At 43.9% G+C, this 114,108-nt stretch carries 113 protein-coding genes and 1 other annotated feature (1 of these 114 cut by a window edge); of the genes, 11 read left to right on the forward strand and 102 right to left on the reverse strand.

Annotated features, from left to right (window positions below):
- From rimM to AC3EBE_RS15560, 19 genes are all read right to left on the reverse strand, one after another.
- A protein-coding gene (gene rimM / locus AC3EBE_RS15470; RefSeq protein ID WP_488595938.1) for a ribosome maturation factor RimM crosses the window boundary here: on the reverse strand, positions 1-375 show its 5' portion. Its footprint begins 144 nt before the window's first position; 375 of the gene's 519 nt are visible here — the first part of the coding sequence; it begins with the start codon at positions 373-375; its stop codon lies off the left edge, out of view.
- A gap of 6 nt (positions 376-381) precedes the next feature.
- Complete coding sequence (locus tag AC3EBE_RS15475) at positions 382-774, reverse strand: YlqD family protein (protein WP_488595939.1); 393 nt, start codon at positions 772-774, stop codon at positions 382-384.
- Positions 775-1,221: 447 nt separating this feature from the next.
- Complete coding sequence (locus AC3EBE_RS15480; RefSeq protein WP_488595940.1) at positions 1,222-1,452, reverse strand: KH domain-containing protein; 231 nt, start codon at positions 1,450-1,452, stop codon at positions 1,222-1,224.
- Positions 1,453-1,466: 14 nt separating this feature from the next.
- On the reverse strand, positions 1,467-1,739 hold the full coding sequence (gene rpsP / locus AC3EBE_RS15485) for a 30S ribosomal protein S16 (protein WP_488595941.1): 273 nt from the start codon (positions 1,737-1,739) through the stop codon (positions 1,467-1,469).
- A gap of 109 nt (positions 1,740-1,848) precedes the next feature.
- Entirely contained in the window at positions 1,849-3,201 is a 1,353-nt protein-coding gene (gene ffh, locus AC3EBE_RS15490; protein ID WP_488595942.1) for a signal recognition particle protein, read from the reverse strand.
- A gap of 14 nt (positions 3,202-3,215) precedes the next feature.
- Complete coding sequence (locus AC3EBE_RS15495) at positions 3,216-3,545, reverse strand: putative DNA-binding protein (RefSeq protein WP_488595943.1); 330 nt, start codon at positions 3,543-3,545, stop codon at positions 3,216-3,218.
- 108 nt (positions 3,546-3,653) lie between these two features.
- Positions 3,654-4,652, reverse strand: a complete 999-nt coding sequence (ftsY, locus tag AC3EBE_RS15500) for a signal recognition particle-docking protein FtsY (protein WP_488595944.1) — start codon at positions 4,650-4,652, stop codon at positions 3,654-3,656.
- Between the two features lie 19 nt (positions 4,653-4,671).
- On the reverse strand, positions 4,672-8,238 hold the full coding sequence (gene smc, locus AC3EBE_RS15505) for a chromosome segregation protein SMC (protein WP_488595945.1): 3,567 nt from the start codon (positions 8,236-8,238) through the stop codon (positions 4,672-4,674).
- 64 nt (positions 8,239-8,302) lie between these two features.
- Entirely contained in the window at positions 8,303-9,070 is a 768-nt protein-coding gene (gene rnc / locus AC3EBE_RS15510; RefSeq protein WP_488595946.1) for a ribonuclease III, read from the reverse strand.
- 427 nt (positions 9,071-9,497) lie between these two features.
- Positions 9,498-9,731 (reverse strand): acyl carrier protein, encoded by a 234-nt coding sequence (locus AC3EBE_RS15515; RefSeq protein WP_488595947.1) that lies wholly within the window; start codon positions 9,729-9,731, stop codon positions 9,498-9,500.
- A 103-nt stretch (positions 9,732-9,834) separates the two neighbouring features.
- Positions 9,835-10,578: a 3-oxoacyl-[acyl-carrier-protein] reductase gene (fabG, locus tag AC3EBE_RS15520; protein ID WP_488595948.1), complete on the reverse strand. Its 744-nt coding sequence runs from the start codon at positions 10,576-10,578 to the stop codon at positions 9,835-9,837.
- Positions 10,575-11,522 (reverse strand): ACP S-malonyltransferase, encoded by a 948-nt coding sequence (fabD, locus tag AC3EBE_RS15525; RefSeq protein WP_488595949.1) that lies wholly within the window; start codon positions 11,520-11,522, stop codon positions 10,575-10,577. The genes fabG and fabD overlap by 4 nt, the downstream gene beginning before the upstream one ends.
- Positions 11,523-11,544: 22 nt before the next feature.
- Complete coding sequence (plsX, locus tag AC3EBE_RS15530; protein WP_488595950.1) at positions 11,545-12,543, reverse strand: phosphate acyltransferase PlsX; 999 nt, start codon at positions 12,541-12,543, stop codon at positions 11,545-11,547.
- Positions 12,544-12,555: 12 nt separating this feature from the next.
- Positions 12,556-13,125, reverse strand: coding sequence for a transcription factor FapR (fapR, locus tag AC3EBE_RS15535; protein WP_488595951.1), 570 nt, complete (start codon positions 13,123-13,125; stop codon positions 12,556-12,558).
- A 533-nt stretch (positions 13,126-13,658) separates the two neighbouring features.
- Entirely contained in the window at positions 13,659-15,707 is a 2,049-nt protein-coding gene (gene recG, locus AC3EBE_RS15540; protein WP_488596043.1) for an ATP-dependent DNA helicase RecG, read from the reverse strand.
- Positions 15,700-16,587, reverse strand: coding sequence for an L-serine ammonia-lyase, iron-sulfur-dependent, subunit alpha (gene sdaAA, locus AC3EBE_RS15545; RefSeq protein ID WP_488595952.1), 888 nt, complete (start codon positions 16,585-16,587; stop codon positions 15,700-15,702). The genes recG and sdaAA overlap by 8 nt, the downstream gene beginning before the upstream one ends.
- 24 nt (positions 16,588-16,611) lie before the next feature.
- Positions 16,612-17,274, reverse strand: coding sequence for an L-serine ammonia-lyase, iron-sulfur-dependent subunit beta (sdaAB, locus tag AC3EBE_RS15550; protein ID WP_488595953.1), 663 nt, complete (start codon positions 17,272-17,274; stop codon positions 16,612-16,614).
- Between the two features lie 293 nt (positions 17,275-17,567).
- Positions 17,568-19,238 carry a DAK2 domain-containing protein gene (locus tag AC3EBE_RS15555; protein WP_488595954.1) on the reverse strand — a complete coding sequence of 557 codons (1,671 nt, stop codon included), beginning with the start codon at positions 19,236-19,238 and terminating at the stop codon, positions 17,568-17,570.
- 16 nt (positions 19,239-19,254) lie between these two features.
- Positions 19,255-19,617, reverse strand: a complete 363-nt coding sequence (locus AC3EBE_RS15560) for an Asp23/Gls24 family envelope stress response protein (protein ID WP_488595955.1) — start codon at positions 19,615-19,617, stop codon at positions 19,255-19,257.
- A gap of 294 nt (positions 19,618-19,911) precedes the next feature.
- Here AC3EBE_RS15560 and rpmB point away from each other — a divergent pair, with 294 nt between their 5' ends.
- Positions 19,912-20,100, forward strand: coding sequence for a 50S ribosomal protein L28 (gene rpmB, locus AC3EBE_RS15565; RefSeq protein ID WP_213366849.1), 189 nt, complete (start codon positions 19,912-19,914; stop codon positions 20,098-20,100).
- A 195-nt stretch (positions 20,101-20,295) separates the two neighbouring features.
- Here the strand turns inward: rpmB and spoVM are convergent, their stop codons facing one another.
- The 17 genes from spoVM to AC3EBE_RS15650 form a co-directional block, all read right to left on the reverse strand.
- Complete coding sequence (gene spoVM, locus AC3EBE_RS15570) at positions 20,296-20,376, reverse strand: stage V sporulation protein SpoVM (protein WP_023614935.1); 81 nt, start codon at positions 20,374-20,376, stop codon at positions 20,296-20,298.
- A 164-nt stretch (positions 20,377-20,540) separates the two neighbouring features.
- Positions 20,541-21,188, reverse strand: a complete 648-nt coding sequence (locus AC3EBE_RS15575) for a thiamine diphosphokinase (RefSeq protein WP_488595956.1) — start codon at positions 21,186-21,188, stop codon at positions 20,541-20,543.
- Positions 21,189-21,270: 82 nt separating this feature from the next.
- Entirely contained in the window at positions 21,271-21,915 is a 645-nt protein-coding gene (gene rpe, locus AC3EBE_RS15580) for a ribulose-phosphate 3-epimerase (protein ID WP_488595957.1), read from the reverse strand.
- A 3-nt stretch (positions 21,916-21,918) separates the two neighbouring features.
- On the reverse strand, positions 21,919-22,800 hold the full coding sequence (gene rsgA, locus AC3EBE_RS15585) for a ribosome small subunit-dependent GTPase A (protein ID WP_488595958.1): 882 nt from the start codon (positions 22,798-22,800) through the stop codon (positions 21,919-21,921).
- A gap of 18 nt (positions 22,801-22,818) precedes the next feature.
- Positions 22,819-24,774 (reverse strand): Stk1 family PASTA domain-containing Ser/Thr kinase, encoded by a 1,956-nt coding sequence (gene pknB, locus AC3EBE_RS15590; RefSeq protein WP_488595959.1) that lies wholly within the window; start codon positions 24,772-24,774, stop codon positions 22,819-22,821.
- A 5-nt stretch (positions 24,775-24,779) separates the two neighbouring features.
- Positions 24,780-25,529 (reverse strand): Stp1/IreP family PP2C-type Ser/Thr phosphatase, encoded by a 750-nt coding sequence (locus tag AC3EBE_RS15595; RefSeq protein WP_488596044.1) that lies wholly within the window; start codon positions 25,527-25,529, stop codon positions 24,780-24,782.
- Between the two features lie 4 nt (positions 25,530-25,533).
- Complete coding sequence (rlmN, locus tag AC3EBE_RS15600; protein ID WP_488595960.1) at positions 25,534-26,625, reverse strand: dual-specificity RNA methyltransferase RlmN; 1,092 nt, start codon at positions 26,623-26,625, stop codon at positions 25,534-25,536.
- 1 nt (position 26,626) lies between these two features.
- The gene (gene rsmB, locus AC3EBE_RS15605; RefSeq protein ID WP_488595961.1) at positions 26,627-27,976 is read right to left on the reverse strand and encodes a 16S rRNA (cytosine(967)-C(5))-methyltransferase RsmB; all 1,350 of its coding nucleotides are present in this window, start codon (positions 27,974-27,976) and stop codon (positions 26,627-26,629) included.
- On the reverse strand, positions 27,969-28,922 hold the full coding sequence (fmt, locus tag AC3EBE_RS15610; protein ID WP_488595962.1) for a methionyl-tRNA formyltransferase: 954 nt from the start codon (positions 28,920-28,922) through the stop codon (positions 27,969-27,971). Before fmt ends, rsmB begins: the two co-directional genes overlap by 8 nt.
- Positions 28,919-29,404 carry a peptide deformylase gene (def, locus tag AC3EBE_RS15615; protein WP_488595963.1) on the reverse strand — a complete coding sequence of 162 codons (486 nt, stop codon included), beginning with the start codon at positions 29,402-29,404 and terminating at the stop codon, positions 28,919-28,921. Before def ends, fmt begins: the two co-directional genes overlap by 4 nt.
- A gap of 115 nt (positions 29,405-29,519) precedes the next feature.
- Entirely contained in the window at positions 29,520-31,934 is a 2,415-nt protein-coding gene (gene priA, locus AC3EBE_RS15620) for a primosomal protein N' (protein ID WP_488595964.1), read from the reverse strand.
- Complete coding sequence (gene coaBC / locus AC3EBE_RS15625) at positions 31,931-33,142, reverse strand: bifunctional phosphopantothenoylcysteine decarboxylase/phosphopantothenate--cysteine ligase CoaBC (RefSeq protein ID WP_488595965.1); 1,212 nt, start codon at positions 33,140-33,142, stop codon at positions 31,931-31,933. Before coaBC ends, priA begins: the two co-directional genes overlap by 4 nt.
- Before the next feature lie 207 nt (positions 33,143-33,349).
- Positions 33,350-33,574: a DNA-directed RNA polymerase subunit omega gene (gene rpoZ, locus AC3EBE_RS15630; protein WP_488595966.1), complete on the reverse strand. Its 225-nt coding sequence runs from the start codon at positions 33,572-33,574 to the stop codon at positions 33,350-33,352.
- Positions 33,575-34,189, reverse strand: a complete 615-nt coding sequence (gene gmk / locus AC3EBE_RS15635; RefSeq protein WP_488595967.1) for a guanylate kinase — start codon at positions 34,187-34,189, stop codon at positions 33,575-33,577.
- 9 nt (positions 34,190-34,198) lie between these two features.
- Positions 34,199-34,462, reverse strand: coding sequence for an extracellular matrix/biofilm regulator RemA (gene remA, locus AC3EBE_RS15640; RefSeq protein ID WP_488595968.1), 264 nt, complete (start codon positions 34,460-34,462; stop codon positions 34,199-34,201).
- A gap of 56 nt (positions 34,463-34,518) precedes the next feature.
- The gene (locus AC3EBE_RS15645; RefSeq protein WP_488595969.1) at positions 34,519-35,394 is read right to left on the reverse strand and encodes a YicC/YloC family endoribonuclease; all 876 of its coding nucleotides are present in this window, start codon (positions 35,392-35,394) and stop codon (positions 34,519-34,521) included.
- Positions 35,395-35,583: 189 nt separating this feature from the next.
- The gene (locus AC3EBE_RS15650; protein ID WP_488595970.1) at positions 35,584-38,274 is read right to left on the reverse strand and encodes a calcium-translocating P-type ATPase, SERCA-type; all 2,691 of its coding nucleotides are present in this window, start codon (positions 38,272-38,274) and stop codon (positions 35,584-35,586) included.
- A gap of 427 nt (positions 38,275-38,701) precedes the next feature.
- Between AC3EBE_RS15650 and AC3EBE_RS15655 the strand changes: the two genes are divergently transcribed.
- Positions 38,702-40,411, forward strand: a complete 1,710-nt coding sequence (locus AC3EBE_RS15655; RefSeq protein WP_488595971.1) for an Rqc2 family fibronectin-binding protein — start codon at positions 38,702-38,704, stop codon at positions 40,409-40,411.
- Positions 40,412-40,627: 216 nt separating this feature from the next.
- Here the strand turns inward: AC3EBE_RS15655 and pyrE are convergent, their stop codons facing one another.
- From pyrE to AC3EBE_RS15895, 48 genes are all read right to left on the reverse strand, one after another.
- Positions 40,628-41,266, reverse strand: a complete 639-nt coding sequence (gene pyrE, locus AC3EBE_RS15660) for an orotate phosphoribosyltransferase (protein ID WP_488595972.1) — start codon at positions 41,264-41,266, stop codon at positions 40,628-40,630.
- Positions 41,263-41,979, reverse strand: coding sequence for an orotidine-5'-phosphate decarboxylase (gene pyrF / locus AC3EBE_RS15665; protein ID WP_488595973.1), 717 nt, complete (start codon positions 41,977-41,979; stop codon positions 41,263-41,265). The genes pyrE and pyrF overlap by 4 nt, the downstream gene beginning before the upstream one ends.
- Positions 41,951-42,892, reverse strand: a complete 942-nt coding sequence (locus AC3EBE_RS15670; protein ID WP_488595974.1) for a dihydroorotate dehydrogenase — start codon at positions 42,890-42,892, stop codon at positions 41,951-41,953. The genes pyrF and AC3EBE_RS15670 overlap by 29 nt, the downstream gene beginning before the upstream one ends.
- A complete protein-coding gene (locus AC3EBE_RS15675; protein ID WP_488595975.1) occupies positions 42,889-43,662 on the reverse strand; it encodes a dihydroorotate dehydrogenase electron transfer subunit in 774 nt (257 codons plus the stop codon). The genes AC3EBE_RS15670 and AC3EBE_RS15675 overlap by 4 nt, the downstream gene beginning before the upstream one ends.
- Positions 43,659-46,871: a carbamoyl-phosphate synthase large subunit gene (carB, locus tag AC3EBE_RS15680; protein ID WP_488595976.1), complete on the reverse strand. Its 3,213-nt coding sequence runs from the start codon at positions 46,869-46,871 to the stop codon at positions 43,659-43,661. The genes AC3EBE_RS15675 and carB overlap by 4 nt, the downstream gene beginning before the upstream one ends.
- Entirely contained in the window at positions 46,858-47,955 is a 1,098-nt protein-coding gene (locus AC3EBE_RS15685; protein WP_488595977.1) for a carbamoyl phosphate synthase small subunit, read from the reverse strand. The genes carB and AC3EBE_RS15685 overlap by 14 nt, the downstream gene beginning before the upstream one ends.
- Positions 47,952-49,235 (reverse strand): dihydroorotase, encoded by a 1,284-nt coding sequence (pyrC, locus tag AC3EBE_RS15690; RefSeq protein WP_488595978.1) that lies wholly within the window; start codon positions 49,233-49,235, stop codon positions 47,952-47,954. The genes AC3EBE_RS15685 and pyrC overlap by 4 nt, the downstream gene beginning before the upstream one ends.
- Entirely contained in the window at positions 49,198-50,142 is a 945-nt protein-coding gene (locus AC3EBE_RS15695) for an aspartate carbamoyltransferase catalytic subunit (protein ID WP_488595979.1), read from the reverse strand. The genes pyrC and AC3EBE_RS15695 overlap by 38 nt, the downstream gene beginning before the upstream one ends.
- A 199-nt stretch (positions 50,143-50,341) precedes the next feature.
- Positions 50,342-51,661: a solute carrier family 23 protein gene (locus tag AC3EBE_RS15700; RefSeq protein ID WP_488595980.1), complete on the reverse strand. Its 1,320-nt coding sequence runs from the start codon at positions 51,659-51,661 to the stop codon at positions 50,342-50,344.
- Between the two features lie 142 nt (positions 51,662-51,803).
- On the reverse strand, positions 51,804-52,346 hold the full coding sequence (pyrR, locus tag AC3EBE_RS15705) for a bifunctional pyr operon transcriptional regulator/uracil phosphoribosyltransferase PyrR (RefSeq protein ID WP_488595981.1): 543 nt from the start codon (positions 52,344-52,346) through the stop codon (positions 51,804-51,806).
- A gap of 209 nt (positions 52,347-52,555) precedes the next feature.
- Positions 52,556-53,467, reverse strand: a complete 912-nt coding sequence (locus tag AC3EBE_RS15710; protein WP_488595982.1) for an RluA family pseudouridine synthase — start codon at positions 53,465-53,467, stop codon at positions 52,556-52,558.
- Positions 53,439-53,930: a signal peptidase II gene (gene lspA, locus AC3EBE_RS15715; protein ID WP_488595983.1), complete on the reverse strand. Its 492-nt coding sequence runs from the start codon at positions 53,928-53,930 to the stop codon at positions 53,439-53,441. Before lspA ends, AC3EBE_RS15710 begins: the two co-directional genes overlap by 29 nt.
- A gap of 348 nt (positions 53,931-54,278) precedes the next feature.
- Positions 54,279-54,566 carry a TraR/DksA family transcriptional regulator gene (locus AC3EBE_RS15720; protein WP_488595984.1) on the reverse strand — a complete coding sequence of 96 codons (288 nt, stop codon included), beginning with the start codon at positions 54,564-54,566 and terminating at the stop codon, positions 54,279-54,281.
- A 148-nt stretch (positions 54,567-54,714) separates the two neighbouring features.
- Positions 54,715-57,477 (reverse strand): isoleucine--tRNA ligase, encoded by a 2,763-nt coding sequence (gene ileS / locus AC3EBE_RS15725; RefSeq protein ID WP_488595985.1) that lies wholly within the window; start codon positions 57,475-57,477, stop codon positions 54,715-54,717.
- A gap of 80 nt (positions 57,478-57,557) precedes the next feature.
- Positions 57,558-57,797: a binding site (T-box leader), on the reverse strand.
- A gap of 49 nt (positions 57,798-57,846) precedes the next feature.
- Positions 57,847-58,368, reverse strand: a complete 522-nt coding sequence (locus AC3EBE_RS15730) for a DivIVA domain-containing protein (RefSeq protein WP_488595986.1) — start codon at positions 58,366-58,368, stop codon at positions 57,847-57,849.
- 90 nt (positions 58,369-58,458) lie between these two features.
- A complete protein-coding gene (locus tag AC3EBE_RS15735) occupies positions 58,459-59,232 on the reverse strand; it encodes a YlmH family RNA-binding protein (protein WP_488595987.1) in 774 nt (257 codons plus the stop codon).
- Between the two features lie 86 nt (positions 59,233-59,318).
- Positions 59,319-59,579: a YggT family protein gene (locus AC3EBE_RS15740; protein WP_488595988.1), complete on the reverse strand. Its 261-nt coding sequence runs from the start codon at positions 59,577-59,579 to the stop codon at positions 59,319-59,321.
- A 6-nt stretch (positions 59,580-59,585) separates the two neighbouring features.
- Complete coding sequence (locus AC3EBE_RS15745) at positions 59,586-60,026, reverse strand: cell division protein SepF (protein ID WP_488595989.1); 441 nt, start codon at positions 60,024-60,026, stop codon at positions 59,586-59,588.
- Positions 60,027-60,713, reverse strand: a complete 687-nt coding sequence (locus AC3EBE_RS15750; protein WP_488595990.1) for a YggS family pyridoxal phosphate-dependent enzyme — start codon at positions 60,711-60,713, stop codon at positions 60,027-60,029.
- Complete coding sequence (pgeF, locus tag AC3EBE_RS15755; protein WP_488595991.1) at positions 60,714-61,541, reverse strand: peptidoglycan editing factor PgeF; 828 nt, start codon at positions 61,539-61,541, stop codon at positions 60,714-60,716.
- A gap of 69 nt (positions 61,542-61,610) precedes the next feature.
- On the reverse strand, positions 61,611-61,883 hold the full coding sequence (locus AC3EBE_RS15760) for a YlmC/YmxH family sporulation protein (RefSeq protein WP_488595992.1): 273 nt from the start codon (positions 61,881-61,883) through the stop codon (positions 61,611-61,613).
- Between the two features lie 425 nt (positions 61,884-62,308).
- Complete coding sequence (gene sigG, locus AC3EBE_RS15765) at positions 62,309-63,088, reverse strand: RNA polymerase sporulation sigma factor SigG (RefSeq protein ID WP_335427762.1); 780 nt, start codon at positions 63,086-63,088, stop codon at positions 62,309-62,311.
- Between the two features lie 176 nt (positions 63,089-63,264).
- Positions 63,265-63,984, reverse strand: a complete 720-nt coding sequence (gene sigE / locus AC3EBE_RS15770) for an RNA polymerase sporulation sigma factor SigE (protein WP_251542120.1) — start codon at positions 63,982-63,984, stop codon at positions 63,265-63,267.
- A gap of 44 nt (positions 63,985-64,028) precedes the next feature.
- The gene (gene spoIIGA, locus AC3EBE_RS15775) at positions 64,029-64,973 is read right to left on the reverse strand and encodes a sigma-E processing peptidase SpoIIGA (protein WP_488595993.1); all 945 of its coding nucleotides are present in this window, start codon (positions 64,971-64,973) and stop codon (positions 64,029-64,031) included.
- Between the two features lie 340 nt (positions 64,974-65,313).
- On the reverse strand, positions 65,314-66,456 hold the full coding sequence (ftsZ, locus tag AC3EBE_RS15780) for a cell division protein FtsZ (RefSeq protein WP_488595994.1): 1,143 nt from the start codon (positions 66,454-66,456) through the stop codon (positions 65,314-65,316).
- A gap of 41 nt (positions 66,457-66,497) precedes the next feature.
- On the reverse strand, positions 66,498-67,781 hold the full coding sequence (gene ftsA / locus AC3EBE_RS15785) for a cell division protein FtsA (protein WP_488595995.1): 1,284 nt from the start codon (positions 67,779-67,781) through the stop codon (positions 66,498-66,500).
- Between the two features lie 138 nt (positions 67,782-67,919).
- Positions 67,920-68,270, reverse strand: coding sequence for a small basic family protein (locus tag AC3EBE_RS15790; RefSeq protein ID WP_488595996.1), 351 nt, complete (start codon positions 68,268-68,270; stop codon positions 67,920-67,922).
- Positions 68,270-69,004: a DUF881 domain-containing protein gene (locus AC3EBE_RS15795; RefSeq protein ID WP_488595997.1), complete on the reverse strand. Its 735-nt coding sequence runs from the start codon at positions 69,002-69,004 to the stop codon at positions 68,270-68,272. Before AC3EBE_RS15795 ends, AC3EBE_RS15790 begins: the two co-directional genes overlap by 1 nt.
- Positions 69,005-69,110: 106 nt before the next feature.
- Complete coding sequence (locus tag AC3EBE_RS15800) at positions 69,111-69,845, reverse strand: DUF881 domain-containing protein (protein ID WP_488596045.1); 735 nt, start codon at positions 69,843-69,845, stop codon at positions 69,111-69,113.
- Positions 69,793-70,584, reverse strand: coding sequence for a cell division protein FtsQ/DivIB (locus tag AC3EBE_RS15805; protein WP_488595998.1), 792 nt, complete (start codon positions 70,582-70,584; stop codon positions 69,793-69,795). The genes AC3EBE_RS15800 and AC3EBE_RS15805 overlap by 53 nt, the downstream gene beginning before the upstream one ends.
- A gap of 261 nt (positions 70,585-70,845) precedes the next feature.
- A complete protein-coding gene (gene murB / locus AC3EBE_RS15810) occupies positions 70,846-71,754 on the reverse strand; it encodes a UDP-N-acetylmuramate dehydrogenase (RefSeq protein ID WP_488595999.1) in 909 nt (302 codons plus the stop codon).
- A gap of 61 nt (positions 71,755-71,815) precedes the next feature.
- Positions 71,816-72,910 (reverse strand): undecaprenyldiphospho-muramoylpentapeptide beta-N-acetylglucosaminyltransferase, encoded by a 1,095-nt coding sequence (gene murG / locus AC3EBE_RS15815; protein WP_488596000.1) that lies wholly within the window; start codon positions 72,908-72,910, stop codon positions 71,816-71,818.
- A gap of 1,014 nt (positions 72,911-73,924) precedes the next feature.
- The gene (gene spoVE, locus AC3EBE_RS15820; RefSeq protein WP_488596001.1) at positions 73,925-75,025 is read right to left on the reverse strand and encodes a stage V sporulation protein E; all 1,101 of its coding nucleotides are present in this window, start codon (positions 75,023-75,025) and stop codon (positions 73,925-73,927) included.
- A gap of 100 nt (positions 75,026-75,125) precedes the next feature.
- Complete coding sequence (murD, locus tag AC3EBE_RS15825) at positions 75,126-76,478, reverse strand: UDP-N-acetylmuramoyl-L-alanine--D-glutamate ligase (RefSeq protein ID WP_488596002.1); 1,353 nt, start codon at positions 76,476-76,478, stop codon at positions 75,126-75,128.
- Positions 76,479-77,453: a phospho-N-acetylmuramoyl-pentapeptide-transferase gene (mraY, locus tag AC3EBE_RS15830; RefSeq protein ID WP_488596003.1), complete on the reverse strand. Its 975-nt coding sequence runs from the start codon at positions 77,451-77,453 to the stop codon at positions 76,479-76,481.
- Between the two features lies 1 nt (position 77,454).
- Positions 77,455-77,904, reverse strand: coding sequence for a hypothetical protein (locus tag AC3EBE_RS15835; RefSeq protein ID WP_488596004.1), 450 nt, complete (start codon positions 77,902-77,904; stop codon positions 77,455-77,457).
- 1 nt (position 77,905) lies between these two features.
- Complete coding sequence (locus tag AC3EBE_RS15840; protein ID WP_488596005.1) at positions 77,906-79,366, reverse strand: UDP-N-acetylmuramoyl-L-alanyl-D-glutamate--2,6-diaminopimelate ligase; 1,461 nt, start codon at positions 79,364-79,366, stop codon at positions 77,906-77,908.
- Between the two features lie 201 nt (positions 79,367-79,567).
- Positions 79,568-81,481 (reverse strand): stage V sporulation protein D, encoded by a 1,914-nt coding sequence (locus AC3EBE_RS15845; protein WP_488596006.1) that lies wholly within the window; start codon positions 81,479-81,481, stop codon positions 79,568-79,570.
- A 295-nt stretch (positions 81,482-81,776) separates the two neighbouring features.
- On the reverse strand, positions 81,777-83,987 hold the full coding sequence (locus tag AC3EBE_RS15850; RefSeq protein WP_488596007.1) for a penicillin-binding protein: 2,211 nt from the start codon (positions 83,985-83,987) through the stop codon (positions 81,777-81,779).
- Positions 83,987-84,346 (reverse strand): cell division protein FtsL, encoded by a 360-nt coding sequence (gene ftsL / locus AC3EBE_RS15855; RefSeq protein ID WP_488596008.1) that lies wholly within the window; start codon positions 84,344-84,346, stop codon positions 83,987-83,989. The genes AC3EBE_RS15850 and ftsL overlap by 1 nt, the downstream gene beginning before the upstream one ends.
- A gap of 30 nt (positions 84,347-84,376) precedes the next feature.
- The gene (rsmH, locus tag AC3EBE_RS15860) at positions 84,377-85,315 is read right to left on the reverse strand and encodes a 16S rRNA (cytosine(1402)-N(4))-methyltransferase RsmH (protein WP_488596046.1); all 939 of its coding nucleotides are present in this window, start codon (positions 85,313-85,315) and stop codon (positions 84,377-84,379) included.
- A gap of 57 nt (positions 85,316-85,372) precedes the next feature.
- On the reverse strand, positions 85,373-85,804 hold the full coding sequence (gene mraZ / locus AC3EBE_RS15865; RefSeq protein WP_102262102.1) for a division/cell wall cluster transcriptional repressor MraZ: 432 nt from the start codon (positions 85,802-85,804) through the stop codon (positions 85,373-85,375).
- Between the two features lie 249 nt (positions 85,805-86,053).
- Complete coding sequence (bshC, locus tag AC3EBE_RS15870; RefSeq protein WP_488596009.1) at positions 86,054-87,688, reverse strand: bacillithiol biosynthesis cysteine-adding enzyme BshC; 1,635 nt, start codon at positions 87,686-87,688, stop codon at positions 86,054-86,056.
- Between the two features lie 250 nt (positions 87,689-87,938).
- Complete coding sequence (locus tag AC3EBE_RS15875) at positions 87,939-88,328, reverse strand: DUF3397 domain-containing protein (protein WP_488596010.1); 390 nt, start codon at positions 88,326-88,328, stop codon at positions 87,939-87,941.
- Complete coding sequence (locus AC3EBE_RS15880; RefSeq protein ID WP_488596011.1) at positions 88,328-89,224, reverse strand: 2-dehydropantoate 2-reductase; 897 nt, start codon at positions 89,222-89,224, stop codon at positions 88,328-88,330. Before AC3EBE_RS15880 ends, AC3EBE_RS15875 begins: the two co-directional genes overlap by 1 nt.
- A gap of 194 nt (positions 89,225-89,418) precedes the next feature.
- Positions 89,419-90,960 (reverse strand): acyl-CoA carboxylase subunit beta, encoded by a 1,542-nt coding sequence (locus AC3EBE_RS15885; RefSeq protein WP_488596012.1) that lies wholly within the window; start codon positions 90,958-90,960, stop codon positions 89,419-89,421.
- Positions 90,961-90,981: 21 nt separating this feature from the next.
- Positions 90,982-91,194 carry an acetyl-CoA carboxylase biotin carboxyl carrier protein subunit gene (locus AC3EBE_RS15890; RefSeq protein ID WP_488596013.1) on the reverse strand — a complete coding sequence of 71 codons (213 nt, stop codon included), beginning with the start codon at positions 91,192-91,194 and terminating at the stop codon, positions 90,982-90,984.
- Positions 91,195-91,208: 14 nt separating this feature from the next.
- A complete protein-coding gene (locus AC3EBE_RS15895) occupies positions 91,209-92,552 on the reverse strand; it encodes an acetyl-CoA carboxylase biotin carboxylase subunit (protein ID WP_488596014.1) in 1,344 nt (447 codons plus the stop codon).
- A 243-nt stretch (positions 92,553-92,795) separates the two neighbouring features.
- Here AC3EBE_RS15895 and AC3EBE_RS15900 point away from each other — a divergent pair, with 243 nt between their 5' ends.
- Positions 92,796-93,269 (forward strand): N-acetyltransferase, encoded by a 474-nt coding sequence (locus tag AC3EBE_RS15900; RefSeq protein ID WP_488596015.1) that lies wholly within the window; start codon positions 92,796-92,798, stop codon positions 93,267-93,269.
- A 72-nt stretch (positions 93,270-93,341) separates the two neighbouring features.
- Here the strand turns inward: AC3EBE_RS15900 and AC3EBE_RS15905 are convergent, their stop codons facing one another.
- The 4 genes from AC3EBE_RS15905 to AC3EBE_RS15920 form a co-directional block, all read right to left on the reverse strand.
- The gene (locus AC3EBE_RS15905; protein ID WP_488596016.1) at positions 93,342-93,971 is read right to left on the reverse strand and encodes an RsfA family transcriptional regulator; all 630 of its coding nucleotides are present in this window, start codon (positions 93,969-93,971) and stop codon (positions 93,342-93,344) included.
- An 80-nt stretch (positions 93,972-94,051) separates the two neighbouring features.
- On the reverse strand, positions 94,052-94,813 hold the full coding sequence (locus AC3EBE_RS15910; protein WP_488596017.1) for an enoyl-CoA hydratase/isomerase family protein: 762 nt from the start codon (positions 94,811-94,813) through the stop codon (positions 94,052-94,054).
- 196 nt (positions 94,814-95,009) lie between these two features.
- Positions 95,010-95,183, reverse strand: a complete 174-nt coding sequence (gene rpmF / locus AC3EBE_RS15915; RefSeq protein WP_427404996.1) for a 50S ribosomal protein L32 — start codon at positions 95,181-95,183, stop codon at positions 95,010-95,012.
- A gap of 79 nt (positions 95,184-95,262) precedes the next feature.
- On the reverse strand, positions 95,263-95,787 hold the full coding sequence (locus AC3EBE_RS15920; RefSeq protein WP_488596018.1) for a YceD family protein: 525 nt from the start codon (positions 95,785-95,787) through the stop codon (positions 95,263-95,265).
- Positions 95,788-95,932: 145 nt separating this feature from the next.
- Between AC3EBE_RS15920 and AC3EBE_RS15925 the strand changes: the two genes are divergently transcribed.
- Positions 95,933-97,153 carry a nucleotidyltransferase gene (locus AC3EBE_RS15925; protein ID WP_488596019.1) on the forward strand — a complete coding sequence of 407 codons (1,221 nt, stop codon included), beginning with the start codon at positions 95,933-95,935 and terminating at the stop codon, positions 97,151-97,153.
- Positions 97,154-97,173: 20 nt separating this feature from the next.
- Here AC3EBE_RS15925 and AC3EBE_RS15930 read toward each other — a convergent pair whose 3' ends face one another.
- Complete coding sequence (locus AC3EBE_RS15930; RefSeq protein ID WP_488596020.1) at positions 97,174-98,199, reverse strand: SepM family pheromone-processing serine protease; 1,026 nt, start codon at positions 98,197-98,199, stop codon at positions 97,174-97,176.
- The gene (locus AC3EBE_RS15935) at positions 98,196-98,987 is read right to left on the reverse strand and encodes a patatin-like phospholipase family protein (protein ID WP_488596021.1); all 792 of its coding nucleotides are present in this window, start codon (positions 98,985-98,987) and stop codon (positions 98,196-98,198) included. Before AC3EBE_RS15935 ends, AC3EBE_RS15930 begins: the two co-directional genes overlap by 4 nt.
- 591 nt (positions 98,988-99,578) lie before the next feature.
- Here AC3EBE_RS15935 and ylbJ point away from each other — a divergent pair.
- Positions 99,579-100,802 carry a sporulation integral membrane protein YlbJ gene (ylbJ, locus tag AC3EBE_RS15940; RefSeq protein ID WP_488596022.1) on the forward strand — a complete coding sequence of 408 codons (1,224 nt, stop codon included), beginning with the start codon at positions 99,579-99,581 and terminating at the stop codon, positions 100,800-100,802.
- A 19-nt stretch (positions 100,803-100,821) separates the two neighbouring features.
- Here ylbJ and coaD read toward each other — a convergent pair whose 3' ends face one another.
- The 3 genes from coaD to AC3EBE_RS15955 form a co-directional block, all read right to left on the reverse strand.
- Positions 100,822-101,313 (reverse strand): pantetheine-phosphate adenylyltransferase, encoded by a 492-nt coding sequence (gene coaD, locus AC3EBE_RS15945; protein WP_488596023.1) that lies wholly within the window; start codon positions 101,311-101,313, stop codon positions 100,822-100,824.
- Positions 101,314-101,886 (reverse strand): 16S rRNA (guanine(966)-N(2))-methyltransferase RsmD, encoded by a 573-nt coding sequence (gene rsmD / locus AC3EBE_RS15950; protein WP_488596047.1) that lies wholly within the window; start codon positions 101,884-101,886, stop codon positions 101,314-101,316.
- A 340-nt stretch (positions 101,887-102,226) separates the two neighbouring features.
- Entirely contained in the window at positions 102,227-103,648 is a 1,422-nt protein-coding gene (locus AC3EBE_RS15955) for a stalk domain-containing protein (protein WP_488596024.1), read from the reverse strand.
- Between the two features lie 219 nt (positions 103,649-103,867).
- Between AC3EBE_RS15955 and AC3EBE_RS15960 the strand changes: the two genes are divergently transcribed.
- The gene (locus AC3EBE_RS15960; protein WP_488596025.1) at positions 103,868-104,257 is read left to right on the forward strand and encodes a DUF7147 family protein; all 390 of its coding nucleotides are present in this window, start codon (positions 103,868-103,870) and stop codon (positions 104,255-104,257) included.
- A 75-nt stretch (positions 104,258-104,332) separates the two neighbouring features.
- On the opposite strand, the gene AC3EBE_RS15965 is transcribed toward AC3EBE_RS15960, so the two are convergent.
- Positions 104,333-104,608 carry a YlbG family protein gene (locus AC3EBE_RS15965; protein ID WP_102262083.1) on the reverse strand — a complete coding sequence of 92 codons (276 nt, stop codon included), beginning with the start codon at positions 104,606-104,608 and terminating at the stop codon, positions 104,333-104,335.
- Between the two features lie 203 nt (positions 104,609-104,811).
- Here AC3EBE_RS15965 and AC3EBE_RS15970 point away from each other — a divergent pair, with 203 nt between their 5' ends.
- Complete coding sequence (locus AC3EBE_RS15970; protein WP_488596026.1) at positions 104,812-105,138, forward strand: hypothetical protein; 327 nt, start codon at positions 104,812-104,814, stop codon at positions 105,136-105,138.
- 97 nt (positions 105,139-105,235) lie between these two features.
- Here AC3EBE_RS15970 and AC3EBE_RS15975 read toward each other — a convergent pair whose 3' ends face one another.
- From AC3EBE_RS15975 to AC3EBE_RS15985, 3 genes are all read right to left on the reverse strand, one after another.
- Positions 105,236-105,706 (reverse strand): YlbF/YmcA family competence regulator, encoded by a 471-nt coding sequence (locus AC3EBE_RS15975; protein WP_488596027.1) that lies wholly within the window; start codon positions 105,704-105,706, stop codon positions 105,236-105,238.
- 109 nt (positions 105,707-105,815) lie between these two features.
- Entirely contained in the window at positions 105,816-106,055 is a 240-nt protein-coding gene (locus AC3EBE_RS15980) for a YlbE-like family protein (protein ID WP_488596028.1), read from the reverse strand.
- Between the two features lie 13 nt (positions 106,056-106,068).
- On the reverse strand, positions 106,069-106,482 hold the full coding sequence (locus AC3EBE_RS15985; protein ID WP_488596029.1) for a YlbD family protein: 414 nt from the start codon (positions 106,480-106,482) through the stop codon (positions 106,069-106,071).
- 232 nt (positions 106,483-106,714) lie between these two features.
- On the opposite strand from AC3EBE_RS15985, the gene AC3EBE_RS15990 reads away from it, so the two are divergent.
- Positions 106,715-107,206: a PaaI family thioesterase gene (locus AC3EBE_RS15990; protein ID WP_488596030.1), complete on the forward strand. Its 492-nt coding sequence runs from the start codon at positions 106,715-106,717 to the stop codon at positions 107,204-107,206.
- A 10-nt stretch (positions 107,207-107,216) separates the two neighbouring features.
- The gene (locus tag AC3EBE_RS15995) at positions 107,217-107,582 is read left to right on the forward strand and encodes a hypothetical protein (protein ID WP_488596031.1); all 366 of its coding nucleotides are present in this window, start codon (positions 107,217-107,219) and stop codon (positions 107,580-107,582) included.
- A 46-nt stretch (positions 107,583-107,628) separates the two neighbouring features.
- Here AC3EBE_RS15995 and AC3EBE_RS16000 read toward each other — a convergent pair whose 3' ends face one another.
- Together AC3EBE_RS16000 and AC3EBE_RS16005 are read right to left on the reverse strand one after the other, a co-directional pair.
- The gene (locus AC3EBE_RS16000) at positions 107,629-108,657 is read right to left on the reverse strand and encodes a CAP domain-containing protein (protein ID WP_488596032.1); all 1,029 of its coding nucleotides are present in this window, start codon (positions 108,655-108,657) and stop codon (positions 107,629-107,631) included.
- A 272-nt stretch (positions 108,658-108,929) separates the two neighbouring features.
- Positions 108,930-109,364 carry a CBS domain-containing protein gene (locus AC3EBE_RS16005; RefSeq protein ID WP_488596033.1) on the reverse strand — a complete coding sequence of 145 codons (435 nt, stop codon included), beginning with the start codon at positions 109,362-109,364 and terminating at the stop codon, positions 108,930-108,932.
- A 307-nt stretch (positions 109,365-109,671) separates the two neighbouring features.
- Here AC3EBE_RS16005 and AC3EBE_RS16010 point away from each other — a divergent pair, with 307 nt between their 5' ends.
- Positions 109,672-110,031, forward strand: a complete 360-nt coding sequence (locus AC3EBE_RS16010; RefSeq protein WP_488596034.1) for a YugN family protein — start codon at positions 109,672-109,674, stop codon at positions 110,029-110,031.
- 59 nt (positions 110,032-110,090) lie between these two features.
- Here the strand turns inward: AC3EBE_RS16010 and AC3EBE_RS16015 are convergent, their stop codons facing one another.
- Positions 110,091-110,438 carry a hypothetical protein gene (locus tag AC3EBE_RS16015; protein WP_488596035.1) on the reverse strand — a complete coding sequence of 116 codons (348 nt, stop codon included), beginning with the start codon at positions 110,436-110,438 and terminating at the stop codon, positions 110,091-110,093.
- A 385-nt stretch (positions 110,439-110,823) separates the two neighbouring features.
- Between AC3EBE_RS16015 and ytvI the strand changes: the two genes are divergently transcribed.
- Entirely contained in the window at positions 110,824-111,882 is a 1,059-nt protein-coding gene (gene ytvI, locus AC3EBE_RS16020) for a sporulation integral membrane protein YtvI (protein ID WP_488596036.1), read from the forward strand.
- 229 nt (positions 111,883-112,111) lie between these two features.
- On the opposite strand, the gene AC3EBE_RS16025 is transcribed toward ytvI, so the two are convergent.
- Positions 112,112-113,287: a GNAT family N-acetyltransferase gene (locus AC3EBE_RS16025; protein WP_488596037.1), complete on the reverse strand. Its 1,176-nt coding sequence runs from the start codon at positions 113,285-113,287 to the stop codon at positions 112,112-112,114.
- Positions 113,288-113,390: 103 nt separating this feature from the next.
- A complete protein-coding gene (locus AC3EBE_RS16030; protein WP_488596038.1) occupies positions 113,391-113,855 on the reverse strand; it encodes a DUF420 domain-containing protein in 465 nt (154 codons plus the stop codon).
- Between the last annotated feature and the right edge of the window lie 253 nt (positions 113,856-114,108).

Raw genomic sequence — 114,108 nt, forward strand, 5'->3', positions numbered from 1 at the left:
AAGTATCTCCACAACCTTGCCAATTTCCTCTCCCTCAGTCGTCACCATATTGCAGCCAATGATATCCTGGAAGTAAAATTCACCTTCCTCCAGTTCTCCTCTCTGGCTTTCTGGCACCTTAAGGATACCGCCCTTCATGCTTTCAACCTGATTGACATTATCATAGCCTTCGAACGTCAATAGATTAAAGTTTTTATGCGTCCTGTGGCTTTTAACAATAAGCTCGACCGGATCCTTAGAACCTGTCATAAATAAGAAAAGCGTATTTCCAACCTTATAGCGTTCCTCAGGGAAATCCGTTCTTGAAATAACCCTCACCTCGCCGCGGATTCCATGTGTATTGACAATTTTACCGACATTGAAAAATTTATCCATTTTTTATCACCTCTCACGTATTTCTGCCACGATTCCGTCCTTCACTAATATAGTCTTTCCAGAAAGGTACTCATCCCATTTGTCCCCTACATTGATTTCGACTATGCCCTGCAATTCTGTTTCTTTTATTTCACTTCCAAGCGGAAGGATATGTAATTGTTCCAGCTGAAAATCCACTAGTTTTATTTTTTCTATATGAATTTGAAGTTCCTGTTCAAAGTGCTTCTTTAAAGTTTCTGGAGGCAGCTTCTTTGCTTTTTCTAGTTTCTTTAGTTCGAATTTTAGCTGGTCACATTCTTTTTGCAGCTGCAGCTTCTTAGAGTGGTATTTTTGGCGGATCCGTTCCTTACTGTCCTCGGTCAGCACCTGTTTGACCAGGATTGTTTGCAAGACCTTCAAAGCAATTCCTCCTTAAAGCAATCCTCAATTATTCAGCAGGACTGAAAACGCAGATATTTTTAATTATATCCTACTTATTTTAAAAAGAAAAAAGCTGTTACTTTTCACGCCTCGCATTATCACGGAATCGCTTTGTATTTGTTTCTGAACATAAAGAAAAAAGGAGGGTTAGCCCCTCCCTTTTTAAAACAATCATATATAATTTCTGCTTCAGGCTATTCTCCTAAAAGAAGGTTCGGTTAAATCAAGCTGTTGATTTTCGCTCCAGGCGCTTCGCTTTCCTTGGGGCGTGCGGTGAGCCTCCTCGTCGCTTTGCTCCTGCGGGGTCTCACCTGCCCGCTACATCCCGAAGGAGTCTGCGCGCCTTCCACTACAATCAACAGGATATAAATTCACCATTTAGATATAAAAGAGCCTAAAAGAAATAAAGCCTATCGCTTTTGATTGTTATTCGACGATTTCCAAGAAAATCTTCTTTTGCTGTGATGATCCTGCTGCATAGACTACTGTTCTTATCGCCTTTGCAACGCGTCCCTGCTTCCCAATAACTTTGCCCATATCACTTTTGTTGACGGAAAGCTTGTATGTTACGCGCTGATCCTCTTCGTGTACATTTACATGCACCTCTTCAGGAAAATCAACAAGGGGTTTCACGATCGTCTCAATTAATTCTTTCATGGGCATGTCCACAATTACTTGCTAAGCTTTGCGTTGTGGAATTTTTCCATGATACCTTGCTTAGAGAACAAGTTGCGCACTGTATCAGATGGTTTAGCTCCGTCGTTAAGCCACTTAAGAACTAACTCTTCGTTAAGTTCAACCTGTGCAGGCTGAGCAACTGGATTGTAAGTTCCTACAGACTCGATGAAACGGCCGTCACGTGGTGAACGGGAATCAGCTACTACAATACGATAGAAAGGAGATTTTTTAGCTCCCATACGTTTTAAACGAATTTTTACTGCCATTTTAAATAAGCACCTCCGAATAGTTTCACACAAGATAGAATAATACCAAATTGAAAACAGCTTGTAAAGTGTTTTTTCTTTACACACTGAAATTTCCTTGAATTGCTAATCAAAAAGGATTGAATGGCAAACGGAAACCGCCCTTTTTCTTGCCTTTTTGCTGCATGTTTGTCATTTGCTTCATCATCTTTTTCATATCTTCGAATTGCTTCAGCAGGCGGTTTACCTCCTGGATGGAAGTTCCGCTGCCTTTCGCGATCCGTTTGCGCCTGTTGGCGTTGATGATTTCAGGATGTACCTTTTCATCCTTGGTCATTGACTGGATGATGGCTTCAACATGGGAAATCTGCTTTTCATCAATCTGCAGATTGTTCATGCCTTTGATTTTGTTTGCTCCTGGCATCATTTTCAGGATTTCATCCAATGGCCCCATCTTTCTAACCTGGCCAAGCTGGTCAAGGAAGTCATCCAGTGTGAACGAAGCAGTCCGCATTTTTTTCTCAAGCTCTTTCGCTTTTTCCTCATCAACATTCGCCTGAGCCTTTTCGATAAGTGACAGGACATCACCCATGCCAAGAATACGGGATGCCATCCTTTCCGGATGGAATGCTTCCAGGGCGTCAAGCTTCTCACCAAGACCGACAAACTTGATTGGAGTGTTGGTTACTGCACGAATGGAAAGTGCTGCCCCGCCTCGTGTATCGCCATCAAGCTTTGTAAGGACCACGCCCGTAAGGCCAAGCTGTTCATTGAAGCTCTGCGCTACATTTACAGCATCTTGTCCAGTCATCGCGTCGACTACAAGGAAGATTTCATCTGGCTTGGAGAGCTCTTTAATCTGCTTTAACTCATCCATCAGGTTTTCATCAACATGCAAACGCCCAGCTGTATCGATAAGGACATAATCGTTATGGTCTTCCTTGGCCTTCGCGATTGCCTGTCTTGCAATTTCTACAGGGCTAATCTGATCGCCAAGTGAGAATACTGGCATGCTGAGCTGTTTTCCCAGGGTTTCCAGCTGTTTGATTGCAGCAGGCCGATAGATATCTGCTGCAACCAGCAATGGTTTGCGGTTATATTTCTTTCGAAGAAGATTGGCAAGCTTTCCGGTAGTCGTGGTTTTACCAGCACCTTGAAGCCCGACCATCATGATAACAGTCGGCGGACGGTTGGAAGCAGCGATCTTGCTTTGCTCTCCGCCCATCAGTTCAGTCAGTTCTTCTTTTACAACCTTAATAACCTGCTGGCCTGGAGTCAGGCTTTTAACTACTTCCTGCCCGATAGCCCGTTCAGTGACTTTTTTTACGAAGTCTTTTACAACTTTAAAGTTAACGTCTGCCTCTAGAAGGGCAAGACGGACCTCTCGCATCATTTCTTTTACATCCGCTTCAGTAACCTTGCCTTTTCCGCGGATTTTTTGCATCGTATTTTGCAGTCGGTCGGCCAATCCTTCAAATGCCATTTCGTGCCGCCTCCCTAGTCTAATTTCTCAAGCTCGGCTATCATTTCACTTAAAGCCTGGCTGTCCGCTCCATCTTCAAGCAGCTTTTTCATCTCTGAAATCAGCTTGCTGCGCTTCTGGAATTTTTCAAACAGCAACAGCTTTTCCTCGTACTCCTCAAGCATTGCTTCAGTACGTTTGATGTTGTCGTATACAGCCTGCCGGCTAACATCATATTCCTCAGCAATTTCGCCCAGCGAGTAATCATCGAGATAGTAAAGGGACATATAACTGCTTTGTTTAGGAGTTAATAATGCCTGATAAAAATCGTACAAATAATTCATGCGGTTCGTTTTCTCAAGCATATTGATTCCCCCATGTTAAGTGAAATACCTTTACATAAAAACAGTGTACACAGGATAAAGTTTTCTGTCAAGAAAAGTTCTTTACAGCAAGATGCTGGTAAATAAGGATTATTCCGCCGTTTTCTCTTCGTCGACAAGGTCAGCGAACAATCCGTATACATATCTTTCCGCGTCAAATTCCTGCAGATCATCCATCTTTTCACCAAGACCAACGAATTTAACAGGAATGTTCAGCTCATTGCGGATTGCAAGGACAATTCCGCCCTTTGCCGTACCGTCAAGCTTTGTCAGTACGATTCCGCTGACGTCAGTTGCCTCCTTGAACGTTTTTGCCTGGATCAGGGCATTTTGTCCGGTAGTCGCATCAAGTACAAGCAGGACCTCATGTGGAGCCCCAGGAATTTCCCGCTCGATAACACGCTTAACCTTTTCGAGCTCTTTCATGAGGTTCACCTTATTTTGCAAGCGGCCGGCTGTATCACAAATCAGGATGTCCGCATTTCTTGATTTCGCGGATTGGACGGCGTCATACATGACAGCCGCAGGATCTGATCCTTCAGCCTGCTTGATGACATCGACACCAACACGCTCTCCCCAAACTTCAAGCTGTTCAATAGCTCCTGCACGGAAGGTATCCCCGGCAGCAAGCAGTACTTTCTTGCCTTCACTTTTGAATTTATGAGCCAATTTTCCAATTGTCGTCGTTTTGCCGACACCGTTCACCCCAACAAAAAGGATGACTGTCAGGCCATCTTCCTGGATGTTAAGCTCGAACGATTCTTCGTCAGCGCCACTTTCATAAATTTCAACGAGCTTTTCCGATATGACTGCCTGGACTTCCTTTGTATCCTGGATATTCTTGCGTTTTACTTCCTTCTTTAACTCCTCGACCAATTCCATGACTGTCTCGAAGCCAACGTCTGCCTGGATTAAAATTTCTTCTAGCTCTTCGAAAAATTCTTCATCTACTTTTCGGTAGCGGGAAACTAGGTCATTGACTTTACTTGAGAAGTTATCTCGTGTTTTCGTCAAGCCCTCTTTAAACTTTTCGGTAACAGTTTCAGTCTGTGTAGTAAATTTTTCTTTTAGCTTCTTAAAAAAACTCACGGTTCCATCGCCTTTCTCATTACGATTTTACTAGCTCATTAGAGTCTTCAAGCCGGACAGACACCAGCTTGGAAACACCGGATTCCTGCATGGTAACTCCATAGAGGACATCAGCTTCCTCCATTGTACCCTTACGGTGCGTGATTACAATGAATTGCGTTTCATCACTGTACTTCTTCAGGTATTGAGCGAAACGGTATACATTCGCCTCGTCCAGTGCAGCCTCAACTTCATCCAGGATGCAGAACGGAACCGGTCGCACCTTCAAAATTGAGAACAGCAAGGCAATAGCTGTTAAAGCACGCTCACCGCCGGAAAGCAGGCCAAGGTTTTGCAGCTTCTTGCCTGGTGGCTGTGCGACGATTTCCACCCCGGTATTAAGCAGGTCATCCGGCTGTGTCAGCCTTAAATCCGCCCGGCCGCCGCCGAACAAGGCTTGGAATACAGATTCGAAGTGTGATCGGATTCCGTTAAAAGTCTGTTCGAATCTCTTTTTCATTTCAATATCCATTTCTTCAATTACAAGGAAAAGCGTGTCCTTCGCTTCCTGAAGGTCATTCTTTTGCTCAAGCAAAAATTCATAGCGCTCTGATACACGCTCATACTCTTCAATAGCACCCAGATTGACGGTTCCGAGTTCCTCGATCGCCAGTTTGATCAGCTTGACCTTTCTTCTCGCTTCCTCAGCAGGGATTGTCAGCGGATATTGCTCCTTTGCTGCCTCGTATGACAGAAGATACTCCTCCCGAAGATGTGCAAGCTTATTGTCAAGTTCGACATCCAGCCTGTTTAGCTTGACTTCCTCGTCCTTCAGCACCTCGCTTACACCTTTTAAGATCCGCCGCAATTCCTTGGCCTCAAGCTCCTGGTCTTCCAGCTTGTTTTGCAGTTGAAGCCGCTCATTCCTTCTGGAAGCAATCAGCTTAAGAGTCTCATTTTTATCCTGAAGCTTTTTCTTTGCCGCTTCTTCAAGCTGCGTTTCCCCTGATGAGCTATCGGTCATTTCAGAGGATAGCAGCGATAAGTCTTCCTTGTGGATTTCAAGCTTCCTTATTTGGTCCTCCGCTTGCTGAGCAGCTGAATCCAGCTTTTCCCGTGCATGGGAGAACTGCTCCTTCTTTGCCGCCAAACTTATTTTCGTGTCACTGATTTCAGAAATCAGGCTATCCTTAGAGGTAGAGTTCGAATTTTTGAGTTCCGTCAGCCTTTCGATTTCCTTATCATAGCTTTCAAGATCCGACTGAAATTTACCTAGCATTCCCGTTAGCTCGAGCAATCTGGCTTCAAGTCTCTCTTTGTCCGATTCCAGCTGGTTCTTTTCAGAATCATACACAGAAAGGCGTTCGTTGATATTCTTCTGTTCTAGCTCAACTTCCCGCAAATCACCTTTTAAAGACTGCTCTCTCAAGCGCAATTCTTCACCTTTTTTGCGCAGGTCTTCCAGCCTGATTTCTCCAGCACTCACATCTGCCTTCAATGTCTTAACACGAGCTTCCAGCAAGCTTGTCTTCTCTTCCATTTCGGCAAGCTTCTTGGTCAAATCCTCCAGCTCTCCCTTGCGGCTAAGCAGAGAGGAAGATTTTTGCTTGACGGCACCGCCTGTCATCGATCCTCCCGGATTGACCACATCTCCTTCAAGTGTGACTATCCTGCTGCGGTACTGAAGAATTCTCGCAATCTCGTTTGCTCCCTTTAAATCCTTTGCAACTACTACATTCCCAAGCAAGCTTCTAATCACTTCAGCATATTTTTGATCAAACTGGACCAAATCTGCCGCAGTGCCAATATAGGAAGCATGGCTGGAAAGCATTGCTGATTGGGATCCAGCCAGGCTCTTTCCTCTAATGATGCTCAGCGGCAGGAAGGTTGCCCTGCCAAAGGACTTCTGTTTGAGGTACTGGATGGCAGAGCGGGCATTTTCTTCTGTTTGGACGACGATATGCTGCATCGCTCCGCCAAGCGCTGTCTCAATGGCCGTTTCATATTCTTTCGGTACATTGACAAGCTCTGCGATAGCACCTTCAATGCCCTGCAGTCGGCCGTTCCTGGCTTTTAATATTTCCTTTACACCCTGGAAGAATCCTGAATAGTCCTCTTCCATTTCTTCAAGCATCTCTTTTTTTGATTTCGCCTGCTGTAAGAATTGATAAGCCTGGTACAGGGTCTTTTCCTGTTTTTCATAACTGTTTCTCAGTGTTTCAAGCTTCCGCTGTTCTTCATAATAAAGCTTTGCCTGGTCCTCAAGCTGCTGCTGGGATTCCGCAGCCTTTTGCTCAATTTCCGCTTTCCTCGCATTAATTTCATCTCTGACAGAGACATAGCGATCATTATCACCATCAAGCCTTGTCCCTTTCGCCGTGTGCTGCTGAAGCTGCTGTTCGATGTAGAGCTTCTCATTTTTCGCACTCGCCTGCTGGTTCAGCACCTCAATGTAATCACTCTTGAGCGAATCTATCTTAAGCTCAACATCCTCACTGTAGAGCTTTAGGCGTTCTTGCTTTTCCTGAAGCAGTTTTTGCAGATCCGCTGCCTCCCTGGAAAGCTTCGCGGCTTCTTTTTCGTATTCCGCTTTTTTATTCTCCAGCTGCTGAATAGACGATGTTAGTTCTTCGATGTTTTTTTCAAGCTGGCCTTTATTCTGGGAAGCGTTCTTCTTGCGTTCCTTCAGTACTTCCCTTCTGCCCTCGAGTTTTTCCAGCTCTTCACTGGCATGGAGCAGAACATTTTGCAGGTCACTTACCGACTCATCAAGTGCGGCAACATGATCCCGCATTTTCTCAATTTCCGCTTCCTTTTTTTGCAGGACTGCCATCTGTCTGATTTCGTCTTCCTTATGCTGTTCCAGCTGCTTGGACAGCTGTTCCCAGCGGGCATGCAAATCCTCTATTTCATATGCAGTCAAGGCTACCTCGATTTTTTCCAATTCTTCTTTTTGCTGGAGATAATCCTTTGCAATCGAAGCCTGGATTTTTAATGGCTCAACCTGCCCCTCCAGCTCATGAATAATGTCGGTTACCCTGTTCAGGTTTTCCTGGGTTTCGAACAGTTTGCTTTCTGCTTTCTTTTTACGGGATTTATATTTTAGGACACCAGCCGCTTCCTCAAAAATGGTTCTTCTGTCCTCTGGCTTGCTATTAAGGATTTCCTCTACCCGGCCCTGGCTTATGATGGAGAAAGCTTCCCTGCCGAGTCCGGAATCCATGAATAAATCAATGATATCCTTAAGGCGGCAATTTTGTTTATTAATCATGTATTCGCTATCCCCTGAGCGATAGACACGACGGGTTACACTTACTTCATTGTAGTCCAGCGGCAATGACTGGTCCTCATTGTCCAGAGTCAGCGTAACCTCAGCAAAATTAAGCGGCTTTCGCGAATCGCTGCCTGCAAAGATGATATCTTCCATTTTCGCACCACGAAGCGATTTGGCAGATTGTTCACCTAAAACCCAGCGTATGGAATCCGTAATATTGCTTTTTCCGCTCCCATTTGGCCCGACTACAGCGGTCACACCAGGGACAAATTCTACAGAAATCCTTTCAGCGAAGGATTTAAAGCCGACCACATCTAATCGTTTTAAAAACAATATTGCTCTCCCTTTCCAGTTAAAACTATTCTAAGATGCTATTTATCTGATCAGGCAGCAGTCGTTATTCTTCTTTCTGTGCTAGACCTGATTCTATATGCGATTTAAGCTTTTCCAAGGCCATTTGGGCCGCATGCTGTTCTGCTTCTTTTTTCGAACGGCCCATGCCTGTCCCAAGCTCATTCCCATTCAAAAAGACACGGGACTCAAATTCCCTGCTATGCGCAGGGCCGATTTCCCTCAGAATTCGGTATTCAAGCAATCCTGCGCCGTCACGCTGGACCAATTCCTGAAGCTGGCTCTTAAAATCCATCACATGAGAAAAAGCACCGTCATTTATCTTAGGAAACACAATTTTTTCAAGGAAGTCAGTGACTGTTTCAATCCCTTTATCGAGATACAAAGCACCAATGAATGCTTCAAAAACATCAGCTAACAAAGCAGGCCTTGTCCGGCCGCCTGTCATCTCTTCTCCCTTTCCGAGCAGGACAAGCTGTCCAAAGGAGAGTTCATTGGCAAATGCCACGAGGGAAGGCTCACATACCACCGCTGCGCGGAGCTTTGTCAGTTCTCCTTCGCTCATCATCGGATATTTTTTGAATAAAAATTGTGAAACAGTCAATTCCAAAACAGCGTCTCCTAGAAATTCCAGCCTCTCATTGTCCTCATGAGGCTTCCGGCGATGCTCATTCACATAGGATGAATGTGTGAAGGCTTGTCTGAGCAGCTTTTCACTATCAAATTGAATTCCGATTTTCTCCTGGAATTCCTTGAATTTATTGTCCTTTGCGCGGATATTTCTTTTGTCTCTTTCTCTTCCATTGTTGCGCATGTTGATTCCACCTTGCTCATAATTTACGGCTATTCCTTCAGGAGTTTACCTTTAGAGTAATCAAAGCAATAACCAGTTACAAATATGTTTACCGGCCAAGACCATCTGAGTTACAAATTGTATTAGTATACTGTTTTCAAACTACTAACAGTTTACAAAAAATAATGCCAGTAAAGCAAAAAAACTTTGAATTTGCTTTGTCAAACTTTTGCCAGGCTGGCAATCCTGGTCCTGGCAGTCCATCATCTATACCGCCCTGAACAAGGTGCTTCGTTCTTATTGTCCAGTTCCGACGGACAGGATGACCTATTGCCGGCGTTGCCACAGGACGCGACGAAGTTAGTCACCGTTCCTTTTATAAGACGCTTCCGCTTTTCATAGAAGAAAGCCCCGTTTAAAAAACGGAGCTTCTTGGCAAATCCAACAGTTACACTTGGCTATTTATGTAGTTAACAGCGTCACCAACTGTAGCGATTTTTTCAGCATCATCATCAGAAATTTCCATGTTGAACTCGTCTTCCAATTCCATTACCAATTCAACAACATCAAGGGAATCAGCACCTAGGTCATCTTTGAAAGATGCTTCTAAAGTTACTTGAGATTCTTCTACTCCCAAACGGTCAACAATGATTTTAGTTACACGTTCTAAAACATCTGCCATGCTCGTTCACCTCCCCTCAAGCAATTATAGATGATTTTACTTAAATAATAAATGGCTGTCAGCTTTTTTCACGAACTTTATCCGATTGACAGCCGAAACAGCTTTACATGACCATTCCGCCATCAATGTGGAGAGTCTGGCCAGTGATGTAATTACTGTCATTTGAAGCAAGGAACACTGCTGCACGTGCGATGTCCTTTGGTTCCCCGAAACGAGCAAGTGGAATTTGCTTGAGCATCTCACTCTTGACTTCCTCATTCAGCTTGTCTGTCATGTCAGTTGTAATAAATCCAGGTGCGATGGCATTTACGGTGATTCCTCTCGATGACAATTCCTTTGCTGAAGTCTTGGTGAGTCCAATAACCCCTGATTTAGCAGCTACATAATTTGCCTGACCCGGATTTCCGCTGACACCTACAATAGAAGAAATATTGATAATTCTTCCGCTGCGCTGTTTCATCATCTGTCTTGTTACTGCTTTGGTGCAGAGGAACACACCCTTCAGGTTAATGTTTATAACATCATCCCACTCGGATTCTTTCATTCTCATTAATAGATTGTCTTTTGTTATACCCGCATTATTGACAAGTATGTCCAGCTTGCCGAATTGTTCGATCGTTTGCTTTACCATCTCGTTGACCGATTCGGAGTTTGAGACATCTGCCTGTATGGCGATCGCTTCAGTTCCCATCGACTTGATCTCATCAACCAGCTCGAGTGCTTTCGCTTCGCTCCCTGCATAGTTCACGGCTACAGATGCACCTTCCCTTGCAAGCTCCAGAGCTATTTCACGCCCGATGCCCCGCGATGCTCCCGTTACCAGTGCTACTTTGCCTTCAAGTTTCATTTTGTCTCCCCCTTTAATGCAGCGATTGCTGCTTCACATGTTTCTGCATCATAGATAGCAAAAGTCTTTGCGGAGCGGTCAACTTTCTTGACCAGGCCTGAAAGAACCTTTCCAGGACCAATTTCGATAAAAGTATCAACACCCAGCTCAAGCATCTTACCAACTGTGTCCTCCCAAAGAACAGGAGAATATAGCTGTTCAATCAATCTTTTCTTGATTTCATCAGCTTCTGTCATCGGCTCTGCTGTAACATTGCCAATAACGGGGATCTCCGCATTTTTAAGGGAAATACCGTCAAGAACGGCCTGAAATCTCTCAGCAGCTGGCTTCATTAAAGATGAGTGGAAGGGTCCACTCACATCAAGTGGTATGACACGCTTTGCCCCGGCTTCTTTCGCTTTTATTGAAGCCTCCTCAACCCCCTGCTTTGAGCCTGAAATCACGATTTGTCCCGGACAGTTCAAATTGGCAAGCTGAACAGGATTCCCACCTGCTGTTACCGTCTCCGTCACGTCCATTAATTTATCCCGGTCCATGCCAAGAACAGCAGCCATCGTGCCCTCTCCATTAGGAACAGCTTCTTCCATATACTCTCCGCGCTTTCGGACAGCGTAAACTCCATCTTCAAATGTAAGCGCTCCGGAAGCAACTAGAGCAGAATATTCACCAAGACTGTGGCCAGCGGTGTAATCCGGCTTGATGCCAAATTGATTAAAATAGTTCAAGATCGCAATGCTTGTAGTAAGCAATGCAGGCTGAGCATTTGTTGTCAATGTCAGTTTTTCCTGCGGGCCTTCAAAAATCAGAGAGCTTAAACTTTCACCGAGCACCTCATCTGCTTTTTTAAATGTTTCAGAAACTGACTGATGATTTAAGGCAAGTGCTTGTCCCATTCCTACTGTCTGTGACCCCTGACCCGGAAACAAAAATGCGATTTTTCCCATGAAAGACTCCCCTTTACTGCAACTAGTTTTTTACGCCTTCTCTCTTTTCAATTGCGGCTTTGATTGTGCCTGACACATCTTTTTCGACCATTTCCCTTGCCTGGCGGATTGAATTGTATACCGCATTCGCATCAGATGATCCATGCGCTTTTATTACTGGAGCCTTCAGCCCGAACAAGCCGGCACCGCCATACTCCGTGTAATCCATTTTATTTTTCAGGACAGCCAGGTCAGGCTTCAGCACTGCGGCTGCCAGCTTGCTTTTTAAGCTTGAGGTTAACGCGGTTTTTAACATTTTGAATACAGACATGGCCGTACCTTCAATTGTCTTTAAGACCATATTGCCGGTAAAGCCATCAGCTACGACGACATCCGCAGCACCGTCGAGCAGGTCCCTGGATTCGACATTGCCGATAAAATTAATATCTGCATCCTTCAGCAATTCAAATGTATTACGGACAAGCTCGTTCCCCTTCTTTTCCTCGGTTCCGATATTGAGCAGGCCTACACGTGGGTTTGCAATCCCTCTTGCCTTCTCGCTATAGATGGAGCCCATGATCGCATATTGGACAAGATGCTCCGGCTTTGCATCAGCATTCGCTCCCACATCAAGAAGCAGGAATCCCTCTCCGCCAACGGTCGGCAGTGTCGGTGCAAGTGCCGGCCTTTCAATTCCTTCGATCCTGCCGACAACGAACAATCCTGCTGCCATCAAAGCACCTGTATTACCTGCTGAAATGCAAGCATCAGCATGACCCTCTGCCACCTGCTGTGCAGCCAGTACCATAGAAGCGGTTTTCTTCCTGCGGACAGCCCTTACAGGCTCATCTGTACCAAGGATGACTTCCTCCGTATGAAGAATTTCAATACGCTCTTCATTCGTAAGATGCTCCCTTATTTTCTTTTCATCGCCTACAAGCAGGATATGTATATCATTGTAATTTTCAATTGCTTTCATTGCTCCGAGCACGATTTCCTTAGGGGCGTTGTCTCCGCCCATCGCATCTACTGCAAGCCTCATTGTTTTCATCCCTTACTTTTCATTTTTAGAGCGGTACATTTCAAATTCGCCCTTAAATACCAGTTCACCATTGACATAGCTCTGGACCTCTACAAGAGTCCTGCCATTGTCACTGTCAATATTGGCCACCCTCGCCTTGGCAATTACTCTTTCTCCCTCTTTTACCGATCTGGTAAACTGGATATTCGCTTTGGCAGTTAAAGCAAGCTCATCATTTATTACTGCCACAGCCAATGAGTTTGCCTGAGCGAAAAGATGATGCCCCCTGGCAATTTTATTTCGCTTAAAAACATGTTCCCTTTTTATATCAAGAATTGAAATTGCATTATTATCAAGCTCTATATCAATGATTTCACCAATGACCTCTTCAAGCGGAAGTGAACGGACCTCATCTTCAAAACGTTTTTCGGCCACGTTTTTTATCCTTTCCCTGAGTTCCGGGATGGATAATTCAAGACGGTCCAGCCTGATTGTCTGGATGCTGACTGAAAATTTCTCCGCCAATTCTTCATCTGTGATAAATGGATTTTCTTTTATCGTTTCAGTCAACAACGACTGCCGTTCCTTTTTGTTTCGTTTCATTAATTCATACACCGCCCGAGCTATTAAGACTAGGTACTAATAGTAGTATATATACATTAAATAGAGATTGCAAGGAAAAATATGAAGCTAAAGGAAGCGTAAACCTTGAAGCTTGACTTGAAAAACCTTTGCTAAAGGCGCTGCTGCAGCCAACACCCCTGACAGATAACACTGATGACTGACGGAATGAATCTCTTCGCATAAGAGCTGCTTTTGAAGAATCTTTCACTGGCTGAGACTATTCGCTAGGGGCCAGTCAGACTTGATTTTCTTTCTGATTTGCCGGGCAACCTATTTTGATAATTCAACCGGGATTTCTCTTCCTGAATTGTTCCAACCTTCTTAGAACAATTCGACTGTTAATATTACTTCTGGATTGTTCCAATGCACCAAGAATTTTGTCTGTATTACCGAGAGCCTCATCGCGATCGATCAGCTAAAAAAATCCGCCAAACGAATTACCGAAATAGAAAAAGCAGATTAATACGAATCTGCTTTCCTCAAAACTATGATTCTGCCAAAAGTACTGACAGCTAATCGAGTTTTTCATTGGCCAGTGCCCCGGTTTCTTCAAGAAATTCGCGCAGCGGCTTATATTTTTCCGCCTGCCAGAAAGCAGCGGATTGAACCAGCAATGAAGCATCGTTCCTAGCTGTCTCGAGAGCACGGTAATCATGGACCATATCTGCAACTTTAAATTCTGGTAATCCACTCTGCTTTTTACCAAAGAAGTCCCCTGGTCCGCGCAGCTCCAAATCCTTTTCACTTACGACAAACCCATCATTCGTTTCGGACATGATTTTCATCCGCTCTTTCCCTACTTCACTTTTTGGATCTGCGAGCAGGATGCAATAGGATTGATCGCTTCCCCTGCCGACTCGCCCTCTCAGCTGATGCAGCTGCGCAAGACCAAACCTTTCCGCATCATAAATCACCATGACGGTCGCATTAGGGACATTGACACCGACTTCTACTACTGTAGTGGAAACAAGTACTTGCACCTCATTTTCACTGAATGCCTTCATTACTTGATCCTTTTCCTCAGAATGGAGGCGGCCGTGCATCAATCCTACTTTATAGCGGTTTTGAAAATATACACTCAGAGTACTGTGGACATCAATTGCATTCTGAACATCAAGCTTATCCGATTCCTCGATCAGCGGACAGATTACATATGCCTGTCTTCCCTTGGCAAGCTCTTTTTCCATAAAAGCAAGAACCCTGTCAAGCATCTCGTGCTTTGCCCAATAGGTTTCGATGATTTTCCTGCCGGCTGGCATTTCGTCGATGACTGAAACATCCATTTCTCCGAATACAGTAATCGCGAGTGTTCGGGGAATTGGGGTTGCAGTCATAAAGAGGACATCAGGATTTTCTCCTTTTTCTCTCAATACTCGCCTTTGCTCTACACCAAAACGGTGCTGCTCATCGGTTATGACCAGTCCAAGGTTATTGAAATCGACTTCATCCTGAATCAAGGCGTGAGTACCAATCAAGACATGGATTTCCCCCTGTTTGAGCAGCTCAAGGATTTCCCTGCGCCTCTTTCCTTTTACAGAGCTTGTCAAAAGAGCTGTTTTCAATCCGAAAGGCTCCAGAAGCTGGGTCAAGGATTGCGAATGCTGTTCTGCCAGGATTTCAGTCGGCACCATCAGGGCTCCCTGATAGCCTCCAGTTTTAGCTGCATATAGTGCAATGGCTGCTACTACCGTTTTTCCTGAACCTACGTCCCCCTGGAGAAGCCTGTTCATCCGGTATGGCGACTTCATATCTCCAAGAATTTCATTTACTACTCGTTTTTGCGCTCCAGTTAACGGAAATGGCAATCCGTTGATAAATTCCATAAGCTCGTCCAACTGATATGCTAAAGCAATCCCCGGAGTCTGTTCACGCTCGATTTTTCTTAATGCCTGCATCTTAAGCTGGAATAGAAGGAACTCTTCATAGACAAATCTTCTTCTTGCCTGCTTCATTTCATCTGCACCTGCAGGAAAGTGCATGATCCTTAGCGCTTCCCGGCGGCTGAGCAATTTATACTTTTGAAGCAGTTCTGCTGGCAGGATCTCTGCTATTTCATGCCCATATTGTGAAAAGGCAAGCTTAATCAATCTCCTGATTGTTTTAACTGTCATTTTCCCTTTCACAGCATAAACGGGTTCAAAATCCTGGGCTTTCGCATGCTCACCGAGCGACATTTCACTCGCTGTGATCGTTTGCCGATGCTGATCCCACTTTCCGGTTACTGTTATCGTTTCATTCACCCTGATTTTCTGCTTTAAATACGGCTGATTAAAAAAGGTTGCTATAATAAGATAACGTCCTACAAGAAGTCTCACAGTAAGACGGTTCTTCCTTCGTCCATAATAGACAAGAGAAGGCTCACTGTGAACCTTCCCTTCAACCGTCACTTTTTCGTCATGCTTGACCTCCGCAAGATCCTTGAGGCGATAATCTTCATAACGGTAAGGAAAATACTCAAGCAAATCACTGACAGACCTGATATTCATATCAGAAAGTGTCAATGCCATTTCCTCACCGATTCCTTTTACTGCGGTAACTGGTTGTTTAAGAATATCATTCACGTTTATCAAGCGGAATTCCGAAAATCCTGGCTTCCAGCTCCCTGCCAGTCGGTGTTGCCGCTAACCCTCCCTGCGCTGTTTCTCTAAGTGCGGACGGCATTGATTGGCCAATTTTATACATAGCGTCAATGACCTCATCGCAAGGAATTCTGCTCGTGATTCCCGCGAGAGCCATATCTGCCGCCACCATGGCATTAGCTGCCCCCATCGCATTCCGTTTCACACATGGTACTTCTACAAGGCCCGCGACTGGATCACAAACCAGACCGAGCATGTTTTTGAGAGTGATGGCCATTGCCTCAGCACACTGCTCGGGCGTTCCACCAGCCATTTCGACGATGGCTGCTGCCGCCATTCCTGAGGCAGAGCCAACTTCTGCCTGGCACCCTCCTGCAGCCCCTGAAATAGACGCATTATTGGCTACAACGAACCCAAAGGCTCCTGCGGTAAACAGGAAGGAAATCATTTGTTCACGTGTAGGATTCAGCTTGTTTTTTACTGCAAACAATGTTCCCGGGACAACCCCGGCAGAACCAGCTGTCGGAGTAGCACAAATTGTCCCCATAGCTGCATTGACCTCATTCGTAGCCACCGCTTTGCTTACAGCATCCAAAATAGTCTTACTTGACAGAAAATTCCCTTTTTCAATATAACGCTGAAGGAGAACAGCATCTCCGCCAGTCAGTCCTGAATGGGATTTAACGCCCTTTAATCCTTTTTCAACTGCCTGTTCCATTACAGCCAGGTTCCGGTCCATCATGGAAACAATCTCATCGCGGGTCCGTCCAGTAACTTCAGCTTCTTGTTCGATCATCAACTCGGAAATTTTCATTTTCCTGCTGGTTGCTAGTTCAACCAATTCTGCTATGTTACGAAACATTTGGCTATTCCCCCATTCTGCAAATCAGTCAGCAATTTTTGTGACCTGCAAAACATTTGGCAGCTTTTCAAGCTGCTTAATGACATGGTCTTCGATATTTTGATCGACCTCAATTGTCATCAGCGCCAGCTTACCTTTTTCCTTCCGCGAAACTTCCATATGCCCTATATTGATTTGTTCCTTGGCCAACACATCTGATACAGCAGCAATTGCTCCATGCCGGTCATTATGGACAACAAGGATTGCAGGATGATGCCCGGACAGCTTCAGAAGAAATCCATTCAACTCGGTTATTTCGATTTTCCCGCCGCCAATCGAGATCCCTGCGAGTTCAAGCTCACCCTGATCATCGCCGATTCGTATCCTTGCTGTATTTGGATGATCGGTAATGGCGTCCTCCTCAATGAACTCGACTTTCATGCCTGCCTTTTTGGCAATCTCAATAGCATCAATGATCCGTTCATCAAAAGTGTCAAAGTCCAGGATTCCGCCGATAATTGCAACATCTGTTCCATGACCTTTATATGTCTTGGCAAAGGAACCATAAAATGAAACAGATGCCCACTTTGGTTCTCTGCCGAACAAGCTTCTTGCCACTCTGCCTATCCTTGCAGCTCCTGCTGTATGGGAGCTTGACGGCCCGATCATGACCGGTCCGATGATGTCGAAAACACTTTTATATTTCATCCCACCCACCTCTTTTCAAAAGGCTGTCTCCATGCAATTTGCTTAAACACAGGCTATAACCCTTGATACTAAGAAAGCAGAACGTGTACAGCTTACATTGCTTTGTTCGTGAAAAGAAAAGTGTCATTAAAAAACCTTCAGAAATAGCGAAATAGAAGGAGTACTCCCCTTCTATTCCTTAGTACCATATTATATTTATATTTGTCCAGCGGGAGTTCAATCCCTCAATATTAAAACTTTTACCGTGACTGGACATTATTCAAGCTCAGCTATTCCCAAGCGAATTTAAAAGCTTATTCAATCGCGAAGATGAAGGCATATAAAGGCTGTTCTCCATTGTGGACTTCAACCTCCACATCCTTAAATTCGTTCTCTACAAAGTCAACGATTGAGTCTACATCCTCTTCTGATGCGTCTTCACCTTTCAGGATGGTCAGGATTTCGGAATCCTCATCCAGCATCTGGCTTAACAGATCCTTGGCAGCCTGCACTTTATCTTTATCTTTCAAGACGATTTTGCCATCAGCAATCCCCATGAAATCTCCTGTTGAGATTTCAAGGCCATCGATGCTTGTATCCCTGACCGCATAAGTCAATTGACCAGTCTTAACATGCTGCATTGCTTCTGTCATCACTTCTTTATTCGCAGTGCTTTCTGCAGAAGGGTTAAATGAAAGCAGTGCCGTCATTCCCTGAGGGACAGTCTTGGATGGAATAACCACTACTTCCTCCTCAGACACCTCAGCAGCCTGTTCAGCAGCCATTATGATATTTTTATTATTCGGAAGGATAATGACTTTGCGTGCATTTACTTCCTTGATTGCTTTGACAATATCCTCTGTGCTAGGATTCATCGTTTGTCCGCCTTCAATCACTACATTTGCACCGATGCTGCGGAATAGCTCAGCAATGCCGGAACCCATTGATACAGCTACAATTCCGTACTCCTGCTTTACCTTTTTAGGCTGGTTTGCCTCTGTGCGCAGTGGCGTTGTCGGTTCGCCAACAATATTTGAGTGCTGCTGGCGCATGTTTTCGATCTTCATGTTGATGAGGTTTCCATATTTTTGCCCATATGTCAAAACTTCACCAGGCTGTTCCGAGTGGATATGTACTTTAACAACCTCGTCATCAGAGATGACCAGCAATGAATCTCCATACGCACTCAAATCCTGACGGAACTTTTCTTCAGAGAAGGTATCCTTCCCCTCGAGCCTGACCATGAATTCTGTACAATAGCCAAATTCAATATCCTCAGTATTCATATGGCTTTGAACGCTCTTATGGTGCTCAGCGCTAACAAGCTCATTCATATTCGGCATGGCAGATGGAGAATCCGGAAGCTGTTCCCCCTTCAAGACTGCAAGGAAGCCTTCATATACGAATACGAGACCCTGGCCGCCACTATCGACAACCCCTACTTCCTTTAATACCGGAAGCAAGTCTGGAGTCCGGTTAAGTGAGGCCTTAGCCTCCTTAAGTAATTCTTCCATCAGTCCCTCAAGGCTTTCGTGTTTATTGGCAACAGAAACAGCATGCCTTGCAGCATCCTTCGCTACCGTAAGGATCGTGCCTTCCACTGGCTTCATTACTGCTTTATAGGCAGTTTCCACACCTGCCTGGAGCGCAGCAGCGAATTCCACAGGATTGACGGCTGCCTTTTGTTCAATAGCCTTTGCAAACCCACGGAACAATTGGGAAAGGATAACACCCGAGTTTCCCCTCGCTCCCATCAGCAAACCTTTTGCAAGGGCAGCCCCTACTTTGCCGATATGTTCCTGTACATTGTTTTTTACTTCCTTCGCTCCGGAAGTCATTGACAAATTCATATTTGTTCCTGTGTCACCATCAGGAACAGGGAAGACGTTCAACGCGTCGACATATTGGGCGTTCGCAGCTAAATGATTGGCACCCTGGATCACCATCTCCGCAAAACGTTTTCCGTCTAGAACTTTAATAGACACAAATCTTTCCTCCTCACTACGGGTTCGTTACACGAACTCCCTGAACGTAAATATTGACCGAGTCAACAGCGAGCCCGACTGTTTTATCAAGGGTATATTTCACCTTTGACTGGACATTGTGGGCAACCTCGGAAATTTTCGTTCCATAGCTCACAATAATATACATATCGATATGTACTTCTTCATTTTCCTGGCGAACGATGACTCCGCGAGTGAAATTCTCCCTGCGCAGAATATCTGTTAATCCGTCTCTGATCTGATTCTTTGAAGCCATCCCGACAATCCCGTAACAATCAACTGCTGCACCGCCCGCAATCGTTGCAATGACATCATTTGATATATCAATTTGTCCGTACTTCGTTTTTAGCTCGATGGACATGTCTCGTTCCCCCTTTGGAAAAATAGCTATATGCTACAGTTATTTTACTATAAGCCAGTCAATTTTTAAAGTTATTCTGCCCTGCCCCCTTATTATTCAGCAAGAATCTTTACTATATGTCAAGGTTTTTTTCTTTATAGCTTTATCCAGAACTATTGCAAATGGCAAATTTCTATGATAAATTATTAAAGTATGTCAGAAATAAGGTTATCCTGTTGCATTCGCAGTTCTGACGATATGCAAACATTTGCAGTACAAAATAGTTTAGCTTTTGTCAGTTAGGAGGGAAATCATATGCCACGTAAATGTGTAGTAACTGGTAAATCAACTCGTTCTGGTAACGCACGCTCCCACGCAATGAACGCTAACAAGCGTACTTGGGGTGCAAACCTTCAAAAAGTTCGTATTCTTGTAGACGGTAAGCCTAAGCGTGTTTGGGTATCTACAAGAGCTCTAAGATCAGGTAAAGTTGAGCGCGTTTAATTAAAAACTGCAGATGACCGGACAGGCTTTGATGACCGGCACTGCACGGCATCCCTTGAGGATGCCTTTTTTCTTTCCATTTCCAATTTCCCTGCGTAATTTATTCTTCCCAACTTTGTGCAAAAATAATAGCACCCCGCTCCAGGGTGCCAATCCAACCGCCTAAACTTTTTGTCTTCATCTTCTTTATGTTTATTAATCCTTTTTAAAAGCACCTAACATCGCACGTACGAGTCCGCCCAGGAATTTAGGCAGTTTAATTGTATAGAACCTCATACCGTCCCTCCTCACCATCTCTCGCAAACCAGTCTTTCTTTGTCTCCCTACAGTATATTCCGGGATGAACAGAATTTGCTCTTTTCTCATGATCCTTTTGCAAGAAATCAAATTCAGCTTAATAGCAGCGAGCTTTTTAAAAGAGCTTTTTTCCAAAAGACCTTTCAATCCTTGCTCCTTACGACTAATAATATGCCTTCAGAAAATGAAAAAGTACCATGATTGCTAATAAGTTCATTACTAATACATAGTGTCGAACCCATCGGAATATGACATTCATTTAAAGGGTATTTGAAATTTTCAAGTGTCAATCCCGAGACTGATGGCGATGCAGGAAGGAATGAAACATATTTAAAGCCTTCTATTTTTTTAATTCCATAGCTGCCCGGATTTTTTATGTATAAAATATTATTTGCATCAATGATTTCTGTGTGAATGTTTGTATTCAGGCTGAGAGGCTTGGTTAATAGCTGTACATTAGCCATGAGGTGGTCGAGCCTTCCTCCTGTTGCCCCAAAAATTCTGATTGAATCCGGATTTTGCGTCAGAGCCCAATTGAGGGCAAGCTCCATATCCGTTTCATCTTTTTCTGGTTTAAACTTTTTAAGCTCTGTTACTTCTTTTTCTATCTCAGCCATTTCCAGCTCTGTAACCGAGTCAAAATCGCCAAATGCAAGCGCTGGCCTGATCCCAGCATTGAGTAAGTAGAAGACACCCCTGTCTATTCCGACCCATAATACCTTGCTGCCCTCATATAGCCGGAATTCAGGAATCAGGTTTAAAGGTCCTCCGGCTACCAGATTTATTATCATTGCTTTGATCTCCTTTAACTTTAAAGTACAACTCCCTAAAGAAAGTTGAAATAAGCCAGCCGTGGTCGGCTGGCTTTTATTATCAGGACCTTAAGCTGGCAATGGCCGCGGCCCTGTCTTCTTTATTGAAAACAGCTGAGCCGGCAACTAGCACATTTGCTCCTGCCTCAATGCATAGTCTGGCTGTTTCTTCATTCACTCCGCCATCTATCTCGATTTCCAATCCAGGATTCAGCTCATTTGCCATCTCCTTGACCTGCCTAATTTTCGGCAGTACAGAAGGGATGAATTTCTGCCCGCCGAAGCCAGGATTTACTGACATGAGCAAAACGAGATCGATATCTTCAATGACATGCTTCAGTACTTCTACAGGGGTTGCCGGATTGATGACCACCCCGGCTTTAACACCCGTTGATTTTATTAATTGGACTGTCCTGTGAAGATGCCTGCTGGCTTCAGCATGGACAGTAATATAATCCGCCCCGGCTTTTGCAAATGCTTCGATATACTGGTCGGGATTCTCGATCATCAGATGGACATCCAGCGGCAATTGAGTAACTGGCCGGATGGCTTCGACGATCAGCGGTCCTATCGTAATGTTTGGGACAAAATGGCCGTCCATTACATCCACATGGATATAATCTGCTCCGCCTCGCTCGACATCCTTGATTTCATCGCCAAGCCTAGCAAAGTCTGCTGATAAGATTGAAGGTGCTATTTTTACCATGGTTCAGTACCTCGGCTTTCTATCTTTTATTTCTAATAAAAAGTCCTTATAGTGCTCGTAACGATATTCTGGCAGCTCGCCTGCTTCCACCCCTGCTTTGACTGCACATTTTGGTTCGGCCATGTGCAGGCAGCCCCGGAATTTGCAACCCTCACTCACTTCTGCAATATCCGGAAAGCAAGAGTTCAATTCCTCGGCTTCAATCTCTGTGAATTCCAGGGAACTGAAACCAGGTGTGTCAGCAACAAGTCCATTATTGATTGATATCAGCTCTACATGCCTTGTTGTATGTTTCCCGCGGCCAAGATGCGAGGAAATGTCATCGGTTTTCAATTCCAAATCTGGCCTGATGGCATTCAGGAGTGAGGACTTGCCTACTCCTGACTGCCCAGCGAATACAGAGATCTTACCTTCCAGATGTGGGCCTAGCTCCTCCAGGCCCGCTGCAGTTTCTGAGGATGTAAAAATCACCTCATAACCTGCTTTCCGGTAGTCTGCTGCATAGGATTGGAGCCTCTCCTTTTGTTCTTCAGTCGTCAGATCCATTTTCGTAATGCAGATGACGGGCTGGATATGATTATACTCAATCAGAACAAGAAACCGGTCAAGCAGAGCAGTACTGAAGTCAGGCTCAACCGCAGAAAAGACGAGAATCGCCTGGTCAACATTTGCAATGGGCGGACGGACGAGCTCATTCTTCCGTTCCCTAACCTCAAGAATGTAGCCGTCAGTTTCATTTTCAACCTGGAAAACGACCTCATCGCCAACCAGCGGTGTAATCTTGTTCTTCCGGAATACTCCACGTCCGCGGCATTGAAAAATGCCATCATCATTAGTCACATAATAAAATCCGCTCAATGCCTTAATGATTTTGCCCTCAGGCATAGCAACACTCCCTGTCTGTTAGTCTGTTGGATAAGGAATAGAACTTTCTTCAATAGATTTGCCATCAACCATGATTCTATAATAAGCTTCTCCCCCTGGCTCAATACGGAAGTCTACCGAATACGCTGTGTCTTGCAGAATATCAAATTCATAGGATGGTACATTGTCATTATGATCTAAATCGCTAATATAAATTTGAACCTTCTGTGGCTTTCCAGCCATGGCTGTATCATAAGTTATATTAAATTCATGATTCACCTTTTTTGGAAGTTCCTCTATCCCCTTCGAGATCACGATATTCACCTGGCTGCCTTTTTTAACCTGAGTGCCTGGCGCAGGATCCTGAGAAATGACCAGATCCTCTTGGACGTCATTACTAAATTCTTCGGTTACATTAAATTTGATTCCATTGTTTTCTTCATATACCTGACGTGCTTTTTTGTTATAGTCGCTAAAATCATCCAGCGTAACCAATTCCGGCCCTTTGCTGACCGTGAATTCAAGTACTGTTTCCTCAGGGATGACCGATTCTCCTGGTGGCGGATATTGCTCCAGAATTGTCCCCGGCTCACTGTTTTCATCATGTTCTTCTGTTTTCTCGATGTCCTTGAAATTTTTACTCTCGAGCAAACTGTATACATCATCATACAGTCTGCCTCGATAGTCGGACAATTCCATTTCCTCTTTACCAGAGCTGATATAAAGGTCGATCTCATTGCCTTCTTTGATCATTTTCCCGGCTTTAGGATTCGTTTTGATGATGAAGCCCTCTTCCACTTCCTCATCACTCAGTTCCTTCTGCTCGCCGATGGCAAACCCTGCCGCCATCAGTTCCGCTACTGCCTCTTCAAGTTCCATGCCGCTGACATCAGGTACCTCGACATCCTTTGGCCCAAAGAGGTCAGGTCCCTTTGTGACAAAAACGATTCCTGCTGCTGCGATTAACAAAAATAACAGTGTCAGTAAAACAGGCCATATTTTTCTCTTTTTCTTAGCAGGCTTGTTTTTTTTCTTGGACTCAGGCGGCATTGTTTGCTGATTCCTGACAATCGTTTCGTCCAGGTTATGAAATGGCCTGTCATTTGTGATGACGGGAATTGCCTTTGTTGCATCCACATCCACGGGAATGGTGAATTTCTCCTCGTTCATGCGGCCAGCATCGAGAGCTGAGCTTAAATCATCTTCCATATCATCGACATTGTCATATCTGTGGAATGGATCTTTAGCAGTTGCCTTTAGAACGATATTCTCCACGCTCTGCGGTATTTGGGGATTCCACCTTTTCAAAGATGGAGTTTCGGATTGCAAATGCTTTAACGCAATCGAGACAGCTGATTCCCCGGAAAACGGAAGCCTTCCAGTAAGCAGTTCGAACATGACAATACCGATTGAATATATATCGGACTTTTTATTGGCCATTCCTCCGCGTGCCTGTTCGGGAGATAGATAATGGACAGAGCCGAGCACTGAGTTTGTTTGCGTGATGCTCGTGGCGCTCAAGGCCATGGCAATACCGAAATCTGTAATTTTCACTGTACCCTTATTGTCAATTAAAATATTATGCGGTTTGATATCCCGGTGGACAATATGATTATGATGTGCATGTGAAATAGCAGAAGTCAGCTGCTTCATGATATCCAGCGCTTCCTGCACTGGTACTGGTGCATGCTGCTGTATGTATTGCTTCAGGGTTTGACCATCTACATATTCCATCACAATGTAATATAGCCCGTCCTCTTCACCAACATCATAGATACTGACAATATTAGGATGTGCAAGACTAGTAGCTGATTGAGCCTCTCTATGGAATCTGCGGATAAATTCTTCATCATTTGCGAAATCAAGACGAAGCATTTTGACAGCTACATCTCTGTCAAGAATCATGTCATGGGCAAGGTACACATTGGCCATGCCGCCTCCGCCAATCATATCGAGAATTTTATAGCGGCCGCTGATTCGTTTTCCGATGATCATTTTCTTCACCTGCCCTCGTTGAATTCCTGGTATTCGACGATTGCAAGAGTAATATTATCTTCGCCGCCGTTTTGGTTGGCTCTTTTGATAAACTCTTCTGCCTTTTCCTCCAAAGAGGATTCAGTCGTGATGATGCTTTCCATCTCATCCTGGCTTACCTTATTAGAAAGGCCATCAGAGCAGAGCAGCAATACATCGCCTTCTTCAAAAATAATCGTTTTTAAATCCATTTCAACTTTTTCTTCTGTCCCCAGAGCCCGAAGCAGGACGTTTTTTCGCGGATGGTGTTCTGCGTCCTCTCTTGAAATCTGGCCTGAACGGACAAGTTCATTGACTAGTGAATGATCCTCAGTCAGCTGTTTAAAGCCTGATTCGTTCATAAGATAACAGCGGCTGTCACCGATATTGACAACCGTTGCGAAAAGATCTGTGCAAATCGCAGCGACAATTGTAGTGCCCATGCCTTCGCACTCTGAATGATTTAAGGAATGCTGGAATAATTGCTTGTTCACTTCTAGAACCGATACTTTCAGCCAATTTTCTGCTTCTTCTGCTGTATGTATTCTGGATGATGCTTCCCAAAGGCCTTTTAAATGATTGGTCGTCATGTCACTGGCAACATCCCCTGCACGGTGGCCGCCCATGCCATCTGCTACGATGGCTAGGCGCTGACCGTGAGGATTTGCAAAGATGCCGCCATTGTCTTCATTATGCAGGCGAACTTTTCCCCTGTCTGTCATGAAAACAGCCTTCATCTTTTCACCTCGTCTCTTCTTTTCTTTCCTTTGCCCGAAGTTGTCCGCAAGCTGCTTCGATATCATGCCCTTGTTCCCTTCTAATTGTCACATTTACACCACGGTCGCGCAGTGTCCGTTCAAATTTGAAGATTTGGCTCTTTGGAGTTCTTACGTAATCTCGTTCAGGAACATAGTTAACTGGAATCAAATTGATATGGCACTTCAAACCTTTCACCAGGTTCGCAAGCTCTTCTGCATGTTCGACCTGATCATTGACACCGCCGAACAACCCATATTCAAAGCTGATTCGTCTGCCCGTCTTATTAACATAATAGCGCACGGCATCCATTAAATCTGGAAGCTTGTATGCGCGGTTTATAGGCATAAGCCGGCTCCTCAGCTCAGTATTTGGTGCATGAAGGGAAATCGCAAAGTTGATTTGCATGTTTTCATCCGCAAATTCGTAAATTTTCGGAATGATTCCGCTCGTTGACACTGTAATGTGCCTAGCACCAATATTAAGGCCTTTTTCATGATTGACAATTTTCAGGAATGAAAGCATATTGTCGTAGTTGTCGAATGGTTCACCAATTCCCATGATGACAATTGAGCTTACCCTTTCGTCTGTTTCATCAAGTGCCTGTTGTACTTTTACGACCTGGGCAACGATTTCTCCTGCTTCCAGGTTTCTTTTTAATCCGCCAAGAGTCGATGCACAAAACGTGCAGCCGATTCTGCAGCCGACCTGAGTCGTAACACAGACGGAGTTTCCATACTCATGCCTCATCAAAACTGTCTCGATTGAAACACCATCATGCAATTCAAATAAAAACTTGATTGTGCCATCAGATGAAGTCTGCTGGACAATCGTACTAAGGGTAGTAAGCACAAAATGCTCATCAAGCTTGTCTCTTAAGCCCTTTGAAAGATTTGACATATCTTCAAATGTGGCCACTCTTTTTTTGTACAGCCAGTCAAAGATCTGTTCTGCACGAAATGGTTTTTCATCTTGTTCCTTCAGCCAATTTTTCATTTCATCAAGCTGAAGTGAATAAATGGACTTCTTTCCTGTGTCCTCTGCTGCCTTTTTTCTTGATGTTTTTTCCTGTTCCATGTTATTCCACCTTCTTTCTTAAACAAGCAATATAAAATCCATCAGAGCCAAAGTCCTGCGGCAAAACCTGGACATCATAACCATTAATCAAAGGTCTGACTGCCTCAGGCATCCGCTCGGCAAGGTCCATAACTCCTTCGAATTCCTGATGCTTTTGTAAAAACTTTTCTATTACTTCCTGATTTTCTTCTTTATCTACTGTACATGTACTATATACTAAAGTGCCGTCACGTTTAAGAAGCGGCGCGACCGATTCGAGCAGGCTCAGCTGGATTGACTGCAGCTGTGATAAATCCTTTTCTTGCTTTGTATATTTCATATCTGGCTTGCGCCGCATTACGCCGAGCCCTGAGCAAGGTGCATCCACCAGGATCCTGTCAACTGAATCCTTCTCAAAATGCCCGCCTGCTTCCCTGCTGTCCATTTTCATTGCTTGGATGTTTTCAAGACCGAGACGCTCAGCATTACTTTTAATCAACTTTACTTTATGCTCATGAAGATCAAGGGAAATTACCTTGCCGCTGTTCGCCAGCTTCTCGGCAATATGTGAGGATTTCCCTCCAGGTGCTGCACAGGCATCAAGGATGACCTCCTCCTCTTTAATGCCAAGTGCGTATGCTGCCAGCATAGAGCTCTCATCCTGGATCGTCAATAAGCCATAGCTGAAAGCTTTGGATGAAGCTAGGTTCCCGCGAAGACATTTAATTGCTTCCGGGATGATTGGGCTCGCTTCTACCTCGAAGCCTTCATCTTCAAGCAGGCTTAAGCATTCTTCCCGCGAAATCCTTGTCAAATTGACCCTTCCTGTCTGAAGTGGCGCAGTCAGATTCACCTCGCACATTTCGCGTGTCTTTTCTTCGCCAAATTGGCTGATCCATCTTTTTACCAGCCATAATGGATGGCTCGTTTCGATTGCTATTCTTTCTGCAGGATCCGCAATTGTATCTAAAGAAGGAAGTCCATTTCTCTGGATACTGCGCAGAACCCCATTCACAAGGCCGGCAATACCTTTATGGCCACGACGTTTTGCAATTTCAACTGCTTCAAAAATAGCTGCTCTATCAGGTATTTTATCAAGATATACCATTTGATAAACTGTGATGCGAAGAAGATTGACTACCCAGCTCTGAAGCTTTTTGTTTTTTTCAATGAAAGGCTTGAGATAAAAATCAAGGGTCATCTTCCGCTGCAATGTGCCGTAGACGATTTCAGTGAGGAGCCCAACATCAACCTTGCTGATTTCATTCTTTTCAATCGTGCTATTCAGCAGCAAATTGCTATAGGCCTGGTTCTTTTCAATCGTCTCCAAAAGCTGCACTGCAGCATTCCTGACATTCTTCTTGTTACTCATTGCTGTCTCCTAACTTTTGCCCAGGTGTGATTCCCGCACCGGCACCTAGCAAGAATTGCTTGGCGTCCATCCTTTTCTTGCCTGCAGGCTGGAGCTGGGTAATTTTAACTGCTGTTCCATCACCAGTGGCGACTACAAGGCCATCTTCCTCGAGCCTGATGATCGTTCCTGGCTCGTGGCTTCCGGTATAGCTTGCCTTTTCCGAAGCCCAAACCTTCATGGCAGCCCCGTTAAAAGTTGTATACGCCACCGGCCATGGATTCATTCCGCGAACCTGGTTATAAATATCGGTACCTTTATTAGACCAGTCGATTTTCTCCTGCTCACGCTTTATATTCCATGCAAACGTTGCTTCGTCATCATTTTGCGGAGTAGGTGTGATTTCCCCATTCAGAAGCTTTGGTATTGTTTCTGATAACAGGTCAGCACCCGCAGCACTCATTTTATCATGCAGTGTCCCGACAGTGTCTGTTTCCGTAACAGGTACTTCAACCTGTGTCAGAATATCACCGGCATCCAGCTTTTCTACCATATACATTATCGTAATACCTGTTTTTTGTTTGCCCTGAATGATGGCATAATGGATCGGTGCTCCGCCTCGCAATTCCGGCAGCAGCGATGCATGGACATTGATACAGCCAAACTTCGGCGCTTCCAGCAGCTGTTTCGGCAAAATCTGCCCAAAAGCAGCTGTTACGATTAAATCCGGGTTAAGGGCCAGAATTTGCTCTAGCTCTTCAGACTGGCGAATTTTCTCCGGCTGATAAACCGGGATATTATGTTTCATCGCTTCAGCTTTAACAGGGGGCGGGGTCAGGACCTGTTTTCTTCCCACTGGCCTGTCGGGCTGTGTCACTGCCGCAATAACATCGTATCCATCATCAATCAGCCTTCTTAAAACAGGAACAGAAAAATCGGGAGTACCCATAAAAACTATTCTTGTCATTCCTGGCCCAACTCCTCTAACTCAGCTTCTTCTAAATATCTTGATACTTTGGATGTAAATAAAACACCATGCAAATGATCGATCTCATGAAGAATGGCCCTTGCGAGAAACTCTTCGGCTTCTAATTCATATGTTTTTCCCTTGCGGTTTTGGGCTTTGATTTTCACATAATCCGGACGGGTAACTTCACCGTATAATCCAGGGAAACTCAGGCAGCCCTCAGGTCCCGTCTGTTCGCCCCGGGTTTCGAGGATAACCGGATTGATCATTTCAATCGTTCCGTGCTCATCATCAATATCCACAATGGCGATTTGCTTATCTATATCAATTTGCGGAGCAGCCAATCCTACTCCGTCAAATTCAATCATTGTATCATACATATCATCCAGCAGCTTGGCCAGCTTTTTATCGAATACTTCTACTGGCTGGCATTCCTGTTCCAATATCGCTGCTGGATAATTTACTATTTTTCTTATTGCCAAAATAAATCCTCCATAAATACTTTTATATAATTCATTAATCTTTAGCTTGTTCAATAGCCTTTTACGGTAAACTCATTCATTGAAAAAGGCTGAGTCCTTCCTAAACTGCTTATGATTACATCAGGATATACGGATTCAGGTCTACAGAAATCTGAAGGCCAGCTGAGCCCGTCTCCTGCTGGTAGTGATCAAGTATTGCTTTTAACGCATTGTTCAGCTCAGGTTCCTTTTTGTATTTTATCAGACATTGATATCGATATCTATCGTTGATACGAGGAATCGGTGATGCAACAGGCCCAAGAACGACAGCCTCCCTCGAAAGCCTGGACGAGATGAACTTAGCTATTTTCTCTGTTACTGAAACAGCCTTCATCAGGTCTTCATGGCTTACAGTAACAAGTGACAGATAATAAAACGGCGGGTATTGATGCACCTTCCTCACCATCATCTCCTGCTGATAAAACCGGTCATAATCCTGTGAACCAGCGAGCTCGATACTATAATGCTCTGGAGTATAGGTCTGGATGACAACCTCCCCGGGCAGCTGATGCCTTCCAGCCCTTCCGCTTACCTGGGTCAGAAGCTGGAAGGTTTTTTCAGATGCCCTGAAATCAGGGAGATGAAGCATTGTATCAGCGGATAAGACACCCACAAGCGTTATATTAGGGAAATCCAATCCTTTCGCAATCATCTGGGTTCCTAGCAAAATGTCTGCCTGCCCTTCCTGGAAGGCCGTCAGCAGCTTTTCATGAGACCCTTTTCGTCCGGTGGTATCAACATCCATGCGGATAACTCTGGCTTCTGGAAGCAGCTTATGGAGCTCTTCCTCCACCTTTTGGGTTCCAGTTCCAAAATAACGGATATGCTCGCTGTCACATTCAGGGCATATGACCGGCACCCTGTCTTCATGTCCACAGTAGTGGCATTTCATTTGTTCATTATAACGATGGTAAGTCAGCGTAATGTCACAGTGAGGACAGTTCATCACATATCCGCAGTCCCGGCACATGACAAATGATGAATGGCCCCGCTTATTGAGGAACAGTACTGTCTGTTCTTTTTTCTCAATACGGTTCTTTAATTTCTCAAAAAGCTTGACAGAGAACATGGAGCGGTTACCTGTCCTCAGCTCCTCCCGCATATCGACGATTTCCACTGTCGGCAGGGCCTGATTATTCATCCTTTTCGGCAGCGACAGGAGGGTATATCGTCCTTTCTGCGCTCTCGCAAACGATTCTAATGATGGAGTCGCACTTCCCAGTATAACAGGGCAGTTATAGTTTTTTGCCCTGTGGATTGCCACATCCCTCGCATGATATCTTGGGTTTTCTTCCTGTTTGTAGCTTGTTTCATGCTCCTCATCAATGATGATGATTCCGATATTTTCAAAAGGAGCAAAGATGGCTGATCTTGCACCTACCACAACTTTTACTTCCTTGCGCTGTATTTTTCGCCATTCATCGTATTTCTCTCCAGCAGAAAGGCCGCTGTGCATGACGGCAACCAAATCCCCAAAGCGCTCTTTGAAGCGGGTGACCATCTGCGGGGTTAACGAGATTTCAGGAACGAGCACAATTGCCTCCTTCCCTTTTCCCAGTACCTCCTGGATGGATTGAAGATAAATCTCTGTTTTGCCGCTGCCAGTAACTCCATATAGAAGGAACACTTCATGGCGGTCTTCCTCAATGGAAGCCAATACCGGGGCAATCGCATTTTCCTGCTCCGCTGTAAGAGTGAGAGCCGTTTTTCTTGCAAATTCACGCTCGGCATAGGGGTCTCTGTAAACCTCTAATTCTTCTACCCTTAAAATACCTTTTTTCACAAGTGAATTGATGGAAGCCTGTGAAATTCCAAGGTTTGAAAGAATCGTTCTTTGTTCAACTGGCTCAGGACTATCCAAAAAGTAATCAACCAATGCCTGCTGTCCGGATGCCTGTGCGCTTAAATTATCTCTTGCTTCCTTTAGCTTTTCGGCATCAAAAGCTGGATACACATGCTTCAGCAGCTTTTTGCGCACACGGTCCTTAACCTGATAGATGACTTCAATCCTTCCTTCGGCTGCTTCCTTGTGGAGCTGTCCGACCAGTCCCTTGGCCACTGCATCTTCCCACTTAATTTCTTGATTTTCCATGAATAGCTCTTTAAGACTTTGATGGACCTCATCTAGACCGGCACCTTTTGCCAGGACTATTTTCTTTTCATATTTCGCTTTTAAAGCAGCTGGCAGCATCGCCTGGTAAGAAGAAATTTTATAGCTTAACGTATGCTCAGTTAACCATTCCCCCAGCTCCAGAAGCTCTCCATTGAGTACCGGAGTCAGGTCCAGCGGCTCGACAATTTCACGCAATTTCGAAAAGCTTGATTCGTTTTTCAGCCCGGTTACAAACCCTTGTATTTTACGTGGACCAAAAGGAACGATGACCCTTGTTCCTGGCCTGATGACATTCTTATACTTTTCGGGGATTTTATAGTCAAAGGTTTTGTCTGTCTGCTTTGCAGGAACATCGACAATCACATTAGCTATATTCATTCGCGTTCATCCTTTTTAAGAAGCTTGATCACTTCAGAAAGGAGGTTTCTTGCAACCTCTGTTTTTGCCATTAAAGGAAGCTTTATAGCAGTGCCATCCTTTTTATAGATGGTGACGATATTGGTGTCCGTGCCAAAGCCGGCCCCCTCCTGCTTTACATCATTCGCGACTATCATATCGGCATTTTTCTTTACCAGCTTGCCTTTTGCATGCTCCTCCACATTGGTCGTTTCGGCAGCGAAGCCAATGACAACCTGTTTTGTTTTCCTTTTTCCAAGCTCCAAGAGAATATCCTTGGTCCGCTCTAGCTCCAGTACATTGTCACCGTCTTTTTTCTTCATTTTCTCTTCATAAACATATTTAGGGCGATAGTCGGCAACAGCTGCTGTTCCGATGATTACGTCAGCCTGTTCGAAATTCTCCAGGGCAGCCTGATACATATCCTCCGCACTTTCGACGGATACAAACTCCAGACCCTTGGGAGGCTCTAGCTGGACTGGGCCTGAAACAAGAACGACCCTGGCCCCCATCTTCACTGCTTCTGCAGCAATCGCATAGCCCATTTTCCCCGAGGAATGGTTTGTCAAAAAGCGGACTGGGTCAATTTTCTCTCTTGTAGGGCCCGCCGTAATCAAGACAGTCTTGCCCTTCAATTCACTGTCAGCCTTATGAAAAAATTCAATTGCCCGCTCGACGATCGTTTCAGGTTCCTCGAGCCGCCCTTTGCCTGTATAGCCACAGGCAAGATAGCCTTCCCCTGGCTCGATAAATTCATAGCCAAAGCTTTTTAGTATATCCATATTTTTCATCACTGCGGGATGGCTGTACATATGCACATTCATTGCCGGGGCGACCCACACTGGTGCGGTTGCCGCAAGCAAGGTTGTTGAAATCATATTGTCAGCAATCCCATTTGCAAGCTTGCCAATTATATTAGCAGTCGCAGGCGCAAGCAGGATTAAATCAGCCCAGTCAGCCAGATGGATGTGCGCGATTTTTTCCGGATGCTTTTCATCGAATGTATCTGTATAGACCTCGCTGCGGGATAGCGCCTGAAAAGTAAGAGGAGTAACAAATTTAGCAGCTGATTCACTCAGTATGACTTTCACTTCCGCCCCAGCCTGCGTCAATTTGCTTGTAAGAGCTGCTGCCTTATACACAGCGATGCCGCCTGTTACACAAAGCAAGATTTTTTTACCGTTCAGCATGTCAGAGAACCCCCATTGTACACTAACTATCATTATTATGATTGAACTATAACATTTTTTCAGAAATTAAGCATGAAAACAGGATGATCACTGTCATCTTCAAGGGGATAGCAGACAAAAAAGCGAAGCGCCTGAAACGGAAATCAACAGCCAAATTAAGCGCCAAACAAAAAAATAACAACCCAATAAATAGGTTGTTATTGATGATTACTCGTTAATATTCAGCTCTTCGTGGCTTGCAGCTGTTTTAAAGTGAAGCTTTTCAGCGTTGATTTCCTCAAGCGCCTTGCCGACGAATTTGTGTGAAACATACTTATCCAGTTTTGCATCCATATGCACCTGCATGCTGCGAGCGCGCTTGGCAGCAACTGAAACCAACGAATATTTTGAATCAATCTTTGTCATTAAAGAATCAATAGAAGGATAAAGCATTTAATCTACCTCCAGCATTTTTTTATAGCGATGTTGAACCCGTTCCCTGCGGCAGTGCTCAGCTACGACAATTGCCTTGACGCGCTCAGCGGCTTTTTCCACCTGGTCGTTCTCAACAACATAATCATACAATTCCATCATTTCAATTTCTTCTCTTGCAGCTCTCATTCTGCCCTTGATGATGTCTTCTGTTTCAGTTCCTCTTGTAACAATGCGATTTTCAAGCTCTGAAAGGCTAGGCGGCGCAAGGAAAATGAACAGGCCTTCTGGAAACTTGCTGCGGACCTGGCTTGCTCCCTGGACTTCAATCTCGAGGAATACATCCTTTCCAGCATCAAGTGTCTCCCGTACGTACTCGACAGGCGTACCATAATAGTTGCCGACGAATTCTGCATATTCCAGCAGCTGGTCCTGTTTAATCATCTCTTCAAATTCTTCCCTGGATTTGAAGAAATAATCTGTCCCGTTCACTTCTCCCTCACGAGGCAGCCTCGTAGTGGCAGAAACGGAATATTCAAAAGCGGTATCCGGCTGTGAAAACAATTCCTTGCGTACGGTTCCCTTGCCAACTCCGGATGGCCCCGAAAGAACAATCAACAATCCTTTTTCCTGCATTAAAAAGTCCTACCCTTCATCAATAATATCTTCCCTGTCATTCAAGCGGTGCGCCACAGTTTCCGGCTGGACCGCAGAAAGAATGACATGGTCACTGTCCATTACGATTACAGCTCTTGTCCTTCTTCCATATGTAGCATCTATTAAAGACCCTCTATCCCGCGCATCCTGGATGATTCTTTTTATGGGCGCGGATTCAGGACTGACGATAGAAATGATCCTGTTTGCTGATACGATATTGCCGAAGCCTATGTTTATAAGCTTTATTGCCATGATGGTCCCCCAATCATCAGTTATTTATTTTGGCCCTGTGAGGCCCATTCTAAACGCTATTCTATATTCTGAACTTGTTCTTTAACCTTTTCAAGGAGACTTTTCATTTCGACAACTTCTCTTGCAATTCTTGAATCATTTGCTTTGGATCCTATCGTGTTGACTTCCCGATTCATTTCCTGAAGCAGAAAATCAAGCTTTCTGCCAAGAGGGTCATTCTCCTTAAGGATTTCTGAAAATTGGCCGATATGGCTTTGCAGCCTGGTCAATTCCTCACTGATATCAGCTTTGTCAGCAAAAAAAGCAACTTCAGAGAGGATCCTGTCTTCATCCGCCTGGCTGCCTAAAAGCTCAGCCATCCTCTTGTTCAGCCTGTCCCTATATTGCTCAATCACATCAGGGGCATATTTTCTGACGCTCTCGATATTCCTTTTCAACAGCTCAATGTGCTGTGACACATCTTTTTCCAGGGCAGACCCCTCAAGCTGCCGCATTCTCACGAGCTGGCCTGCTGCATCCTCAATAGCATTCAAAACCAGCTGCTCCAATTCATCATGATCCGTCTCTTTTTCTTCGATATGGATGATTTCATCCCGGCTTAACAAATTCTTAAGTTCGATTTCACCGGAAATGCCATATCTAGTCCTGATTTCAGATATGTGATGGACAAACTCGTCCAGGGCTTGCCAGTCTATATGTACACTGCGGCTTACTGCACCTTCACCCTCCAAAGTTACGAATACTTCAACTCTCCCTCTTTTTATATGCTCGCCAAGCTTCTTTTTTATTTTATCTTCTGTTTTCAGGAGCTGCCGCGGCATGCGGATATGGAATTCGCAAAACCGGTGGTTGACGGTTTTCACCTCAACCGTTACACTCAGCCGGTCTGATTCCGCTTTACTCCTTCCAAAACCAGTCATACTGACGACCAATTCAGACACATCCAATCTCTATAAAAAGTCGAGTTTTAGAAAAATGAAGGATTTATAGTAAAGGGCTCTGTTAAGGCATGATGATTCTATTACCCTGCTGATTGTATGCCAGTAACGAAATCAACTTCCTAGTATTAACATAGCAAAAAAAAAAGAAAGGCAATAGAGCCTTCTCTATTACCTAACGGATTATATCATATTTCTTTTTGTTTTTCTTGCAAAAAATGTTCCGGCAAGCAAAAATGTAGGAACAGCAGATAATCCCAGGATCAACAGCCAATCAGAAGGCATGATCGCAACTGTATGGAAAATCGGCTGAAGTGCTGGAGAGTAGATTACTGCAAGCACCATGACCAATGAAGATATGACTGCCCAGACAAGATATTTATTGCCAAAAGGATTCCGGGCAAATACCGATTTTTCGCTCCTGCAGTCAAAAACATGGATAAGCTGGGCCATGACAAGAGTAGCGAACGCGATTGTCTGGGCGTAAGCGAGTTCATCAGGATTCCTGTTGTAGACAATGATAAAGGCAAGCAACGTAGTCAAACCAATCAAGAATCCTCGCGAAATGACTTTCCATCCAAGCCCTCTTGCAAATACACCTTCTTTAGGGTGCCTTGGCGGACGCTTCATGACATTTTCCTCAGGCTGGTCCAGTCCCAACGCCATAGCTGGCAGTCCATCTGTAACCAGATTCACCCAAAGGATCTGAATCGGCACCAAAGGAAGCGGTAGGCCGAGGATCATGGCAAAAAGCATCACCAGGATTTCGCCTACATTTGATGCAAGCAGATAGCGGATGAATTTTCTGATATTTTCATAGATATTGCGCCCTTCCTTTATCGCTGCTTTAATAGTAGCAAAGTTGTCATCCAGCAATACCAGTGATGACGCTTCTTTCGCTACGTCTGTCCCAGTGATCCCCATAGCGACTCCTATATCCGCTGCCTTTATAGCAGGAGCATCATTGACCCCGTCTCCGGTCATCGCTACAATATGGCCTCGATTTTGGAGCGCCTTGACAATCTTGAGTTTATGCTCAGGAGAAACTCGGGCGAAAACAGATACTTCGTCAACTACATCCTCAAGCTCTGACACTGACATTTCCGATAATCTTTTGCCATCGATTACCTTGCTTCCTTTTGTTAGGATCCCTAGCTGTTCAGCAATCGCTTTAGCAGTAATTACATGGTCTCCCGTGATCATAACAGTTTTGATTCCTGCATCATTGCATTCTTTTACAGCTGTTTTCACCTCAGGGCGAGGCGGATCAATCATGCCCTGCAACCCTATGAAGGTAAGCCCCTTTTCAGCTTCATTTTCATGCAGCACAACTGTACTGTCAGCAATGGGCTTAAATGCGATAGCGATCGTACGCAGCGCATTTCCTGCCAGCTCATCGATTGCTGCCTGGACCTTTGCTGAAAGCTCCTTTGTCAGGATTTGCTGCCTTTGATCCCACAGGATGGATTCACTCAAGCCGATCAGTACATCAGGTGCACCCTTTACGACAGCGAACTTTCGCCCGTTTTTATCCTTAACGATCATACTCATCATTTTCCGCTGTGAATCGAAGGGAAATTCATTAATCACTTCGAACTGGCTGAGAAGGTTCGGCCTTCTGTATCCTGCTTTCATCGCAGCAACCAGTAATGCACCTTCAGTTGGATCTCCATCGATGGCATATTCATTTTCTTTTTCAATAATTTCTGCATGATTGCACAGCATGCCGAACGTCAGCAGCTGTTGGAGAGACTTTTCTGACTGAGGGTTAATATCGTTGCCTTTATGGTAAAAGGAACCGGCTGGAGAATAGCCTACTCCATCGACTGTCCATGTCTTTCCGCCGCTCCAAAGATGAGTGACTGTCATTTTGTTTTGTGTCATTGTTCCAGTTTTATCAGAACAAATGACTGATGCGCAGCCGAGTGTCTCTACTGCCGGCAATTTCCGGACGATGGCATTCTTCCTGATCATCCTCTGGACACCCAGCGATAATGCGACTGTAACGATTGCCGGAAGCCCCTCTGGAATAGCCGCAACCGCCAAGCTGACCCCCGCGAGGAACATCGTGTATAAATCATGTCCCTGAAGCACACCAATCCCTACTACCAGTAAAGTCAGGAACAGCGCTGCCGTGATCAGGATCTTCCCCAATTGCTCCAGCCTGCGCTGCAATGGAGTTTCCTGCGCTTCTGCTGTTTGAAGCAAATCAGCGATTTGGCCCATCGCGGTCTTCATGCCTGTTGCGACAACGACACCGACTCCGCTTCCTCTCGTGACCATGGTGCCCATGAATGCCATGTTGTCCATATCCCCTAATCCTGGATTCGGAATCCTCAGGGGGCTGGTGTTTTTTTGCACCGGCAAAGATTCACCGGTTAACGCAGATTCTTCAATCTCGAGACTTTTCGATTCAATTAAGCGAATATCTGCGCCAATCCTGTCACCTGAGGTGAACTTCAATATATCGCCAGGCACGATTTCCTTTGAAGGAACCTTTACCCAGCCCCCATCACGGAGGACATGGACCTGCGGCGCCGACAGCTCTTTCAATGCATCTAGTGATTTTTCAGCTTTCCTCTCCTGGAAAAAGCCTAATATACCATTCACCAGCACAATCGCTATAATCGCGATCGCATCGACCATCTCGCCTAAAAGTCCAGAAATCAATGTTGCCGCAAGAAGTACCAGCACCATAAAATCCTTGAACTGGGCGAAGAATAACAATAGCGCCGATTGCTTTTCACCCTCGGCTAACGCATTATACCCATGCTGTTCACGTCTGCTTTTTACTTCCTTTTCATCCAAACCTTCTGTAAAATCTGTTCTTAAGACACTTGCTATTTCTGTTTCATTCATCTCATGGAACTTCATGGGGCCATCACACTTCCTCCTTGTTTGTCCTACTCTAAAGAAAGCTTATTCAGCCCTGTCCAAAAAAATGCTAATATATAAAGAAAAGCCACGCTCGTAACAGCCGCGTCCTGCGGCACTCGCCTGACTAGGACATCCTGTCCGTCGCGGAAACGCCTTGGTCAGTCCCGACAAGCATAAGACGAGCCGGCTAGAAGGTTGCTCTTTAACCTTTTAGACGGATTGGCTTATGACTCGAGCCGATGGCGCCTGGAGCTGGACAAAAAGAAAAGCCACGCTCGTGGATGCCGCGTCCTGCGGCACTCACCTGACTAGGATGTCCTGCCGTCCGAGCTGGACACATAAAAAAAGTTAGAGTTACGGTCAATATCGGAATTCGCAGGAATAATGCATTTAGCAAGATATAAAAATAAAGGATGTTTTACATATGTCATTTGATGGATTATTTACAAGAGCAATTACACATGAGCTTAATTCACTTTTAAAAGGGGGCCGGATCAATAAGATCCACCAGCCATATAAAAACGAAGTGATTATGGCCGTTAGAGCAAATGGTGTTAACCATAAATTATTGCTTTCGGCACACCCAAGCTATGCAAGGGTGCAAATTACCAATGAACAATATGATAATCCTAATGAACCGCCAATGTTCTGCATGCTTCTAAGGAAGCACCTTGAAGGTTTCATTATTGAAGATATCAAACAGGCAGGACTTGACCGGATGATCATTTTTGAAGTAAAAGGAAGGAATGAAATCGGCGATATCTCCTACAAACAGCTCATAGTTGAAATCATGGGCCGCCACAGTAATATCATCATTGTGGATAAAAGCAGGAATGTCATTCTGGACAGCATCAAGCATGTCTCCTTTGCGGTCAATACCCACCGTGCCATCATGCCGGGACAGGAATATATCATGCCTCCTCAGCAGGAGAAGCTGAATCCATTGGATGCAATTGAGGAAGATGTTTTGAGATCGATTGACTTCAACTCCGGCAATCTCGATAAGCAGCTTGTTGCCAGCTTTGCCGGCATTTCGCCAATCCTTGCAAAGGAAATTGTATTTAAAGCAGGGCTAGCTAACCGGACGACACTTCCGAATGCCTTCATCGATATGATGTCACAAATTAAAAATCATGATTATGCCCCAGCGATAACATATGGAACAAATAAGGAAGCGTTTTACCTCCTTCCGCTTTTGCATCTGAAAGGCGAAATAAAATTGTATGATTCGCTGAGCAGCCTTCTCGACCGCTATTACTTTGGAAAGGCTGAGCGCGATCGGGTCAAACAGCAGGGGAATGACCTGGAGAGGCTGATTATCAATGAAAAAGAGAAAAACGAGAAAAAAATCAAGAAGCTTGAATCGACATTAGATGATGCAAAGAAAGCTGAGCAATTTCAATTATATGGTGAGCTACTGACAGCAAATATTTTTATGGCGCAAAAAGGAATGAAGGAAATCACTGTAGTCAATTACTACGATGAAGATGGAGCATCCATCACGATTCCACTGGATCCAAGGAAAACGCCTTCCGAAAACGCCCAAAAATATTTTACAAAATATCAAAAAGCGAAGAATTCAGTCAGCATCGTGATGGAACAGATTGAACTAGCCAAAGGAGAAGCCGCTTATTTCGAAGGGCTTTTACAGCAGGTGGAAGCAGCGTCGCCTAAAGATCTAGAAGAAATACGCGAAGAACTTATTGAAGGCGGATATATTCGGGCCCGCCAGAAAAAATCAAATAAGAACAAACAAAACCTTAAACCTGTACTTGAAAAATATCAATCATCAGACGGAACCGAAATCATCGTTGGAAAAAACAATAAACAAAATGATTATTTGACGAATAAAGTGGCGGCACGTGATGAAATCTGGCTGCACACTAAGGACATACCAGGGTCCCATGTCGTCATCCGCAGCAAAGAGCCGTCTGAGGAAACAATTCTTGAAGCAGCGCAGATTGCTGCTTATTTCAGCAAAGCACGCAGCTCCAGCTCTGTGCCTGTAGATTTCACAAAGGTTCGCCATGTCAAGAAACCTTCTGGTGCGAAACCCGGTTTTGTAATATATGAACAGCAGCAGACCGTATATGTCACTCCTGATGAAGATTTGATTTTGAAATTGAAACAATAAATATTTTTTACCCGCCTGAATAAATTCAAGCGGGTTTTCAATTTCAGTGGTTTCCGGAAAATATTGCTTAATTCCGGAATAAAATGGTGCTTTTCCGGAATATAATCCTGGTTTTCCGGAATAAACAAAGTTCTTCTGGCATAACCGTATTAAATTAATCTAGAAACCTCGTCTATAATCGCAAAAATGCAGCCATTACGGCTGCATTTTTGCATTTTATAACGTTTTATTAGCAAGTCCCCACTCTGCAGGGTTCTTTCTCCATTCTGCCAGGCTATCCAGATTTTCTTTTGAGATTAACCCTTTTTCCTCTGCAACATTTGCAAGCGTGGTGAAATCAGTCAATGAATATGCCTCTATATCTGCCGTCTTCAGCTGCTGCTCACCTTTTTCAAGCTCATATGTAAAAATGGAAACAACTCCGAGCACTTCACAGCCAGCGCTGCGCAATGCCTGGACTGCTTCAATCACACTGCCGCCGGTTGAAATCAAATCCTCTACAACCACAACCTTCTGCCCCGGCAGAATTCTTCCCTCGATCTGGTTGCCTTTGCCGTGCCCCTTGGCTTTTGAGCGTACATAGCTCATCGGCAGGTTCATTAGTTCGGCTACCCAGGCAGCATGCGGAATGCCCGCTGTGGCGGTTCCTGCCACGACTTCGGTTTCCGGAAATTTTTCTTTAATTAGCTGGCTCAAGCCCGCAGCTACTTTCCTGCGCACTTCAGGATAAGATAATGTCAGCCTGTTATCACAATAAATGGGGGATTTCAGTCCAGATGACCAGGTAAATGGCGCATCCGGCTGCAAGCTAACAGCTTCTATTTCAAGCAATGCTCCTGCTACTTCTTTTTTCATTTAAAAACACCCTTCCATTCATTTTTGATATTTAAATAGCTTTCCAGCGGATTTTCAGAACGGGTGATCGGCCTGCCAACGACAATCGCTGAGATGCCCTGTTCTCTTGCAAAATTAGGTGTTGCCGTTCTTTTTTGATCCTGAAGCTCACTGCCTGCAGGTCTGATTCCCGGTGTGACAGTCAGGAATTCCGCACCCAATTTCTGATGGATCCTTCCAGCTTCCTGAGGTGAACATACCACACCATCGAGACCGGATTTTTTTGCAAGCTCGGCATAGTTCTTAACGGAATCAAATAGCGGAACGCCGATTAGCTGTTCATCACGGACCTGCTCTTCTGTTGTACTTGTCAGCTGTGTAACAGCAATGCAGTATGGCCGCTTACTGCCAGAGGCAGTTCCGGATTCGAGCCCTTCGAGAGCCGCAGCCATCATGTCCGCTCCCCCGGCAGCATGGACATTGACCAAGTCACATCCGTGGCCGGCTATTGCCTTCATCGCACTTTTAACTGTATTCGGAATATCATGGAGTTTTAAATCCAGGAAGATTTTGTGGTTGCGAGATTTCAACTCTTCGAGAATGGCTGGTCCTTCTGAATAAAATAGCTCCATACCGACTTTTACAAAAAGCTGCTCGTGTTCAAACGGTTTTAAAAACTCCATTACTTCAGCCTTATTTGGAAAATCAAGGGCGATAATAAGCGAGTCTTTCATGCTTTTTCCAGCTCCTCCCTGTTAATTCAGAAATATGGTCAACCCTTAGACTCTTAAGAATTTCAGGAAGTTCTTCGATAATACTCGGGCAGACAAATGGATCAATGAAATTCTGTGTACCCACTGCAGCTGCACTTGCACCTGCCAGGAAGAACTCGATAACATCCTCTGCGGTCTGGATTCCGCCCATTCCGATGATTGGAATTGAAACATGCTGGCTGACTTCATAGATCATCCTGATTGCTACCGGCTTTACAGCTGGACCAGACAACCCACCCGTTTTATTCGCAAGAATTGGATTCCCTGTGGCAAGGTCAACCCTCATACCAAGAAGAGTGTTAATCATCGTAATACCGTCTGCCCCGCCGTCTTGAACTGCCTTGGCTATTTTGACAATGTCAGTTACATTAGGGGAAAGCTTCACATACACCGGGACTCGGGATACTTCCTTCACTTTCTTAGTAAGGTTCTTCGCCATCTCCGGGTCAGTTCCAAATGCAATGCCTCCTGTTTTCACATTCGGACAGGAAATATTCAGTTCAAGTGCATGGACATTGCGAGCCTCGGAAAGCTTTTTGGCAACTGCTATGTAATCCTCCTCTGTTGATCCCGCAACGTTTGCAATAATCGGTACTTCAAATTGCTCCAGCCAGGGCAGCTCCTCTTGGTACACCTTCTCGAGACCGGGGTTTTGGAGTCCGATTGCATTAAGCATCCCGCCTGATGTCTCAGCCACCCTTGGGGTTGGATTGCCAAAGCGCGGTTCAGGTGTGGTTGCTTTAATCATGATTGCCCCTAGCAGGCTAAGATCATAAAGCTGGCTGAATTCCCTTCCAAAGCCAAAGCATCCGGAAGCAGGCATGACTGGATTTTTAAAATTCAAACCTGGAAGCTGAATACTTATTGAACTCATAATACTACCTCCCCTGCCTTGAAAACAGGCCCGTCACTGCATACCTTTTTATAGCTGAAGCCTTGCGGATCCTCCTGGGTGTGGCATACACATGCGAAGCAAGCCCCGATTCCACACCCCATACGTTCTTCCAGGGATAAATAGGTTTTAGAAGCATAGTTGCCTGCTTCGATTGCTTTAAGCATCGGCGTAGGTCCACAGGCGTACACAACATCAGCATGGATTTCTCCAAGAATGTCAGTAACAAAGCCTTTTCTGCCATAGGATCCATCGGCCGTCGCCACGTACACTTCGCCGAATCTTTCTAATTCATTTTCATAAAAAACATTGGCGGCAGATTGGAAGCCGATGATGCTGATGACTTTTATTCCTTTTCCCGAAAGCTGTTTTGCCAGTTCAAACATTGGCGGAACTCCGACTCCTCCACCAACGAGGACAGCAGTCATGCCAGATGCGGCTGCTTCCACAGGAAACCCATTACCCAGAGGCCCAAGTATATCAACTGCATCCCCTGCTGTTTTATCAGCAAGCAGAGAAGTTCCTCTTCCCTGCTTGCGATATATGAGTGTAAATGTCTTTTCATCCTGATTAATTCCAGCCAGGCTGATCGGCCTGCGTAGGAGCGGATCAATGCCTGCTCCGACTTTCACATGCACGAATTGACCTGGTGCACTCATGCTGCTTGTAATTTCCCCTCGCAGCAGCAGCTCATAAATATTTTCAGCGATTTGCCTGTTGCTCACAATCGTGCAGTTCTCTTGCCTGATCATATAAGGACACCTGCTTTTTTTGCCTCCATCGGTGCCAGGGCTTCTGCCGAGAATGTCATGGATTCAATGACACGCAGGATGGCTTCCGCTGTATCCAGCGAGGTCAAGCATGGTACCCCATTTTCTACAGATTCACGGCGAATCCGGAATCCATCCCGTTCAGGCTGCTTTCCTTTTGTAAGGGTATTGATGACAAACTGTGCTTTGCCTCCGCGGATGACATCGATTAAATCCTCACCCTCGGAACCGATTTTCCCAACTGTTTCTACCCTTACTCCCGCCTGATTCAGGTACTGTGCAGTTCCCTCAGTGGCCATTAGCTGATAGCCAATATTAGCGAACCTTTTAGCCAGTGATACTGCTTCTTCCTTATCCTTATCGGCAACTGTCAGCAGGACTGTCCCATATTGCTTGATTTTCATTCCTGCTGCGATCATCCCTTTATACAGCGCTTTTTCCAATGTAGTGTCCTTGCCCATGACCTCGCCGGTTGATTTCATTTCCGGTCCAAGTGTGATATCAACCCTGCGCAGCTTTTCAAAGGAGAAGACCGGCACCTTCACATATACACCCTGTTGTTCCGGGACAAGTCCTGATTCATACCCCTGGGCTTTCAGACTTTGCCCGAGAATTACCTTTGTAGCGATTTTTGCCATCGGCACTTCCGTAATTTTGCTCAGGAAAGGAACGGTTCTGCTCGAGCGTGGGTTCACTTCAAGCACATAGACTTCCTCATTGCATATGACGTATTGAATGTTCAGGAGACCAACGATATTCAATCCCCTTGCAAGATCCATCGTGTAGGAAACCAGCTTTTGTTTTACATTCTCGCTCAGGCTTTGAGGCGGATAGACACCGATTGAATCACCTGAATGGACTCCTGCACGTTCGATATGCTCCATGATTCCCGGAATCAGCACGTTTTCCCCGTCAGAAATCGCATCTACTTCTACTTCTTTCCCTGTAAGGTAACGGTCAATCAGCACGGGATATTCGGGATTGATTTTAACGGCGTTCTTCATATAGTGAAGCAATTCCGCTTCTTTATAGACAATTTCCATCGCCCTGCCGCCGAGTACATACGATGGCCGCACTAGTACTGGATAACCAATTTCTGCTGCGATATGTGCTGCTTCTTCCACTGACATTGCCGTCTTGCCCTTTGGCAGCGGGATATTGAGGTCGGAAAGAGCATGTTCGAATTTGTCCCTGTCTTCTGCGCGGTCCAAATCCTCCAGGCTTGTTCCAAGGATTTTCACGCCTCTTTCGACCAGCTTTGATGCCAGATTGATCGCTGTCTGCCCGCCAAATTGGACGACAGCACCAATCGGTTTTTCAAGATTGATAATGTTCATGACATCCTCGATTGTCAGCGGTTCGAAATATAATTTGTCAGAGATGCTGAAATCTGTTGATACGGTTTCCGGGTTATTGTTGACAATGATCGCTTCATAGCCCGCTTCCTTTATTGCTTTTACAGAGTGGACTGTGGCATAGTCGAACTCAATTCCCTGGCCGATACGGATAGGCCCAGATCCAAGCACGATGACACTAGGTCTGCTAGTTACAACTGATTCATTTTCCTCTTCATAGGTGCTATAGAAATATGGTGTTTCGGATTCAAATTCTGCTGCACATGTGTCAACCATTTTAAATACAGGCAGGATCCCCTTCTCGATACGCCATTGATATACAGAAATTTCATCTGTTCCCCACAGTTTTGCGATGACTTTATCGGAGAAACCTTTCTGTTTTGCCTTTTTCGCTGTCTCTTCATCAAATGGACTGCTTGTAACCTCGATCTCAAAAGCTATTAATCTCTCTAATTTGTAAAGGAAGAACAGGTCGATTTGGCTCCAGCTGTGAAGCGTCTCGATCGTTACACCTCTTCTGATCGCCTCCGCCAGATAAAACAACCTTTCATCTCCAGCCTTCCGAATGCGCTTTTCAAGAAGCTCATCATCAATTTCACTAGCATTTTTTAATGAGAGATGAGTCACATCTGCTTCGAGTGAACGGATTGCTTTTAACAATGACTCCTCAAAGTTCCTGCCGATTGCCATTACCTCACCGGTTGCTTTCATCTGGGTTCCAAGCGTACGGTTGGCTGATTCAAACTTATCAAAGGGCCAGCGCGGGATTTTAGTGACCACATAATCCAATGCCGGTTCAAAGCAGGCATATGTTTTTCCTGTAACCGGGTTCAGCATTTCATCTAGTGTCAGCCCGACCGCGATTTTAGCGGCAAGCTTGGCGATTGGATAGCCTGTTGCCTTTGAAGCCAGTGCTGAAGATCTGCTGACACGCGGGTTTACCTCGATTACATAGTAATTGAAGCTGTCGGGATCCAATGCCAGCTGGACATTGCAGCCCCCTTCAATTTTCAGCGCTCGGATAATCTTGAGGCTCGCATTTCTTAACAGCTGATATTCGCGGTCACTCATTGTCTGGCTCGGAGCTACTACGATGGAGTCACCCGTATGGACGCCTACTGGATCAAAGTTTTCCATATTGCAGACAACAATTGCATTGTCGCTGCTATCGCGCATGACTTCATATTCGATTTCCTTGAAGCCTGCGATGCTCTTTTCAAGCAGACATTGACCGACCGGGCTGTTCTTGATCCCACTTGTGACAATCTCGATTAATTCCTTTTCGTTGCTGCAAATTCCTCCGCCTGTGCCACCCATCGTGAACGCTGGACGGACGATGACAGGGTAGCCGATTTCCTCAACGAAGGCGTATGCTTCTTCAAGGCTATGGATGATTTCACTTTCCGGTACAGGCTGGCCTAGTTCATTCATAAGGTTCCTGAACAGCTCCCTGTCTTCCGCCTGGTTTATTGCATCAAGCTTTGTGCCGAGGATTTCAACTCCGCATTCTTCCAGCACCCCTGCCTTTGAAAGCTCTACAGCCAGGTTAAGTCCCGTTTGCCCGCCAAGTGTCGGCAGGATCGCATCCGGGCGTTCCTTGCGGATGATTCTTGCTACAAATTCCAGTGTAAGCGGCTCTATGTATACAACATCAGCAATCTCTGTATCTGTCATGATTGTTGCTGGATTTGAATTGACCAGGATGACTTTATAGCCTTCTTCCCTAAGTGCGATACACGCCTGAGTGCCGGCATAATCAAATTCGGCGGCCTGGCCAATGATGATTGGCCCTGATCCGATTACTAAAATACTGTTTACATCCTTACGCTTTGGCATTTGCAACAGCCTCCCTTTTTTCTGCTTCGACTAACTCTATGAACTGATCGAATAATCCATTTGCATCCTCAGGTCCTGGTGATGCTTCCGGATGGTACTGGACAGTAAACGCAGCTGCTTTTTGATGTTTTAGACCCTCTATCGTCCCATCATTCAGGGCAATATGAGTTACTGCAAGTTCCGTACCCGAAATTGAATCTTCTTTTACTGTGTAGCCGTGGTTCTGTGAAGTCAGAGCGACTCTTCCAGTATTCAAGTCCTTGACAGGATGGTTTGATCCGCGGTGGCCAAATTTCATTTTTTCTGTATCCGCACCGCATGCAAGGGCAAACAGCTGATGGCCGAGGCAAATGCCAAACAACGGTATTTTTCCGATCAATCCTTTAATCATTTCAATTGCTTCCGGAACATCCTTTGGATCCCCAGGGCCATTGGATAGCATGATCCCGTCAGGACTAAGGCTTAAAATTTCCTCAGCAGTAGTATTGTACGGAACCACAATTACATCACAATTACGGTCATTCAATTCTCTTAAGATTCCATGCTTCATGCCGAAATCAACAAGGATAACCCGATTTCCCCGGCCTGGGCTTGGATAAGGTGTTTTAGTAGAAACTTGTTTTACCTGATCGGCTGGAAGCACCTTGCTTTTTAGTGACGCAATGACTTCTTCAGGATTTTCTTCAATTCCGCAAATTGCCCCCTTCAAGGTTCCGTGCTGCCTGATGATTTTTGTCAGCTTTCGTGTATCGACTCCTGCAATTCCAGGGATATTTTTCATTTTCAGGTATCCATCGAGCGATAATTCAGAGCGCCAGTTTGATGGATATTCAGCGTTTTCTTTCACAATTAAACCATGTACCGCTGGGCTGATTGATTCAAAATCATCGCGGTTGATTCCGTAGTTGCCAATCAGGGGATAAGTGAGTGTGACAATTTGTCCGCAGTATGATGGATCAGAAAGAATCTCCTGGTATCCGGTCATTCCGGTATTGAATACAACCTCTCCATACTTTGCTGTATCACTTCCGAAGCCTTCCCCCACTAAAATCGTACCGTCTTCTAAAATCAATTGTTTTTTCATGCAGTCACACATCCTTCTTCCCAGACTATTTTTCCTTCCGCAATGGTTACCACAGGCCAGCCCTTACAACTCCATCCGGCAAATGGTGTATTCTTCCCTTTTGATAAAAATTCTTCAGGGTTAATCTCTACCTGTTTCTCAAGGTCGATGAGAACTATGTCCGCCACAGCCCCAACTTTAATCTCCCCATATGGCAGTCCAAAAGCAGCAGCAGGCTTGACCGTGAGCAAATCAATCAGCTGCTTTAAAGAGATGATCTTTGTTTCGACTAAATGTGTATATAAAAGCGGAAATGCCGTTTCCAGCCCGACGATTCCAAAAGGCGCCAGCTCGAAGCCTTCAGCTTTCTCAGCGCTTGTGTGAGGGGCATGGTCGGTGGCGATGAAATCAATCGTGCCATCGAGCAAGCCTTCGATTAGTGCTTCCTGGTCTGCCTTGCTTCTTAATGGCGGATTCATTTTAAAATTCGCATCATTGCCAGGTATGTCGTCTTCATTCAGCAGGAGGTGATGGGGTGTTACTTCGGCCGTCACATTAATCCCATAGCGTTTGGCATCGCGGACTGCCCTTACTGATTCCTTGGTGCTAATATGGCAAACATGGTAGTGGCATCCCGCTTGTTCTGCCAACAGGATGTCCCGCGCAATATGTACTGATTCACAAACTGAAGGAATGCCGTTGATCCCAAGCTCAGCGGATTTTTTTCCCTCATGGAGTGAGCCTTTATTGATCAGTGTATTATCTTCGCAATGGGCAACAACCGTCAGATCTAGCTTGGCCGCCTGTTTCATTGCTTCAAGCATCATACCAGCTGACTGGACGCCTACTCCATCGTCAGTCAATGCAAATGCTCCTGCTGCCTTCAGTTCTTCAAATTTGGTAAGCTCCTGGCCCAGTTCACGAATGGTTATCGAAGCATAGGGCAGCACTCTTACAGCGGCTGTTTCTTTGATTTTCTCAAGAACCCATTTAAGCTGTTCAGCGGAATCAGGAACTGGCCTGGTGTTCGGCATTGCCGCAACTGTTGTGAATCCTCCCCTGGCTGCAGCAAGAGTTCCCGTTTCAATCGTTTCCTTCTTCTCTCCGCCCGGCTCCCTAAGGTGGACATGAAGGTCGATAAATCCTGGGGCAATCAGTTTGCCATCCGCGTCAATAATTTTGGCCGTTTTTGCTGTCAGGTTTTTGCCTATGTGGGCCACTTTCCCATCCTTAATTAATAAATCTGTTTCTTCAAAACCGTTTTCAGTAAGCAATCTGCCATTTTTGATCAGCATTGACATGTCTCATTCCCCCTGTTCTGTTTTCAATCGCTCTTTTTAACACTGCCATCCTTACATAGACGCCATTTTCCATTTGTTTAAAGATTCTTGACCTATTGCACTCTACCAGCTCATCAGCGATTTCTACCCCGCGATTGACCGGTGCAGGATGAAGGATGATGCTCCCTGGCTTCATCAGCTTTTCTCTCTCAACAGTCAGTCCGAAGCGTCTATGATAATCCCCTTTCTCAAAGAGGACTTTACCATCATGGCGTTCATGCTGCACACGCAACAGCATCAAGACATCAGCTTCTTTAACCGCTTCATCGATGTCCTTATAGCCGCAGCCATCCGGCATTTCCTTCATGTCAATCCATTCCTCGGGTCCTGAAAAAATCACTGTCGCTCCCAGCCTGACCAAGGCATCTGCATTCGACCTGGCAACCCGGCTATGCCTGATGTCGCCAATTATGGCTACCTTAAGATCTTCAAATTCTCCAAATTCCTGCTGGATTGTCAGGAGGTCCAGCAATGATTGTGTTGGATGGTGTCCCCTGCCGTCTCCTGCGTTAATGATCGGAATTGATATTCCATTTTCCAGTTCCTTGAAATATTCATCTGCGTTATGCCTGATCACCACTGCATCGATGCCAATTGCTTCAAGAGTCCTGACCGTGTCATACAATGTTTCTCCCTTCAAAACGCTGGAGGTCTGGACCTCAAAGGGAATGACCTCAAGCCCCAGACGTCTTTCTGCTACCTCGAAGCTCGATTTTGTCCTCGTGCTTGGCTCGAAAAACAGATTGCTGATAAAAAATTTCCGATTCGGCTGCCATACCTTGCCGCTGGAAAAATCACTTGCTGCCTGCAGTATTTCCTCTATTTCTTCAATACTTAATTGTGAGGTCGTAAGCAGATCCCTTTTCATTTTTAGTCCTCCCTATCACACCGTATTAAAAGCTTTCATTGCGGAGAGGGTGTAAAAAAAGCACCCTGTCATTTAAACAGGGTGCTTGCCATGAACATTCCGGCATAAAACCTGAGCCAGGTTTTATAAGTATGCTGAATAAGCCGGTTCGCTCATAACACCCTTTTAAGCCTCTCTGGACTTTCTTTAAAAGGTGATACTATGCTACATCGTTCTTTTTCTCAGTTTTTTTTTCAATTTCCGTTTCAAACATATCTTCTTCAACTTCAGGACGTCCTGGAAGAATGATGTTCAGTACGACTCCGATGATTGCAGCAAGAGCCATGCCCTGGATTTGGAAATCCTCAGAAACCTTGATATAGGCGCCGCCGATTCCGATGACAAGAATGACAGATGAGATAACCAGATTTCTTGTATTGCCAAAATCAATTTTGCTATCAACCAGCATCCTTAAGCCTGATGATGCGATGATCCCGAACAGCAGTATGGATACTCCGCCCATGACAGGTGTGGGAATCGAGCTGATCAGCGCTGTGACTTTACCGATGAAACCAAATACTGTCGCAATAACCGCTGCGCCTAGCAGTACATAGACACTATACACTCTTGTGATCGCCAGTACGCCAATATTTTCACCATAAGTTGTTTTCGGCGGACCTCCGATTAAACCAGAGATCATTGTTGCCATACCATCACCAAGGATGGAGCGGTGAAGGCCGGGTTCTTTAATATAGTCGCGGCCTACAACCTTGCTAAGGACGAGCTGGTGGCCAATGTGTTCAGAGATAGTCACGATCGCTACAGGGACCATCAGCAGGATGATTTTCATATTGATGCTCACGTTGTAATCAACGAATGGGAAGATGAATTCCGGCATTTCAAACCAGCCAGCTTTTTGCACGATTGAGAAGTCAACAATTCCGATTGCCAGTGAGTATATATAACCGACGATGATACCAGCAAGGATTGGAACCATGCTCAGCATTCCTTTAGCGTAAATCGAGAAGATGATGGTTGCTGCAAGTGTTACCAGTGCTGCTGAGAAATGGAGCAGACTGTACTCTGTAGTTCCTGGAACATTCATCGCCATGTTGACGGCAGTTCCAGCAAGCGCAAGGCCGATGACGATGATGACGGGTCCGACCACGATTGGCGGAAGCAATTTCATAATCCAGCGGTAGCCTGCCTGCTTGATGATCAGAGCTACAATTCCGTACACAAGTCCGGCAAGGAAAGTTCCTACCATTGCTGCCCCTGGGCCGCCGCCTGCTTTAGCAGCAATGATTGGTGCAATGAAGGCAAAGGATGAACCAAGGTATGCTGGAACCTGGAATTTAGTGATGATCAGGAAAGCGATCGTTCCCAGACCGCTGGAGATCAGGGCAATGGCTGGGCTCAAGCCCACCAGGTATGGTACAAGGATAGTCGCGCCAAACATGGCGAATAAGTGCTGAAGGCTTAGTGTGACCCATTGTAATGGTGATGGGACGTCTTTGATATCGAGTATTGGTTTGTTCATTGTATGTCTCCTCTCTTTTGTAAAAAAAAACCTCTTTGCCAGAGGGTGCAAAGAGGGTATGGGCCATAAAAAACCCGCACGAAGCCAGGCTCCGTGCTCCCCCTTTTTCAGCCTCTCTGGACTGTATTAAAAGGGTGTTTATTTATTTTTCAAAAATGCTCACTCGTTCTTCTTCGTCTACTTCCTGAAGTTCTACAACGATTTTTTCGGAGCTTGAAGTCGGGATGTTTTTCCCTACAAAATCCGCCCTGATCGGCAGCTCCCGATGGCCTCGGTCCACAAGCACCGCCAGCTGAATTGTTGCCGGGCGCCCGATGTCAATCAGTGCATCCATCGCTGCCCGTACCGTCCTGCCCGTGTAAAGAACATCATCCACAAGGATAACCTTTTTGTTTGCGATATCCACAGGGATGTCCGATCCTCTGACTTCAGGCTCCTGGTCGTTTGTTTTTTTCGTTAGATCATCGCGATACAGTGTGATATCCAGCTCTCCGACCGGAATCTCCGCTCCTTCAATGTCGCGAATTCGTTCAGCCAGCCTATTGGCTATATAAATTCCTCTTGTGCGGATCCCTACAAGTATGCTATCTTCAATTCCTTTATTTCGCTCAATGATTTCGTGTGCGATCCTTGTTAGGGCTCGTCTGATGCCTTGCTGATCAAGGACAACTGCTTTTTCAGTCATGTCTTTGTTTTCACTCCTTCTCTGTTTACGATTGAAAACGGATATTAAAAAACCCTCCTGCCTGTACAGGCAAGAGGGTAAACGACATTGTAAGCATGCAGCAGGGCATAATCATGCCTGTTGCAAATCCGTTTCCTTCTCAGCCTCACGGGACTGTCTTTAAAGGACTTATTAAACTATAGTCATCTTAAGACAATTGTAGAACTTTGTCAACGATTTTCTCTTAGTTCATTTAAGAGCTCAGTGAAATATTCTGGAAGTGGTGCTTCAAATTCCAGATACTCTCCTGTCCTTGGATGCTCAAAGCCCAGCACTCCAGCGTGAAGCGCCTGGCCTCCGATATCCAGTGTCCGTTTTGGTCCATATTTCGGGTCACCGGCAAGTGGATAACCAATATATTTCATATGGACACGGATTTGGTGCGTCCTGCCTGTTTCAAGCTGGCATTCCACAAAGGAGAAATCTTTGAAACGTTCAAGAACATTGAAGTGAGTGACGGCATGTTTGCCATTATCAACAACTGTCATGCTCTGACGGTCCTTTTGGTCGCGGCCAAGCGGAGCATCGATCGTGCCAAAGTCATGCTGGATATTCCCATGGACCAGCGCTTTGTACCTGCGTGTCACTGTTTTTGCGACGAGCTGGTTCACAAGACTTTCATGTGCAAGATCATTCTTGGCGACCATCAAAAGCCCAGAGGTATCTTTATCGATCCTGTGGACAATCCCCGGGCGCAGAACACCATTGATTCCTGATAGGTCCTTGCAGTGCTCCATCAACCCATTCACTAAAGTTCCCGTCATATGGCCCGGGGCCGGGTGTACTACCATCCCTTTAGGTTTGTTGACTACCAGAACATCCTGGTCTTCATAAAAGATCTCCAGGTCCATTTTTTCAGGGATCACATCCAGGATTTCCGGATCTGGAATGCTGATCACCAGCCTGTCCTGAAGGCTGCATTTATAATTAGTCTTTACAGGTACTCCATTCACAAGGACATTTCCATCCTTGATCCATTGCTGCACCTGGCTTCTGGACCATTCAGGGTCAAGTGTCGATACAACCTTGTCTATTCTGTCCCCAGCCTGGTCTTCATTGATGATGTGTTCCATTTTCTCCATAAGCTTTCTTTTTCGCCTCTCTCTCTTCCCTGATCATCTCAATCATCAACAATCCCACACCGATAACAAGTGCGGAGTCGGCGATATTGAAAATAGGGAAATCGTACCCGAAAATATAGGTATTGATGAAATCAACCACTTCTTTCCGGAACACCCTGTCTATAAAATTCCCGATTGCCCCTCCCAGCATAAAGCCGAGTGAAACCCCAAGCAGCAGTTTGCCTTTCGCTGCTTTTTGAATGTAAATGACAAGGCCGATGATCACAACGATCGTAATAAGATAAAAAAACCACATCTGTCCCTGCAGGATTCCCCATGCAGCACCGCGGTTGCGGTGTGAGGTGATGTAAAAAAAGTTCTCAATCACCTGGATGCTATCACCAAGCTCCATATTTTTGACAATCAGCCATTTAGTCAGCTGGTCAAGCAAAATCACGAAAAGTGCAATTATGTAATAAAACACAAAGGTAACCTCCACATCCACAGCAAATCATTACCTTTGCATTTTAGCACATATAAAATAAAAACGACAGACATTATAAGATTGGATGAGAAGATACAGCTGTATAAACGGGGCTGTTCCTGCTTCTGGGATAAATAGACATCCCCGTTCGATTGATGATGACCTGTTAAAGGTTCTTAATGTGAAAGAAGTTCTAACAGAGACCATTGGGGACCTGTTTTTTCGTTTGCCCAGTAAAAATGGGCTCCAATCGGGCTTATTGGTGACCTTTGATTCAATTGCCCAATAAATCTGTCACCAATCAACAATTCAATATTTTCACAAGCAAATTCTCCACCATCAGCTCTTTTATGAATAAATCGGCTTTCGGCAATATTGCTCTGCCAGATGCAATTCCATCGCCGTCCTTGCAGTCGGGATGGTTTGCAGTAATTCAAACGGCATGGTTTCTCCGGAGATTTCGCATTTTCCATACTCGCCGGTTTCCATTTTGGCTAATGCTGTTTCAATATCCCGCAGCTCGTCCAGGATGTACGGCAGGATTCGCTGATCGGTCTGTTCATGATTCAGGTACGCTAACAATTCTGTTTTCGTTTCACGGAGTTCATTGTAAATGTAATAAAGATTACTTTTCATATATCTGCCCCCGTTCCTGTTTACAGCTATTATTTCCCGGCACGATTTGCTGACACGGGAAAAGTTTTTACATGTACTGCAGGAATTCCCATGAAGGAAGATATTTGGCAGAAAAAAAACTCCGGAAGACCCCGGAGTTTTTTTTGCATTAATAATTTTCTTTAACTACTGCTGCGCAGCGCGGGCATAGAGTTGGATGCTCTTCTACCTTGCCTACCTCAGGGGTAACAACCCAGCAGCGTTCACATGTTTCGCCTTCGGCTTTAGTAACAACAATTGCAGCCTTCTCCAGCTTAATTGCGTTTTCTGGCGCCTCTTCATAGCTTCCTGCAACTTCAAAGCCCGACACAATGAATAACTGGCCGAGGTTTTCAGAAATGGAATCGAGCAGATGCTTCGTGCTGTCATTAACATATAAAGAGACTTTTGCTGTTAATGATTTGCCGATGACTTTTTCATTTCTAGCTTCCTCAAGCGCTTTAAGGACATCATCGCGCAGGTTCATAAATGCATTCCACTTTGTTTCCAAATCTTTAGCATTTGGAATTTCCTTGTATTCAGGCATATCCGTCAGCTGGACACTTTCTTCTTTTACAGAAGGGATGAAAGACCAAACCTCGTCTGCTGTATGAGAAAGGATCGGTGCAGTCAGCTTCACCAATGCAAGCAAGCTCTCGTGAAGAACAGTCTGGATTGCACGGCGGTCTGCATTATCAGCTGCTTCAATGTAAAGTACATCCTTTGCAAAATCAAGATAGAATGCACTTAAATCAAGGGTACAGAAGTTATTCACCGCGTGGTATACGCCCGCAAATTCGTAATTGTCGTATGCATTGCGCACATATTTGATCAATTTATTCAGCTTGACAAGCATGAACTGGTCAACTTCCCGAAGCTGTTCAAAAGGCACTGCATCAGTTTCAGGATTGAAATCAGCAAGGTTTCCAAGCAAGAATCGGAATGTGTTGCGGATCTTGCGGTATACTTCAGCAACCTGCTTGAGGATTGCGTCAGATACACGGACGTCTGACTGGTAATCTACAGAGGCAACCCAGAGACGAAGGATATCTGCTCCTAATTGGTTCATAACCTTTGCCGGAACGACAACGTTTCCGATTGACTTGCTCATCTTGCGGCCTTCTCCATCAAGAGCGAAGCCATGGCTAAGGACTCCTTTGTATGGCGCCTTGCCTGTTACTGCAACAGCAGTGGACAGTGATGAGTTGAACCAGCCGCGGTATTGGTCTGAGCCCTCAAGGTAAAGGTCTGCTGGACGCTGGAGATCATCTCGCTCAACAAGTACTGCCTGGTGTGATGAACCAGAATCGAACCAAACATCCATAATGTCAGTTTCTTTTGTAAAATGGCCATTCGGGCTTGCAGGATGGCTGAAGCCTTCAGGCAGCAACTCCTTTGCATCCTTTTCAAACCAGATATTTGAACCATGTTCACGGAATAGCTTAGATACATGGTCAATTGTTTCATCAGTAATAATTTCTTCTCCATTTTCTCCATAGAAAACAGGGATTGGAACGCCCCATGCACGCTGGCGGGAAATACACCAGTCACCGCGGTCGCGGACCATATTGAATAATCTTGTCTCTCCCCATGCCGGTACCCATTTCGTTTCTTCTACAGCTTTTAGCAGTTCGCTTCTGAAGTCCTTGATGGAAGCAAACCATTGTGCTGTCGCACGGAAAATTACAGGCTTCTTTGTTCTCCAGTCATGCGGGTATGAGTGTGTGATGAAGCTAAGCTTCAGTAATGCACCGACTTCTTCAAGCTTTTCTGTGATTGGCTTGTTCGCCTGATCATAGAATAATCCTTCAAAGCCTTCTGCTTCTGCAGTCATATAACCCTTGTCATCTACAGGGCACAGTACTTCCAGGCCATATTTCTGTCCTACATAAAAGTCGTCTTCCCCGTGCCCTGGAGCAGTGTGGACGCAGCCAGTACCGGCATCAGTCGTAACATGTTCACCAAGCATAACGAGGGAATCCCGTCCATATAAAGGATGGCTCGCCAGTATGCCTTCAAGCTCTTTACCAGAAACTTTCTTGACTACTGTAGGGTTTTCCCAGCCAATTTCATTTGTAACAGTCTCAAGAAGAGCTTCTGCAACAAGTAACTTCCTTCCGCCTGTTTCAACAACAACAACATATGTTAAATCAGGGTGAACTGAAATCCCCAGGTTGGCAGGAATTGTCCAAGGTGTCGTTGTCCAGATGACAACTTCAACATCCTGATCGAGAACTCCTTTACCGTCCTTTACCGGGAAACCAACGTAGATTGATGCAGAACGCTTATCTTGATATTCGATTTCAGCTTCTGCAAGTGCTGATTCACTTGATGGAGACCAGTAGACAGGCTTCTTGCCTTTATAAATATAGCCTTTCTTTGCCATTTCGCCGAATACCTTAATTTGCTGTGCCTCATATTCCGGCTTCAAGGTGATATATGGATTCTCCCAGTCCCCTCTGACACCCAGGCGTTTGAACTGTTCACGCTGATTATTGATTTGCTCGTATGCATACTCCTCACATAGCTTCCTGAATTCAGCGACAGTCAGTTCTTTACGTTTGACGCCTTTGTTCGTCAATGCCTGTTCAATCGGCAGTCCGTGCGTATCCCAGCCTGGTACATATGGTGAGCAGAAGCCGCTCATTGATTTGTAGCGCACGATAAAATCCTTGAGGATTTTGTTTAGCGCGTGTCCCATATGGATGTCACCATTTGCATATGGAGGGCCATCATGCAGGATGAAAAGCGGGCGGCCTTCAGTATGATTTTGAACTTTTTCATAAATATTCATTTCTTCCCATTTTGCCTGGATTTCAGGTTCCCTGTTTGGAAGATTTCCTCGCATCGGGAACTCGGTTTTAGGCATGAGCAACGTATCTTTGTACTCCATTAAATTATATCCTCCCTATTCTTTACCCTGGCAAACATGATAGTGATGATTGAGAAAATAAAAAAACCTCCTCATCCCTGAAAAGGGACGAGAAGGTTTATTCCCGCGGTACCACCCTAAATAGACTAGAATGATGTTCATTCTGTCCTCTTAGCATTCTTAACGCGAATGTCACGCCTGCACTTACTGCTCCTGTTCGGAGGTTCAGCTCGGAACTATAGGGTGATTTTCAGGCTATCGGCTCGCAATGGGCTTCCACCTTCCCCATCTCGCTTTGGCAAGCATTTGAACAGCCATACTGTCCCTGTCATCGTTTCTATCATGTATTGCACTTTGTTATGAAATTATATGCGAAATGACCACTCTGCGTCAAGCCAGTGAATCTTCTTCTTCACGGGCTGCTGTCTTCAATTCGGTTGAATCAAGCTCGTATTCTAAAAGATGATCCCAGTCATCCGTATTCAGCATATCCAATTGTGCTTCGATCAGCATCTTGAATCTTGTGCGGAAAACCTTGGACTGCTTTTTCAACTCCTCAATTTCCAAAGCAATCTTGCGCGCTTTGGATAGAGATTCGTTGATGATTCGGTCTGCATTCTTTTCCGCTTCCTTAATGATCAGCTTTGCCTCTTTTTGCGCGTTGCGGCGTACTTCTTCACCGGCTTCCTGTGCAATTACGATTGATTTATTGAGAGTTTCCTCAATATTCGTAAAATGCCCAAGCCTGGAATTCATTTCATTGAGCCTTTCTTCAAGCTCTTTTTTTTCACGGATAATCAGTTCATAGTCCTTGATGACCTGATCAAGAAATTCATTTACTTCATCTTCATCATACCCGCGGAATCCCTTGTTGAATTCTTTGTTGTGTATATCTAACGGCGTTAAAGGCATGACGCCACCTCCCATTAAGTTATATCCTTTATGTACTTTAAGCAAAGATTCGACAAAAACACTAAAAATCCTTCTTCTATAAATATATATTTATTTTTTCCTTCCGGCAATAACCCGGTATTTATCTTTTTTGGTTTTCCCTTCAATTGTGATGATTTTTGCCCTTCCATATCCACGCGCTGAAATGACATCCCCCTCGCCGCATTCAAACGCACTGTTTTCGATCGCAGTCCAGTTCACTTTTACATGGCCATGCTGGATCAGAAGCTGCGATTTCTGCCTGGACAGGTTGAATAGTGATGACATAACTGTATCAAGCCTTAATGAGGACACTGTCGCATTCATTTCATGCCATTCTTCAGCAATAGCTGCTGCCTGCCCAATATCCAGTTCAGTCAAGCTTATGGAGGCTCTGCCGACTGATTCAAGCTGCAGCCTGATATAATCGGCAATCTCTGCGGCTGCAAAAAACTGAACGTTGTCTCCATCAATGAGGATGTCACCATACTTTCCGCGCTTCAGCCCAAGTGACATCAGGCTTCCAAGTACCTGACGATGTTCGATGGTGATAAATTTTTTAGGGTACTCTATTCCAAATAGCTTTATCTGGAAATCTTCCTTGCTGGCCTGTACATAGTCGGGAAAAAGTAATGCACGTTTTCTCTCTGTTCCTTGAGCTCCGCCAAACAGCTCCCATTTGACATCAGGATGCTTGCCAATGACAGTTGCAAGGATTTGCTGTTCTCTTGGGTCAAGAAAATCGGTTAATTTTGGTGCATAGCTCTGCTCCACATAATCTTTCCAGTTAATGACCTGGTCGATGAATTCACGTTCTTCCGGCCGGAAATGCTGGTAAATATTCATTGTGATCTCCTTTTGTTTCTAAAACGTTTTACCCCGAATAGAAAATAAACAGGGCCTGCTTAAGACCCTGCTGGAATAGTCATATTTTAAAACCAATGGGCCAGCTGATACAAGCCTGATACTGCGAATTTCAAAACCAGGAAAGCAACAATTGGCGAAATATCGATCATGCCAATAGAAGGCACGATTCTTCGGAACGGCTCCAAAAACGGCTCACAAATACGGGCCAGAAATTGTCCGATCTTTGTCTCTCTTGCGTTCGGGAACCAAGACATGAAAATATAAATAATCAACGCCCATTGATAAATCCCGATAATGTTAGCTACAATCACCACTAAAGCATCCATTTGCTATTACCACCTCGACTCTTGAAAATCCCGCTCCTGCATTAGCTCAGAAATATTTCCTGTCACCTCTACATTATCCGGGGTACATAAAAAGATATTCATGCCGATGCGCTGAATATCACCGCTGATTGCATACACTGTTCCGCTCAGGAAATCGACAATCCGCTTAGCCTGTTCATGATCAATTCTCTGCAGGTTGACGACTACCGCACGGCGATTTTTAAGATGATCCGCAATTTCCTGAGCTTCAGCATACATCCTTGGCTCCATTAAGATTACTTTAGATGATTTCTGCACACTCTGGAGGCTGACAACATTTTGCTTTTGCTGTGCGGGCTGCCGGCTTGGCTTCATAGGCTCCACTTCCTCTTCGAGCATTTCCTCATCATTATAGTCATATTCATCTTCCAGGAAAAAAAATGTCTTAATTTTTGATTTTAAACTCATTTATTGCACCTCCGATTCGTTGCCTACCAGGGCTGTCCCAATTCGAACCATAGTAGATCCTTCTTCAACTGCTATTTTAAAATCATTCGACATTCCCATTGACAGTTCTTCACAAGGAGCATAGTCAAGATGTAAATCCCTGATGTCAGCCTGCAGCCGTTTGAGTGTTTTGAAACAATCTCTGATTATCTTCTCGTCTGCTGTATTTGGTGCCATTGTCATCAATCCAGCAACAACGATGTTTTGATACTGTTTTAATTCCTTTATGAAATCAATTACCTTTTCAGGCGCTAATCCATGCTTGCTCTCTTCTCCTGACGCATTAACCTGGATTAAGCACTTGATCTTCGAAGCGGCCCGCTTATCGATTTCCTTTGCAAGCGAAAGCCTGTCCAACGAATGGATGTATGTAGCATGGCCGATAATATTCTTCACTTTTCTTGTTTGAAGTGTGCCAATAAAATGCCAGACAGGTTTGTCCTTTATTAGGCCTATTTTATCGAGCATTCCTTCATCACGATTTTCGCCCAAATGGATAAGCCCAGAGTCAATTGCTTCCTGTGCCCGTTCTGCTGAGACATATTTCGTAACGGCGATAATTTTTATATCTTCAGGATTTCGATTGGCCTTCTGGCAAGCTTCGTTGATTTGATTCTGGATAACCTCCAGATTTTCTGATACTTTCATTTATGGACGGCTATCCTCCTTCCACCCGATATAGGCAAGCATTCTCCCGGCATTACCTTTATCCCGTCTATGGGAGTAAAAATGCTCACTATGGCAGCTAGTGCAAAAATCGGTAACATGGATATTCTCATTTTTAACACCGGCTTTTAATAAGATCTGCCGGTTTACTTCCTTAAGATCGAGAGAATATTGACCTTCACTAACTTGATTATATGGTAAACTTTCGACACCTTCTAGTACATTTTTTACTAAAAGGATTACTCTCTCATCAACAATATAACATTTTTTGCATATTGATGGACCAATTACTGCAGAAATTTTTTCTATTTTTGCCCCATTTTGCTGAAACTTGTTAATCATTTCAGCACCTATGCCGCTAACTGTCCCCTTCCAACCGGCATGGGCTGCTCCAATCAGCCTGCTGTCTGGTTCAATGAAGTAAAGCGGAACACAATCTGCATAGCAAAGTGTGAGCAAAATTCCTGTTTCATCGGTAAAAAATCCATCCGTATCATTAAAAGAGGACTCGTAATCTTCAGAGCCTCTGCCCTGATCTTTTTTCGACACTTTTTGTATACGAACCCCATGGGTTTGCTCGGCGCCAATCCAGCTATCCAGCGGAAAATTAATTTTATTGGCCAGCAGCAGGCGATTCTGGCAGACTGCTCCCAGATCATCACCAACATGAAAACCAAAGTTCAAGCCTGAGAATGCCTGCTTGCTGACTCCGCCATTCTTTGTCGTGAAACCAGCTTCAAGTCCAGGATAACGATCCATCCATTCTTTTATTGAAAAAAATTCATCTTTACTCAGGATGAAAGGTTCCATTTTAACTACCTCACCATGTTTTTTGTCTAGTTTATCATATCAAAGCGTGAACACAACAGCGATAAGGTGTCACTGTTCACTGCCGTCGTGCTCGATATACTGTCCGCTATCCTTGTAACGTACAAGGATGACATCTTCCCCAATTTTCAGGATGTTTTTCCAGGGAATTACAACCTCGTCTTCCCTGCCAAAGAATCCAAGGACTTTTCCAGTGCTGCCTATGACAACAGCTTCAATTTTCCCTGTAGTCAAATTAATCTCAATATCTTCAATGTTCCCCAGCCTTTTCCCATCTGAAACATTGACGACATCTTTTATCTGGAATTCGGTTACTTTTACCATGCAGATCCCTCCGGAGTTCACATTCTTTCAGTTGGCAAGAAATTGTTTATTTCTTATATAAAAATATATGACTGGAATTGAGTTGTATGAGTTTGGAGGAGTCCATGGGCAAAATAAAAAGCTGCCTTTAAGGGGCAGCATCAGCCTGCAGACTAACTCGATTGTATCCATGGTTGTTTGCTGTCTTTTTTAATGTTTAGATGATATACAGTACTGTTGATTTCCACTCCATACGCTTCGCTTTCCTCGGGGCTGGCGGTGAGCTCCTCGTCGCTTTGCTCCTGCGGGGTCTCACCTGTCCAGCTGCGCCCGAAGGAGTCTGCGCGTCTTCCGTTCCAATCAACAGGGTTTATCATAAAGCAGGCAAATACCTTTTTATACAACTTTCTCTTCCCAATTATAAAAAGCTGCCTTTAAGGGGCAGCTTAGCTTTGGATATTCTTATTCATTTGTTTGATTGCCGCTTTTTCAAGTCGGGATACTTGTGCCTGGGAGATGCCAATTTCATCTGCGACTTCCATTTGTGTTTTACCCTGGAAAAATCTCTTCCTCAGGATGAGTTTTTCCCTTTCATTCAATCGCCGCATTCCCTCTTTTAAAGCAATTTCTTCTATCCAATGAGTATCCTTGTTCCGCTCATCGCTCAGCTGGTCCATCACAAAGATTGGATCGCCGCCATCGTTATAGATTGGTTCGAACAAGGAAACAGGATCCTGAATGGCATCTAGAGCAAAGACAATTTCTTCATGAGGCACTTCCAGCACTTTTGCGATTTCCTCCGCTGTCGGTTCCCTTGAGGCCTCGCTCATCAGCCGCTCCCTTACCTGCAATGCTTTATAGGCTATATCCCTCAGGGATCGGGAAACTCTGATAGGATTATTATCACGTAAATACCGTCTGATTTCACCTATGATCATTGGGACGGCATAGGTAGAAAATTTCACATTCTGCCCCAAATCAAAGTTATCAATGGATTTCATAAGGCCTATACAACCGACCTGGAACAGATCGTCGACAAACTCGCCCCGGTTGTTAAATCGCTGGATTACACTTAAAACAAGCCTCAGGTTTCCATTCACAAGTTTTTCTCTTGCTGTGATGTCACCACTTTGCATTTCTCTAAAAAGTTTTCTCATTTCCTCGTTTTTAAGAACGGGAAGCTTTGATGTATCCACACCGCAAATTTCAACTTTGTTTCGTGTCAATCTTTTCCCTCCTCACAGGAGCTGCTGTCAAAATTCAGTATCTCCGCAGGAAGGAAAAATATGCACTATTTACCGGCTGGCTGGTTGATATCAGGAAGATATAGCCAGGAAAACCGCAGATTATCAATGTTATCCAAGAAAAAAATTTTTTTCTGTCGAACGGTTATTGCTAAATGCTATACCATTTTGTTGAATTCTTTTCGAAGCCGTTTTATGATTCGTTTTTCAAGACGGGAAATATAGGATTGTGAGATGCCCAGCATGTCTGCGACATCCTTCTGGGTCTTTTCTTCACCGCTGCCAAGCCCGAAGCGCAGCTCCATGATTTGTTTTTCGCGGTCAGAAAGCTGCTGCAGCGCTTTAACCAGAAGTTTCTTATCAACATTTGATTCAAGGTCTTTTGTTATGATGTCATCATCTGTGCCCAGGACATCGGAAAGCAGCAGCTCATTGCCGTCCCAATCGATATTCAATGGCTCATCGAAAGAAACCTCGGAACGCAGCTTATTGTTCCTGCGCAAATACATCAATATTTCATTTTCAATGCACCGGGAAGCATAAGTTGCCAGCTTGATCTTCTTCTCGGGATTGAAAGTGTTCACAGCCTTGATTAAGCCAATTGTGCCGATGCTGATCAGGTCCTCTATATTGATGCCAGTGTTCTCGAACTTCCTGGCAATATATACGACCAGACGGAGATTCCTTTCAATCAGGATAGACCTGGCCGCCTTATCGCCATTTGGAAGCTTATTCAGCAGAACCTCTTCCTCTTCTTTGGTCAAAGGAGGTGGCAACGCTTCGCTACCGCCGATATAATATATTTCATCTGTTTTTAATCCAAGTTTCATTAATAATTTATACCAGTAATAGGATAACCGAAGCCGTAAATTTTTCATTGATTGTCCTCCTTCTAAATTATGTATTTCTGAGTATAGTAATATTAACTCACCTTAGCAGCTGAGCCTGCTTTTGCCATGCCTGCCAGCATCTTAGGATGAACGATGCATTGGAAGCTGTCATCCGCCGAAAGTTCCTGGGTGGTAAAAGAAATAAGTCCTTTTTCTGCAAAATAAATATCTGTTTCTGTTGAAATCTTTATGCTTTCAGGCTGCAGAGCAACAATCAGCTGATGTTCTTGTCCAACCACTTTACATGGAATGATCCTCATTTTGCTTTCAAGCTCCTGAGAAAAAGCCACTTCCCCCGACATTACACAATCTGGATCCTCTGCAATCCTGCGAATCTCTTCAGGAATTGCTGCTAATGTTTTACTGATTGACAGGATCATCACCGGCATTTTCGAGATTGGATCATAGAGCTGGTTGCCGCTGTCAACCAATCCTCGAACCTTGAAGGTCAAATCCATGAATTGAATTTCCACATCCGCCAGGGAATCATACTGAATCTTTGCCATTTCAAATTGCTCAATATTCCGTCTTGAAAAGTGCCATGCAAGCGGGAAACCAAGGATAACAAACAGCCAGCTAATAGGGTCGCCAAAGCCTTTGATATGATTGATGGCGACATTCGAGGCAAGCTCCATATCAAATTGGATGAAATAATGGACGCCTGTCAATGTTCCCCCAAGCAGGAAGGTAGTCACATAAAAGGTCATAAGAGCTTTGAAGAAAAAGCGCATTCTCTTATAGCCAAATACCGTCAACACCATCAACACTGAAAAAAATAATTTCCCAGCCGGGTGCCCCGCTGCAGCATGTAACGGAGTAATTGACAATATAATGAGCAATGAACCGATAAATCCGCCAAGAGCAATCCGCCAGAGCTTAACCTGCCTTTTAAGGATAATCGCTGCCAGATACAGGAGGAAGGAATCAAATAGTAGATTCAAAGCCCAAATGACATCCAGATAGATCTTCACCTGCATTCCCCCTGTCAATACCATTAATTAAATGGGTGAATAGCCTCTTTGCTGACTTCTCTATCATTCCGTTACGAAAAAGTATATCGTTATTGCTCCATGAAGTGTGTCACATTCTGTATACAAAACATCAGAAATTTTCACTTATCCATTCGGATTTTGTCAATTTTCAGATTATTCATAGATAAAATTAGAAACAGAGAAAAACCCACTTACACTTTAACCCTGCACCGCAGTGGGGGTCAGACCCCCGGCGCTTTAACGCGGCACTGCACTGGGGGTCTGACCCCCAGTGCTTTAACGCAAAAAAGGCACAGCCTGTTGGCTGTGCCTTGTGTGTTTTTTATTATCTTCTTCTGTTGCGGTTGCGAAGGAATGTTGGGATATCAAGTGCGTCTTCGCCTTGTGGTGCAGGATTGTTTCTTGGTGCCTCCTGCTGAATTTCTTCACGCTTTGGCTGTTCACGCTTGATTGCGCCAAGCTGTGGCTTTTGCTGTCCGCCAAATCCTGGACGTGAAGGCTTTGGCTGGATTACCTCTTCGTTAAAGCCTGTCGCAATAACAGTTACGATGATTTCATCCTTAAGGTTCTCATTGATGACAGAACCAAAGATCATGTTAACATCCTGGTCTGAGGCAGATGCAACAATATCAGCTGCTTCCTGTACCTCATACAGGCTAAGGTTCGTGCCGCCAGTGATATTCATCAGGACGCCCTGTGCTCCATCGAGAGATGTCTCAAGCAATGGAGAGGAAATCGCTTTTTTAGCTGCTTCAGTAGCACGGTTTTCACCAGCTGCTACACCAATACCCATCAAAGCAGAACCTTTGTTGGACATGATTGTCTTCACATCAGCGAAGTCGAGGTTGATCAAACCTGGTGTAGCGATCAAGTCGGATATACCCTGAACACCCTGGCGCAGAACGTTATCCGCTTCACGGAACGCTTCAAGCATCGGAGTGCTCTTATCAACGATTTCAAGCAAACGGTCATTCGGAATGACGATTAGCGTATCTACCGCTTCCTTCATTGCCGAAATTCCGCCGCCGGCTTGTCCAGCACGCTTGCGGCCCTCGAAAGTAAATGGACGCGTTACAACACCTACAGTTAGCGCTCCAAGGTCCTTGGCGATTTGAGCGATTACAGGAGCAGCACCTGTTCCAGTTCCTCCGCCCATACCAGCTGTAACGAAGACCATATCAGCGCCTTTAAGCACTTCTTCAATCTGCTCTTTGCTTTCTTCTGCAGCTTTCTTGCCAACCTCAGGATTAGCGCCGGCACCAAGTCCGCGGGTTAATTTTGCCCCGATTTGCATTCTGATTTCAGCTTTGGAAAGATTTAATGCCTGGGCATCGGTATTTACCGCGATAAATTCAACACCCTGTACTCCGTGTTCGATCATTCGGTTAACCGCATTATTTCCGCCGCCGCCAACACCGATAACTTTTATAGTAGCAAGTGAATCTAAATTAGTATCAAATTCCAACATGACAAATCCTCCTAATTCGTCGATTTCCTGTGAGCCCTGAATTATTCGAAAAAGTAGCCAAGAAATTTTTTCATTCTTGATGATACTTTCTCTTCAGGCTGTTTCTCAGGCTTCGATTTTGGATGCGGCTGTTTCTGAACTCTTTTTTCTTTCGGTTCTAATTCACTAAAAGCAGCTTCCATTTTCTTTCCTTTTAATTTTGCGTTCTTATATGCAAATTGTATCAGGCCAACTGCAGTCGTATATTGCGGTTCCCTCACTCCAATGTAGTCTGGGATCGCTATCCTTACACGGCTCTGGAAAATATCCTGTGCAAGCTCAAGGACCCCCTGCATATTCGCAGTACCGCCCGTGAGGACAAATCCACCAGGAAGATCCCTGATGTTCATCATCTTCAATTCATCCTGGACAAGTGAGAAGATTTCCTCCATCCTTGCTTCAATGATATCCGCAACCTCAAGCTGGTTGAACTGCTGCTTCTGGTCGCTCCCAATGATGGGGACTTCGAAATATTCATCTTCCGAAGCATGATCATAGAAGGCATGTCCATGTTTTAACTTTAATTTATCCGCTTCTTCCGTCGTAGTTCGAAGGCCAATGGACAAGTCCTTGGTAATATGGTCCCCGCCTACAGGAATCACGGATGTTCCTCTTAGGTGTCCATTGTCGAAGACAGCGACTGTTGTTGAACCGCCGCCAATATCGATCATGGCAACACCCATGTTCTTTTCGTCCTTTGAAAGGGCGAATGCTCCGGCGGCAAGCGGCTGTAAACCGATATCCAGTATTTCAAGGCCAGCACGCTCTACACAGCGGAGTGTATTATGTAAGATGGTTTTTGAACCTGTAATAATCGTACCTTCCATTTCGAGCCTAACACCGATCATGCCTCGCGGATCATTGATTTCATCAAGGCCATCCACGATAAACTGCTTAGGAATGACGTCTATTATTTCTCGTTCAGGCGGGATCGATATTACCTGGGCAGCATCGATTACACGCGCGACATCCTCGTTCGTGATTTCGCGATTGTCACTTGAAACTGCTACTACGCCATGACAAGGCATGAGCGAGACATGGTTACCGGTGACTCCTACGATCACCTGGTTAATCTTCATCCCTATCATTCTCTCAGCTTGTTCTACTGCCCGTTTAATAGAATGAACGGTTTCATCTATATCAACAATGGAGCCCTTCCTTAAACCTTCAGACTTCACATTGCCAACACCAATTATATTTAAAGAGTCATTGACCATTTCCCCAATGATAACTTTCACACTGGATGTACCGATATCAAGACTGACATATATATCATTGCTGTTCATTCTGTGGCACCTCCTTCAACAATTCCTAATGTTTGAACAACAATTATGTGCTGTTGAAACTAAATGTTTTTCAATTTTAATTACATTACTTTATTCGTCACAATTAAATATTTCCCTTTTAAAATATCATTTTTTTTTCTACTTTTCACTTGTAGTTGACCATTTTGTCAATAAAATCCGCCTGATAACGGCAATATTCTGGAACAGCCTTACCCCGAAGGCAAAAACTGCTGCTAAATACAAGTCTACACCAAGATGAACACCTAGAAAAGCTAAACTTGCAGCTAATATTATATTAAAAAAGAAACCTGACACAAAAACTTTTTCATCGTATATATTTTGCAGCTGCGCCCTTATGCCGCCAAATAAAGTGTCAAGGGCAGCAAGTATGGCGATCGACAGGTAATTTGAGTATTCCTCAGGTATTTTTATATCGGTCAACAGCCCGATAATCACACCGATGATCAAGCCCATTATTGGAAGCCACATTATCCGTTGCCTCCCCCTTTATCTTTTTTAACGGATTCAAGATACCTGATCCTGATTGTTTCCTGATAGGCTGGGATAACCAGTTTGCTTTCTGGCCTGTTGACAGTTACCTCCAGATTATCAATAAAGAAATCCTCAGCCACAGTTGAAACCTTCATGCGATTATATAACTTCTCGGCAGACTGGCCATTTGCCGCAATCACCTTGATTTCTATTGGGAAACGATTGAGGGAGTGCCCATTGATCTTAGTCACTCTGTTAATATCGCGGACAACTGTCGTATTGATCACTCTTTCTCCATCCACAGATACATGCTGGGCTCCATACATATTCAGCTCATTCAACAGCCTTTTGAGCATGTCGGGGGAAACAGTAGGCGCATTGTCTCCATCGCTGATCAAATTAAATGCCGGGGCAATGGATAAGGTGATTCCCGGGCCGGTTACTTCTGTCAGCCCTGCCTCAATTTTCAATTCATCAAGTGTCTCCCTGAGGACTTCCTCTTTACTATGCTGGCGCTCTGTTTCATATTTGGAGATTTTTTCTTCATTTGACCTGATCTCCAGGAGCAGCTTGGACTGTATTTCCTTTTCCTTCATCAGGTCCTCGCGAAGCTGCCAAGTATCCCTGGTATCCCTCACTTCCGGTTCCCTGACGGTCTGGAACTGAATGGCAACCATTAGTCCAATAATCGCAGCAATGAGGGTAAAACTTAGATTTTTAGGGCGGCCCAACCTATTCACCTTGCTTTCTATTAGGCTCTTTCCCGCACCTCGCAGTGCAGCATGCTGACAAAAGCCTTAAAAACATTCCTTGCCTGTAAAAAACACAGCTCTCTGGTTAATTCCCAAGGATTGGCTCCATTGTGATTTTATCAATTTCTTCCAGAGAAAAAACAATTTGATCGTTCACAAGCTGGTCTTTGATTCCACCAGTGATATTAAGTGCGGAAGAAAGAACATTGGGGTCTCCAATAGCAGTAATTTCAAATGGGGCAGGATGCTGGTAGCCATCGACAGTAATTACTGGACCGGTACAAAGAATATAGGAATTATGCGAAATCCTTTGCCCGTTGACAGAGATAGCTGCTGCACCTGAAATATAAAGTTCATTAATTACCTTAAAAACATGATGTTCATGGACCAGGTAGTTATTGATATTTTCTTCGTCAGGGTCATACTCTCCATCTGCCAGAGTCACCTTGACACCCTTACCGCTAACCTTTACTTTGCCGAGAAACATCCGGTATTTTTCAGCATCTTCTGCAAGATTTGAAAATACCCTTGCTTCCTTGGATAAGTTTTCTTCAATATTCCTTACTTTTTCCTGCTTGTCATTCAACTCTTTTTGCAGCTCTCGGTTTTTTTCTTCCTGTTCAATTAGCTCATTGCGCAAGCTTAAATGCTGCTCCCACTGCTTACTCGTCAATCCCTTGCCATTGTCGCTTTCATCCTGTGTGACGCGATATGAAAATGCGACCATAAAGCCCAGCACCAGGGAAACGAGCGAAAGGATGACTCGATTACTGTTCACTTTCTTTTTCAATTTCAACTTCCTCAGCTTCCTCTGCTTCATACGCTTTAAAATAAGAGCCAACTTCAAGGTCAATTACACCTTTTTTGGCAGGGTCGAGCTGGCTGACAATAGAAGGATAATGTGCCATTTTTTCAGAGAAGGTCCTTAAAGTAGCGTTTACTTCGAAGCCGTCATTCATATACAGCTTAATCAGATATCGGTCAGATTTAACTGACTTTGAGTGAATCTCTGAAATTGAATTGATCACGACCTCCGGAAGATTTTCAAGGGATGCAATCATCTCATCCAGAACCTTCCCCTCCTTGAACCCTATTAAAATAGGCGCGTTGACTGGGATTTCGTCAATTTGTTTTTCCCCTAGAATATTTCCATTTTCAAGGACCGGATAAAAATTCTTGCCTTTTGATATGTAAGCAAGGCGTTTATATTCATCGATTTTGATTGAGACAGTGTTAGGAAGCACGACTTTCACTGTTGCGTTTTTCACTTCCTGAATCTGTTCCAGTTTTTTTTCAGTCTCTTTCCTGTTGATTTGCCAGACATTTGTTTTCAGCGAAATTCCGCTTTTGTTCACTATCTGGTCATAATCATAGGCGTGATTACCAGTAACGGTAATGTTTTTCACTTTGCTGAGCGGAGACTGAAAATAGATGACGCCGGCAATCAAACTAAAAAACACTGCCAACAGCACTATTAGTCTGCGATTTGCTTTCTTGCGCCTCTGGTGCTTCAACTTCGGAATTCGGTCTTCAATTGAGACGATTTTCCCCTTGTCCATTTTCAATCCCCTCTTTGCCGGCTGAACCCATTCCATTAAAGCCTAACATCTAGTTCGCATTCTTGCAGGTTAGAGCCATCAATTAATGTGAATAAAATTTTTCCAGATTTTAACCACAGAAGAATTGCCAAAACACTCCATTCTGCCGCGGAAAAATAAACCAACGGCACGAACGGATTCATGCCGTATTTTACAAAAGGTTTGCTTCCAATCTAATGAAATATTATATCACAGAATTTGACAGCTTAAAGCTATTTCCATTTATTTTCGGCCGATAATTTCAACCTCTGTTTCCATCTTCACACCGTGCAAATTCAATACCGTATCCTTTACATGCTGAATCAGCCCAAGAACGTCCTCTGCCTTCGCATTCCCTGTATTCACAATGAAGTTTCCGTGAAGCTCCGAAATTTGTGCTCCACCGAGACGATGGCCTTTGAGCCCTGATTTTTCAATCAAATTTCCGGCATAGTTAGGAAGCGGATTCCTAAACACGCTGCCGCAGCTTGGATAATTATAAGGCTGGGTTTCTTTTCGATAGTCCTTATTCTTTTGCAGCTCGGCAACGATTTCGTCTTTATTGCCTTCCTTCAGCTGGAATACTGCTGCTACAACAATACCCGGGCGCTCTTTCTGCAGCACGGACGTCCTGTAGGAAAACTTCATTTCTTCATTTGAAAGCCATTCCAGGGATCCGTCCTCAAATAACACATATGCCTTTTCTAGGATTTGAGAGATATCCGATCCATGAGCACCCGCGTTCATATAAACCGCTCCGCCGATAGATCCGGGTATGCCGCCTGCAAATTCAAGTCCAGAAAGACCTTTACGGCTGATCGTCATCGCGAAATTCACCAGGGACAGCCCGCCTCCTGCTGTCACGCGGGTGCCTTCAACCTCCAATTCATTCAGGCCGGTTCCCAGCTTGATTACCGCACCTTCGATACCTTTGTCAGTCACTAAAAGGTTTGATCCCCTGCCAATTACCGTCCATTTTATGTTTGAATCCTGGATTACCTCTAATGCTCTTTTTAAATTATCAATAGATGAAGGCTCAATAAATATGTCGGCAGGTCCGCCAATTTTCATCGATGTATGGTTGGCCAGCGGCTCATTTTCTTTTATTGAACCGATGTTCAATTCTCTAAGTTTGTCAGCTAGATCCTTCATAAATACCTTCCTTTCACTCTGCATCCATTTTGGCTATATTATGCAGAAGTCTGCCTATAGGCTACTTCTTAGCCAATTCCTCCATCAGGCGATACACCCGATGCGCAGCATCAGGCACGCCAAGTTTCTTTGCTGCCTTTTTCATATCAGCCAATTTTTCCTCACTGCCTAATATATTGTCGATATGTTCCACCAGCTTAAGCCCAGTAAGATCTTTCTCAAGCAGCAATTTAGCAGCGCCATGTTCGCTTAATGCACGGGCGTTTTTTTCCTGGTGGTTATCTGTTACATATGGGCTTGGTATGAGAATACTCGGAATTCCCAGGGAAGTCAGCTCGGCCAGGGTTGTTGCGCCAGCACGGGAAACCGTTAAATCGATTCCCGCAAGAACCTCAGGCATATTATGAATAAATGGTTTTATGATGACATTCTCTGGATTCCCAACCAATTCAACTTCTTTTTGCACCTCTTCGTAATGCACATCACCTGTTACATATAAAACCTGGTATGGCTTGCTGCTAAGTTCAGTTAAGCTTTTTACGACTGCTTCATTAATTGGCCTGGCTCCCCTGCTTCCACCGAAAATCAGCACAGTAGGAACCTTAAGCTTTAATCCGGCAGACAGACGGCCTTTGATACCATCCTGTCCCAATACCTCGGATGCCCGGGGATTGCCTGTCAGAACTACCTTCTGCTCTGGGAAAAACTCCCGTGCTTCCTCAAAACAAATGGCTATCTTATCGACATAACGGCTCAGGAACTTATTCGTCAGGCCTGGTACGCTGTTTTGTTCATGGACAATTGTAGGTATGCCCATTTTTGCAGCAGCATAGACTACCGGACCACATACATAACCGCCGGTTCCAATCACTACATCCGGATTGAATTCCTTCAGCATCTTTTTACTGTCTCTTACTCCCTTGAGGAAACGGAGAACAGTTTTTACATTCTCAAATGATATTTTTCTTTTAAAACCAGTAATATGTATCGATTTAAACGGGATATTTTCCCTGGGCACTATTTTACTTTCAAGCCCTTTTTCTGTACCTATGTAGAGAAATTCGACGTTATTGTTTTCCTTCTGTATTTCTCTGATCAGTGCGAGCGCAGGGTATATATGCCCGCCTGTTCCGCCGCCACTAACTGCAATCTTCATTTTCCACACCTCAGCAACAAATCTCTATTTCTAAATCAGCCTAAAAAAAGGCACTTCACGGTTTTACCCTATTCTACTATAAACTAAACTCCAGAGCCGGATTTAAAGATAATGTCATTTAAATGTAATATAGCATGAACACGCTGATAATCCTATATTAATACAAGGTATTAAGGACCTTTTTTCATCAAAATTCAGGCTGCATTCAGACAGATTCTGGTGTGGTGCTTGGATAATGTCCAAATCAAGCCCGCGTTTAGACAGTTTCAGCTGCGGTACTTGGAAAACTGTCTAAATCATGCTGCCATTTGGACAGATTTTGCTGCGACGCTTGGAAACTGTCCAAATCAGCCTGCCATTCAGACAGTTTCAGCTGCGGTGCTTGGAAAAACTGTCCAAATCATGCCACCATTCAGACAGTTTCAGCTACGGAGCTTGAAAAACTGTCCGAATCAAGCTTCCTTTCGGACAGATTCCGCCGCTTTGCTTGGAAAGCTGTCCAAATCAGCCTGTCATTCAGACAGTTTCAGCTGCGATACTTGGAAAACTGTCCAAATCATGCCCCCATTCGGACAGTTTCAGCTACGGTGCTTGAAAAACTGTCCAAATCATGCTGCCATTCAGACAGACTCTGCTGCAAAGCTTGGATAACCGTCCGAATCTGATATTTCATCAATTTCACACCCTGGGCTAGAAGCCATATTCCTTTTATAAATCCTCCGCAATTCCTCACCATTCTCTCCCTGCTCTTTATACGGTATTCAAAATTAAAGACTGTTCTCCTAAAGACTTTTGTTAAAATCCAAAAGCCGATTTTAACTTGAAAAACCCATTTTGTTTGCCGGTGCAAAGTTAGTAAGCTCTTTTCTCATATTAAGCGTTAAGTTGAGAAGTAACTTTGGTGATTCAATCCTATTTAGTTATCAATATCAACAAAGTATTAGATAAGAGCCAAATTAAAAGACCCTGGCGCCAGGGTCTTTTAATTTCTTAATTTATAGCCATCCAAAAGCTTCAATACCGAGAATGGCGGCTGATATTCAGCAGCACCCCGACTGCCATAAGCATCAAGGTCAGCGATGATCCTCCATAACTCAGGAACGGAAGCGTGATTCCTGTTACTGGCATCAAGCCTGTTACTACGCCGATATTAATCATCACCTGGATTGCAATCATTGCAATAATCCCTGTCGCAAGAAACGTCCCGTACAGATCAGGTGCCCCAAGTGCAATCCTGATGCCCCTCCAGAGCAGCAAGGAGAACAACAGAAGGATAAATGAACCGCCGATGAATCCCAATTCCTCCGCCAGGATTGCAAAAATAAAGTCTGTCTGCGGTTCCGGGAGGTAAAAGAACTTCTGTCTGCTTTGGCCCAGTCCTAAACCAAACAATCCGCCAGGACCAATTGCGTAAAGGGACTGGATCATCTGGAACCCGCTACCTAATGGGTCGGACCACGGATCAAGAAATGAGGTAATCCTCTTCATCCTGTATGGAGCGGAAATGATCAAACCAACAAATCCAGCAACACCCAGGAGTCCCAGCCCTGCAAAATGGCTGATCCTTGCACCGGCAATAAAGATCATCACTACGGATGTACCAACCATGACAGTACCGGTTCCCAGGTCAGGCTGCAGCATGATCAGGCCAAAAGCAAGAAAGACGAGACCTAAAGAAGGCAGAAGCCCATTTTTAAAAGTAGTAATTGCTTTTTGATTTTCCGAAAGAAATTTCGCCAGGAAAGCGATCATCGCCAGTTTCATGAATTCTGAAGGCTGTATCGAAAAAGCTCCTACTCCGATCCAGCTCCGGGAGCCATTCCTTACATTGCCGATTCCGGGAATCAATACGAGAATAAGGAGCACGAAGCAGACAATCAGAATCACCTTTGCCCATGTCCGCCAAGTCCAGTAGTCCACATTCATAATAAAGAACATTGCGATGATGCCTACTCCTGCAAACAGCATTTGGCGCTTGGCAAAGAAAAATGAATCATTGAACCTATAATCTGCCCAGACTGCACTCGCACTGTAGACCATAATCAAGCCTACCGCCAGGAGCGTAAAGGTAACAATCATCAGGAATATGTCTGGAGTGTTTTTTTTGGTTGGCAATGCAATACACCTCGGCTGTATGATTTAGGGCTCATATGCCGCTTCCCATCCAGCCTGCAGCCAGGCCAGCAGCCGGAGTCATGATGTACGAGACAAGCCCTTATTTAAGCTTATGCACGGCCTCGATAAACATGTCTCCCCTGACCTCAAAAGTTTTGTATTGATCCCAGCTTGCGCAAGCAGGCGACAGGAGAATGACATCACCAGGTTCAGAATGTTCAAATGCCACGGGCACGGCCTTTTCAACATTATCGACCCTCAATATCGTTTTTATTCCTGCATCCTTACCAGCCTGTCCAACCTTTTCAGCCGTCTGGCCAAAAGTAATCATAGCTTTGACATTTTTCAGCGAAGGAACCAATTCATCAAATGAATTACCCCTGTCCAGTCCGCCTGCCAGCAAAACAATCGGTGCTTCAAAGGCAGCCAGCGCATTTTCAGTCGCCAGGATATTGGTTGCTTTTGAATCATTATAGAATTTACGGCCCTCTACGTCGCCGACAAATTGCAGCCTGTGGCGAACACCAGCAAAGGAAGTCAATACGTTAAAAATCGCTTCCTTGCCCGCCCCTGAAAGAAGGGTTGCCGCTGCTGCAGATAAGATATTTTCCAGGTTATGCTTGCCTGGAAGGACGATATCTTTCGTCTGGATAATTTGTTCTCCGTTAAAGTAAACCCAGCCATCCTTGACGTATGCCCCATTGTCCAAAACCTTCTTCGTGGAGAAGGGGATAATTTTCGCCTGAGAGTGGCTGGCAATCTCCATCACTTCATCCTGGTCGGCATTCACAATCAAATAATCCTCTTCAGTCTGGTTCATTGTAATACGGGCTTTGGCTTCGATGTATTCAGCCTTGGTACCATGATAATCAAGATGAGCATCATAAAGATTCGTTATAATCGCGATTTTAGGCTTGAACTGATCGATCCCCATAAGCTGGAAGGATGACAATTCAATAACAATGATGTTTTCTGATGTTGCTTCCTGGGCAACACCAGATGCGACGGTGCCTATATTGCCGGCGATCAGCGGCAGCTTATTTCCATCTTTAAGCATTTCATAGATTAACGTTGTTGTAGTTGTTTTTCCATTGGTCCCAGTAATCCCGATCAGTGGAGCTTCGGAGACCTGGTAGGCCAGCTCGACTTCAGTTATAATCGGAATCTTCTTTTCGACTGCCTTCTGGATCATAGGATTGAAGTATGGGATGCCTGGATTTTTGACAACCAGTTCGAAGCCTTCATCCATCAATTCAATTGGATGGCTGCCGCAAACAACCTTTATCCCCTGTTCAAGCAGCCCCTGGGCTTCAGGATTCTCAGAAAGAGGCTTGCTGTCATTCACTGTGACGAATGCACCAAGCTTGTGTAAAAGAGCTGCAGCACTTACACCGCTTTTGGCCAATCCAAGTACAAGTATTTTCTTATGTTGATATGTTTTGATATCTTTCATCTAAATCCACACCTCAATATAGATTCCAAGAATGGCAAAAAGAAGGCCTACGGTCCAGAACGTCACGACCACTCGCCATTCAGACCAGCCAATCAATTCATAATGGTGATGAAGCGGGCTCATGCGAAAAATCCGCTTACCTGTTGTTTTGAATGAGATAACCTGCAGGATGACTGACAGTGTTTCTATTACAAAAATTCCGCCGATGATAATTAAAATGATTTCAAGCTTCGCCAGGATTGCTACAGTAGCAATCGCTCCGCCAAGCGCAAGTGAACCAGTATCTCCCATGAACACCTTAGCTGGATGCGCATTGAATACCAGGAAGCCCAATACAGCCCCGACAACAGCAACTGAAAAAATCGAAAGTTCATATTGTGATTGATTCCATGCAAGGACAGAAAAAGCACCGAAGGCAATGGCAGCCGTACCTGATACCAGCCCGTCAAGCCCGTCCGTCAGGTTGACCGCATTAGAGAAACCAACCATCCAGAAAATAATGAATAAGACATATCCCCAGCCAAGATCGAATGAGTAATCTGTCAAAGGAATACTGACTTCGGTTGAGAATTCACTTTGTTTAAAAATGAAATAAAAAATAACAGAAATGATGATTTGGCCAAGCAGCTTTTGCTTTGAAGTCAAACCAAGATTCCTTTTCATGACGACCTTGATAAAATCATCCATAAACCCGAGCAGTCCGAAGCCTAATGTCACGAATAGCAGCAAATACGTCTCGACAGAGGGCTGTGAAAATTTCCCTGTCATTACGAGCGTAGTCACGGTTATGGAAAGCAGAATCATGATTCCGCCCATCGTCGGTGTACCTGTTTTTTTCTGGTGGGATTTCGGCCCTTCCTCCCTGATGCTTTGGCCAAATTTCAGCCTTCGTAAAAAAGGAATGAAAACTGGAGAAAGCAAAACTGTAATCAGGAAGCCCATCAATATTGTGAAAAAGATAACTTGCTCCAGCATTCTATTCCTCACCTGCCTTGCTCTGATCACTGTTGAAATGATTGATTTTTTTTGCCATTACAGCTATATCATATGTTGCTTCTTTTTCATTGAGAAGTTCATTGTGCTGGAAAATAAAATTCGTAATGCCTTTATTCACATCTTGCTGCGATAAATATTCTAAGTATGATTTCATGATATCCTCTAAGCCTTTCAAAAGATCTTCTGTAAAAAATAATGGAAAATGGTTGGGTTTATAAGCAGGAACTGGTTCATGTTCCGGCCATAGGGCAGCTATCGCACCATTGGCAATTGCCTGCTGAAGCGACCCCGATTCCCTGGACACCGGAACAAACAGTCCCTTTGGCTGTTTTTCGCCAGCCACGCTGCTTACTGTATGGAATTGGATGGTTTCTTCAACGATTCCAGCCTTCTTTGAAAACAGCCGGGAAACATCCTGATATGTCAGCATATTACCTCTCCTCTATCGCCTCACGTGCCACGATTCTGTCATCAAAATCGAAGGTTCTGTCGCCGATTTGCTGGTAGGTTTCATGCCCCTTACCCGCAATCAAAATAACATCTCCCTCGGATGCATTGCTGACAGCATGCCTGATGGCTTCCTTCCTGTCAATAATAGCTGTGTATACTTCGCCCTTTACTCCTTCTTCCATGTCCTTAATGATTTGTTCAGGGTCCTCGCTACGCGGATTATCTGAGGTGAAGATGGCATCTGTAGAGTACTCACATGCAATTTTAGCCATCAGCGGGCGCTTCGTCCTGTCGCGGTCACCACCACAGCCGACTACGCAAAAGATTCGCTTCCTTGCGAATTGCTGTACTGTCTTCAAAACATTTTCAAGGCTATCCGGCGTATGAGCATAATCAACAATAACGGAATAATCCTGTCCAGCGTCGACCACTTCAAACCGTCCGGAAACACCTTTTACACTCTCCACGGAGGAGATGATATTCTCAAGCGGCAATCCAGATACAAGCGCTGCTCCGATGCTGGCCAATACATTATAGATACTGAATTTGCCAATAAGCTGGATATTCGCTTTACGGATTCCAAAAGGACTGACTAAATCGAATGAAGTACCACTTGCAGTCATTGTAATATTGATTGCCTGAAGATCAGCATGATTGTCGATTCCATAGGTAAGAATGTGGGCGGATGTATTCATCGCATATTCTTCACTAGCCGGGTCATCCGCATTAAGCACGGCAAATTTCGGCTTTTCATGATTGAAGGCATTTCCCAGTTGAGAAAAAAGCAAGCCCTTTGCCTTCCGATACTCTTCCATCGTTTTGTGATAGTCAAGATGGTCCTGGGTAAGATTCGTAAAAACAGCGATATTGTAATCTGTACCATGTACCCTTCCGTAAGCAAGCGCGTGTGATGATACCTCCATCACAGCAGTATCCACCTGCTCATCCACCATCTTTTTAAATGTTTTCTGAAGTGTAAGGCTTTCGGGTGTTGTATTTTTAACCTCAAAAACCTGCTCGCCAATTTTTGTATACATGGTTCCGATCAAGCCTGTTTTTTGTCCGGCATCTTTAAAAATCTGCTCAATAATATGGCTTGTTGTTGTCTTGCCATTCGTGCCGGTAATCCCAATCATATGAAGCTTCTTGCTTGGCTGCCCATAAAAAGCATCAGCGAGCACTGCCATTGCTCTGACAGTATCTTTAACAACAATGACCGGTACATTCAACGGAAGCTCACGTTCAGCAAGAACAGCGGATGCTCCATTTTTCACTGCAGATGCAGCAAAGTCATGACCATCAACTGTATAGCCTTTAATGCAAATGAATAAACTTCCAGTAGTCACTTTTCGGTTATCATTCTCTATTGAAGTGATTTCGGGATTTTCTCCCTTATAATCCACGAAGGGATGCAAATAACCAATCAACTCGTGCAATTTCATATCTATCAAATCCTCTCAAACAACATGGCGACTCTTATTTTACATGATTAGGCTAATTTTAGCCATTGTTGAGCCGAAATGTCCGAGCCCTTTTTTCTCACAGGGTTATTTCTCGTTTAATGCAGATTTTTCAGTCTATCATGAACATACAAAAGCGGGCGGCGGATTAAAATCCGCACGCCGCTCATTTTCTCGAGTACCTCAATTATTCATATAAACTCTTATGGTCGATCCCTCTTTAATCTTCACACCTGGGGAAGGCAGCTGCTTAACAACTTTCTCACCCTCTCCGGCTACATCCAGCTTGAAATTGATGAGCTGCTGCTGCAGTTCTTTTTTGGACATTCCGACTAAATCAGGCACTTCTACAAGTGGAGTGTCCAGCCATGTCAATTCCTTTTCGATTTGCTGTTTGCGAGGAGGCACCTCAAGTGCCCTGAGGCTGTCTTCCATAATATCTCCGACGATTGGCGCAGCCACAACACCACCAAACTGGATCGTGCCCTTCGGATTATCTACAGCAACATAAACGACAATCTGCGGATCATCGGCTGGTGCGAATCCTATAAACGAAACAATGTGGTTGTTTTCCAGATAACGGCCATTTTGGGCTTTTTGTGCTGTACCCGTTTTTCCGCCAACCCGGTATGAATCAACATAAGCATTTTTACCTGAACCTTTCGCAACCACACTTTCTAGAGCATGCCGGATTTCCTTTGAGGTTTCCTCAGAGATTACTCTCCTTTTTGCTTCAGGGGTCTTTTTCATGACGACCTCCCCTGTTACAGGGTCAATCAATTCTTTAGCTATATACGGCGTATAGAGTATTCCTCCATTCACAGCTGCAGCAACTGCAGCAACCTGTTGGATCGGTGTCACTGATACACCCTGCCCAAAGGCTGTAGTTGCCTGTTCGACTGGTCCTACTTTATCAATATTAAACAGGATGCCTTTGCCTTCACCTTGAAGGTCTATGCCAGTTTTTTGGCCAAACCCGAAATCCTTCACATATTTAAACAGCGTTTCCTTCCCAAGCCTTTCCCCGAGCTCTACAAACCCCGGGTTACAGGAATTCTCTACAACTTCCAGGAAGGACTGGCTCCCATGCCCTCCCTTTTTCCAGCAGCGTATTCTCGCTCCTGCCACTTCAACAGATCCTGGATCATGGAAATGGTCCTTCTCAAGATCAACCTTGCCTTCTTGAAGAGCAGCAGCAAGTGTTACGATTTTAAATGTAGATCCCGGCTCATATGTGCTCCACACCGGCAGGTTACGGTTATACACTTCAGGCGGCACATTACGGAAGTTAGCAGGATCAAAATCAGGCCTGCTCGACATCGCAAGAATTTCACCATTATTGGGATTCATGGCGATCGCAACAATTCCGTCCGGATTATATTTAGCCTGGGCAATATCCAGTTCCCGTTCGATAATCGTCTGGACTTTGCTGTCGATGGTCAGCTTCAGGTCCAAACCATCAACCGGCGGCTCATAATCATCCGCCATGTCATTCATCCGCTGGCCTTTGGCATTCGCATAAAATTGTACAGAGCCTTTTGTCCCTTTTAACTGCTTGTCATAATACAGCTCAAGCCCCATCAGGCCCTGGTTGTCCACGCCTGCAAATCCAAGGACATGGGAAAGATAGCTGCCAAATGGATAGTGGCGCTTCGAGTCCTCGCCAATATAAATCCCTTTAAGATTCAGAGCCCTGATTTCCTTCGCTTTTTCATGTGAGATTTTTCTGCCTTCGGGGATCCTCTCTATCATTGCCTTCTTTGTGATATGCTGGTAGGCTTTTTCTTTTGGCATATTCAAAGCTGCAGCCAATTTTTCAGCTGTCACATCCGCATCTTCGATTTGGCGTGGAACAGCATATACTGTTGGAGCACTGATATTGGTTGCCAGTGCAACTCCGTTCCTGTCCATAATTTCGCCGCGCTGTGGCTCAAAGGGTACATTCCTGCTCCATGAATCTTTGGCTTTGCCAGTCAAAAAGTCACCAAGCATAAATTGAACATAGCCAAGACGCACATCTATGATGAAAAATACCAGAATCCCAACCAACAATACGAGCGCCAGCCGCCTTCTGACGGTAACGTTTGAAACACGCATAAAAAGAACGAACCCCCTTTTGTTTATTCCGGTTACTGCGAATTTATTTCGGTCTGATTTACTTCTTCAAATATATGCTTGTACCTATTTGAATATAACAAGATATCCAGACAAGCCCTGATTGTTACCTATTTTTCGAGGGATAGGAATTAAGAGGAGGGTCGTAGTTTGAAGTTCTGTTCTCGGGGTCACTAGAGAAAGGCTTATGGAGAAGTAACCGGGGAGGCGGCTCAGTTAGTAAGAGCTGGGCAAAAGTTATAAGTCTAAGAAAAAAAACAGAGGGCCGGCAGCCTGATCAGCCGCCAACTTCCTCTGTTTCATCTGGTTTCTCTTCTTTTTTCATCGATTTCTCAAACTGCTGCAGCGGGGTTTCAAGCGATACAATCAAATCTTCCCCTTCCTTGATCGGTGATCCTGGTTTAAGGCTCTGCTTGATGACATAGCCGCTGCCAGCTTTGTTCAATTTCACATCGGAGATTTGCGCAAGCTTCATCACATCACGCAGGGACCATCCGGTCATATCAGGATATGTTTGGGCACCGGCAGTTTTCAAGATGATCTTTTCTCCCTCTAATGCTACTGTATCCGCTGCCGGCAGCTGTTTCTCAACCCGGTCACCAGTACCAATAACAATAGAAGTGAACCCTTTTGTTTCTAATAGCTTGCCAGCCTCAGAAACACTCATGCCGCTAACTTCAGGTATAGGACTTGATTCTGCTTTTTCCATAGAAGCAGGCTTGATGTTCAGATACTGCAGGCTGCTTTTCATAACAGATTTAAAGATCATCGAAGTGGGAACTGAGCCTTTGAAATAATGGTCAATTTCCGGCTGCTGCACGGCAACATAGACAATCAGCTTTGGGTCTTCCTTAGGGGCCATGCCCAGGAAAGAAAACAGATAATCATTAGCACCGCCGAGATAACTGCCGTTTTCTGTTAAGTTCGCCGTACCTGTCTTACCGGCAACCTTATATCCTTCAATCGCATAGGATTTTCCGGTTCCGTTCTCTGCTGTCACTACCGTCTCAAGTACATTTCTGACTTCTTTCGCAGTCTCAGCCGAAATCGGCTGCCCTGCTACCTCGGGTTTGCTTTCCTTGATGACTTCTCCGGTAGCGGAATCTACAATCTTATCAATGACCTGTGGCTTCATCATTTTACCGTCATTTGCCACTGCTGTCGCTGCCTGGATCATCTGAATCGGCGTGATTGTAGTTCCCTGGCCATAGGAAGTAGTGATTTTTTCAATCGGCCATTTATAAACAATTTTCCCCAAAGCTTCATGCGGGAGATCGATGCCCGTCTTCTTATCAAAGCCAAAGTCAGTTAAATACTGGCGGAACTTCTCGGTGCCAATCTTCTCATTAACCAATTTAGCTACAGCAACGTTAGAAGAGCGCTGAATTCCTTCCAGAAAAGAAATAGATCCCCAGCCCTGACCATTATTGTGATCATGGATTCTGCCAGATTTTTCGGTAACCTGGTAGGATCCAGATTTGAACTTTTCATAAGGATTCCATTTATTCTCTTGAATTGCTGCGGCAAGCGTGAAAATCTTCATTGTAGAGCCTGGTTCAATAGGGGTTTCTATTACCTCATTATGCCAGTTTTGATTCAGCCCTTCCTTTGTGGTTGGATGGAAGGTCGGACGCTGGGCCATGGCCAGGATGTCCCCTGTCTTGGGGTCAGCGACAATCGCAATGATCTTCTTCGGCTTGTACTCCTCCTCGACGCGACTGACAGCGTCCTCAACAAAAGTCTGGATCTTTTTATCGATTGTCAAGTATACATTATCACCATTATGTGCAGGTGTGATCTTTTTTTCTGCATCTGGCAAAAGGAATCCCCAAAGATCACTCTCAAAAGATAGTGAGCCGTTTTTTCCGGTTAGCTGTTCATTCAATGTCTTTTCGATTCCCAGTTTTCCGCTAGAGGTGACTTTCCCATCTTTATCTTCCTTTTCAACATAGCCAACTAAATGAGAAGAAAAAATGCCATTAGGATAAAATCTCTTCGAATCTCTGATAAAAGTGATACCAGGAAGCTTTAATTCTTCTATTTCTCTTTTAGTCTGGTGGGAAATATCACGGCCGGCTTTGCCGAACTCCACCTGGTATACGCCTTCTTTTGTCAGGCGCTTATAAATATCCGATTCATCCATATCGATATACTTCGCCAGCTCCCTGGCTGTTTTTCCCGGGTCCGCGACATGCCTTGGCTTTTTTGGACTGCTCGTAACGGATTCATCAAGAATGGCTACAAGAGTATACGCAGTCGTGTCTTCGGCAATTACCTCGCCTTTCCGGTCAAAAATCGTTCCTCTGACTGCTTCAATTACTTTTTCGTTCGTGTATTTCTGCTTTGCCTTCGCAGCAAGGGCTTGTCCATGGACTTCACCGGTGACCTGTATGGAGACAAACCTGAAAATCAAGATAAAAAAGAGCAGGCTGAATATTAAAAATAATACCGCTGCTCCTGCATTCATATTTGGCTGTTTCTTGCCCATTAATTTTCAACACCCTTAACATTGTCTTCATTCAATGTTAAACCAAGCTTTTCTGTCACTTTCTTGATTCGCTCGTAGGTACTTAATTCGCTAACCTGGACTTCTAGGTCACTGTTTATTTTTTGCTGTTCCTGGATGCTGCCTTCGATAACTTGGATGTCTTTGTTCACTTCATAAATGGCTGCCTGTTTGGATACCATGAATGTTGCGCCGAAGCAAACCATCGCTCCGAAAACAAACATCAGGATCTTTTCACCGGGCGTAAGGATCGAATTTCTTTTTGCCGGTGCTTTTGCCGGCGCCTGAACAGTGCGCTGCTGCTGTTCCTGTTGCAATTTTCTTGCCAGATTGCTCATCATTTTCCCTCCTGAGTTTTATTTTTTATCTATTTATTTTTTAAGTTTTTCAGCGATTCGGAGTTTTGCTGACCTTGCCCGATTGTTAAATTCAAGTTCATCCTCAGATGGAAGAATCGGCTTCCTGGTGACCAGCTTTAATTTAGGCTGGAATTCCTCAGGAATGATCGGTAATCCCGGAGGCAGCTGCGGTGTTTCACTCGCCTTCTTGAAAGTTACCTTACAAATCCTGTCCTCTAATGAATGGAAGGTGATGACACTGATCCTTCCTCCAATTGCCAGCAGGTCGATTGCCTGTTCCAGCGATTTCTCAAAAACGCCAAGCTCGTCGTTCACTGCAATCCTTACTGCCTGGAAAACTCTCTTGGCAGGATGTCCGCCTTTTCTGCGGGCTGGGGCAGGAATCGCATCCTTAATCAATTCAACAAGTTCACCCGTTGTTTCAATTGGCTTTGTTTCCCTTGCAGCTTCAATTTTTCTGGCAATCTGCTTCGAAAATTTTTCTTCTCCATACTGAAAGAAAATCTTCACTAATTTCTCATAAGGCCATTCATTAATAACATCGTAAGCGGATAAGGGAGCATCCTGATCCATCCGCATATCGAGCGGAGCATCATGATGGTAGCTAAAGCCTCGCTCAGGAGTATCCAGCTGTGGTGAAGAAACGCCTAAATCATAAAGGATTCCATCCACTTCTGTTACACCTTGCTTTTCCAACTCTTCCTGTAAATAAAGGAAATTGCTCTTAATAATTGTCAATCTGTTTCCATAGCCAGCAAGCCTTTCCTTTGCATTGGCAATGGCAATATCGTCCTGGTCAAAGGCATATAGCTTTCCCTTTTCCGATAGCCTGGACAATATCAATTCACTGTGGCCTGCGCCACCGAGAGTGCAATCCACGTATGTACCGTCAGGCTTGATACCCAGCCCGTCTACTGTTTCTTCCAGTAAAACTGTTGTATGTTTGAACATCATGATCCACCTTTCCAATCGAGGAGCAGGTAATATTATATCAGAATAATGTTACCCTTAAATATCAAATCCAATCATATTTTCCGCAATTTCAGCAAAAGATTCCTCGGATTCTGCGAAATATTCTTCCCAGATGGCTTTGCTCCAGATCTCGATTCGATTGGAAACACCCAAAATCACACATTCCTTCTCAAGCTTTGCGTACTGCATAAGCGGGGATGGGATATTAACTCTCCCCTGTTTGTCAATTTCACTCTCGGTAGCACCCGAAAAGAAAAAACGGGTAAATGCACGTGCATCTTTTTTAGTCAGCGGAAGACCTTTAAGCTTTTCTTCAATCACTGACCATTCTGAAACTGGGTAACCGAATAAACATTGGTCAAGTCCACGGGTAAGAATGAACATTTCTCCAAGGTTTTCACGGACCTTGGCAGGGATGATCAATCGGCCTTTGCTATCAACATTATGATGGTATTCGCCCATGAACATGCCACTACCCCCACTTTCTAAATACAATGTACCACATTCCCCCACTTTTCACCACCATATTTTAAATATTCTCCCCCCTGCCGGTAAATCCTTCTGAAAAGTAAGGTTTCCATTAATTTCTTTTGTTTGTTCAAATTCTTAACTTTGCATTGGTGTACCTCAAGATTTAGGAATCATTGTTTTGTAAGAGGGACCAGTTACACAAAAATGCCAAATAAAAACTCCACCCGATTTAGGTGGAGTTTTAATCTACATTTTTATAATTTTGTGTGTACCATCAAATTCGTAATCCAGCTTAAGCAAGTCGGAAACCAAATTCAATCCGTACTTATTTAAATAATAGAACGGATTCCATACTCGCTCCTGCGGTGAACCGCCTGGCTTGAGCGAATTTTCGACGCGAGAAAACTTTCTCAGGATATGGTCATGTTTCCGGCAGACCGCTTCTACAATCTTGCCTTCCATGAAACTGATTTGATTAAGCAAAATCGATTCATTTTTTTGCAGCAAAGGAACAAGTACCGGGTCAATGCCGGCAGACTTCTCCCTGACGAGGGAATACTGCTCTGAAAGCTTTGCTTTTACATTTTCAAATAACTCTTCCACTTCACGGTCCTTTAATGAATCAATGAACTTGAGTTCTTGGCCCCCAGTCCCAGAAATCAGGACTTCCTTCAGGTCAAGCTCGAGTTCCTTAAGATCGGTTTCAATCGAGCGCTCTAAAAGTGTGATATTCAATCGGGGTACCAACGGAGGCATTTTCAAACCGAAATGTTCGAAAACAAGCTTGATTTCTGCCCAGTACGCTATTTCCCCAGGTCCCCCGATGAATGCAAGCGTCGGGAATAACAATTCCTGCATAAGCGGCCGTGTCACTACATTGTTGCTTAGCTTTTCAGGGAATTCATTAGCAATTTCCACAAGCTGATCATAAGTGAATTCAACTTCACCGTTTTTGCCTGTAAATACTCCGCCCTCAGCATCAAATTGAATCAGGATTCTCTCATTCACTTCTTCATCATAATAGAAGAGATTAGCTGCGTTTTCATTGATATCAATCATGACAGGGAAACCGGCAGCTTCAGTTTCTTTCTGCTGCTTTAGTACAGCGGCTGTAATCTCCTGGTGATTATCAATCTGCTTGATGAAATATTCCTTTTCCAGCTTCCGAAGCTCCTTGTTTGCTGAATCGACGATTAATAGACCTGAGTCCTTGAAAAGCTCCATGATGATGGAGGCAAAGAAATCAACAAAGGATTCAGCATTTTTCAAGGCCTCAAGCGCAAATGCAAGAACTTCTTTGGTATGCTTTGTTTCTCCATATGTCTCGATAATCTCTTCTACCCATGAATAGCATAAATCTTTATTTATACAGACCTCGGAGATCATTTTCTTCTCAAGGTTCTTTTCTGGATAGACCCATTTTTCCTGCCTGTTATCCTTCATGACATACACATGGTTTACTTCCTGATAATCATGGTCCTCGCCTGCAATCCAGAATACCGGCACAACTGGAACGCCGAGTTCGGCTTCTTTCTGCTCGGCAAGCTTAATGATTGAAATCACCTTATGAATCGTATAAAGCGGTCCTGTCAGAATGCCAGCCTGCTGTCCGCCAATGACTGCTACACTATTTTCCTGCCTTAGCTTTTCTATGTTTCTGCTTATTTTTTCCGAATGTGCGTAGCGGGACATAAATGACTGTATATGGTCTGCAAGTTCATTTCGCATAAAGGATCTATTGTTCAACTCATCAAGGCGATGAACATAATGTTGTTCATTTTTAAAATTGTAATGAAAGAAGCTCTGGAGTTCAGCGCTCCCAGCAAGGTAATCTGTCGCAAACCGGTTCGCAGCCGGAAGAGAGAGATTTAACATCTCCATTTACTTGTACTTCCTTTCTCGTGAACATTTTATACTGTAAAGAGTATAGCATTGTTTGAAATGAAAAGAAAAAAACTTTGCCTTCCGAAATTTCTAAAATCAAAACTTTTTTTGTGCACAATTTTGATGTAAGCCTTAAATGCTTCCCCGAAGTGTTCCCCTGACTATTTTTGTCCGTAAGAATCAATTCCACTCAACAAAACAAAAAGCGCTGGACACGCTGACATTTCTGCAAGCGATCCAACACTATTTACACAAACAGATGTGTTACTCGCTGGACGAGTCCAAATAAAATAAGGATGATATATGCTGAGAAAAACAATAGGAAATTGAATCTCCAAAAACCTTTAAAGACCTTTGGCAATACGATTTCTTTTTTGAATTTCCAGTGGATCCAGACAAAGAGTGCTGCAAGTACAAGAAGGACGAGCAGTATAAGCCAAAAATATGATCTCTCCCAGATAGTAATGATCAAAAAATGTACCGACAGCACAAGCAGGAAAGTGCTAAAGTCGATGGCGTAGTTGACCGATCGCCGATGATTTCCTGTTATTTGCTTGCTGATAATGAACACAGCGAGGTAGCCAATCATTGGTACTGTAATCAATGCGGCAACGAATGCAGAGAATATCCCCGGCATTATGCCCCCTCCTTTTCGTGCTCCTTACCCTTGATGCTATCATAATAGTTATGTATTAATGGAGCTTCAATTTTTTTCCTGGCAGCTTCTTCGAGCAAATAGCCCAAAATCGCATCTATTTCTGTTTTTCTGCCATTTTCAATATCCTTGTACATTGATGACTCGTTCTCTGCAGTCTTTTCACATACTCTTATTAGATTTTGGTGATATTGGTCTTTATTATGTAATTCAAGTACTAATGCACATTCATCAAACAAGGCTTCGAAAAGCTTTCGATAATACGGATTAAGAAGCAGCTCACCATTTTTCACCTTCAATACCGCGGTCAATGGATTGATGACCGAATTGACGACCAGCTTTTTTATCAGCATTTCTCTATAATCTTCTTCAAGCTGTATGGGAAATACAGACGCAAGCGAAGCAGACAATTCTCTCAGCAGCACCGCATCGCCGCGAAAAACGGCTGCCCTCGTCACACCTTCTCCATTGTGAAAAACTGCATTGTAGTCAGACCTGGCAGCACCATGCTCTACAGAGCCAACATAGATTGTGGCATTGTGTAAATCAGTCAGCAGTTTGATATGACCGTATCCATTTTGCAGGAACAGCAAGCTTCCCCTCGCTCTTTCCTTTAATACTGGAATGAGTTCTGCAAGCTGGTATTGCTTAACAGTCACGATTGTCAGTTCTTCCTGACCATACCAGTCATCAATGGATTTAGCTTTAACAAGATTTGTTTTTTGGGAATTGCCAGACTTATAAATATGTAGTCCAACATTGTTAATTATGTCAGCTTGTTTCTTTGTCCTTGTGTATAAATGAACCTCATGCATGGAGCTTAAATAATAGGAGAACAGCAAGCCCAGGGACCCGCCGCCAATTATAGCAATTTTCATTTGATCTCCTCTTGAAATAGTGGCTTAGTCCTATTTTATCAGAATTCATTCTTTATTTGGAAGGAGTGTTTAGAAATATAAAGGATATATTTAGTACAATCAATGTTTATTTTTCACCTCAAGGTTCTCAAAATATTTAAGCGGAAAAGCTGAAAAATAAGAGAAGACCCAATGTATTGGGTCCCCTGAGGTAATTATACTGGATAAACCGGATGCTTCCTGACACTGAATACCATATCTTTTGTTGCATATAATCCGAATCTGTCAATCAATGCTTTTCTTAAATCCGATGCAGCGACAATGTCGTCTACAATCAGTTCGGAAGCAAGCTTGTAAATGTCGATGCTTTCTTTATATTCCTGTTGTTTTTCTTGTACAAAAGCGATTTTTTCCTTTGGATCAGAAATTTCATTGATCTTATTGGAGTACACTGCGTTAACAGCTGCTTCAGGTCCCATCACAGCGATTTGAGCCGTAGGCAGCGCGATGCAGCAATCAGGCTCAAATGCCGGGCCAGCCATCGCATACAGTCCTGCCCCATATGCTTTCCTTATGATTACCGATATCTTCGGAACAGTTGCCGAGCTCATCGCTGCAATCAGCTTCGCTCCATGGCGTATAATTCCTGCGCGTTCGACCTTCGTACCAATCATGAATCCTGGCACATCAGCAAGGAATAGTAAGGGAATATGGAAAGCGTCACAAAGCTGTATGAATTTTGCTGCCTTATCAGCTGAATCGACGAAGAGCACTCCTCCCTTGACCTTTGGCTGGTTGGCAATGATTCCGACAGCTCTGCCATCGATCCTTGCCAGACCCGTAATCAGTTCAGGAGCAAACAGCTTCTTGATTTCAAAAAAGCTTCCTTCGTCGATCAGGGCATCAATTCCTTCGTACATATCAAATGGAGCATTTTGGTTTACTGGTACAATCTCTTCCAGACTTCTTCCTGCTTTTGGTGCAACCCCTTCAATTATCGCAGTTTTTGTCTGGAAATTAGCAGGGAAAAAGCTTAAATATTTTTTAGCCGCTTCTATCGCCTCCTGCTCACTGTATACCAGCATGTCTCCTACACCGCTGACAGAGCAGTGCATGCGTGCTCCGCCCATTTCTTCAAGCGTCACTTTCTCGCCAATGACCTTTTCAGCCATCCTTGGCGATCCGAGATACATCGAGGCATTTTGGTCGACCATGATGACGATGTCACAGAATGCCGGGATATAGGCACCACCTGCCGCCGAAGGTCCGAACAGCAAGCATACTTGCGGTATGACTCCTGAAAGCTTAACTTGATTATAGAAAATCTTACCTGCTCCGCGCCTGTTAGGGAACATATCCAGCTGGTCAGTAATTCTCGCCCCCGCTGAATCCACAAGGTAAAGCAAAGGCACCTTGAGCTTTTCTGCCGTTTCCTGGATGCGGATAATTTTTTCTACAGTACGCGATCCCCAGGACCCTGCCTTTACAGTAGAGTCATTCGCCATTACACAAACAGTCTGTCCGCCGATTTTCCCGATTGCTGTGACGACACCATCCGCCGGCAAATCGCCAGCCTGGAAGTTGGCAAACTTTCCGTCCTCTTCGTAAACTCCTCCATCGAATAAAAGATTTAGGCGTTCACGGACAAACAGTTTGTTCTGACCGGCATTCTTTTCATGATATTTTGGATGCCCGCCTGCTTCGATCTGTTTGATTTTTTCCTCTAATGATTCAGAAAGAATCTTTGCTGTAGTCATATTCACCCTCCTAAAATTCTATTATTCTAATACAAGCAGTACGTCGCCTTCATTTACAAAGTCCCCAATGTTCACTTTGATTTCCGCAACTGTTCCCGCCTCCTGGCTTTCAACCGGAATTTCCATTTTCATGGATTCTAGCATCAAGACTTCCTGTCCTGCAGATACTGAATCACCAGCCGAAACCATCACATTTAAAACCGTTCCCGCCATATTTGCTGTAATTTCTTTCATGTTAAGTTCCTCCTCTATTTAGATGCCAATTTTCTTTCTGATAAATAAGCTGTTGTATAGTTTCCTGAAATGAAACCCTCTTCTTTTAAAATCTCTGAGAATAATGGGGCATTTGACTTAATGCCTTCCAATTTAAGATTCTCGAAGAATTCATTTGCATTGCTGATTGCGTCTTTCCGGCTGCTGCCAGTGACGATGCACTTGGCAATCATGGGATCATAAAACGGACTTACAGTAGATCCAGACTCATAACCGTAATCCACACGTACATTTTCCGAATCCACCCATGTGAAATCATTGATTTTTCCAGGTGAAGGAAGAAACTTTACTGGGTCCTCCGCATAAAGCCTGAACTCGATTGCCCATCCCTGCTTTCGGATTTCCTCTTGCATGAGCGGCAGCTTCTCCCCGCGAGCAACCAGGATCTGCCATTTGACCAGGTCAAGTCCGGTAATCGATTCCGTCACTGGGTGCTCAACCTGAAGCCTTGTGTTCATTTCCAGGAAATAGAAATTCTCGTTTTCATCCACAATGAATTCGACTGTCCCTGCATTGAAATAGTTTACAGCCCTCGCTGCCTTCACTGCTGTATCATACATCTTTTGGCGTGCTTCTTCCTTCAGGAACGGCGAAGGGGCTTCTTCAATGACCTTTTGGTGCCTCCTTTGAATCGAGCAGTCGCGCTCATAAAGGTGGACATAGTTGCCATGGATATCCCCAAAGACCTGAACCTCAACATGACGGGCATTGCGGATATACTTCTCAATGAAAACCTCGTCGGAACCAAAATACGCTTTAGCCCTGCCTTTTGTGGAATCAAAATTCTTAGCGAGCGCTTGCTCATTTTCACAGAGCACCATTCCGATTCCGCCACCGCCTCCACTGGCCTTCAGCATCACAGGATATCCTATTTTGTCAGCAAGATCCTTTGCTTCTTCAAGCGTCTTAACTCCTGATTCACTTCCAGGGACTACAGGAACGCCTGCCTCCTCCATTGTTGTCCTGGCGACAATTTTGTCGCCCATTTTTTCAATTGTATCCGGGGAAGGTCCGATGAAGGACAATCCAGCTTCCTTTACCTTTCTGGCAAAGTCGGCATTTTCAGATAAAAACCCATAACCAGGATGGATGCCATCCACATTTTCAGCTATTGCGATTCTCAGGATCTCCTCTGAATTTAAATATGATTTTTGAACAGGAGGCTCACCAATACGGAAAGCACTATCTGCCTCCTTAACGAAAGGAAGCTCCTGATCGGCGTCTGAATAAACTGCGACCGTCTTAATTCCAAGCTCACGGCAAGTTCGGATGATGCGAAGCGCAATTTCTCCCCTGTTTGCAATTAGTATTTTTTGCACGCTTTTTCCCCTTTCCCGTAAAAAAATTCGCTCACTAAATAAAATTCTACAATATTCTGTTTTTTTCCTGCAAAAATTGGAACCGCTTTCTAAAATTCAAATGCAGAATTTTTCATGTTTTTATAATATAATAAAAACAAGCGATTACAAATAATTATAATACAGCTGCCTATATAAAGGGTATTTTGTGGGTATAGAATTATACTTCCTAAAAATTCGGCAGCAAAAGTGGGGGATTGAATAATGGGCATTAAAGTTGAAAAATTAAAAATCAATTATAAAACTTTAGAAGAATTCAAGAAATTCAGGGAGTATGGTCATCAGGAGCTGTCCATGCTGGAGGATTTGGAGGCGAATATCGTTGAAAATGACAGTGATTCTCCATTCTACGGCATCTATTTTGGTGATAAGCTTGTTGCGAGGATGAGCCTGTATCAGGTCAAGAAACAATTTGACCGTTATTTCGAACCGGCCCAGGACTATCTCGAACTGTGGAAGCTCGAGGTTCTGCCAGATTACCAGGGAAAAGGCTACGGAAAGGCCCTGGTTGAATTCGCAAAAAGCTTTGGGCTGCCAATTAAAACGAATCCGCGGGTTAAATCCCAGGATTTCTGGGAAAAGATGGACTTTACACCAGTACATTATGATATGGAAAGAGACCGCGGAGAAAACCCGCTTGTTTGGTATCCTGCTGGTGTGACTGAGCAAGTCCAATAAGATATCATTGAATGGGATGGATATCCCCAAAAATATAAACGCCTGCAGAAATGACTGCAGGCGTATTTGCTGTTATTTTTCTATTTTCTCAAGATTGCCTTTGCCTTCAACCTGAAATTTGATTTTTTGCTGTTTCTCCTCACTCTGCCCAACCCTTTTCCTCGCCCGCTCCATAATATCAATCAGAGCACGATAATCCTCTTCCATGGACTTCAGCTGCGTTTCTAACTTTTCATTCTCGGCGGACAAGTAATAGATTTGTTTTTCCAGACCGCGAATTTTCTCTTTATGCTCATCCAGGCTTTCTTTATTTCCTGATGCCGCTCCTGCCTTTTCATAGAGCTCATCAAGATACTTCTTCACATCCTGCAAGCCAATGACTGACTGCCTTTCCTCGGCTGCAGGCTGCACAAAAGGCTCTGCTGCTGCAACAACAGGCGCTTCCTCCGCTATCCCCTGAAGTTTAGATTGTTTCTTCGCTTCTTTTCTTTGCTTTTTCGCAAGCTCAATTCCAGACTTATACTGCTTCCTTACATAGGAATTCCAGCGAAAGCCACAAGCTGCTGCCGTGCGTGAAAGCTGTTTCCCTACCTCTTCAAACGCTTTTAGCTGTGTTCCGCCCTCACGGATATTGCGCAAAACTACTTCAGCAAGCAATAAATCTTCATCCTGTGACCATGCGTCCTGACGGGTTAATGGCATCAGAAAATCCCTCCTATTGTTTTTTATTCATTCATATGCATCTGCTAGGAAAGATAGACTGATAACATTTTATCTTATTCTTATTTATTTTTTTGGCTCATGAACCTTTCGACCTTTTGGTGATGTGCATCTGCTTCCCATAAAACCGCACATCCCCCTGCTTCCTCTTCCATTCTTTCTCTCATGGATAAAAGCTCCCATTTCTTATTTAACAAAGCTTTATAAGCGCTTAAAACCGATCTTTCTTTTTGCAGGGTATCTTTTAAATATGAAAGACAGGCTTCAATCGGGTCACCAGAATAGAGTTCATGGAGAAAACCGAATGCTTTAAGATTCGCCGCAGGATAGACTTTGGCATCAACAAGCAATTTTAATGCAATTTCATAGGGAAGCTTCTCTAATAGGATTGTCCCTCCTCCCCAACCAGTAGTAATGGCAAGATCAGCCTGGACAAACCCTGCTTTGATCCCTTCCCTTCCAATCCGGAAATCACACGCTGAGGCAATCTCGCATCCTCCTCCAACTGCCGTGCCATTAAGAACCGCAATTGTCGGTACCGGCAGGGTGAGAAGTTTATAAAGAATCCCTGCCATCCTTGAAAGCATCCCGTAAGCTTCCCTCTCTGTTTTTAAGAGATGGAAGGCGGAAAGGTCGCCGCCAGAGCAAAAGGCTTGCTCACCAGCTCCCGTAATGGCAAAAACCTTTACATCCTCTTCGGCGGCAAGTGTCAGAGCATGCTCCAGTCCGTCCATTACCTCAAAATTGATTGCATTCCTTCTATCAGGACGATTTATAGTGAACAGCAAAATTCCATTATGTTTGGATAGTATGTATGGCTTCATGATAGCCCTCCCGCTAAAATCTATTTAGTCTTATAAATTTTATCAATTTTCCTTAAATTGAAAAAGCTATTGGCAGCCTTAGCGGCAGATTTCTTTAATGGCACATTAACATTCAGTGAATATTCAGTACAGCTCTATTTTATATATAACAAAAAAAGCACAGGATGCATGAGCATCCTGTGCTTTTTTTGAAAAATTAGTTGTTTACAACATCTTTCCCTTTGTATGTTCCGCAAGCTTTACATACACGGTGAGCAAGTTTCATTTCACCGCAGTTAGGGCATGCTACCATACCCGGAACTTGTAATTTAAAATGAGTACGGCGTTTTCTTTTCGCAGTTTTAGACGTTCTTCTAAATGGTACAGCCATTCTTCCCACCTCCTTAAAAGGAATAAGAAAGTTGATGAAGGCCAGTCCATTCTGGGCCTCCACGCTCTTTTTTAATCGGTTAGTCTGAGGAATCCTTAGAATCCTCAAAGAATTTTGCAAGTCCGGCAAGTCGGGGATCAAGTTTTTCGGATTTCTCCTGTTCCTCGATAACTTCCCAATCCCTACCTGACTGGGGTGCGCCTTCCTGACCAGCGCTATCATCACAGAATACCTGCATTGGAACTTCCAGAAGCAGTATCTCCCTGATGATCGGTTCAAGATCAAGGACATCGCCTGTTACTTGATGAACTTCCTCGTCAGCCTCATAATCATGGCTATTTAACATGAAAGTTTCAGTAGTTTCAACATCAATTGGATAATTTACGTCAACCAATGTCCGTGAGCATGGAAGGATCAGGTGACCTTCAATCCGAATATGGAAAGTAACTCTCGTGGCACTAATATCGGCCCTTCCAGTAAGATGGATTGGAGAGACTTCTCGAATTGTTGGATCTGTTTCCTTTATTACATCCATCCGGACGAACTCATCGATCAAGAAGTCCTTGTTTCGATGTTTTTGAATCTGACTTATTGTCCATTTCATAGAATCACCCCAAGGCAACAAAGGTAATTATAGCAATGCGCATAATCATTTGTCAATATTTTTTCTTTACACTATAATTTACATTAATACTGTAAATTAAACCTATAAACAGTGCAATATCCATATTACACGAAGGAGAGCAAGAATGAAAGCAGTTGGAGTAATTGTTGAATATAATCCTTTCCATAATGGCCACCTTTTGCACCTGCAGCAGGCAAAAAAGCAATCGAAGGCTGACATTGCCATTGCGGTCATGAGCGGCAATTTCCTGCAGCGCGGGGAGCCCGCGCTTGTTTCAAAGTGGGCCCGGGCGAAAATGGCATTGTCTGCAGGTGTTGATATTGTTTTTGAGCTGCCTTACAGATTCGCCACTCAGCATGCAGAAATTTTTGCTGAAGGTGCCGTATCCCTTCTTTCTGCAGCAGGCTGCAGCACTCTTTGTTTTGGCAGCGAATCAGGAAACCTTAATTCTTTTTTGAGGACAATTGAATTCCTTGAAAAACATAATCGCCAATTTCAGGAAAACATCAAGCTTTACTCTTCCCAGGGATATAGTTATCCAAAATCAATCTCATTAAGCTTCCAGTCACTATCACCATCTGCAGATACTTACATAGATATTTCCAGTCCAAATAATATTCTTGGCCTTCACTACATACAGGCAATCATCAGGCAAAAAAGCAAAATGAAGGCAGATACCATCACAAGAAAAAGTGCAGGCTACCATGACGAACACTTTTCCTCAGAGACAATAGCCAGTGCTACAAGTATCCGCAAGGCATTATTCAGCGGGGATGGTGACATTGATGCCATTCAGCGCCTTGTGCCAGGTTCCACCTTTGAAGAATTGAGATCATACAGGAAGACATACGGCGGATTTCATTCCTGGGAGGATTATTGGCCGCTGTTAAGATATAAGCTTTTACAATCCAGTCCAGAGGAATTGAAGGATTATTATGAGGTAGAGGAAGGCTTGGAAAACAGGCTATTCTCAGCTGCTTTGTCGGCAGTAACATTCCAGGAATTCATGGAAGCAGTTAAAACCAAGCGATATACATGGACACGCCTGCAACGTGTATGCTTGCATATTATGACAAACACTAAAAAGGGCGAGATGAATAAAACAGACCGAAACGCCACTTATTTAAGGCTTTTGGGAGCCACCTCCAAAGGGCGGGAGTATCTTAAGCATGAAAAGAAGAATATTCCGCTGCCAATTGTCTCAAAGCTTTCTGCATACTCCGATCCAGACATTAATCTGGATATCAGGGCTTCACGTGTATATGCACTCGGTCAAAATAATGGAGGGCGGGAAATGCTGCTTCAGGAGGAATTCTCACGACCGCCAATCATGATTGACAATTAACGTAAAAAGCAAGCTGGTTATCAGCTTGCTTTTTCCTTTAACTTTTCCAGATAGTCGACAGCCTCATCGAAGTTGTCAACCGGGACAATTTTCATTTTGGTTTTTATATCCTTTGCAGCAATAAGGGCTTCTTCATAATTGGAACCCTTGGCACCCTTTTCAAAAGGAGCAAAGAAAATCTCCGCACCTGCCTTATCCGCTGCGACTATCTTTTGCTGGATCCCGCCGATCCTTCCTACTGTACCATCCGGGGAAATCGTCCCAGTGCCTGCTATTTCATACCCCTTTGTAAGGTCTTCCTCATTTAGCTGATTATATATTTCCAGTGAAAACATCAAACCTGCGGATGGTCCGCCAATCTCATCTGACTGTACTTTTACATCGGGTTCGACATCAATTTCCTTATCATCGACCAGCTGGATTCCCACCGCAGCCCTATTGCTGCCATCAGTCAAGGCTTTTAAAGCTACCTTGGCGCGTGATGTCTTGCCATTGCGTTTATATGCAAGTTCTACTTCATCCCCGGCTTTTTTGGTGCTGATATAATCAATAAACTCATCAGAAGATTTGAAGGCTTTCCCATCGACCTCGAACACAAGATCGCCAGGCGCAAGCTTCCCTTCAGCCGGCATGCCAGGAACTACTCTAAGGACATATACTCCTTTATATTTATAATCCACTGGCATTCCAGCTTTTGTATAGGCGACCTCAATCGCTGTGGTTTTTGAATTATCCATCATGTGAAGCTGACGGATATTATATTCTTCGTCAGACTCATCTTCAGCCCTTATGTCCTCTACCGGATAGAGTTCCTGGTATTTGCTGAACTTGGCGATTATATAAGCATAGATGTTCGCTCTCCCCATCCTTACAGTCGTAAGCATGAAGTTCCCTTCTTCCTCATAGCCGCCTTCTACCTCGACTATTGGTTCAAGCTCCTTTGCCATGCCAGGCTTTGAAACATAGTATGGCAAGTAATAGAGTGCACTTGCCATTAATATTATAGCTGCCAGTATCGACAGCCCTATCGACTTTCTTCTGTTCATCCTGTCTGGGACTCCTTCCATCGCTCGATGCTTTGCCTGATTTTATCAATATGCTTCTTTGCTTCTTCTTCTCCAATTGCGATGATTTCATCAATATTTGTAAAAGCTTTTGAATTATACATTTCAACATTTGGCCTGATCATGACATCGGAGGCGACCTCGCGGTTGGCAACCAGCTCCATCTGCATTATATCAATGCTTTGCATGATGACATCGAAAATAGATGTGACTTCTGTATTCATTTTCACCTTGGATACATCGACTGCAATGACAATGTCTGCTCCCATCTCTTTCGCTACAGATACAGGCACCCTGTCAACGACACCGCCATCGACGAATAGCCTGCCATCCAGCTTTTCAGGAACAAATATCCCCGGAATCGCAATGCTTGCCCTTACAGCATCGGCTACTGGCCCTTCCTTGAAGACTACCTTTTCTCCCGAGACCAAATCAGTCGCAACAATGCCGATCGGGATATCAAGTTCTTCAATTCTTTTTCCATGGGTGAAAATCCTGATTAGCTCTTTCACCCTCTTGCCGGCGATGAACCCCATTTTCGGGACCGTAAAATCAAGGTAATACTTCCTTTTAAAAACTCTGGAAAGCTTATAAAGCCTCTCAACATCCAGGCCAGCTCCATAAAAAGAAGCAACCAGGGCTCCCATGCTGCTTCCTGCAATCAAATCAATGGGTATACCCTCATCTCTCAATATTTTTATCACACCCAGGTGTGCAAATCCTCTTGCGCCACCTGAGCCAAGGGCCAAACCTACCTTCGGACTCGGCAAAGCTTTTTCCTCCCTTTAGTACTCGTAATTTGAGCGATACAAACTAAACTTGGTCTAATTTGGTGTTCAGCGAGTATATTGATTTATATGAGGACAAGGTTGACAACTTCACAGTTATTTATGAAGCCACTTGCATTCCTGAAGGATTTAAAATAACTTTCTTGAATTGAGTTTACTTTACCCCGCATTAACGGGCAGTATAGACTTTCAAAATTAATCTAAGGTGAAGAATTAATTCTAAGGGCCAGCGATTTTCACTGCCCGTAAATGCCCGATTTGTTTAAGGCGGTTCTTAGGGCTTTAGCCCTTAGAAACGGCAATCAGGCCTTAAGCGTGACAACTAACAATTCATGGTAAAAACATCCATGAATTGAGTTTCACTTTACCCCGCATTAACGGGCAGTATAGACTTCCAAAATTAATCTAAGGTGAAGAATTAATTCTAAGGGCCAGCGATTTTCACTGCCCGTAAATGCCCGATTTGTTCAACTAACAATTCATGGTAAAAACATCCATGAATTGAGTTTCACTTTATTTTACCACTGTTTTATTTAGAATCACAGCAACAGACCGCAGGAGGGTGGATGAAAGGTGCTTAAATCCAGGTTAAAAACGCTGTTCCTTGCAGCCTCTGTGACATTGATGGCTGCGTCATTAATATCTTTTCCCCAGGAATCCTTTGATGCTTCCATCAGAGGGTTAAATATGTGGTGGGAGATTGTTTTCCCATCCCTCCTCCCGTTTTTCATCGTCTCGGAAATGCTGATTGGTTTTGGGGTCGTACGTTTTATCGGGGTATTGCTAGAACCGTTGATGAGGCCGCTTTTTAAAGTCCCGGGCGTAGGCGGTTTTGTATGGGCTATGGGAATGGCATCTGGCTACCCTTCAGGAGCAAAATTGACGGCACGGCTGCGCCAGGAGGGGCAGATTACTAAAATAGAGGCTGAGAGACTAGTATCATTTACGAACTCTTCGAACCCCCTTTTCATTTTTGGAGCGGTTTCTGTTGGATTCTTTTATAATGCCCAGCTCGGCGTCATATTGGCACTGGCCCATTATTTAGGGAATATCAGCGTCGGACTGGTCATGCGTTTCTATGGCAAAAGCGAGGAAAGTCAGGAAAAAGGAAAGACCGCAAAGCTCTCCATACGGGATGCCTTTGCGGCCTTGCACAGGACAAGGATCAAAGATAACAGGCCGATCGGCAAGCTTCTTGGAGACGCAGTCATGTCTTCAATACAGACACTGCTGATGATTGGCGGCTTTATCATCTTATTCTCGGTAATTAACAAGCTGCTTTTCCATCTGAATATCACGGCATTTTTAGCTCAGTTCATCCAGTTGGCCTTAGGGATGCTCGGTATGACCGAGATGCTGAGTATGCCTTATATATCCGGCCTGTTCGAAATTACACTTGGAAGCCAGATGACCAGCCAGGTGCAGGAAGCAACATTAATGCAGCAGGCAGTCATAACCAGCTTCATTCTTGCGTTCAGCGGTTTCAGTGTCCAGGCCCAGGTGGCAAGCATCCTTGCCCAGACGGACATTCGTTTCCAGCCATTTTTCTTTGCAAGAATCCTTCATGGTTTTTTTGCGGCATTTTACGCCTTCATTCTCTGGAAGCCTGTTTATGTAAGGTTTTTTGAAAGCGGGCAGCCTTCTAATGCCCTCCCTGTAATGGAATACCTATCTGCAGAAAGAAGCCGTTTGGCTGATCTCCATCAGGTTCTGGCCGCCGCCGGACCGCTTATTACAATAATCAGCTTGCTGATCTATGTGCTCATTCTCGGTAAAAGATGGGCACAAGAAAAATAACGGACAGAGATTCTGTCCGTTATTTTTTATTCTCATTAAATTTACCGATCAGCGCTTCTTCCACTTCTGGAGGTACCAGCTCAGAGATTTTACCATCATACTTCGCTACTTCCTTGACGATGCTTGAACTCAGGAATGAGTACTGGTTATTGGTCATGATGAAGAAGGTTTCAATCTCATCATCCAGGACACGGTTCATGGAAGTAATCTGCATCTCGTATTCAAAATCCGAAACAGCTCTTAGGCCCCTTATGATGGCATTGGCATTCACGCTTTTAGCGTAATCAACGAGAAGCCCCTGAAAAGAGTCAGCCTTTGCATTTGGAATATGTTTGGTGACCCTGCTAATCAGGTCTATTCTTTCTTCCACTGAAAATAATGGCTTTTTTGAAGAGTTATTCAATACTACTACATATATTTCGTCAAAAACTTTGGCAGCCCTATTAATGATATCTAAATGACCATATGTAATCGGATCAAAACTGCCAGGACACACAGCAATTCTAGCCACTTATATTTCCTCCTCAACATTTGCATCAAGCTTATAAAGAGTAATGCCTATAATTCCATATTTCTCATTCCTGACCTGCTTCAGTGCACCGATGCCCTCTGGCAGCTGAATATCTGATGCATGCTCGCATACAATCACTCCATCTTCATGGACGAGCTTTTCTTTATTGATTATTTCTAACAGTTTCACCAGCTGCTGTTTTTTATATGGAGGATCTAAAAATATGTAATTAAAGTTTATTTCTCTTTTTTGGATGGCCTTCAATGCCCTGACCGCATCATTGCGATAAACTTCGGCCCGATCCTCAAGATCGCATGATTTTAGGTTTTCATTAATGATATGGATTGCCTTTCCTTCACGATCCACAAATATGACTTTTTCAAGGCCTCTGCTTAACGCTTCGATTCCAAGCCCGCCGCTTCCAGCGAATAAATCAAGGCCCAGCCCGCCTGAAAAATATGGTCCAATCATATTGAATAGCGATTCTTTAACTTTATCTGTTGTTGGTCTAGTAGACGTCCCGGGTACCGCTTTCAAAGTCCGGCCCTTTAATTCACCTGATACAACTCTCATCATTTGTACTCCTCAACTATGAAAATTACTCCCTTATCCTACCACACTACAAAAAATTAACCAAATAAGTGTATAACACTTCCTAATGTGGAAATACTGAAAATTAACAACATCAATTCGAGGATGTTGTTGCCAACCGCGGAGAAGACTTACGTTTCCCCATAAGTTCTTCCTCCGGTTTCTCCTCTCCCTTTGCCTTCTATCCTGTTGAAGGGATGTAGAAGGACCCTGCAGGTACTGCAGGGCTTTTTTTTTTGGAATCAAACGTTATCAGTTTATCTGATAACTTTCCAGGGGAAATTTAATGAATACATTCCGTCCTTCCAACTACAAATGATAACTAAAGTGATAACACGATTTCATCTTCATTTTCCACAATTGAAATTCCAAAGACTGCCTCCAGCCAGGATTTTTCCACATAGATTGTGCCATTGATGACTCTAAATGGATTTTCAAGCAATCCATAGCTTTTGCCGTTCTTCGTGAATGTGCTGTTTTTAAGGTTAAAAGTATAATTTAATTTGTCATTTTTAATCTTGATGCTGGTTGTACCTTTGTTTTCTGCCGTCTCGTAGCCAAGAGTTTTCAATGTAGCCAAGAAAGGGAACATTTGCTTATTTTTATCTGAAACGATGTCCAAATTCGTAATTTTCCTGCCATAAGCCACGACATTCCTTGTATCGATGAAAATCAGAGGATACGTACTTGAGTCGTTTGCTCTATTCAAGGTAAAGAATCTTGTTTTCATGCCTTTCATTCTTGCAAGCTGTTCATCCAGGCTTTCATGATCAAGAGTCAAATTACTATCAGCAATATAGCGAATTAATTGATTTACTTCTTCTGCTGACAGCTTATTTTGCATTTCACGGATCATCAATACACTTTTACTGTCCTTAGCGGACTGCTTAGTAATCAATGAGGCAAAGGCATCAAGAAGCCAATTATCACTGGCAGTTATCCCGGGGAATTGTAATGAAAGGAACGAAATCGCCAGCTGTTTTTCAAGCTCAGCCTTTTCGGTTGTGCCGTCAATAAGCACCAATCCGCTGCCCCGCACAATATGCCCTTTATTGCGTAAAACTACAGCTAAATGATGCTTTTCAGTAAAGGCCTCCAAATGATTAAACTTATAGGTTTCGATATTCCGCTTACTGCCTCCATAATAGCTGATCCCCTGCTGCTCCGAAAAAATGACCAGGTTACTATTTTGCCAGTACAGGGACGGATTTGGCCCTTGTCCCTCAAATACAAAATAACTTACCAGCTCTTTTTGCTTGAAACCCTTTAATGGTATGCCGGCTACCCATGTCCCTTTCGGATGGAGCCTGTCAACTATTTCAATTTTCGTTGTCACCCACTCTTGGCCCTTAAGCAAAACAAGCCAATCATTAAGCAGGATTTCTTTAGCTGACGGCATGACAGAAAGAGTATACTTAAATTCCAACTGTGTCCCTTTGGCTTTTACAGAAGCAGGATCCCCTGTCTGGTCACATTGTTCGCCTGTTCCCGTTGTGCAGGAAAAATTCTCTGCATTCTCCGGGATAATAGCATTATAGTTTTGTTCTTCCTCCAGCTTGCTGAACACTTGCTGGATGTGCATTTTACCCTGATTCATATTTATTTTCACATGCTGGAGCACGGTTTCATCAGGTTGTGGGGTGATTTCACTTGTTTTATTGGAATAGACCAGCCATTGCCAAACAACAGCAGCGCATAATATGGCACATAACAAAGTTATAATCAGAACAGAGGCTTTTCTCATTGTCGTTCTCCTTGAATCGATTTCAGCTGATTACTTTTTAAAATAGCATTAAGTGAATGATGAGAAATATATTCTATATCTAAAATAGCAAAAAGAACGCTTGTCAGTAAGATTTTTTTGGAATTCCTTTCAGAAATGGAAGATTTCCATCAGTCTTCAATTTTTCATCAGCAAATGATAAAGTAATGATGGAAGAATTGGTCGAAGGGGGATTTTAAGTTGATTCAGCGTTTTATCGAGCTAGGGGAAGGGTATTCAGACCTTTACGAACTGATCGAAACAGCAAGGGCCAACAGGCATCGGTTGATGCATCTTATGGCTATCCATACAAAAATAAAAGATAAAGACGTCACTTCATTGATTGCAGTCATGAAGCCGACAAATCCTGGCGGTTTCCAGGCTCTCTATATCTGCCGTGAAGGAATACCGAATCCGCACATACTAAATAACAAACGATTTGATATGTTTGCAGAGCTTGCTGAGGAATTGGATAAAACGATCATTGAGTTTGATACAAAGCCTTCAAGCCAGTTTGCAGATAAGGAATTGTTTTTTCAATACTTAATCGGGATCCTTAGATTGAACCACTATATCCCGCCTCTTCAATAACATAAAAAAAGGTGAGGATTCCTCCTCACCTTTTTTGACGTCTATTCAGCCTGTTCAACCGTAACTGTGTGAACACTATATACCCATTTTATAATCATATTCTTTTGCTTTATCTGGGGAGGAGTTTTCGAATTCCATTTTCAGGAATGGTTTATAGGAAGGTTCCACCTTTTTTACAAATGAATATGAACTGATTTTTTCCATTAGCGCCTCTGCCTCATCAAGATTGCAATAAATGACCGCATATTTGAGTTTTTTCGAGACAAAATGAACATTTCCAAATCTTCTGAGCATCTTGGCCTGTTTTAAAGAATAGAGCCAAACGATGATTCCCTGCCTCTGTCCAATCATATTCCTTGTTCCCCTTTGGTAAACGTTTGCTTTGTAATAGTCTAGCATATAAAAACCCTTATTATCAATGATGAATATCCAGTTTGCCCCTATTAAGCTGCATATGTAATATGAAAAGAAATATGAATTGCCTATGTGCACATCAGTATGGCCTAAAATATACTGAATGAACATGGCAAATATTTAATGTGTAAGGTGATGTAATGGAAATTGAACTGATCTGGACGAAGTTTATCGATTTGCTCTCCAAGCACCCTTCTTTAACAAAAGTCTACACTCGCAAATCAGCTGGTATCCCATTTTTATATATACAGGTCAAAGAGCCATGCGCTCAGCAAGAACTTGAAAAAGCCATCAGAAAAGCAGCAGCAGGCGCAATGAAAGGGAAACAGCTCCATTGTGAGACAGAATATGTAAGAAACGATCAGCAATTATTCGTCTTCCGCCACCGCTTTTACGTCCCCCGGCGTAAAATGTTCTGCTGCGGAAACCTTTGCGCCGACTGCATCAGACTCAAATCTTGGGATTAACCTTCAAGCACAGTGACGCGTTAAAGCACCGGGGGTCTGACCCCCGGTGCTTTAACGCACGAAAGAGCATGGTTTCCCATGCTCTTTCGGTATTTCCCTATGCTGAGCAGCCACAGCTGCCGCCGCTGCCGCAGCCGCCTGTGCTGCAGGAGCTTTCGAAAAAGGGGTTGCCTGTTGGGACCTTGACACTTTCAGAAACTGATCTGCCAATGATCACACTGACTTCATCAAGCAGGGCCTGAAGGTCATTTTCAGCTTTCTTGAACTCGGCAATTTCATCATCCAGATCCAGTTCTCGCTTAACGATACGGATCTGACCCATTACTTCCTTATAGTCTGGATGGTACTTTCCGAATCTCTGAACCTCTTCATAACGTTCCTTCATATCGACAAACTTATGAATTTTCCTTTGCGTTTCCGCATTGCTTTTGACTCTATATAAACACTGACGATAATGATCGGCAATATCTGATTCCAAAATCATGCTGACAAGCTTCTCAGCTTCCTCTAACAACATAACCCTTTCTGATGTAACAGCAAGCAATACTGGCTCACCTCCGAATCTCATTCTACCATGAAATTGGCAGAAATGCGAAGCATTCTGGTCTGGCGCCGTATATATGCTGAATTTTACTTTCCTGAAAAAAACAAAGCTCTCCTCAGATGAAGATAGCTATTTAGGATTGGGAGTTCATGCTGGAAAACATATGCATCATCATCGAAGCCATTTGGACACTGTTCGAAAATTTTTGGACTTTGTGCGGAATCGTCTTCTCAAAATGATGCAGAGCTGCAATTTGGGCCGAATATAAATCCCTAGGATCCCTGCTCAGCTTACGATACCATTGCGGCTGGTCTCGGACAAAATCCATTAATTCCTTATTGGCTCTTAATTGTTCAATAATGTCCTTCCTCATAGCTTGCTCCTTTCTAGTCTTTCCTGAATGAAAAAGGATGACTAGGACCGGTGTTTTTTGACGCCTGCTGACCACCTGCTCCCTTGCCTCCCTGGAATTGGGAAAGCACTCCCTGGATTGCGCCAAGCGCCTGGCTGATGTTGTTAATTTGTCCCTGCAGCTGTGCCGGGTCCATATTCTTTACAGCGCCCATAATGGTCCCCAGCCAGTCTGTTTTGGTTTCTTTTTCACCTTCGCCGTTTTTTTTCTGATTTTCATCCTTTTTGTTACCGCTCCATTTAGGGTCATCCTCACCAAGCAAATACCAATCCTCATATAATTCCTGCCAGGTTGCGTTCCCATTTCTTACTTCCTGAATAAGTTCAGGGTGGTCTTTTACAAATTCCTTGAATTTTTGAACAGAGGGATGGAGTTTTTTTTTGGCCATGGTTCTCACCTCACTGTGTAACAAATGCCTATAATAGTTTATGTGACTGCAAGAAAATGGTGAGCCTATGCCTATTTAATTTTCGCATCAATGTCTTCTTGTTCATCAAAACTTTATTAAGTGTTAAAATAAACCCAGAAGATAGATAACCATGCTATTTTCAGCATATGTACTTTTCACTTCGAGAAGGTACATTCTGGAACTAGCCAGATAGAAAGAGGTAATTGATTAGATGGAAAAAGAACTACAGCAGCTATTAGAGGAATGCATCTCGCTTTCCAGCGAAAAGGATCTGGAAACCTTAAAAGTGATACTTTCCGGGACAAAAAATAAACTCACCGGCAAAAATTCTACCTTCATTGATGGCCTAATGCATATGGAACGCAGGTTTGACCATGAGACATGCGAAATTGACATTCCTATTACAAACATGCTTGATAATACCCTCGGCATCGTTCACGGCGGCTTTACAGCAACACTGCTCGATACGGCAATGGGAACACTGGCAAATAAGCTTCTCCCGGAAGGATATGCGGCGGTAACATCCCAGCTGAATATTCACTATCTCTCTCCCGGAACTGGAGACACGCTCCACTGCAAAGCTTCACTAATCCATAAAGGAAGAAGTACGGTTGTGGTTGAAGGTGATGTGTTCAGGTCAGATGGGAAAAGAATTGCCCACGCATCCGGCAGCTTTTTCGTAGTCGAAAAACAGCATAAATAAGGTGGTCTGAATGGTAACGGCAATTGTCATCCCTATAATCCTTATTTATTTTTACATGGTGACTAAAAAGGAAATGCAGGAAAATTACGTGGAATGGATGAAATTAGAGGAAATACCAGAGGAAGCAATTGTCAGCGGAAAAATCCTTGAAGTCCAGGAACGCAAGGAAAGATTTTATTATCATCGATTCAACCATATTTCCATTGTAAAGCTCCATACAGGAGTGAAAGAATTGTCCGTAAAAAAGGTCACTCCATTAAAACAGGGAGCGGTGATCCAAAAGTTTCAGGTTGGCGAAGCTGTCCACCTGTACGGAAATTGGCAAGAAGGCCAATTTTCCATTAACAGAGTAGTAAAGCAGGAAAAAGGAGCCTGAAGAATCACTGGCTCCTTTTTTTTGGATAAAATAATAAGTAAAATTGCTATTCCTCAGCCCAGCGCTTTAAGAAATTTTGGGTATAATGCTTACGATACACCCCAACTCCCAGATGTGAATATTCATTGTTCAGTAAAGCCTCCCTATGGGACTCACTGTTTAGCCAGCCTTCGACTACCGCAGGTGCATCTGTATAATTCGCAGCGATATTTTCACCGGCTAATTCATAAATGATATCCGCAGCTTTCAAACGATCTGCCAATGTTCCATATTTTTCGGATTCATGCGAAAAATAATCTTCTTCTGCCATGTCCTTACTGTGGGCATAGGCAACCTGTGCAGTCTCATCATCCCACTCCAGCATTTCTAAGTCATGACGTGCCCTTATTACATTTGTGATATCGAGTATTTGTTTTTCCATGCCCGCCTCGACCCTGAGCCAGTCATCAGCAGACAGCTCCGGAGCTTCCAGCAATTCACCTCTGTAAACCATTTCATAAGGCCTTTGCTTAACGAGCGTTTCGGAATCCATATATCGGATACTTGAAACTAAACCCGTGAATTTATCCACATACAATTGAACAAAATAATCCCCCATCCGGATAATGGGACGGTTGTTCATATCCTGTTCCGATAATTCGAATTTGTATGAGCTGCCATTGAATTCAAATGTTACTTCTGGATCAATTAAATTCTTAGAAAAGATTTCCTCTATCGGCTGGCCGATCTTGAATGGCTCTGCATTAACGGACGGCCCTATCCCATAAACCGTCACTACCTTGCCATTCAGCACACCTGCCTGAACATACTGATTAAGGTTATCGTTAAAGATCCACCAATGGAATCCATAAGCTGAAAGATCCACACGGGCTGGCTTCCCCATTACTGCTTTTAAGGCATCGATATCCTTGCCAATCAATGAGCCTACACCCGTTTGCGGCTGCTCGATTCCTTGACTGATGCTCTGTTCATTGATGTCCTGGTCCAAAGACTCATCAACCTTGGGCTCGGATTTTTGTTCGAGAACCAGGTCCTGCTCGTCATTCTTTGAGGCTCCAAGATATAATCCAAGCATTAAAAAAGCGAATGCAAATATTAAGATTCTTACTATAGATCGCAGATGGAAACCCCCTTTCTATGATCCTCTCTATTAATTATATGAATGATAATTAAAATTATTATATCATTTATAATAAGCTTTTTGATAGAACCACTGTGCCAGTCCTGAAAAAATAAAAGCATCTTGCTCATTCGTCATTTTGCAAGTTCAATTCATATCTGATATCAGGAATACCGCTTGATAATAGCAGAAAAGGCACTCATTCGAGTGCCTTAAAGGATGTTCCATTATTGAAGCTGGCTGCCTTGCTCGGAAATCTCTGATAAAGCATGCTGTGCCTGTTCGTCCGTAAGTTCATTTACAGCGAAGTCACCAAGAGCTACAATGCCAACAAGCTTGTCGCCTTCAACTATCGGCAATCTTCTGATTTTATGTTCTGCCATTAGCTTCGTAGCTTCCTGTGTCGACATATCAGGGGAAGCGGTAACTAGGTGGTCACTCATCACCTGTTCTACCTTGGATGACGGTGGATGTTTTTCGGCAATACCCCTTATCACAATATCACGATCTGTGATCATCCCTACAAGCTTCCCGCCATCTCCATCAACAATCGGTATCGCTCCCACATTAAGATCTTTCATTTTCACAGCCACTTCAAACACATTATCAAGCAAAGTACAGGTTTCCACATTGCTGGTCATGATATCACGTATGGTTCGCATAGTGCAATTCCTCCTTATATTAAAAAGTATGGTTTTCCTTACCTTAGGTTTGCCTGAAGATGACAAATTATGCTGAATGAACCACATAAATCCGGATGGCCTATCAGATACTATCTCTACAAGCCTGGTTAATATATGTACACTATTTTCTTGGTTTTTCACCTGGCTGATTCCTAAATCAGTCATGGATAAAAACTTTCGGTTTTATATTCATTGCAACTTAGGAGTTTTTTTACTATTATTGAAACTGAGATAGATTCTTTCTATGGTAATATTTTCGCAGTGGTTTTTTAGGAGGGAATATAGGATGAAATTTGAAAATACTGGTATCGAAGCGTTGAAGGCTGACCTGAACCGCCTCGATGAAACTATGCTTGAGCATGGCCTGGTGCGTGAAGGCCAATGGGATTATGAACGTGTAACCTATGACAAAAAGTATGTCGTCAAAGAAGGTACATATTATCTGCGTGTTCAAGGGCATGTACATGAAGGAGATGTTGGCTCACATAAAGCGATCATTCAACTTATGACTCCACTTCTTGGGAAGCACTATTATCCCCATGGTGTTGAGTATGGTGAGGGTGAGAACTTCCCTAAATCGCTTGTGAGCAGCTGTGAGAAACTTCTTCAGGAAGTAAAAGCTGAAATCGAAAAATTCGCTTTGTAAAAGAATGAAAGACGCATAGGTATGCGTCTTTTTCATTTTCTTCAGAGCTTTACAAAAATCTATATCAAGCTCTTTATGAGGATATCAATCTTCCTCACCTGAAATGAAGTTAGCATTGTCACTTCCTCAAATATGTTCTCCTGAAGTTCTTTTGCCTTTTCAAGAATAGATGCATGATCAATTAATGCTGATACATGGACTTTAATATTGATCATGCCTTTATAAACCTCGACCTCCACTCCATGATCAGAAAAAACATCCTTTTTGATGGAAGTAAACCTTGTTCTCTTCATGGATCGTTTCTGTTTAAAATGCCCGTTCTCAATGATATTGGCATGAACAATCGCACAGACTGCACTGCAAACATCCTTTGATGAAGCGGGCATGTTGTTCCTGGAATTATTCATCGCCTCACCCCTTTTACGGGTACTATTTAACATAACATTGTTAATGTACAAGGTTTTCCTTCCATTTAATTACCTTGAGAAGCTTCGTGTTTAGATTAGGGAGTCAAGCGTACCCGCCAACAATTATCCAGCAAGCTAGATAATGCAAGAAAAACTGCCTTATCCGCTTTTGCCCACCAACTTACCGAGTAAATATAGACAAAACTGGGAAAATTTACTAAAAGAGCTTAGAAATCACAGGTTATCGCTGATTTTTGTTGTTTCTTATATTAAATGCGTAATATAATTTAATTGTTAAGATTTTTAATAAGGCTGAAGTCCGAATAGCCATCAAAATGGTTTTCAGGAAGCATATACTCTGCAAGAGTGTAGAAAGGAGTTTCCATTGTCAGGTATTTTTTCAAAAAGAATTATTATCATCAGCTTGGCTGTATTGATTGCAGCTGCTATTCTTTATGTGATCCTTCCGGTATCCATCCCGCTGATCGCAGCATTGATTACAGCACTTTTCCTCGAACCTTCTGTTGGATATTTCCAAAGGAAGTTCAAAAGCGGCCGCCGTCTAGCGGTATTGATTATTTTTCTCTTATTTGTCTTGCTCATTGGTGTTGCGGGCTACTTCCTGACAACAACTGCTGTTACAGAGGCGATTGATTTAATCGAAAATACTCCAGTATACATAAATGAAGTCACGAATGCCTGGTACAAGGCTGAAAGCAAATTTGTCGAAGCAGCAAATGATCTGCCAAGAGAAGTCGTTATAGAGATCAGCGACCGGGCAGAGGAATTTCTAAATAAGCTGAAGACAGATATGATTGCATTTATCAATATTGAAAATCTGAAAGCGCTGCTTACTAATATACCGAACTTTCTTATCAGTTTCCTTGTGTACCTGATTGCATTGTTCTTATTTTTGCTTGAGCTGCCAAACCTGAGGAATAGCGTATACAGCCACCTTACGGAAAAAACCGCTGACAAGGTCCACTTTATGACTTCAAGACTTTCCTATGTTGTCTTTGGATTTTTGAAGGCTCAATTCCTCGTCAGTATGATTATCTTTATTGTTGCGCTGATTGGGCTCCTGTTCATTGCACCAGAGTATGCAATCGTGATGTCTGCGATTATATGGGTAATTGACTTTATCCCTATTATCGGATCAATCGTAATCCTCGCTCCATGGTCCATTTTTCATCTGGTAACCGGGAACGTGGCACTGGGAACTCAACTGGCCGTTCTTGCTGCGGTATTATTGATCATACGCCGTACTGTTGAACCAAAAGTAATGGGCAGCCATATTGGCCTTTCCCCATTGTCCACATTAATTGCCATGTATCTCGGCTTGAAGCTCTTTGGGATCCTTGGTTTTGTAATTGGCCCTCTAATCCTTATTGGCTTTAACTCAGCTAAAGAGGCAGGCATAATTAAAATGAAGTTTAAAATATAGCAAAAAACCCGGACTGGCTGTCCGGGTTTTTTGCTTTTGGCTTTGTTAAACAAGGCTGTTGATTTTCGTTCCAGGCGCTTCGCTTTCCTCGGGGCGTGCGGTGAGCCTCCTCGTCGCTCCGCTTCTGTGGGGTCTCACCTGCCCGCTAAATCCCGAAGGAGTCTACGCGCCTTCCACTACAATCAACAGCGTTTAAAAATCAACATTCAGCTTTAACTGAGCCTTGCTTTTAAAAGAAATCATAAAAGAAAGGTTTAAATGGCGGGATTTTTTTCTCAAGCTCCATCACTTCTTCGGCCTTTCCTTGAATCATTCCCATTTCGTATAACTCGCTTGGCCTTTTATATCCGAATAACAATGCAGTCAGAGCATTTACATCAAGGTGCAGCCCTCTCTCAGCAGGTTTTGTGCATAAGCTGTCCGGCTTTACCGGAAAGAAGCTGACCTCATTGCTTCCGATAATATAAGTACCGGCATTCCAACTGGCCATGGAATCGACTAGATGCAGAATTACATTTTTGCCTTCCCTATTAAAAAATGGATAGGTTTTAAGAGCTTTTTCTGCATTCACTATTCTCCCCATAAAATAAGGGTGGACCTCTGTCTTCTGCTTCGGCTCAATCAGGAAATAAGGAAAAGGATCATGTACGGATGTCTTGATTTCTACTTTTTCCACCATCGAATCATGCTGGCAAATAAAATTCCAAAGTCCTGTACGTGCCTCGTGGGTAAGGGATACATACTCTTCTACCTTCATAATCTCATCTTTCACTTCATAGAGAAGATAACCTTCAGCCTCATTATCAGCGTTGTAATAGACGGCCGCGGTTTGCGGTCCGTATATATTTTTCTTCCACCAATTTTTATCTCGGGAAAGCATGGCACTATGGCGTTCAGCAAATGCATCATATACTTGTTCAATTTCCTGTGAATGTGTTTCCTCGGTATATCTCTTGATTTTTCCTTTAAACTCTCCGATTGGTTTTAAATCTTTCTTCTCTATCTGTACCTTTTTATTATCCGAAATGACTTCCCATCCATATCTTCGATAGAAGTTTATATTAAAGGGATGCAGGAATGACACAACATCTCCATTTCCGTTCATTTCTGATAGAGCAGTTTTCATCAATGCATTTACATGCCCTTTGCGGCGATGCTCTGGATATGAAGCCACGCCTGCAATACCGCCCATTTTCCATTCCAGCTTGCCAAGCTTAACCTTAAGGGACAAAATGTGCAGCTTAGATGCCAGCTCGTCTCCTTCAAGGATTCCCAGCAGCCTGTGTTTTTTTAATGTTTCCAATCGCTGTGGAATCTCAGCCTCAGGCACTTGATATTGAAAAGCGTACATAGAAAGCTTCATTGATTGTAGATAATGTTCTTCTGTTAAAACCTTGACTTCCAAAAGAATCTTCCCCCTTTATACCTCTCTTATGATTCGATTTTTTGGAGAGCAATTCCTTTAAAAAATAAAAAAAACATTGCTGGATGCAATGTTTTCGGGTACCTTAAAAACCAAGAATCGCTTTAATGACAGAAGTTGTTTCTCCGCCTTTATAGAATACATATAGAAGCAGATACACAGCTAAACCCGTAATTCCAGTGAAGAACCAAACGATACTTGTCACCGGGCCCAGCTTGCGGTGGCGGTCAAGCTTGTTCTTGTAGCCGGTATACAAAGATATGATGCCAAGTACCGCACCGATTGTCGCAAGTGTAATGTGGAAAATCAAAAATACCGTATAATAAATTTTGATATCATCTGGCCCGCCAAAGGATGTATTGCCAATAAAAATTGTCCTTGACGCATAAATCACAAAAAAGATCACGGCGAAGATGCCGGCGAGCGTCATTGTCCTTTTATGCTTTTCAAGCTTGCGCTGCTTTATCTGCGCCCATCCTATTGCAACGAAGATAGCACTTAAAACGATGAAAGATGTGCTAATCGTAGGCAAAATCGGTAAATTAGACATGTTAGTTCCCTCACAATCATTATTTCTCCATAAGGTTAATTGTATGGGACAAGCAGCTTTTTTTCAATGTTTGATTGTCTCAGAACAAAAAATAAACAGGCTTCCAGCTAAATGATAAGCTCCCCCTAAGGTAGACAGATTAAAAAATAAAAATCTGTTTTCACTTAGGGGGAGCTTTTTGTGTCCAATAGATATTATTCTAGTCAGTTTAAATATGAAGCAATAACCGCATATAAAAATGGTGATTACACCA

This window comes from Mesobacillus sp., from assembly GCF_057785455.1.

Excerpts from the sequence above, each read along its gene's own strand:
- AC3EBE_RS15480 (WP_488595940.1), bottom strand. The coding sequence starts at position 1,452 with ATGAAAGAATTAATTGAGACGATCGTGAAACCCCTTGTTGATTTTCCT.
- rpsP (WP_488595941.1), bottom strand. The coding sequence starts at position 1,739 with ATGGCAGTAAAAATTCGTTTAAAACGTATGGGAGCTAAAAAATCTCCT.
- ffh (WP_488595942.1), bottom strand. The coding sequence starts at position 3,201 with ATGGCATTTGAAGGATTGGCCGACCGACTGCAAAATACGATGCAAAAA.
- AC3EBE_RS15495 (WP_488595943.1), bottom strand. The coding sequence starts at position 3,545 with ATGCTTGAGAAAACGAACCGCATGAATTATTTGTACGATTTTTATCAG.
- rnc (WP_488595946.1), bottom strand. The coding sequence starts at position 9,070 with ATGCGCAACAATGGAAGAGAAAGAGACAAAAGAAATATCCGCGCAAAG.
- AC3EBE_RS15515 (WP_488595947.1), bottom strand. The coding sequence starts at position 9,731 with ATGGCAGATGTTTTAGAACGTGTAACTAAAATCATTGTTGACCGTTTG.
- fabG (WP_488595948.1), bottom strand. The coding sequence starts at position 10,578 with ATGAAACTTGAAGGCAAAGTAGCACTGGTAACGGGAGCATCGCGGGGC.
- fabD (WP_488595949.1), bottom strand. The coding sequence starts at position 11,522 with ATGGGAAAAATCGCATTTTTGTTTCCGGGTCAGGGGTCACAGACAGTA.
- plsX (WP_488595950.1), bottom strand. The coding sequence starts at position 12,543 with ATGAGGCTTGCAGTAGATGCGATGGGCGGAGACAACGCCCCTAAGGAA.
- fapR (WP_488595951.1), bottom strand. The coding sequence starts at position 13,125 with ATGAAACGAAACAAAAAGGAACGGCAGTCGTTGTTGACTGAAACGATA.
- sdaAA (WP_488595952.1), bottom strand. The coding sequence starts at position 16,587 with ATGTTTCGTAACATAGCAGAATTGGTTGAACTAGCAACCAGCAGGAAA.
- sdaAB (WP_488595953.1), bottom strand. The coding sequence starts at position 17,274 with ATGAAATATAAAAGTGTTTTCGACATCATCGGACCGGTCATGATCGGG.
- AC3EBE_RS15560 (WP_488595955.1), bottom strand. The coding sequence starts at position 19,617 with ATGTCCATCGAGCTAAAAACGAAGTACGGACAAATTGATATATCAAAT.
- rpmB (WP_213366849.1), top strand. The coding sequence starts at position 19,912 with ATGCCACGTAAATGTGTAGTAACTGGTAAATCAACTCGTTCTGGTAAC.
- spoVM (WP_023614935.1), bottom strand. The coding sequence starts at position 20,376 with ATGAGGTTCTATACAATTAAACTGCCTAAATTCCTGGGCGGACTCGTA.
- AC3EBE_RS15575 (WP_488595956.1), bottom strand. The coding sequence starts at position 21,188 with ATGATAATAAATCTGGTAGCCGGAGGACCTTTAAACCTGATTCCTGAA.
- rpe (WP_488595957.1), bottom strand. The coding sequence starts at position 21,915 with ATGGTAAAAATAGCACCTTCAATCTTATCAGCAGACTTTGCTAGGCTT.
- rsgA (WP_488595958.1), bottom strand. The coding sequence starts at position 22,800 with ATGCCTGAGGGCAAAATCATTAAGGCATTGAGCGGATTTTATTATGTG.
- pknB (WP_488595959.1), bottom strand. The coding sequence starts at position 24,774 with ATGATCATCGGAAAACGAATCAGCGGCCGCTATAAAATTCTCGATATG.
- AC3EBE_RS15595 (WP_488596044.1), bottom strand. The coding sequence starts at position 25,529 with ATGAAGGCTGTTTTCATGACAGACAGGGGAAAAGTTCGCCTGCATAAT.
- rlmN (WP_488595960.1), bottom strand. The coding sequence starts at position 26,625 with ATGGAACAGGAAAAAACATCAAGAAAAAAGGCAGCAGAGGACACAGGA.
- rsmB (WP_488595961.1), bottom strand. The coding sequence starts at position 27,976 with ATGAGTAACAAGAAGAATGTCAGGAATGCTGCAGTGCAGCTTTTGGAG.
- fmt (WP_488595962.1), bottom strand. The coding sequence starts at position 28,922 with ATGACAAGAATAGTTTTTATGGGTACTCCCGATTTTTCTGTTCCTGTT.
- priA (WP_488595964.1), bottom strand. The coding sequence starts at position 31,934 with ATGAATATAGCTAATGTGATTGTCGATGTTCCTGCAAAGCAGACAGAC.
- coaBC (WP_488595965.1), bottom strand. The coding sequence starts at position 33,142 with ATGCTGAACGGTAAAAAAATCTTGCTTTGTGTAACAGGCGGCATCGCT.
- rpoZ (WP_488595966.1), bottom strand. The coding sequence starts at position 33,574 with ATGCTTTATCCTTCTATTGATTCTTTAATGACAAAGATTGATTCAAAA.
- gmk (WP_488595967.1), bottom strand. The coding sequence starts at position 34,189 with ATGCAGGAAAAAGGATTGTTGATTGTTCTTTCGGGGCCATCCGGAGTT.
- remA (WP_488595968.1), bottom strand. The coding sequence starts at position 34,462 with ATGGCAATAAAGCTTATAAACATAGGCTTCGGCAATATCGTATCAGCA.
- AC3EBE_RS15650 (WP_488595970.1), bottom strand. The coding sequence starts at position 38,274 with ATGAAGTTCCATGAGATGAATGAAACAGAAATAGCAAGTGTCTTAAGA.
- AC3EBE_RS15655 (WP_488595971.1), top strand. The coding sequence starts at position 38,702 with ATGTCATTTGATGGATTATTTACAAGAGCAATTACACATGAGCTTAAT.
- pyrE (WP_488595972.1), bottom strand. The coding sequence starts at position 41,266 with ATGAAAAAAGAAGTAGCAGGAGCATTGCTTGAAATAGAAGCTGTTAGC.
- pyrF (WP_488595973.1), bottom strand. The coding sequence starts at position 41,979 with ATGAAAGACTCGCTTATTATCGCCCTTGATTTTCCAAATAAGGCTGAA.
- AC3EBE_RS15670 (WP_488595974.1), bottom strand. The coding sequence starts at position 42,892 with ATGAGTTCAATAAGTATTCAGCTTCCAGGTTTGAATTTTAAAAATCCA.
- AC3EBE_RS15675 (WP_488595975.1), bottom strand. The coding sequence starts at position 43,662 with ATGATCAGGCAAGAGAACTGCACGATTGTGAGCAACAGGCAAATCGCT.
- carB (WP_488595976.1), bottom strand. The coding sequence starts at position 46,871 with ATGCCAAAGCGTAAGGATGTAAACAGTATTTTAGTAATCGGATCAGGG.
- AC3EBE_RS15685 (WP_488595977.1), bottom strand. The coding sequence starts at position 47,955 with ATGAAAAAACAATTGATTTTAGAAGACGGTACGATTTTAGTGGGGGAA.
- pyrC (WP_488595978.1), bottom strand. The coding sequence starts at position 49,235 with ATGTCAATGCTGATCAAAAATGGCAGATTGCTTACTGAAAACGGTTTT.
- AC3EBE_RS15695 (WP_488595979.1), bottom strand. The coding sequence starts at position 50,142 with ATGAAAAGGGATCTGCTTACGACCTCACAATTAAGTATTGAAGAAATA.
- AC3EBE_RS15700 (WP_488595980.1), bottom strand. The coding sequence starts at position 51,661 with ATGAACAAACCAATACTCGATATCAAAGACGTCCCATCACCATTACAA.
- pyrR (WP_488595981.1), bottom strand. The coding sequence starts at position 52,346 with ATGACTGAAAAAGCAGTTGTCCTTGATCAGCAAGGCATCAGACGAGCC.
- AC3EBE_RS15710 (WP_488595982.1), bottom strand. The coding sequence starts at position 53,467 with ATGGAGAAAATGGAACACATCATCAATGAAGACCAGGCTGGGGACAGA.
- AC3EBE_RS15720 (WP_488595984.1), bottom strand. The coding sequence starts at position 54,566 with ATGAAAAGTAATCTTTATTACATTTACAATGAACTCCGTGAAACGAAA.
- ileS (WP_488595985.1), bottom strand. The coding sequence starts at position 57,477 with ATGGAGTACAAAGATACGTTGCTCATGCCTAAAACCGAGTTCCCGATG.
- AC3EBE_RS15730 (WP_488595986.1), bottom strand. The coding sequence starts at position 58,368 with ATGCCTTTAACGCCGTTAGATATACACAACAAAGAATTCAACAAGGGA.
- AC3EBE_RS15735 (WP_488595987.1), bottom strand. The coding sequence starts at position 59,232 with ATGAATATTTACCAGCATTTCCGGCCGGAAGAACGTGAATTCATCGAC.
- AC3EBE_RS15740 (WP_488595988.1), bottom strand. The coding sequence starts at position 59,579 with ATGGATGCTTTAGTGGTGATTGTAGCTAACATTATCGGGATTTATCAA.
- AC3EBE_RS15745 (WP_488595989.1), bottom strand. The coding sequence starts at position 60,026 with ATGAGTTTAAAATCAAAAATTAAGACATTTTTTTTCCTGGAAGATGAA.
- AC3EBE_RS15750 (WP_488595990.1), bottom strand. The coding sequence starts at position 60,713 with ATGAAAGTATCAGAAAATCTGGAGGTTATCCAGAATCAAATCAACGAA.
- pgeF (WP_488595991.1), bottom strand. The coding sequence starts at position 61,541 with ATGGAACCTTTCATCCTGAGTAAAGATGAATTTTTTTCAATAAAAGAA.
- AC3EBE_RS15760 (WP_488595992.1), bottom strand. The coding sequence starts at position 61,883 with ATGGTAAAAGTAACCGAATTCCAGATAAAAGATGTCGTCAATGTTTCA.
- sigE (WP_251542120.1), bottom strand. The coding sequence starts at position 63,984 with ATGAAAAATTTACGGCTTCGGTTATCCTATTACTGGTATAAATTATTA.
- spoIIGA (WP_488595993.1), bottom strand. The coding sequence starts at position 64,973 with ATGCAGGTGAAGATCTATCTGGATGTCATTTGGGCTTTGAATCTACTA.
- ftsZ (WP_488595994.1), bottom strand. The coding sequence starts at position 66,456 with ATGTTGGAATTTGATACTAATTTAGATTCACTTGCTACTATAAAAGTT.
- ftsA (WP_488595995.1), bottom strand. The coding sequence starts at position 67,781 with ATGAACAGCAATGATATATATGTCAGTCTTGATATCGGTACATCCAGT.
- AC3EBE_RS15790 (WP_488595996.1), bottom strand. The coding sequence starts at position 68,270 with ATGTGGCTTCCAATAATGGGCTTGATCATCGGTGTGATTATCGGGCTG.
- AC3EBE_RS15800 (WP_488596045.1), bottom strand. The coding sequence starts at position 69,845 with ATGAAGCAGAGGAAGCTGAGGAAGTTGAAATTGAAAAAGAAAGTGAAC.
- AC3EBE_RS15805 (WP_488595998.1), bottom strand. The coding sequence starts at position 70,584 with ATGGACAAGGGGAAAATCGTCTCAATTGAAGACCGAATTCCGAAGTTG.
- murB (WP_488595999.1), bottom strand. The coding sequence starts at position 71,754 with ATGAAGGATCTAGCTGACAAACTTAGAGAATTGAACATCGGTTCAATA.
- murG (WP_488596000.1), bottom strand. The coding sequence starts at position 72,910 with ATGAAGATTGCAGTTAGTGGCGGCGGAACAGGCGGGCATATATACCCT.
- murD (WP_488596002.1), bottom strand. The coding sequence starts at position 76,478 with ATGAAAGATATCAAAACATATCAACATAAGAAAATACTTGTACTTGGA.
- mraY (WP_488596003.1), bottom strand. The coding sequence starts at position 77,453 with ATGCTGGAGCAAGTTATCTTTTTCACAATATTGATGGGCTTCCTGATT.
- AC3EBE_RS15835 (WP_488596004.1), bottom strand. The coding sequence starts at position 77,904 with ATGCTGACATATCAGGATGTTTCCCGGCTGTTTTCAAAGAAGGCTGGA.
- AC3EBE_RS15840 (WP_488596005.1), bottom strand. The coding sequence starts at position 79,366 with ATGAAATTGCACGAGTTGATTGGTTATTTGCATCCCTTCGTGGATTAT.
- AC3EBE_RS15845 (WP_488596006.1), bottom strand. The coding sequence starts at position 81,481 with ATGCGTGTTTCAAACGTTACCGTCAGAAGGCGGCTGGCGCTCGTATTG.
- AC3EBE_RS15850 (WP_488596007.1), bottom strand. The coding sequence starts at position 83,987 with ATGGGCAAGAAACAGCCAAATATGAATGCAGGAGCAGCGGTATTATTT.
- ftsL (WP_488596008.1), bottom strand. The coding sequence starts at position 84,346 with ATGATGAGCAATCTGGCAAGAAAATTGCAACAGGAACAGCAGCAGCGC.
- rsmH (WP_488596046.1), bottom strand. The coding sequence starts at position 85,315 with ATGTTCAAACATACAACAGTTTTACTGGAAGAAACAGTAGACGGGCTG.
- mraZ (WP_102262102.1), bottom strand. The coding sequence starts at position 85,804 with ATGTTCATGGGCGAATACCATCATAATGTTGATAGCAAAGGCCGATTG.
- bshC (WP_488596009.1), bottom strand. The coding sequence starts at position 87,688 with ATGGAGATGTTAAATCTCTCTCTTCCGGCTGCGAACCGGTTTGCGACA.
- AC3EBE_RS15875 (WP_488596010.1), bottom strand. The coding sequence starts at position 88,328 with ATGCCGGGGATATTCTCTGCATTCGTTGCCGCATTGATTACAGTACCA.
- AC3EBE_RS15880 (WP_488596011.1), bottom strand. The coding sequence starts at position 89,224 with ATGAAAATTGCTATAATTGGCGGCGGGTCCCTGGGCTTGCTGTTCTCC.
- AC3EBE_RS15885 (WP_488596012.1), bottom strand. The coding sequence starts at position 90,960 with ATGACTACAGCAAAGATTCTTTCTGAATCATTAGAGGAAAAAATCAAA.
- AC3EBE_RS15890 (WP_488596013.1), bottom strand. The coding sequence starts at position 91,194 with ATGAAAGAAATTACAGCAAATATGGCGGGAACGGTTTTAAATGTGATG.
- AC3EBE_RS15900 (WP_488596015.1), top strand. The coding sequence starts at position 92,796 with ATGGGCATTAAAGTTGAAAAATTAAAAATCAATTATAAAACTTTAGAA.
- AC3EBE_RS15905 (WP_488596016.1), bottom strand. The coding sequence starts at position 93,971 with ATGCCATTAACCCGTCAGGACGCATGGTCACAGGATGAAGATTTATTG.
- AC3EBE_RS15910 (WP_488596017.1), bottom strand. The coding sequence starts at position 94,813 with ATGAAGCCATACATACTATCCAAACATAATGGAATTTTGCTGTTCACT.
- rpmF (WP_427404996.1), bottom strand. The coding sequence starts at position 95,183 with ATGGCTGTACCATTTAGAAGAACGTCTAAAACTGCGAAAAGAAAACGC.
- AC3EBE_RS15920 (WP_488596018.1), bottom strand. The coding sequence starts at position 95,787 with ATGAAATGGACAATAAGTCAGATTCAAAAACATCGAAACAAGGACTTC.
- AC3EBE_RS15925 (WP_488596019.1), top strand. The coding sequence starts at position 95,933 with ATGAAAGCAGTTGGAGTAATTGTTGAATATAATCCTTTCCATAATGGC.
- AC3EBE_RS15930 (WP_488596020.1), bottom strand. The coding sequence starts at position 98,199 with ATGAACAGAAGAAAGTCGATAGGGCTGTCGATACTGGCAGCTATAATA.
- rsmD (WP_488596047.1), bottom strand. The coding sequence starts at position 101,886 with ATGAGAGTTGTATCAGGTGAATTAAAGGGCCGGACTTTGAAAGCGGTA.
- AC3EBE_RS15955 (WP_488596024.1), bottom strand. The coding sequence starts at position 103,648 with ATGAGAAAAGCCTCTGTTCTGATTATAACTTTGTTATGTGCCATATTA.
- AC3EBE_RS15965 (WP_102262083.1), bottom strand. The coding sequence starts at position 104,608 with ATGATTGGACAGAGGCAGGGAATCATCGTTTGGCTCTATTCTTTAAAA.
- AC3EBE_RS15970 (WP_488596026.1), top strand. The coding sequence starts at position 104,812 with ATGGAAATTGAACTGATCTGGACGAAGTTTATCGATTTGCTCTCCAAG.
- AC3EBE_RS15975 (WP_488596027.1), bottom strand. The coding sequence starts at position 105,706 with ATGAGATTCGGAGGTGAGCCAGTATTGCTTGCTGTTACATCAGAAAGG.
- AC3EBE_RS15980 (WP_488596028.1), bottom strand. The coding sequence starts at position 106,055 with ATGAGGAAGGACATTATTGAACAATTAAGAGCCAATAAGGAATTAATG.
- AC3EBE_RS15985 (WP_488596029.1), bottom strand. The coding sequence starts at position 106,482 with ATGGCCAAAAAAAAACTCCATCCCTCTGTTCAAAAATTCAAGGAATTT.
- AC3EBE_RS15990 (WP_488596030.1), top strand. The coding sequence starts at position 106,715 with ATGGAAAAAGAACTACAGCAGCTATTAGAGGAATGCATCTCGCTTTCC.
- AC3EBE_RS15995 (WP_488596031.1), top strand. The coding sequence starts at position 107,217 with ATGGTAACGGCAATTGTCATCCCTATAATCCTTATTTATTTTTACATG.
- AC3EBE_RS16000 (WP_488596032.1), bottom strand. The coding sequence starts at position 108,657 with ATGCTTGGATTATATCTTGGAGCCTCAAAGAATGACGAGCAGGACCTG.
- AC3EBE_RS16005 (WP_488596033.1), bottom strand. The coding sequence starts at position 109,364 with ATGCGAACCATACGTGATATCATGACCAGCAATGTGGAAACCTGTACT.
- AC3EBE_RS16010 (WP_488596034.1), top strand. The coding sequence starts at position 109,672 with ATGAAATTTGAAAATACTGGTATCGAAGCGTTGAAGGCTGACCTGAAC.
- AC3EBE_RS16015 (WP_488596035.1), bottom strand. The coding sequence starts at position 110,438 with ATGAATAATTCCAGGAACAACATGCCCGCTTCATCAAAGGATGTTTGC.
- AC3EBE_RS16030 (WP_488596038.1), bottom strand. The coding sequence starts at position 113,855 with ATGTCTAATTTACCGATTTTGCCTACGATTAGCACATCTTTCATCGTT.